This is a genomic window from Achromobacter sp. K91 (genome assembly GCF_003576205.1).
GTDB lineage: Bacteria > Pseudomonadota > Gammaproteobacteria > Burkholderiales > Burkholderiaceae_B > Achromobacter > Achromobacter aegrifaciens.
In genome coordinates, this window is sequence record NZ_QWFB01000002.1 from 1 (window position 1) to 112,591 (window position 112,591).

Sequence of the window (112,591 nt, forward strand, 5' to 3'; positions counted from 1 at the left end):
AGATGTGTATAAGAGACAGGCTCGGAACAGCGCGGTTGCGCCTCCGGGCAGCGCGCCGCGAAGGCGCAGCCGCGCGACTCGGGCGTCATCACCGGCACGATGCCAGGCAGCTCGGCCAGCCGCGCCGTATGGTCCTGGCCGTCGGCGAAGTCCGGCAGGGAGCGGATCAGCGCCTGGGTGTAGGGGTGCTGGGCGCGATCCAGGATGTCGTCGACGCTGCCTTCCTCGACCTTGCGCCCGGCGTACATCACGATGACGCGCTGGCACATCTGCGCGACCACGCCCAGGTCATGGGTGATCAGCACGATGGAGGTGCCCAGCCGCTGCTGGATTTCCCGCAGCAGGTGCAGGATCTGCGCCTGGATGGTGACGTCCAGCGCGGTGGTGGGCTCGTCGGCGATCAGGACCTTGGGCTGGCACGCCAGCGCCATGGCGATCATGGCGCGTTGGCGCATGCCGCCCGACAGCTGGTAGGGATACTCGCGCACCCGGCGCGCCGGGTCGGAGATCTGCACCAGCTTCAGCAGCGATTCGGCCTGTGCCATGGCCTCGCGCCGCGACAGGCCCTGGTGCAGCATGAGCGATTCGCTGATCTGCCGGCCCACCGTGAACACCGGGTTCAGCGAGGTCATGGGTTCCTGGAAGATCATCGAGATCTGGTTGCCGCGGATCGCGCGCATGGCCTTTTCTGGCAGCGCCAGCAGATCCTGGCCGTCGAACTCGATGCTGCCGCCGGCCACTCGCCCGGGGGCGCGCAACAGGCGCATGATGGACAGGGACGTGACGCTCTTGCCGCAGCCGGATTCGCCGACCAGGCCCAGGGTTTCACCGGGCATCAGGTCGAAGGACAGGCGGTCCACGGCAAGCACTGTGGTTTCATCGCCATCGAAACAGGTGGTGAGGTCGTGCACGCGCAAGACGGGTTGGGTTTGCATGGGCGCTCCTACAGCTTTTTCGCCAGACGGGGATCGAGCATGTCGCGCAGCCCGTCGCCCACCAGATTGACGGCCAGGACGGCCACGCCCAGGAACAAGCCCGGATACAGGATGATGTGGAAAGCCACGGCCACGAAGTTGCGGCCTTCGGCCATGATGTTGCCCCAGCTGGGGATCTGCGGCGGTATGCCCACGCCCAGGAAGCTCAGTACGGCCTCGGTCAGGATGGCGGACGCCGCGATGAAGGTGGCCTGCACCATCAGCGGGGCGAACAGGTTGGGCAGGATGTGGCGCAGCAGAATCGCGGGCACGCGCGTGCCGGACGAAATGGCGGCCTCGATATAGGGCTGCTCGCGTATCGTCAGCACCAGCGCCCGCACCAGCCGCACCACGCGCGGCACCTCGGGGATGACGATGGCGATGATCACGGTGCCCAGGCCGCCCTTCAGCGTGGCCATCAGGGCGATGGCCAGCAGCACGCCCGGAATGGCCATCAGGCCGTCCATGATGCGCATGATGAAGGCGTCGATGCGCCGGAAGTAGCCCGCGGCCATGCCCAGGGCCACGCCGGCGACGGTGGAGACCACCGCCACCACGATGCCGACCACCAGCGAGACGCGGGCGCCCCAGACGGTGCGCGAATAGACGTCGCGGCCCAGCGCGTCGGTGCCGAAGAAGTGTTCGGACGATGGCGGCTTCATGCGCGCCAGCGGATTGATGTCCTGCGGATCGACGGTGGCCAGCCAGGGCGCGGCCAGCGCAATCGCGGCCAGCGCCAGCAGGATGGCGCCGCCGATGTAAAGCATGGGATGGCGGCGCAGCGAGCGCAGCACGCGGCGATGGCGCGGCCGGCGCGCGGGCAGGGACAGGGTAGTGGTCGTCATGCGTAGTCCCCGTTCAATAGCGGATGCGCGGATCGAAGAGCCGGTAGCTCAGGTCGACCAGCAGGTTGATCAGGACATAGATGCCGGAGGCCACCAGCAGCACGCCCTGGATCACGGGATAGTCGTGGCGCAGCACGGCGTCGATGGTCAGGCGGCCCAGGCCGGGAATCGCGAATACGGTTTCCGTGACCACGACGCCGCCGATCAGCAGGGCCACGCCGACGCCGATGGTGGTGACGATGGGATTGGCGGCGTTCTTCAGCGCATGCCAGACGATGGGGCCAGCCGCCAGGCCCTTGGCGCGGGCGGTGCGGATGTAGTCTTCGGACAGGGTTTCCAGCATGGTGGCGCGCGTCATGCGCGTGAGCAGCGCCATGTAGACCAGACCCAGCGACAGGCAGGGCAGCACCAGATGGCGCAGGTAGGGCACCACGCCGTCGGCCAGGGGCTTGTAGCCCTGCACCGGCAGCCAGCCCAGCTTGATCGAAAAGCCGTAGACCAGGCTGTAGCCGATCAGGAACACCGGCACCGAGAATGCGCAGACCGCGCCTATCATGACCAGCCGGTCGAGCCAGCGTCCCGCGTGCCAGGCCGCCAGCACGCCCAGCGGAATCGCCGCGATCACCGCGAACAGCATGGTGAAAATGGCGATGGACAGCGTCGGCCCCATGCGCTGGCCGATCAGCTGCGAGACCGGCATCTGTGTCGACATCGACGTGCCCAGATCACCAGTGGCGATGTGGCTGACCCAGATGCCGAACTGCTGCAGCAATGGTTTGTCCAGCCCCAGGTTCTGGCGGATCTTCTCCACGTCGTCGGCGGTGGCGTTGTCGCCCGCGATCACCGCCGCGGGATCGCCCGGCGACAGGTGGATCAGCAGGAACACCACGACCGCGACCACGGCCATGACAGGAATGACGGCCGCGATGCGGCGCAGTATGTATTTCACGCTGGTTTTCCCCCGGCTTGTGGCCGGGCGCTCATGGCGCCCGGCGCCCGCCTTACGGCTTCTCGATGTTCCACATCACCGGGATGCCGGTCTTCAGCAGCTCGGTGTGTTGCAAGCCGCGGAACGCGGACACGGGCTTGAATTCCCCCCACATAACATACGGCACGCTCTGGTAGGCGCGCGCCTGCATCTGCGCGGCGATGTCCTTGCGCTTGGCCGGGTCCGTTTCGCGGATCCAGCTGGTGCGCAGCGCGTCCAGTTCCTTGTCGCAGGGCCAGCCCGGCAGGCTGTTGCCGCAAGCGGCGGACATCCAGGGATTGGTCACCGGCGTGCTGGCGTCGTAATAGCCGCCCCAGGTCAGGAAGACGTTCCAGCCGCCTTGCGCGGGCGGATCCTTCTTCAGGCGGCGTCCGGCCAGGGAGGCCCAGTCCATGGATTGCAGGTCGACGTTGATGCCGGCCTTCTTCATGTTCTGCGTCAGCACCATGACGGCGGGCGCGCTGAGGTGGTCCGTGGGGTACAGCACCACGACTTTCTCGCCCTTGTAGCCGGCTTCCTGCAGCAGTTGCTTGGCGCGCGCCGGGTCGGTCTTGGCGTACGGCGCCGCGCCCGCGTCGCTGGCCAGCGGCGAGCCGCAGACAAAGAGGCTGGGGCAATAGTCCACGCGGTATTTCTCCGGGTAGCCCATGGCCGACAGCATTTCCTTCTGGTTCACCAGGTGGTAGAGCGCCTGGCGGGCAAGCTGGTTGTCGAAGGGCGGATGCAGCGAATTGAGGATGACCATGCCCTGCGTCGCGACGGACGTGTTCAGGGTGATGTCCTTGTTGGTCTCCAGCACGGGCAGGAAGTCGGGCGTGGTCTGTTCGATCATGTCGACTTCGCCGTTCATCAGGGCGGCGGTGGCCGTGTTGCCGTCGGGAATGTAGACCCACTCGACGCGGTCCACCTTGACGTTCTTACCGCCCGCCAGGCCGTCGGCAGGTTCCGTGCGCGGCACGTAGGCCGGGTTTTTCACGTACACGACCTTGTTGCCCGGCACCCATTCATCGCGCTTGAAGAGGAAGGGGCCCGAGCCGACCATTTCCGTGACCTGGGTGTTCGGGTCCGTCATGGCCAGGCGCTTGGGCATGATGAAGGGCGGCATGCCGGAAGGCTTGGACAGGGCGTCCAGCACCAGGCCGAAAGGCTCCTTCAGCGTCAGCGTGAAGCTGTTGTCGCCGGTCACCGCGAGTTCGGCGCCCGCGGCCATCATGGCCTGGCCCAGCGTGTCCTTCTTGGCCCAACGCTGGATCGACGCCACGCAGTCCTCGGCCTTGACGGGCGTGCCGTCATTGAACTTCAGGCCTGGGCGCAACGTGAAGCTCCAGCTCTTGCCGTCCTCGGACACGGTCCAGCTGTCCACCATCTGCGGCTTGACTTGGCCCTTGCTGTCCTGCGAGAACAGGGTGTCGAACACCATGTAGCCGTGGTTGCGCGTGATGTAGGCCGTGTTGAACAGCGGGTCCAGCGTCTTGAGGTCCGCGTGCGGCACCAGGCGCAGGGTCTTGGTCTGCGCCAGCGCGCCGGTGGCGGCCCCCATGGCCAGCAGGGCGGCTGCGCCCAGCAAACTGAAACGTCTGATCATTGTTATCCCCTTCGTTATTCCTAAGCCCTGGTCGGGCGGCGATCGTTGAGCCTCAGGCCTTGAACGGCCACTTCGGCAATTTGCGCTTGGTGTAAGGCAGCGCGTTGTAGTCGGTGGTGATGGCGCCCGGCGTTTCCACGTAGATGACGTGGCGGCCGACCTGCGAATACGAGGCGTAGAAATGCTGCGACGATTTCACGATGATGAGCTTCATGGCCTGCAGGTCCACGCCGAACTGCGTGAACAGGTCGGTGCCCATGGCCTGGGTGCGGTTGGTGGTCAGGGCGATGGTCACGCCCTGGCTGCGCACGATGGCCACGTCGCCCAGCAGGGCGGGCGTGCCGGCCAGCCCGGTCATGATGGCGTCGCGCTTGAGCGCCACGATTTCGCAGTCCAGGTCCAGCGGCTGTCCCGATACCGGCGCGACCTTGCCGCCGATGCGCAGCTGGATGCGCGCGCCTTCGCCAGCTTCGAAACAGAGCTGCACCGCCACCGGATCCCAGAAGGGGCCGGTCGCGACGTCGGTGATGCCGCGCGCCAGCACGCGTTCCAGGATGAAGGTGGCGTCGCTGGGTGCGCCGCCGCCCGCGTTGTCGGCGGAATCGGCCAGCACCACCGGAAAGTCGTTCAACGCCAGGGCCTGGTCCAGCGCTTCGTCGGCGCCGGGGTAGGGCGGCGCCAACTGGTCGCGAAAGCCAATGATCTCTTCGCCCAGCGCGCGCGCCAGGGCGTTGGCCTGGACCTGGTCGCCGTCGGTATAGACCAGCACCTTGGAACCCATGTCGGGGGTGTCGCCCCACGGGAAGCCATGCGCGATCGACACCGACAGCACGCCTTCCTTGCCTTCCATCGCGAGCAGGCGGTCGACGAAGCTGCGCATGGGTTCGCGGCTGGTGTGCATGATGGAGATCATCTCGCAGTCGTACACGGCGCGCGCCGGCTTGATGCGGCCTTCGGCGCGCGCCACGCACAGGTCCACCAGGTCGTAGGCGCGTTCCAGGATGTCCGTGTGCGGATATTCCTTGAAGCACACCAGGAAGTCGGCGCTTTCCACCATGTCCGCCGTCATGTGGCAATGCGGGTCCAGTTCGGCGCCGATCACGGTGTCGGGGCCCACGATCTCGCGCGCGCGGCGCAGCAGGTCGCCTTCGCAGTCGTCGTAGCCGTCGGCCACCATGGCGCCGTGCAGGCCGAACAGGGCGATGTCGACGCGGCCCGCGCGCTTCAGGTCGCCCAGCAGTTCGTCGCGCAGGGTTTCGTAGGCGTGGCGGGTGGTGATGCCGGCCGGCGTTGCGCCGGCGGTCAGGCCTTCGATCAAGGTCCAGTCCTTGCCTTGCGCGCGCTGGCGCGCCGCCCACAGCGGCCCCGAGAACATCTGCATGCGGTCCGGATGCTGGCCTGCGGGGTAGTAGCCGCGCGCCCGATAGGCCGACAGCCCGGTCGGGATGGGAGAGAAGGTGTTCGTCTCGGTCGCCAGGGACCCGGAAAAGATTTTCATGCTGCCGCTCCGCGTAAGGATGTGCACATGGGGGCGCAGGCGTTGCCGCGAGCGCAAGGAAAAGACCGCACCGCCTGGCGCGAGGGCCGGGCAGTGTCAAACCATCGGACAGGCCCGCGGGGCGGGATCAGGCTTCGGACACGGGGCCCGGCGTGTAGCCGCCGTGCGCGACTGCCGCGCCCAGCCAGGCCTGCACCTCGATTTCCACGTCCACGCCCATGGCCAGCTTGGCCTCGACCGTCGAACGCGAAGGGAAGTCGGACGAGAAATGGCTGCGGTAGGTGTCGTTGAACTGCGCAAAGAGCTCCAGGTCCGACAGCCATACCGTCACGCGCACCACGTCCTTGAGGGTGGCGCCCGCCAGGGCCAGCGTTTCCTTGATGCGCTCGATGGCGGCATGGGTCTGGGCGGTGATGTCGCCGCGCACGACCTGGCCGTTGGCGTCCATCGGGATCTGGCCCGACAGGAACAGGAAGCCGCCGGCCTGGGTGGCGCGGGAGAACGGCAGGGGCAGGGGGCTGGGGTAGCGGGCAATGGTGGTCATGGTGGACTCTCGCAGGCAAGGGGGTGGGTTCAGCGCAATCGCGCAGGACGCACGGCTTCGGCATTCACGCCGTGCGCATGCAGATGGGCGGGCAGCGGCTGGCGCGTGAGCAGCGCGGCAGCCAGCTCAGAAGTCGCCGCGGCCGTCTGGATACCATAGCCGCCTTGGGCTGCCAGCCAGAAGAAGGCGGGCGCATCGGCATCCCAGCCGACCACGAAATCGCCGTCGCGCACAAAGGAGCGCAGGCCGGCCCAGGTGTGCTTGGGGCGGCGGATGGTGAGCGAGGTCGCGCTTTCGATGCGGTAGATGCCGGTGGCCACGTCCAGTTCTTCCGGCACCACGTCATGCGCGGCGACCGGATCGGCGTTGGCCGGCGATCCCAGCAATTGGCCGGCATCGGGCTTGAAGTAATAGCTTTCGTCGACGCCGACCACGGCCGGCCAATGGGCAAAGTCCACGTCCTGCGGGCCGGAGAACGTGAAGGCGGTGCGGCGGCACGGCTGCAGGCCGACAGGCGAGGCCCCGCAGAGGGCCGCGGTATGGTCCGCCCAGGCGCCCGCGGCGTTGACCAGCGCTCGCGCACGCAGGCTGCGGCCATCGGCCAGCGTCAGCGTCCAGACGCCGTCCGCATGGGCGGCCGACACGACTTCGGCATTGTTGTGCAGCACTGCGCCCTGGCGCGACATGCCGCGCAGAAAACCCTGATGCAGCGCGTGCACGTCGATGTCGCGCGCGTCCGGTTCTTCGATGGCGCCGCAGATCTGGTCGGCGCGCAGACAGGGCACGCGCTCGACGGCCGCTTCGGCGTCGATCAGCGCCACATTGGGCGATTGGCTGCGGAAGTCGTCATAGACCTGGCGCAGCAGGTCCCGCTGTTCGGGCGTGGCGATGTACAGCACGCCGCGCGGGCTGAGCAGCGGATGCTCGCTGAAGCCCTGCGGCGGATTTTCGTAGAAGGCGCGGCTGGCGCGCGTGAGCGCCTTGATCTGGTCCGTGCCGTAGGTTTCCATGAACATGGCCGCGGAACGGCCGGTGGAGTGGTAGCCCGGCTGGGCCTCGCGTTCCAACACGGCCACCGAGGCCGTGGCGCTCAGGCGGTAGGCCACGGAAGCGCCGGCGATGCCGGCGCCGATCACGGCGTAATCGAATAGGGGTTCTGCTGTCATTTTGTCGGAAGCGAGAATTCTCTTATTTGATAATTCTCGAATACGATAGTTTTTTGACGGCAGACAAGTAATAGGGGAAAGCCCCGATGGTGTGGGCTGAGACGCCATAGCCTTTTCGCTTGCGCAACAGGAACTGTCGGGCGGCTAAAGGTGAGGCAGGGGATGCGCCGCTACGCTGCATATGATCGGTGCCGCGCGCAGGACGAAGCGGCAACGCCAGGAGGTTCATCCGTCAGGGTATGGCTAATAGTTCCTTTACCTTGTCCTGACGGGTAGAAAGGCGTCTAGGGAAGCGCTAAGCACCCGACCGGTCACGCGGTCTTACCCATTCGGATTGAATTGAGGACAACACATGACCGCACTTAAACGCTTGTTCACATTCTTGAGCTCGTTATGGGGCCTGCTCGCTGTCGCTGCGCTTGCCTTTCCCGGAGCCACGGCGCTTCTCAAGGTACCGATTGCCGTTGACAACTCAACGATCGCACCCTTGTATCCTGTCATCGGGACAATAGTCTCTGCTTTCGCTACGCTTTTTCTCGTTGCTTACAAGCAAGACCTAGGTTCGCTCCTGTTTGCGAGAAAGTTGGCAATCTGGGGCATGGCGGTGGGGCTTGTTTGTTTTTTTGCTTTTGTGTCCGTTCGGCTTTTTCTTTTGGACGTTTCATCTGCAGAAATAAGGCAGCATGAACTAGGGCAAGAAGTGCGTACAAATCGAGCGAAGGGGCGCATTCAAACTCAAATAACCCATAGAGATGGGACGCAGAGCGTGGAATCCCGTGGTGATCCGTTCGACGTGCTTGGCCTGTTCCTGTTTGCCGGCACTTTCGCATCACTCACCTTCGGGTTTACCGCTCTAGGTATCCACGCTTACCAACAAAAGGATCCGGAACCGCCTGGGTAGACGGTCGGGAAGCGGATTAGTCAGGATGCACTACATGCGTAGAAATCCAAGGCTTGGGCTGATTCAGGGAATGGTCTCGCGGGCTTTATTGGATTTCGGCGTGCAATGCTGACCCGCACACAGCAAAGGCACGGGTCAGAGCAGGGATCAAGCTGACATTCTCATGCTTGAGCCGTGTTGGTCTATCGCCTGGACCGGCAATCTTTCAGGTCAGGCGGGTGCCATTGGGAACCTGATCATCCGGCACTGCCAGCACGATGCCGCCGGACTCGTCCGCGAAACCCAGCACCAGCACTTCGGATTTCATCGGCCCGATCTGGCGCGGCGGAAAGTTCACCACCGCCATGACGCGCTTGCCCGTCAGCTGTTCCAGCGTGTAGCGATCGGTGATCTGCGCCGAACTCTTGCGGATGCCCACGCCGGCGCCGAAATCTATCGTCAGCTTGTAGGCGGGTTTGCGCGCCTCGGGAAAGGCCTGCGCCGACTGGATGGTACCGATGCGGATGTCGACCTTGAGGAAGTCGTCAAAGCCGATATCGGCGGCGGCGGGGGTGTTCGGGTCTTGGGTGTAATGCACGTTGGGTCCTTGGATTGGGCTGTCCGTCACCTTGCGCAGAGCCGATTTGGTCGATAGGCGGAACAGTTTGTTCCGCGCAATGGGGTGTTTTTTGGCTTCCTGGACGTATTCGGGACAATTGCCGGTCGGTAGAATTCGCCATGCATTTTCCTCTATCTACTCGTCGGAAGGCCACAACGTCATGAGCAACGCTTATCTGGACGCCCTCAAGCAGCGTCGCACGCAGTACTCGCTGGGCCGCAACCTGTCGATCTCCAAGGAGGAACTGACCTCCCTGATCCAGGAAGCGATCAAGCACAGCCCCTCGTCGTTCAATTCGCAAAGTTCGCGCGCCGTGATCCTGTTCGGCGCCGAGAGCGAAAAGCTCTGGAACATCGCGATCGAAGAAGTGCGCAAGGTCGCGCCGGCCGAGAGCTTTGCCCAGACCGAAGCCAAGCTCAAGAGCTTCGCCGCGGGCGTGGGCACCGTGCTGTTCTTTGAAGACCAGGGCGTGGTGCAGGGCTTGCAGGAAAAATTCGCGCTGTACGCGGACAACTTCCCGGTCTGGTCCGAGCAGGCGGGCGGCATGGCCCAGTTGTCGGTCTGGAGCACCCTGGCCAGCGCGGGCGTGGGCGCCAGCCTGCAGCACTACAACCCGCTGATCGACGCCGCCGTCGCTCGCGAATGGAACGTTCCGGCGTATTGGAAGCTGCGCGCGCAGATGCCGTTCGGCTCCAACGAAAACGGCTTCGGCGAAAAGGCGTTCATGGACGATGCCGAGCGCTTCCGCGTGGCCGGCTGAGTTTTCGGGACGCCTTGCGCGTCCCGGTCCGAGCGCATCGGAAAGCCCGCAATTCCCAGGGAATCGCGGGCTTTTTTACGTCCGGCTTCTGGCGGACTTCAATCCGTCTTCCAGCCCCATTTCTTGAAGATCGCCCGGCCTTCGGGCGCGGTCAGGAAGTCGACAAAGGCCTGCGCCTGGGCATTGCCCTTGCCTTTCCTGGTCACGACGGCGCCCGCGTCGCGATAGATGCGGTACGGCTCTTCCACCTCGACCATGCTGGCGAGCTCGGGGTTGGACACCTGCCAGATGTTCCAGATCAGCCAGGCGTCTATGGTCTTGTCCTCGGTCCATTGGGTGCGCGCCTGTGCGCTGTTGCCGGCCTCCGGCAGCACGAGGTTGGCGCGGAAGGCGCGCACGGTTTCGATGTCGCCAAGACGGCCGGCCACGTCTTCCCACAGTCCCGTCTGGCCCGCGCCGGACACGGCCATGACCTTGATGCCGGGCTTGAGCAGATCCTTGAAGCCCTTGATTGCCTTGGGATTGCCCGGACGCACCAGGATGGCCGAGGGCCTCAGGTACAGCGTGCGGGCCTCGCGCAGCTCGAACACGCCGGGGAGCGCCGAGGCGAAACCACTCATCATGTTTTCGGCGCCGCTGTAGATCACGTCGGCGTCCTGTTTGGCCTTGTCGGCCCAGGCCGGCGTGGGGCCCGCGGTGACGCTGACGTCAATGCCGTGCAGCTTGCCGAACGCAGTGGCCGCTTCCTTCATCGCGGGCGCGGGACCGCCGGGGCCGTACACGTTCAGGCCCGGAGCGGCCCAGGCGCTGCCGGCGGCGGTGCAAGCCAGGGCAATGCCGCAGGCAAACGATCTGATCGACTTCATATCAAGACTTCCATTTCTGCGCTGACCGACGCCGGGCGTCCGGCGCGTTCGGCTGGTTGATCCGTGGCGTGCTGCGTGGTCTCTTGCGCGGCTTGCCACTGAGTAGACGAGCAGGGGAAGGGGAATATTCCAATGGACTGTGCAATCCGCGCTGCGTTGCAGAGCGTTGAACTCTGTTTCCAGTCTGTTAAAAAGTCGCGTGCAAAATTGCAGCCTTGCTGCCGCCTTGCGATGAATGGCTTAACGGTCTGCAAGCATCGAAACGCTGCGCAGCGCATTCTCAAAGAGAACGTCACATGAAATCTGGAATCCCCGTGGGCCGCCTGCTGTGCGTCGCCGGCCTGTTCGCGTTTGCCGCGCCCGCCTATGCGATCGATTGCGCCAAAGCCGCCAGCGCCGTGGAAAAGCTGATCTGCTCGGACCGCAAGACCGTGGCGGCGGACGCCGAGTTGAACCGGGCTTACGCCGCGATTCTGAAACAGGCTCCCGACGGAGATATCCGCGCCATGCTGGCGCACAACCAGAAGCGCTGGATTGTGGCGCGCGACCGCGCGCTCTCGAACCTGATCGAGGACCCGGGTTCGGTTCCCGACGGCAAGACGGCCGCAGGCGTCGCTCGCGATTTGATCCAAAGCCGCACGGCGCAGCTCAAGGAGACGCACAAGGGCGCCACGCTCCCCGACATGATCGGCAGCGCAGTCCGCCAGCAGCAGTTCCAGGCGCAATTCACCGGCGGCGCTTACGCCGGGTACTCGACTTCTTGCGACGTCTTCCCAGGCGAAAATGCCTACTACGGCTGCTTCGCGACGCGGCATTACCAGAATAATGACCGCATTTGCTCGGTCGACGAGTACTGGGCGTCGGGCGGCGTCTACACCAAGCGTTATGTCGCCAACGTCGTGGACGGCAAGCCGCAGTTGGCGGCATCCTGCTCGTTCAGCAGCTCGGACGAGGCATGCTCCGATAAGGCGGGCGAGACAAAATGGAACATGAAGCCGAAAAAGCCAGACTTTTCCTATCCAGCCCAGCCGCTGCCCAAGATCGATGGAGAGATCGTGGGCGATGACGACTATGAGTGGGCTCGAGCCTGCCTGACGGGCGCGGCCTACCCTGCCAATTGACGCTGGCGAGCCGATCGCGAGCGCGCGATCGGCCTTGTATTGCGGTGGTTTGCGCGTATTGCGTGCAGTTCCCGGTGGATTGGCAATACTTGCAGTATTTTGAGGGTTATGTATTTAGTTGTAAGGCAAGCAGAACCTCACGGTGATCCGCTGGCAGGCAAGAGCGCTATACGGATGCCTAGGGAAAACCCGTAGATTGCGTTGCTCAGAGGGTGTGTTTCAGGCCGGATCTGCGGCAAGATTTTGAAACCGACTGGATGGCTGCGTGTTTAAAACGTCCATCCCGCGAACGTAGAATCCCGTTTTTCATCAGTGCCATCCGGCTGACAGGAAACGAACCATGAAGAAAACCATCCTCCTTGCGTCCGTATGCGCCGCGCTGCTGCAAGCTTGCGCTCCGACTTCCTCTCCCCGTGAAGGATCGTCCTCCATGCCCACTACCGCCACCACGCCCGCCAGCCCTGAAGTTAGCCTGCCCGCCTATTACTGGCGCCTGGCTTCCGCCACCGATGCAGCGGGCAAGCCGATAGCCGCGCTCCAGGCTGGCGTCGAACATCAACTGCGCCTGTCGTTCACGCAGGACGCCTTGAACATCCGCGGCGGCTGCAATGCGCAGTTCGGGGGCTACACCTACAAGAACGGCGTGCTGCAGGTGGCGAACCTCGCGTCGACCATGAAGGCCTGCGACCAGAGCCTGATGCGCCTGGACGCCGAGATCGGCCAGCGCATGAAGGGCGACCTGCGCGCCACGCTCAGCGGACACGCTTCCGAACCCGGACTGGAGCTGGTTGCGCAGGACGGCAGCGTCCTGAAGTTCGTCGGCGAACCTACGCCCGAGACCCTGTACGGCAGCGCCGGCGAAATCATGTTCCTTGAAGTCGCTGCGAAGAAGGCCGAGTGCAGCCACCCGCTGATTCCCAATTATCAGTGCCTGATGGTGCGCGAGCGCCGCTACAACGAAGCCGGCGTGCAGCAGCCTACCCAGGACAAGTGGCATCCGCTGTATCAGTCCATCGAAGGCTTCCAGCACCAGGATGGCGTGCGCACCGTGCTGCGCGTGAAGCGCTACGACTGGAAGAACCCGCCCGCGGATGCGCCCAAGCAGGTGTATGTGCTGGACATGGTGGTGGAGCAGGACGCGTCGAAGAAGTAAGACGCCAGCTTCCCTCTGGATTTCCCCATTGCGCCCGGCCCCTGGATTCAGCGGCCGGGCGCAGTCATTTCACCCGGTGCAGGGTACTATGTTGTAAATTGTAGTCATTCTCATTTATAACCGTGCGTCTTCATGGCCGCCTCCGATCCCTCTCCGCGGCACCCCCTGCATACGCTGTACCAGGAACACCAAGGCTGGCTGCAGGGCTGGCTGCGTAAAAAACTGGGATGCGCTTTCGACGCCGCCGACCTGGTGCATGACACCTATCTGCGTGTGCTGGCCCGCCGCGATCCGGGCGACATTCGCGAGCCGCGTTCCTATCTGGCGACCATCGCGCACGGTCTCATGGTGAATCACCTGCGCCGCAGGGATCTCGAACGCGCCTATCTGGAAACGCTGGCGCAGCTGCCCCAGGCGCAGTCGCCGTCACCCGAGGAGCGCGCCCTGGCGCTGGAAGCTCTGTGTGAAATCGACGCCATGCTGGATGGCTTGCCCGTCCCGGTGCGGCGCGCTTTCCTGCTTTGCCAGCTTGAAGGGCAGACGCACGCGGATATTGCCAAGACGCTGGGCGTGTCGGTCGGCTCGGTGCGGCTGTACATCGCGCGCGCCCTGCGCCAGTGCCTGGAGTTCGCGCCATGAGCGCCGGCGAGGCAGGGCGCATCGATCCGCGTGCATTGGACGGCGCGGTGGACTGGTTTTTGCGGCTGACCTCCGGCAGCGCCAGCCAGGCGGACCGGGACGCGTGGCAAGCCTGGCGCCAGGCCGATCCTGAACACGAGCGCGCCTGGCAGCGCACCGAAGCGCTTACGCGCCGTTTTGAGGCGTTGCCCAAGGGCATGCTGCCCGTGTTGGGGCGACCGCGCTCGTCCGCCCGCCGCGCCGCGCTGGGCAAGCTGCTGGTGCTGATCGGCGCCGGAGGCGCCATCGGCTACGCGCAGGTCGATGAAGCCTGGCGCGGCTGGGTGGCGCAATACCGCACTGCTGTCGGCGCCCGGCGCGAGGTGATGCTGGCGGACCATAGCCGCGTGGTGCTCAATGCCGCCACCGCCATGGACGTCCTGTTCGATGCCCAGCAGCGGCTGATCGCGCTGCACGGCGGCGAAATCCTGATCGAAACCGCGCCGGACCCGCAACAGGTTTCCCGGCCGTTCATCGTGCGCACCCGCGAAGGCAGCATCACCGCATTGGGTACGCGCTTCGTGGTCAGGCGCGACGATGGCGTATCGGCGGTACAGGTTCTGGAAGGCGCCGTGCGCGTGGCGCTACCGGGCGCTTCGGCGGATGCGGCGCGCATCGTGCCCGCCGGCATGGGCCTGCGCTTTGGCGGCGGCCATATCGATGACGCCCAAGCGCTGACCGGCGACCCCGCCGCCTGGCAGCGCGGCATGCTGCAGGTCGACGGCATGCCTTTGAATGAATTCCTGCGCGAGCTTCAGCGTTACCGCACGGGCTGGATCGATTGCGCGCCCGAAGTGGCGCATCTGCCGATTTCCGGCGCCTTCCCGCTGGCCGAACCCGACCGGGTGCTGGCCACGGTAGCGGACACCCTGCAACTCGGCCTGCGCCATCGCACCCGCTACTGGGTGTCGCTGGTGCCGCGCGGCGGGACTATTTTGTAACGGCGACTAGCACTTTCTGCGTCTTATCTGGCTACGAGGGTAAGACCAACATCTGGAGTGCATGTCATGCCCCGTCAGCTTCCCCCGTCGCGCGCAAGCGTCTCCTTCCCCGCCTTGCTCGCGGCAGGCGTATTCGCGCTGCCTCTGGCCGGGTTGATAACGCCTGCCCAGGCGCAGACGCAGGCGGGGCAGGTGAGCGTAGCCATCGAGCCCGGGCCGCTCAGCGCGGCGCTGTCGGCCTACGCGGCCCAGGCCGGCGTCCTGCTGTCGTTCGATCCTGCTCTGACGCGCGACCTCCAGTCGCCGGGATTGCGCGGCAGCTATGGCTTCGAGGAAGGGCTGCGCCAGCTGCTGGCCGGCAGCGGGCTGGAACCGGCGCGGCGCGCGGACGGCGGCTACACGCTGCGCAGATTGCCGCAGGGCGAAGTCACGGCCTTGCCCGCCGTGACCGTCACCGGCGCTGGCGACGAAGGTCCCTCCGAAGGGACAGGCTCCTATACCGTGCCGGCAACCAGCGCCGCCACCCGCATGCCGCTGTCGCTGCGCGAAACCCCGCAATCCATCAGCGTCGTCACGCGGCAGCAGATGGACGACCAGAACCTGAACACGCTGGACGAGGTGATGCGCCAGACTCCCGGCATCGCCGTCGACCGGCTGGATGAGCGCGTGCAATTCACCTCGCGCGGTTTTGCGTTGAACACCATGCTCGATGGCGTGCCCACGCTGTCGTTCAAGACGCCGTCGGCCGAGGCGGGCATGATCAACACCGCCATCTACGACCGGGTGGAAGTCGTGCGCGGCGCCGCAGGCCTGCTAAACGGCGTGGGCGAACCCGGCGGTTCGGTGAATCTGGTGCGCAAGCGCCCCACATCGGAGTTTGCCGGGCACGTCACCGGCGGCGTCGGCCGCTGGAACAGCTACAACGCCGAAGCCGATCTGGGTGGCCCGCTGAACAGCGCCGGCACGCTGCGCGGCCGCGTGGTTGCCGCCCGCACCGCGGGCGACAGCTTCATCGACTACAAGAAGCGGTCCGACGATGTCTTCTACGGCATCCTCGAGGCCGACATCCTGCCCAGCACCACGGTCAGCCTCGGCTACGAGCACCAAAAGACCGCCATCGACGGCGCGAACTTCGGCCAGGCGCCGCTGTTCTACAGCGACGGCACGCGCACGAACTTTCCCAGGTCCTTTAATCCCGTGACGCCGTGGAGCCAATGGGACATGTATACGGACCGGATATTCGCGACCTTGGACCACCGCTTCGGCAGCGGCTGGCACGTCAAGATGGACGCCAGCCGCCTGAAAAACGAAAGAAAAGCCGCCTGGGGCTACGTCCTCGCGTATCAGCCTGTCGATCCGTCCGGCGCGTCCACCATCGAATTGCGCGACAACCCCGCAAGCTCCACCAACAAGTCCTTCGACGTCTACGCCGAAGGGCCGTTCCAGGCATTCGGCAGGGAGCACCGGGCCGTCCTGGGGCTGAGCTACAACCGCTACACCAGCGAACTCAACCTGAACTCGGCGAATCCCGCCGGCTGGGACCGCCGGCGCGTGAATCTCTACGAGCTGCGCGACGTGCCGCGGCCCGCCATGCCCTACACCTTCTACAACACCTTCCTGGATGCGAAGGAGACCGCCATCTACGGTTCCGCGCGCCTGAAGGTGGCCGAGCCAGTGTCGCTGATCCTGGGCGCGCGGACCACCTGGTACGAAGAAAACTCATCGGCCTACAACGGCCCCGCCAACACCTGGACCCACAACCCCACCGCAAAGGAAAACGGCGTCTTCACGCCTTATGCCGGCGTGGTCGTGGACCTGAGCAAGGATTATTCGGCCTACGCCAGCTACACCCGGATCTTCATTCCCACCACCTCGCGCGACGCCAGCAACGTGGTGCTGCCTCCTCAAACCGGCCAGAACTATGAAATCGGCCTGAAGGGCGAACACCTGGACGGCAAGCTGAACACAAGCTTCGCGATATTCCGCACCCAGGAGGAAAACGTTGCGGTGGAGGATCCGTCCAGCCCGCCGCTGCCGGACGGGAGCACTCCCTACCGCGCCGTCAAAGGCGCGCGCAGCAAGGGTTTCGAGCTGACCGCATCCGGCGAAGTGGCGCCGGGCCTGCAGCTGATGGGCGGCTACACCTACTTTGCCAAGCGCGACGCCGAAGGCGCATTGCTGTTGCCGAGCACGCCGCAGCGGCTGTTCCGCCTGGCCGCCAGCTACAGGCTGCCGGGCGAATGGAGCAAGCTTACGATCGGCGGCAACGTCAGCTACCAGAGCAGCATCTACTACGACGAAGCCGGCGGGCTAGGGCGCGCCAGCCAGGGCGGCGTCACGCTGTTTGGCCTGATGGCGCGCTATGACTTCAACAGGCATGTGTCCGCGTCCGTCAACGTGGAAAACCTGACCGACAAGTATTACTACAGCGGTCTGGGGGGCTACAACGGCTACAACTACGGCACGCCCAGGAACGTCTGGATGAAGGTGAGCTACAAGTTCTGAGGACCGGGCAAGCCAGGCGGCGGGGGCGCGCGGAGGCTTTCGCGCGAGGCGGGTTTGATGCTTGTCATGTCCGCGGCTTCCGGGTTGATGGGACAATCCTCGTTGATGGCCATTCCCGATCGCAGCCATGAACACCTACCCCTTGCTGCTCATCCTGCACCTGCTTGCCGCCTTCCTGTTCGTCGGCACCGTTACGTTCGAGGTGCTGTTCCTGGAACCCGTGCACAAGCGCCTGCCGCCCGACGTGCGCCGCGCGCTGGGCAGCCAGCTGGCGCCACGCGTGCGGGCCGTGCTGCCGTGGTCGGTCGTCGTGCTGTACCTGGCCGGCCTGGGCCTGGCCTGGCAATACCGCAGCGCGCTCGCCAACCCGTTTGCATCGTCCTTCGGCGTCCTGCTTTCGCTGAAGATCGCGCTTGCCTTGAGCGTGCTGGTCCATGTCGCGACCGCCTTGACGCTCGCTCGCCGCAAGCGCCTGACTGGCGCATTGAGCCGGCGCATGCATATCAGCGTGTTCTGCCACATGGTGCTGATCGTGGTGTTGGCCAAGGCGATGTTCCACGTGGCCTGGTGAGCGCGGAGGCCGCGGCGCCGTAGGAGCCCCTGCCGCAGTGCTATGCCGGCAATGCGAGCGGCTCAAGCGTTCCGTAGCCTTCCTCCCCATATACCAGCGCCGGCAGCGGCGAACGGCCCTGGCCGTTCGTTTCCCAAAGTTCCGCCACCCATTGCATCGCCGTATCGACGATGACGTCCTGGACGTTGAAACCACCTTCGTCCGACGCGAACAGAGGAACCTCGGGCTCGATGCCGTCTTCCGTGTGGCGCACGTCGAACAGGTAGCGGTGGCCTTCGATGGCCTTGTTGAGCACGAACAGGTCCGGGCCTTCCAGGCTGGCCACCACGGAGAATGTGCCTTCGCCGTCCTGGTCGGGGAACACCACGAAGTGGATCTCGCGCGCCTTGGGCGGCAGGGCGGCGATCAGCGCTGTCAGTGTGGCGCGCGCCGCGGCGTCGTGGGCGCGCAGGATGCGCAGCAGTTCGGTTTCGTATTCGGATCGGTTCATGGCATTCCGTTCAGGACTGGTTGGCGCATTTTGTCGCCGACCTCTGGAGAGGCGGCAGGGAGTGCCGTGGATTATCTGCCATTTCCTGTCGCCGTCACCGCGCCAGCCGCAGGCACTCCATGAAGTACGCCGCATGTTCCGAGGCCAGCGCGGCGTCTCGCCACACCATGCCTGTAATCCCGCGGCTGCGCATCGCCAGCGGCAATACCTTGATCATGTGCTGCTTGGCGAAATGCTTTGCCAGCCGCTCGGAGATCGGCAGTATCAGATCCGATCCGTCCAATAGCGCCAGGTTGACCAGCACCGACGACGATTCCACCTGATGCCAGGGCGCGGGCTGGCCGGCCAGCGCCAGTTCGTAATCGATGCGTATCCGCATCGGTGTTGAAGCGCCGGGCGCGATCCAGGGGTATTCCTGCACGTCCTCCCATGTCACCTTGCGCTTGTTCGCCAGCGGATGCGCCGTGCCCACGGCCAGGCAGATGGGCTCGCCGTACAACTCTTCGTAGTGCAGGTTGCGCGGCAGCGAGTGCTGTTCCAGGCGTCCCACCAGCACGTCGAACGTGCCTTCCTGCATCAGCGGCAGCAGGTAGTCCAGCGTGTTCTCGGCCAGGCGCAGCAGCACGCGCGGATAGCGTTCGCGAAAGCGCCGGATGCTGGGCGGCAGCAGCACCGGCGCGATATTGGGCGTAACGCCCACTGCCAGCGTGCCGGTGGCGCCGCGGGCCAGCTGCGCCATGGAGTCCTGGGCGCGGCCCAGCTTGCCCAGGATCTCGCGCGCATGCGTGCGCAGTTCCAGTCCATACAGCGTGGGTTCGATGCCGCGCGCGTGGCGCTCGAACAGCGTCAGGCCGATGTCTGCTTCCAGGTCCTTCAGCCACTTCGACAGCGCCGGCTGTGTGATGTTGAGTTCCGACGCGACCTGGCTCAGGTTGCGGGTTTCGCACAGGCGCACCAGGATGGCCAGGTGGCGCAGGCGGATGCGGTGGGTCCAGTCCATGCGGGCATCCTTGAGACATAAATGCAGAGTTATGGCTCGGTAATATTAATTCATTATCAATTTATGTCTCCTCTACACATAATGGCCTGACAACAGAGCCAAGCCGGCGCAAAGCTGGCGGCGAGGAGACACGATGCAGCCGAATTTCCTGCTATTCATCACGGATCAGCAGCGCGCGGACCATCTGGGCAGCTATGGCAACGCCATGCTGCGCACGCCGGAGCTGGACGCGCTGGCGGGGCAGGGGTGGTCGGCGGACCGCTTCTATGTGGCGTCGCCCATCTGCATGCCCAACCGCGCCACCCTGATGACGGGCCGCATGCCCTCGGTGCATGGCGTGCGCCACAACGGAATTCCGCTGTCGCAGCGCGCCACCACGTTCGTCGACCGCTTGCGCGGCGCGGGCTATTCCACCGCATTGATCGGCAAGTCGCACTTGCAGAACATGACCGGCAAGCCCGCCGTCTGGCCGCCGGCGAGCGACGGCGCACACGGCGAGGCCTGGACCGCCGAGCCCGGCAACTACGATCAGGAATGGGGCCCGCTATGGCGCACGGATCCTGGGCATGATCTGCAGACGCCGTTCTACGGCTTCGAGCGCGTGGCGCTGGCGGTGGATCACGGTGACCAGGTCTGGGGCCATTACGAGCGTTGGCTGGCCCGCGAACATCCCGAGGCGCGGCGCCTGTGGGGGCCCGAGCATGCCCTGCCCGCGCCCGGCTATGTGCTGACAGAGCATCATCAGGCCTGGCGCACCCGCGTGCCGGAAGAATGCTCCACCACCGCCTACATCGGCGACCAGACCATCGCGCAGTTGCGCGACAACGCGGCCAACGGCAAGCCCTTCTTCATCCAGTGCTCGTTTCCCGATCCGCATCATCCTTTCACGCCTCACGGCAAGTACTGGGACATGTACCGCCCGGAAGACGTGACCCTGCCCGAGTCGTTCCACGCCAGCGCCGCGCCGGGCCACCAGCCGCCGCCTCACGTAGCCTGGATGCACCAGCAGCGCAATCAGGGCAAGGCCGTCAAGCACACGCCCGCCATCTTTGCCTGCACCGAGCGCGAGGCGCGCGAGGCCATCGCGCTGAACTACGGCTCCATCAGCCATATCGACGCCACCATCGGCCGCGTCATGCGGGCGCTGCGCGCGACTGGGCTGGACCACAACACCATCGTCATCTTCACCAGCGATCATGGCGACTACTTCGGCGACCACCAACTGCTGCTCAAGGGGCCGATCCATTATCAGAGCCTGATCCGCACGCCCTTCATCTGGCGCGATCCGCAGGCGGCGCCCGCCGCTGCGCGCAGCCAGGCGCTGTGTTCCACCGCCGACATCCCCGCTACCGTGCTGGCGCGCGCGGGCCTGCCTGCCTACAACGGCATGCAGGGCGCATCGTTGCTGCCGCTCATGTCGGGCGAGACCGAGCGCGTGCGCGACGCGGTGCTGATCGAGGAAGAGGGCCAGCGCACCATGTTCGGCTTTCCCGGCCGCACCCGCATGCGTACCTTGCAGACGCCGCGCCACAGGCTCAGCGTCTATGCCGATGCCGCCTGGGGCGAACTCTACGATCTACAAGAAGACCCCCACGAACTGCGCAACCTGTGGGACGACCCCGCCGCCGGCGCGTTGCGCGCAGAACTGCTGCTGGAACTGTCGCGCAGCATGATCCGGCACGCCGAGACCAGCCCGCACCCCACCGCCATCGCCTGATTCCGCCGCCACGGCGCCTGCCTGCGGGTTGGCGCCATCCAGGAGAAAAGCATGATCAAGTCCTTGTTGCTCTGTACGGCGCTGCTCGTGGCCGCAACCTCGGTCGCGGTGGCGTCCGACTATCCGTCGCGTCCCGTGCGCCTCATCGTCAACTTCCCGCCCGCGGGCCCGCTGGACCTGGAAGCCCGCGCCATCGCGCAGCATGCCGGCAAGATCCTGGGCCAGACCATCGTCGTCGAAAACCGCTCTGGCGCGTCCGGCAACATCGGCGCCCAGTCCGTGGCCCAGGCTGCGCCCGACGGCTACACGCTGCTGATGACGCTGGACACGCTCATGACCGTCAACCCATACATTTTCAAGGGCTTGGACAAGGACGTCACCCAGCGGCTGGAACCGCTGAGCCTGGCCGGCTCCTTCGGCCTGGCGCTGGCGGTGCGCCCCGAACTCGGCATCAATACGCTGGACGAATTCCTGCGCTACGCCAAGGCCAATCGCATCACCTATGCCTCAGCCGGCTACGGCAGTCCCGGCAACCTGGCCTTCGAAAAGCTCCGTCTCGCGGCTGGCATGGAAGTCGCGCATGTGCCATATCGCGGCAACGCGCCTGCCGTGAACGCGCTGCTGGGCGATCAGATACAGGCCGCCTTTCTTGCCACGCCCGGCGTCCTGCCGCATGTACGGGCAGGCAAGCTGAAGGCCTTGGCGGTGTCGGGCAAGGAACGCGACGCCGACCTGCCTGAAGTCCCCACGGCGGCGCAGTCGGGCGTGGCTGGCTTGAAAGACTATGACGTGTCGTTCGCCTTCCTGGTCATGGCGCCCAAGGGCACGCCCAAGGAGGTCGCGCAGGTCTGGGAAGACGCGCTGGCCAAGGTCTACGCCATGCCGGAGTTCCAGCAGAGCATGGCCGTGCTGGGCATGCGCGGGCCGTTCGCAGGCAAGGCGCGGGCACAGGCATGGGTGGACAGGGAGGCCAAGGGCTGGAAAGAGGTGATCGCGAAGGCGGGAATACGCGGGGAATAGCGCTGTAACACGCCGGTCAGCAGGCTCTGCTAGACTGGTTTCACTCTTTGGGGAGTAGCCTCCCTGCGGCCAGTTCCGCAGGGGCTTGCGTCAACATTCTTGGCTTCCTCGGCCATGGCGCAAGCGGCATCCATGCTTGGCGAGACCACGGATTTTTCGCGCGATGCCGGGCGGCGCGGAGGATCCGTGCCGTTTCCGCCCAGCAGGATCCCCACTCCAATGAATCCCATCGCCATCATCGTTCTCGCGTTCGCCATGTCCACGGACGCGTTCGCCGCGGCCATCAGCAAAGGCGCCGCGCTCCACAAGCCCCGATTTCCGGAAGCCCTGCGCACAGGGCTGATCTTCGGCGTGATCGAAGCCATCACGCCGGTGATAGGTTGGGGACTGGGCTCGGTCGCGGCAAAGTATGTGATCGCCTGGGACCATTGGATCGCGTTCGCGATGCTCTGTATTCTGGGTTTGCTGATGATACGCAACGGCCTCAAGGAAGAGGACGAGGACGCCGCGCCCGTCACCCGGCATTCCTTCTGGCTGCTGGCGGCTACGGGCCTGGCCACCAGCATCGACGCCATGGCGGTCGGCGTGGGCCTGGCGTTCGTGGATGTGAACATCGTGGTGGCGGCCATCGCCATCGGCTTGGCCACGACGCTGATGGTGACGATAGGCGTGATGCTCGGACGCGTGCTGGGCAGCGTCGCCGGGAAGCGGGCCGAGATCCTGGGTGGAGTCGCGCTGATCGGTATAGGCGCGGCAATACTTTATGAACATCTGAGCGCCGCAGCGGCTTGACGCCGCATGGGAAGGCGGCGCTCGTCGGCTCCGCGGATGATGCTTATCCGCGAGTACCCCCGATCAAGGCCGAACGCGCGCTGTCGAAGTTGCGGCACTCGGATTTCAACCACTCGGAAAAGATCCGGGTGCGCCGCTCTTCAGGCCGGCGCGACAGCAGCACATAGCGCGCTGGCGCGGGCACGTGCTTGCCGAACACGTCTACCAACCGTCCGCTGCGCAGTTCGTCGTAGACCATCGCGCTGCGCCCGATAGCCACGCCCTGGTGATTCAGCGCGGCGCCAATGGCCAGGCTGGCCAGATTGAACTGCGGCCCGTCCAGGTGGCGGATCCACCCCGGCCGATGCGCTTGCATCCAGGTGCGCCACTCGATGAACTCCGCGGCGCCGACCCAAGGAGAGGCGTCGTGCAGGAACTCGACGCCGTCGAGCGATTTGCCGGTGCGAAACGCGGGGTGCGCGGCCAGGTATTCGGGCGTTGCGACCACGAGCAGATACTCGTCCAGCAAGGCGTCCGCCTGTAAATGGCTGTAGTGCGCCGGGTCATAGCGGATGGCGAGGTCTATGTCTTCTTCCTCCATCAGCTTGCGGTCCAGCAGTTGGAACTCCGCCTTCAACCGGACTGATACCTCCGGCTGTAGGCGATGGAATTCCGTCAGGCGCGGCATCAGCCATTGCAGCGCGAACGACGGCAGGCAATTGACCTGCAGCGCGGACGCCGGCAAGCCCAGCCGCTCGATTTCCTGCTGAATGTCGCCAAGCGCACGGCTGACCGTCGTGTACAGCGATTCGCCCTTGGGCGTGAACTTCAGGCCGCGTTGCTGGCGGACAAACAACAGGTAGCCCAGGCGGTCTTCCAACTGCCGGATCTGCTGGCTCACCGCGCTTTGCGTGAGGTTCATGGCCGACGCCGCCCTGGTGAAGCTGAGATGGCGGCCGGCCATGTCAAAACACCGCAGGGCTCCCAGGAGTGTCGAGTCGAAATGGGCAGACATAAGTCACGCTAATGGCTGAATTAGAAATGATCGCTATTCTTGCATGCCTTCGGAATCTACGATTTGCGCCGAACCATCAACCCGCAAGTCCATGATGACCGCCAATTTCGATCCTCAGCTATTAGAAAATCTTCAATCAAGAACGCCTTTGCTATGGCTCAACCCGGCTAGGGGAGGGCTCTTGCCCGGCTCCGCGCCGTCCCTGGCCCTGATCGATGAGGCCGAAAACCGCCTGGTGCGTTGCGCGCCGCTGCTGGCCGCGCTGTTTCCCGAGCTTGCCGCCGCGGGCGGGCATATCGAGTCCCGGCTGATGCCCGCCAAAGCCTTGCAGCAGGCGCTGGGCGCCGGGGAGGTCTCGGGCAGCTGGTATCTCAAGCGCGATGATGAACTGCCAGTCGCCGGGTCCATCAAGGCGCGCGGCGGCTTTCACGAAGTGCTGGCCATTGCCGAGTCGATCGCGTTGGAGCACGGCCTGCTCAAGGATGAGGCGACGGACAGGCGCATCCTGGCGACGCCGCAGGCTCGCGCCTTGTTCAGCCAGTATGCCGTGACCGTGGGCAGCACCGGCAACCTGGGCATGAGCATCGGCGTCATGGCCGCCGCGCTGGGATTCGATGCCGTGGTGCATATGTCCGCCGATGCCAAGGAATGGAAGAAGGACCGCTTGCGCAAACGTGGCGTGCGCGTGGTGGAGCATGCCGGCGACTATGCCGAGGCCGTCGCGGCCGGGCGGGCGCAGGCGCTGGCCGCGCCCCGCAGCCATTTCGTCGACGATGAGCAATCCGAGCTGCTGTTCTTCGGCTATGCCGCAGCGGCCCGCGGACTGGCGCGGCAACTGGCTGAAGCAGGGCGCGTGGTCGATGCGGCGCACCCTCTGTTCGTGTACATCCCCTGCGGTGTCGGCGGCGCGCCGGGCGGCATCAGCCATGGCCTGAAGGCGCTGTTCGGTCCCAACGTGCATTGCTTCTTCGCCGAACCCGTCGCGTCGCCGTGTTTTCTGGTGCAGCTGGCATCTGGCGCGGATTCCCCCGTGTCGGTCTACGACATCGGCCTGGACAACCGCACCGAGGCCGATGGCCTGGCCGTGGGCCAGGCTTCCGAACTGGTGGCGTCGCTGATGAGGCCCCAGCTAGGCGGCGTCTTCACCGTGTCGGATGACGAGCTCTACCTGAACCTGCTGGCGCTGAAAGACACCCTGGGCGTCGAGGTCGAGCCGTCGGCCGCGGCCGCGGTCTCGGGGCCTGGCTGGCTGGACTGTGCCGCAGGGCAGGTCTATGCGTCGGGCATCGACATGTCCGCAGCCACTCATGTCATCTGGGCCACCGGCGGTTCGCTGGTGCCCCCCGAAGCGCTGCGCGGCTTCCAGGAGCACGCCAGGCAACTCAGCCAGCGCCGCGCGGCATAAGCCGCAGCACCCAAAAACGACATACCAAGGAGAAAACCCGTGAGCGGAAGTGCAACCCTCCCCGCCGGCCGCGCAGCGCGCCCGGACCAGCAAGCCTTTGAAGACGCGACCTACAGAAAGGTCGCGCTGCGGTTCATTCCCTTTCTGATGCTCTGCTACGTGGTCGCGTACCTGGACCGCATCAACATCGGCATCGCCAAGCTGAACATGCTGGCCGACCTGCAGTTCAGTGAGGCCGCCTACGGCCTGGGCGCAGGATTGTTCTTCATCGGCTACATGTTGTTCGAGGTGCCCAGCAACCTGATCATGCACCGCGTGGGCGCGCGCCTGTGGATCGCGCGGATCATGATCTCCTGGGGCATCCTGTCCGGCATCATGGCCTTCGTCACCGCGCCCTGGCAGTTCTACACGGTGCGCTTTCTGCTGGGCGTGGCCGAGGCCGGGTTCTACCCTGGCGTGATCCTTTACCTGACCTATTGGTTTCCCAACCGCCGCCGCGCCAAGATGACGGCCATTTTCCAGGCCGGCATACCGGTGGCCGGTCTTATCGGCAACCCGCTGTCGGGCTGGATTATGGAACGATTCCATCTGGTCGGCGGACACCCCGGCTGGCAATGGCTGTTCGTGTTGGAAGCGCTGCCCACCATTCCGCTGGCCATCGGCGTGCTGCTGATCCTGACCAACCGCGTACAGGATGCCGCGTGGCTCACGCCGGAACAACGCCAGCTGATCGAGCGGGACATCGCTGCCGACAACGCGGGCCGCGAGCACATGCCGCTGCTGCAGGCGCTGCGCGACGCGCGCATCTGGAAGATCGTCGCCATGACCTTTCCGGCGATGATGGCGCTGTACACGCTGGGCTTTTATCTGCCCACGCTGATCAAGGATGCCGGCGCCGAGGGCGGCTTGCGCATCGGCCTGCTGAGCGCCATTCCGTATCTGGTCGCCATGGTGGCGATGGTCCTGGTCGGGCGCAGTTCGGACCTGCGCCGCGAACGCCGCTGGCACCTGGTCTTCATCCTGGTGCTCGGCGCGGCGGGGCTGGTCGCCAGCGTGTCCGCCGGCACCAACCTGACGCTGGCCGTCATCTCGTTGTCGGTGGCCGCCGCCGGCATCATCAGCTTTTCTCCCATCATGTGGACGCTGCCCACCGCCTTCCTGGGCGGGGCCACCGCGGCTGCGTCGATCGGCATCATCAACAGCCTGGCCAATCTGGGCGGCTTCGTCAGCCCCTACCTGATCGGCTGGATCCGCGACATCTATCACAGCACCGCGCCAGCCATCTACATCATCGCGGGTTCGCTCCTGGTCAGCGCCTTGATTGCGCTGAGCTTCGACCCCAAGAAAGTCAATCGCTGAAGGCAAGGAATACACCATGGAAAACGTTAAAGATGCCGCGCCGCGACTTGCCGTCGCCGGCCTGATCCATGAAACCAATACTTATGCCGCCGAGGTCGCCGGCCAGACGCCGTTGCGCGCGTTCGAGCAGTACGGCGGGGACGAGATACTGCAAGCCTTCGACAAATCGAATCACCAGGTCGGCGGTTTCATCGAAGGCGCCAGGCAGACGGGCGCCGAACTGATCTGCACCTTCGTCGGCCAGGCCACGCCCTCGGGCACGATCGAGGCCCAGGCCTACGCCGAAATGAAACGCAGAATCCTGGACGGTATCCGCGCCGCTCTGCCTGTCGACGGAGTGTTGCTGGCGCTGCATGGCGCGGGCGTCGCCGATGGCATCGAGGACATCGAAGGCGATCTGTGCCTGGCGGTCCGCCAGCTGGTTGGCGCCGATGTCCCGATTGCCGCTGTCTATGACCTCCATGGCAACATGACCGAGGCCATGCGGCAGGCTTGCGATCTGACCTTGCCTTGCAAGCTGTATCCGCATACTGACTTTCACGACCGAGCGGTCGAGGCGGTGGCGCTGTTGCTCGAGATCATCGGCGGCCGCCTCAAGCCGGCAACCGCCATGCGCCTCTTGCCCATGCTGCCCTACATCGTCACGACGCAGGAAGGCTTCATTCCCGCCGAGGTCAATGCCGTATGCGCCAAGCTGGCCGCGCTGCCGGGTGTCATCGACTGTTCGTGGTTCCACGGCTTTCCCCTTGCGGATATCGCCGCGCCTTGCCCGGCCGTGGTCTGCACCACGGCGGGCGATCAGGCGCTGGCAGAGCGCTGCGCGAATGAAGTCGCGCAATGGATCTGGTCGCACCGCGAAGCGTTCCGGCCGTCACTGCCAAGCCCGGAGCAGGGCGTCGCCGTGGCGCTGGCCGCCTCGCACGGTCCCGTCGTCGTCAACGAGTACGCGGACAACCCCGGCGGCGGCACGCCCGGCGACGGCACCTACCTGTTGTTGCGCGCCATCCTGGACGCCAAACCCGTGGCCGGAACCTGCTGCTTCGCTTCCATCAACGATGCGTCCGTCGTCGAGCAGGCTCGCCAGGCCGGCGTCGGCGCGACCATCAGCGTGTCGCTGGGCGCCAAGCAGGGCCGCTTCCAGGGGCAGCCGCTGCGGGTGCATGCCTATGTGAAAGCCATCACCGACGGCCGCTTCGTCAATCGCGCGGGCTCGATGTTCGAAGGCGTGCGTTTCGACCTCGGCGCCATGTGCCGCCTGGTCATCCAGGGCGTGGACGTGATTGTCGCCTCGCGCGCCGAACAGATCTACGACGAGGAGCCATTCTTCCTGCATGGCATCGACGTGACCGCATACAAGCTGATCGCCATCAAGGGCGCCAACCATTTCCGCGCGGGCTACCGCCGCCTTGCGGCGCAGATCATCTCTGTCGATAGCGTGGGCTTGAGCACTGCCGACATCACCTCGTTCCCACGGGAACGGCTCGCAGGCGAATACTGGCCGCTGGCGGACATCGCCGACTACGCGCCGTATTCCAACGCGTAGCGGCTTTGCACGAAGCCGAAGGGATAGGCCACGGTCGCTGCATGCCGCAGGGCGACGTCCGCCGCCAATTCACCGAACAGGCGGCGTCCGCCGCCGATCAGCACGGGAATCACCGTGATGGTGATGTCGCTCAGCAAGCCAGCCTGGATAAAGGACTGCACCGTCTTGCCGCCGTCGATGTACAGGCTCTTGCAGCCGTCCGCGCCTGCGCGTTCCAGCAGTTCCTCCAGCGAGCCTCCGTGCAGCCGGACCGAAGCGGGCGCGCTTGCCGGCAGGCTTGTCATGCTGCGGCTCAACACGTAGACCGGCATGTCGCCGTAAGGCCATTCCGGAAACGAGGCGACCTTCTCGAACGTCGCGCGGCCCATCACCAACGCATCCACGGTCTTCATGTACGCGCCGTAGCCGCAGTCCTCGCCCGCAGGTACGATTTGGTTGGCGCTGTCCAGCCAGTCCAGGCCGCCATCCTCGCGGGAGATGTAGCCGTCCAGGCTGGTTGCGATGAATGATGAGCAGTGCAGTGCCATGGCGCGGAATCCTATCGGTTGCGGGAAGGCGAAGATGGTATCGCAATGCCCGCCTGTTGCACTGGCGCACGGTTTTGCCGTCCCACTCAGTCGGTGGCCAGATACTCCTTTCCGCCCGGCTTCAGATAAGGCGCCAGCGCTGTGAACGGTACGCTGGCATGCGTGCCCAGGCAAGCGCCCGCCGAGTGCCCGACCCCGGACACGGACAGGCTCAGCGCGCCGGGCGCCTGGACGCCTAGCGCCAAATAGGCGGGCCAGAGGTCCGCGCAGTCTTCCAGATTGGGACGATCCTCGGATTGTTGGACCGTTGTTCCCGCCTTGACCGCTTGTTGCACCAGCGCGAGCAGGGCAGGGCTTTTTTCGCCGCCGAACCTGCGCTTGCTCGGCACATAGGCGTCGAACACGCGATTCCAGTCCAGGTATTCGCCGCGCAGCAGATCGTAGGTATAGGGTTCGAAATGGTTGTACGGATGGGCCCCGCCGCAGTCCAGGCTGCCCGATTCGGTCACCGTCATCAGCGCGCGCGACAGCCAGGTGACGTGCACTTCTTCTTCATCGAACCCGCCCAGCGTGCCCGCGCCGGGATTGTCGCTGGTGTAGGCCGATGCCATGCAACCCAGCGCGCCCAGGCTCTTCTGCCAATGACGCTGTTCCAGCAGAGTGTTCGTGCGCTGCAGGACCTGCGCATCGGGATGCCGGCTCAGCCGGGGATAGCTGAACTTGGTGCGCGGGTCGCGCCACATGCGATAGGCCACGGCGCCGTCGCCGATCTCCTTGCCGACCGGCTGGGCGTATCCGGTCAGTTTCAGCGTCTCGTAGGGCGCGCGCGTGGCGTTTATGCCTGCCTGGACATCGATGTCGCCGAGATTGACCTGACTGGCGCGGGCCTGCCTGCGGTCCTTTTCCAGCTGCTCCGTGTCGTATTGCGCAACCTGCTTCAGGTCGAAGCGTAGCTGCTTGCCGCTCCTGGCGTCGGTCCAGAGACCGCGATAGCCCTTGGAATCGCGCGTGCCTTGCCAGCTTGCGGCCTGATCCGCCGGCTTGCCTTCCTGGCGGGGCTTCGGTTCGAAGAGCTCCTTGGCCGTGCCTTGCAGCGGAATATCCACGCCGTGCCTGGCGTAGAAATAACGGCCGGTCAAGGTGCCGTCGGCAGCCGCTTCTGTGTCCAGCTCCAGCACGATGTCGCCGGCGCCTTGCAGTGTTCCGGTGTAGACGGTGCGGGGCGCGGCATGGGCCTGGGCTGCGGTCAGCAATAGCATGGAAAGCGTCAGCGCGGTGAGGTATGAATGGCTGGGGACGGAGAGTGAGCGAAGCATCTGAGAGAGCATCCAAGGCCGCGAGGCGACTGCGATGATGGAAGAAATTTGGGTTTTCGGGCGATGTGGTGAGCGTTTGCGAGATTTGAACCTGCTATTGAGTCCGCAGTCCCAAAGCCCGCAGCCAAGCGTCCACTTGCCCGAAGGCATCCTGCTGCCATTGATCCGCGGTTCGCTCTCCCAACACATTCGCGTCCTCGACAAACCGACGCACACAAGTTGGTCCGAAGCCATCGACGGTATCGAACTTGGCTGCGATGTTGGTGTAGCCTTTGACGCCGGACTCATGCTGCAGCAGAGGGAGGCAATCGTCCGCCAGCACCTCGGCGCCACCGGCATAGTTGCGGATACAGTAATAGATGTCGTAGGCGTCCTTTTGCTTGTAGCGGCCTTGGATGGCGTGGCCTTTCATTGCGAGTAGCGCCGGGATGGAGCAGACGGCGACTTCAACGCGGTTAGTTCCGCCGTTAGGCATCGATCCAGCGATAGCGACCATTTGGTAGAACCGTAGCGCGAGATCCGTTCCATCGGCGCGCTGTACCGCGAATTCGCTGATCAGCGCAGGCGAGTTCCTCACGATCTCGGCTTGCCTGGGCATGAGAAAGTCAATCACTACATCAATGGCAGGACCGCCGTCGTCCGCCTGGATCTGTCGCACCAGTTGGAATCGCCTGAGTTCCTTGCGCTGTGCATACCCTTGGCTCAACAGCGATTCGACCAGGTGCGCGTACTGACCATCGCCCAGCGCTTCGGCATCCAAACCCAGGTCCACATCCAGGGTGCCGACGTGGGGCATGTCTTCATTGCCCAGCAGCAGCCATGGCACGGCGCCGCCTACGACGGCAAAACGTCCCTTGAAGCTTCCAAGGATCTGTCCGATTTCGATAAGGACGGATTTGACTGCCGCCGTTGTGCGGTCGTCGTACTCGCTCGCTAACTGTGCCTCGCCACGCGTCATTCGTGCCATTGGAGCCTTTCCCGTCGCAGGTGATCGGCGGCCTCCTGTCCGCGTTCGCCTGCCACGCTGAGGTCCAGATAGGTCTGGATTGGGCTGGTGCAGACCACGCCGGGCGCCGGTTGCACAGTGTCACGGAACAGCCCCGGATCGTCCAGTACGGTCACCACCAGGTTTTCTCCCTTGCCGGCGGTTTCGAGCTTGAGTCGTGATCGCAGGAGTTCAAGGCCTGCAGCATCAGCATAGAAATAGTGTGTGCCAGTCCGTACAAACGGCGCCAGCCAGCGGGCTGCAGTGAACGAAGCGCGTGCGATCTGGCTTGTCGCGCCGGGTGACCCATCGTGCAGCGCCGCATCAAACGCCGTTCCGTGCAAAGTGGTATAGAAAGTCAGCCGTTGACCGGCCGGAGATTCGTAGGCTTCACGCCAGGCGTCCACAAGTGCGTCGGGCCTAGACAGGAACATTCCCTCGGGGCCCAGCTTCGCCCATTCGCGATCCAGCAGGCTATTGCGCACATTGCTGACGTGCCCCAGGCTGACGTCCGCGGCTTGCGCCAATTCGGCAACCCGCCAACCGCGGGAGGACTTGCGCAGCATGACTTTGAGTATCTGGACTGATTTCGGCTTGAACAGCGACCGCAGTCCCCGCCGTTCTATCACCGGCTTCTTGGCTACCTGCCGTGAGATAAAGATGGTAGCGAAGGCAAGCCGAGCATTCCCTTCGAAATCGAGGTGCGCCACGTCGAACTCGCGGCACAACTCCTGAACCTGCGGCGACAGATAAGGCGCAATCAATATGGGCGTAACGTGATCGGACTGCCGTCCCACGTATTCACGCAACGAAAGTACGGCCAGGCGCGCGTGCCGCGGTTGTCCGCTGGGCAGTACCGTCGCGACCAGCTTGTGCCGGTTGCCGAATGTCGTCAGTTGGGCGGCGAGCTCGATTGCTGAGCTTGGATTCCGAGGGACGAGAGTGACCTCCAGGCTCTCGACGGCGGGTATTTCCTCCAACAGCGAGCGGAGGGTACTCGCAGCTTGATCATCGATTTTCACTGGATTGTGCATTTTCATCGTCTGCTAAAAATAGCATTTTCAGTGAAAGTGTCAACGATAGTTTCACTGGAATAGTTATTTTCAGCCCGTGTTGAAATAGGAAAAAACAATGAAATTCGGTCTGCGTTCTACGCTTCGCCCTTTCCTTGAGTCGCAGGGGCTTGTGTTGGCCAGTCGGAGCAGCCCAGCAACGCAGCCGCCTCGCCATCCGCCAGCATCTGCTCAAACAGGTCTCCAAGACCGCTGGCCACCTCGCTGACCGCCTCGAACTCGGGCTCGACGCCATGCACGATCCTTCCCGAAATCCGGTCGATCGCGAGAAACTCGTAATCACCGTCCACGCTCATGAAGATCGGCACATGGCGCGCCCAGAAGGTCTCGACGGCGTGCCGGTCGGCATCGCTGATGGCGGCTTCCAGGCTGATGTCGCGAAAGGCGTCCCACCCGAAGGCGCTGTCGGCGGTTCCGGCATAGTCGGCCGCGCTCAGGAACCAGCGCGTATCGTCCGCGCTGCTCAGTTGCGTGTACAAGGACAGGAACGCTGCGTGTTCCGAGGCGTCTGCCCGCGCAGCCGTGGGTGTCGCGCGTAGCACCGTCCAGCCCCGCGCGGCAAGCAAGCCCAGGAAACGTTCGTGCAAGATGCTCATCGGGTCCGCCATGGCTATCGCGTCGCCGCGATGTTCGCGCGCGGCAAGCGCGCCTTCAAGGTCTGTGCCAACTCGCCCAATCCCACATCGCCGCAGCCGACCAGCGTCAGCTCCCGCAATCGGGTCAGCATGTCCAGCACGCCGATATCCGCAATCCGTTTGCAGTACTGAATGTCCAACCGTTCCAGGTTTTCAAGGGCGCTGATCGGACCGATCTTCTCCAGCGCACCAAGGTTCTTCAGGCGCAAAGAACGCAATCCTGTCAGTTGCTCGATGCCGGACAGCGTCTTCAAACCACGGCCCGCCAGCAAGCCCAGCGCCAACAGCGGCAGTCCCGCAATGCGGTCGAATATCGACGAATCGAACGGCACGTTCCAAAGGTTCAGTTCCTTGAGCGGCAGGCTCAAGGCGCGGTCCAGCAGCATGCCGCGCCGGTCTGGGACCATGGACAAGGAAATCAACGCCGGAAAGTCTTCCGGCTCGAACCGCAACGTGGCGCCCACTGTCAGCGCCTCCAGCCTGGGCAGCGGGCCGGCCTGCCAGGTGTACGTGCCAGGCTCGGGATGGATGGAAAGATGGCGCAGGCTGGCAGGGAGCATGTCTGCGCGCAATCCCGTCAGAACGCTGCCCGCGACCGCGCCGGGGCCGATGGACAGGTGCGCCAGCGCCGGCAGCCGGGCGAGGAGTCCGGGCAGCTCGCGCAGCGGGTCACCCGGCGGCGCCCATAGATGCACGTCTTCGATCGAGGCCAGGACGGCCTCTTGCGGCGGAGCATCGTAGAGCACGACGCGTTCATTCGCGCCGGCGAATTGCGAGTGCTGGCGGCTGTGCATGAAGCGCCAGGTCTGGGCGCGGTCCGGGAGAGGGATCGAAAACGGGATGAAGGACATGTGGCTTTCCGAATCCGTGAAAGGCTAGTTTACGGTGCTCATCGTCCGGGCGGAAAACTGTGCGATGACCGATGGGATGCTCTTCCTCCGTAACTTGATAGTCGCAAACTAAGTGGTTACATTCAAGATGGAGAACATCATGACCACCACTACCCCCACGCCAGAATTCCGCCTGCTTGGCGACCACGCGGCGTTAGACCTGATCAACACCGTCGAGCAATCCGACGATGGCCCTCGCGATCGCCTGCAATCAGACGACGATGTGCGAGCCTGGCTGGAGGCCTTGGGTTTTTCGCCCGCCCAGCGCAAGACCCCGAAGGGTCTGCTCGAATCCGCGAGGACATTGCGCGAGACGGTGCGCGCATTGGTCGCCCAGAGAAAGGCCGGGTTGCCGCTCAAGCTCAGCCCGCTCAACCGGGCGCTCGCCGCCGGAGGCAGCCATCTTGAGGTTTCCGTGGTGGCGGGCGCGCCCAGCCTTGCCCGTCGCTATGAAGCGGCTACGCCCGATCAATGGCTGCTTCCGGCCGCAGAGGCCGCCGCAGACTTGCTCGTGCATGGGGACTTCGAGCTGGTGCGCAAATGCGAAAGCCCGCTCTGTTCCCTCTGGTTCTACGACCGTACTCGCTCCCATCGCCGCAGGTGGTGCAGCATGTCGCTTTGCGGTAACCGCCACAAGGTGGCGGCATTTCGACAGAGAGAAGCCCAGGACGCTGCTTCCTGAGCGCTTGCTAGCCCACCCATCCGGCCGCCTGGCCGGATTTTTTTTTGAATGAGTCTCTCCATGTCATAGCTTTGAACTATTTAGGTAACCATTAAAACTTAATTTGACGGGTTACTAAAAAGGCGTAAGAATGGCCCGCACAGCCTGCAGGAATTCGGCTTTTGATCCAGCCCCAGACCACGGAGATCGTCATGTCCAGCCCCCCAGAAAACCAGATCCAAACGCGCCGTTTGCAAGCCGACGGCCTGAACTTCTTCTATCGCGCGGCGGGCAACCCCGATGCGCCCGTGTTGCTGCTTCTGCATGGTTTCCCCAGTTCTTCGCACCAGTTCCGCAATCTGATCCCGATTCTGGCCACGCGTTTTCACGTGATTGCGCCGGATCTGCCCGGCTTCGGCTTCACGGAAGTACCTGGGGAGCGCGGCTACCGGTACACGTTTGACGACTTGGCCGTGTCGCTCGGCGCGTTCGTCGATGCCTTGGGCCTGAAACGCTATGCGATGTACGTTTTCGACTACGGCGCGCCTGTCGGGCTGCGCCTGGCGCTTGCCCACCCCGAGCGGGTGACCGGCCTGGTCTCTCAGAACGGCAACGCTTATCTCGAAGGGCTGGGCGATGCCTGGGCGCCAGTCCGCGCCTATTGGGCGGAGCCGACCGCGGCCAACCGGCAGGTCATCGCGGATGCCGTGCTGAACCTGGAAGGAACGAAGTGGCAGTACGTGCATGGCGTCGCCAATCCGGACGACGTGGCTCCGGAAAGCTACACGCTCGATGCCGCCTTGCTTGAGCGGCCTGGCAACAAGGAAATCCAGCTCGATCTGTTCCTGGACTACGCCAACAATCTGAAGCGGTATCCGGATTTCCAGGCGTTCTTCCGCGCGGCGAAAATCCCGACGCTCGCTATCTGGGGGCGCCACGATCCGTTCTTCATACCGCCCGGCGCCGAGGCGTTCAAGCGGGACAATCCGGAAGCGCAGGTCGAGTTGCTGGATACCGGGCACTTTGCGCTCGAGACGCATGCGGCATATATCGGGCGCCGGATTATCGAGGTGTTGGCGCCTTGAGGGATTCTGAAAGAGGCCGCGAATGCGGCCTTTTCAATACGGCTACCTTTCGGCGTTCATCACGCACACGCCACGGCCGACGGATTCACGCTAAAGTGCCCGTTCATTTGAATCGAGGATGGATAGGGTATGTCAAACGAAAGCCCGCTTCTTGATGACAACGCGGTGTACCGAACCTTGCTCGAGTCCACCAAGGCAATTCCCTGGAAGATCGATTGGGCCACGAAGCAATTCGCCTATATCGGTCCGCAGATCGAGGCGTTGCTGGGCTGGAAGGCCGCCAGCTGGGTGAGCGTGGAGGACTGGGCCATGCGCATGCACCCGGAGGATCGGGACTATGTGGTGAATTTCTGCGTCACCCAATCCCAGGCCGGCGTCGACCACGAGGCGGACTACCGTGCGCTGACCAAGGAAAACGGCTACGTATGGATCCGGGACGTGGTGCACGTAGTGCGCAATGACAGCGGCGAGGTCGAAGCGCTGATCGGCTTCATGTTCGACATCACCGAACGCAAGAAGACCGAGGAAAAGCTGCTGGCCTTGCAGAAGGAGCTGGAGGCGCTGTCCTTCAAGGACGGTTTGACGAATATTGCCAACCGGCGTCGCTTCGATAGCGGTTTTGAATTGGAGTGGGAGCGCGCGCGCAGCGAACGAAAGCCGCTGTCCATCCTGTTGTTCGACGTCGATTTTTTCAAGCAATACAACGATCTGTATGGCCACACCCAAGGCGACCAATGTCTGGTGGATATCGCCCAGACCCTGAGTTTGGCGCTGGATGGACCTCGCGATCTCGTTGCGCGCTACGGTGGCGAAGAGTTTGTCGTGCTGCTGCCGGAAGCCGATGCCGGAGTGGCGCGAAAAGTCGCTGAACGCTGCCAGCGCTTGCTCAAGAAAAAGGCTATCGTGCACGCGCTGTCACCGCACGACAGGCGCGTCACGGTCAGCATTGGAGCCGGAACGGCGGTGCCAGACGGACAGAGCGACCGTGCTGGCTTCATCAAAGCCGTCGACCAGCAGCTATATGCAGCCAAGAAAAACGGGCGGGACCGCATCGAGCATGTGCAGTTGTAGAGCCGACCTTGAATACAAGGTTTTCTCAGTAACAAGCGCTGAACCTTCTGGTCCGGCGTCTATACAGGAATTGATTCAATGAGCAGTATTTTCCCAGGCGATCTGTGGGCAGTGGGTGAAGCACAGGTCGAAGGTTTGACGGTCATCGTTCGCTTTCGCACCGGCTTGCCGTCGGCGACTGATCGTGAGATCAATGAGAACCTGGTCATCATCTCTTGGCCGTACCAGGGCATCGAGTCCGGCATGCCCAATGACGAAGACAAGCAGAGCCACAATAGCTTTGAAGAGGCCATCGAGAAAGGCTTTGAGAATTCCGATATCGGGGTGCAGGTGGCTTGCCTGACTGGAAATCACCACAAGGAATGGCGTTACTACACGCGTGACGTCGAGGCCTTCCTGGATGCATTCAACGCATGCCTGGCTGGGCATCCGGTCTATCCCATACAACTGCGCATGTACAAGGATCCTGATTGGAATGCCTTGTCGGGCTTGCAGCCCCAGGGTTCAGATCAGCTTCATTGAAAGAGGCCAGGCGGCGCTTGCGCGCCGCCTGCTACGCATAGCGCTTGGCGCCCGCCACGCAAACCACCGCCGCCAGCGTCACGACCAGCATCGTCCAGCTGACCTGCTCATGCAGCAGCGCGGCAGCCAATCCCAGCCCCATGAAGGGCTGGAACAACTGCAACTGCCCCACCGCCGCAATTCCGCCCTGCGCCAGCCCGCGGTACCAGAACACGAACCCGATAAGCATGCTGAACAGCGACACGTAGGCGAGGCCTATCCACGCCGGCGTGCCGACGTGCTCGAACGAGGCCGGCATGGTCAACAGCGCGATGGGCAGCATGAGGGGCAGAGACAGCACCAGCGCCCAGCTGATGACCTGCCAGCCGCCCAGCTTGCGGGACAGCTTGGCGCCTTCGGCATAGCCCAGGCCGCAGACGATGATGGAGGCGAGCATGAGCAGGTCGCCGGTGGGCGAGGCCTCCAGGCCGCCCCAGGCGGCATAGCCCGCGACGCAAGCCGCGCCGACGATGGAGAACATCCAGAACGGCGGACGCGGGCGTTCGCCGCCGCGTATCACGGCGAAGATCGCGGTGCTGAGCGGCAGCAGGCCGAGGAAGACGATGGAATGGGCCGAGGTGACGTGCTGCAGGGCCAGCGCCGTCAGCAGGGGGAAGCCGACCACCACGCCCAGTGCGGTCAGCGTTAGCGAGGGGAGGTCGGACAGGGTAGGCCGGCGTTGGCGCAGCAGCATCAGCAGCGCCAGGCCAAGCAGGCCCGCGATGGCGGCACGCGCGCAGGTCAGGAAAATGGGATCCAGGTCCGCCACGGCGACCCGGGTCGCGGGCAAGGAGCCCGCGAAGATCACTACGCCGATAAAACCGTTCACCCAGCCGCTGGTGGCCTTTTGCATCTGAAGCTCCTTGATACCGGGCTCCAGTACAGCACGGCCTGAGCGCGCAGTCCAAGCACAATCCAGTACAATTTCAAGAAACTGTTATGTATTGAAAGCCAGTACGGCGGAGAATCCCATGGCGCGCGGCGGCACTCTCATCAAGCAGGTCATGGGCGAGATCCAGGGGCGGATTGCGGCCCGCACTGCCTTGCCTGGCTCCCGGCTGCCTTCGGTAAGAGTGCAAGCCAAGACGCTGGACGTATCGGTGTCCACAGTGGTGGAAGCCTACGAGCGGCTGGCGGCGGAAGGCGTGCTGGTGTCGCGCCCCGGCTCCGGGTTCTATGTGGCCGGGCAGGTGGCGCCGTTGGCGCTGACCGAGATGGGGCCGAAGCTGGACCGGGAAGTCGACCCGCTGTGGGTATCGCGTCAGTCGCTGGCGGCGGACGCGGATAGCTTGCGGCCGGGCTGCGGCTGGCTGCCGGTCAGCTGGATGTATGAAGACGGGTTGCGGCGCGCCATGCGTGGCATGGCGCGCGCCGAAACCGCGGAACTGACCGAGTATGGAACGCCCTTGGGCCATGCGCCCCTGAGGCAGCTGTTGGCGCGGCGCATGGCGGGCATGGGGATAGAGGCAGGGCCCGAGCAGATCATGCTGACCGATTCGGGGACTCAGTCCATCGACCTGATCCTGCGCTTTCTGCTGGAACCGGGGGACACGGTGCTGGTGGACGATCCCTGCTATTTCAACTTCCATGCGCTGTTGAAGGCGCATCGCGTCAAGGCGGTGGGGGTGCCGTACACACCGAACGGTCCGGATGTCGCGGCGTTCGAAGCGGCGCTGCGCGAGCATTCCCCGCGGCTCTACATCACGAACTCCGGCATACACAATCCGACGGGGGCGACTTTGTCGCCCTTGGTCGCGCACCGTCTGCTGAAGCTGGTGGACGATTCCGAGCTGGTGATCGTCGAGGACGACATCTTCGCGGATTTCGAGAACACGCCCGCGCCGCGGCTGGCTGCGTTCGACGGGCTGTCGCGGGTCATACATATCGGCAGCTTCTCGAAGACGGTGTCGGCGTCGGTGCGTTGCGGCTACATCGCGGTGCGGTCCGATTGGGTGGAAAGCCTGACCGACCTGAAGGTCGCCACGACCTTTGGCAGCAGCCGGCTGGCGGCCGACGTTATTTTCCGGACGCTGACGGGCAGCGGCTACCGCCGCCACATGGAGTCGACCCGGCTGCGCCTGGCGCAGCAGATGGACAAGACCGCCGCAAAGTTGCTGAAGCTGGGCATCAAGCCCTGGCTGACGCCCCGGGCGGGCATGTTTCTGTGGTGCCGCCTGCCCGAGGGCAAGGACGCGGCTACGGTGGCCCGTCTGTGTCTGAAGGAAGGGGTGTTGGTGGCTCCCGGAAATGCGTTCAGCCAGTCGCTGGCTGCGGGAGATTTCCTGCGGTTCAACGTTGCGCAGTCCACGGACGAGCGGATATTCACGGTGCTGTCCAAGGCGTTGAGCGCGGCTTGATGCAAGGGGGCACCGTTGGTTGCCTGAAGCACTGGCAGCCGGCATTCACGAAAAATTTCCGTGTCGCCTGATACCTTTTTTTCCCTCGACGGACAGGCGCAGGCAATCCAGCGGCCCGCCTGGCCGCCGGACTGTCGTATTGATGACTACAGGTAGGCGAGCGTGATGATGTAGCCCTGGGCGTCTTGTTGCCCGGCGTGGCGCGCCCTGAGCGGCACGGTCTGCACGTCGACCTTCACTCGATTGGCGCTTACGCGGTAGCGGTCGGCGGGCTTGCCAGCGGCGCGGGCGCGTTCAGCATCGCATTCCACGCGGACGGTTGCTTTTCGGGATTGAACCTGCGGTGTGCACGACGCAGCCTCGACGATGGCGCCGTGGAAATAGATGGTTCCATCCGCGGCGCGGGCTGCGGGCAGGACGCTGGACGCGCACAGCAGAAGCAGGGAAAGGCGATATTGGAGCTTGGACATGACAGCGACTCCTTGCGACTGGAAACGGAGGGGGGGCTATGTCTGTCTTCACTTCTTTAACGGCATCCGGCAGCGAAAGTTAATCGCAATCCGCCTTCGGGCCGCGTTCGCGCGTGCGAGCGGTGCCTGGCTTGCAACTGCAACGCAGGCGCGTCAGTCCGCACGGCGATAGGCCGCCGTGGCGGAAAGTCCGCGGCTGGACCGCTTTTTTGTAAGGAGAGAGTCGGCTCGCTACGCGAACACCGGAAGGACTATGGGCGGCATCGTGGGCTCCTTTGATCGCGCCCTGGAGGACGCGGTGATGGTCAGGGACCTGGAACGGACTGTCGGCCAATATGAAATGCGTGGTTTCATTGTCGCAGGTCGCGGGGAAAAATCAATACCTGGCGTCCGGCGCATGCGATCACTATCTTCCGGATTCTGGCGACGGGATGTTTCGCACCGTATTCGCTCTGGCTCGAATGCTCGCTGCTGACGCGTCCTGCGCCGCTTCAGTAAACTCCGGGGCTGCCGCGCGGCGCTCACCGCCGCGTTCATGCTCGCTGATCTCCATGACTGCTTCCGACACGACATTCGCCGCCGCGCTTCGTACTCCCGTCTCCACCGCCGACGATCTTGATCCGCTGGATCAGTTCTTCCAGCGCCCCGAGGTAGGCGCCTTTTTAGCCCAGGCCCGCAAACCTGGGCAGGCGGATGCCAGCCTGCGGACCTGCGCCGATCTGCTGCCTACGCTGCACCCCGGCCGCGCCGCTGCCGTGGCCTTGATGTGCGGTTCGCTGGTGGAGGACGGCGCCGATCCGGCAATACTCTTTCCCGTCCTGCAGGACTTGCTGCGGCAGTGGCTGAGCACCCTGAGTCCGTATTGCGCGCAGGAGGTCGAGGACGACGACGATGAGGTGGAGGAGGCCGACCGCCGGGCTTGGCAGGATGCCAGGTCGCGGATGGCCGACGTACCCGAGGGCAGGCGCTGGGAAGTGGAAGCCTTGCATCAGGCGGCAGACCTGCTGGTGCTGCCGATGATGACCATGGTCTTGCGCGACCGCCGCAATCAGGCCGCCCTGGTGTCCGACGCGGAGCTGATGGCGCTGCTGCATCCCATGGCCACCAGCAACGACAGCCTGCCCTTCGAGCATCTGCACTATCTTTGGCTGGCCTCGCAGCTGGGCTACGAGGAGGAGTTGGTAGTGGTGCTGCCGACTTCCATGACGGGCTTCATTGCGCGGGCGCATGCCGTCAACAACAACTTCCACGCCTTCACGCTGTTGCAGATCATCATCGGCGAACACGCGCAGGCCTTGGGCGTGAAGCGCGAGATCGCAGCGCGCGAACCGGACCAGGACAGTGATACCGCGGACTTCCAGTGGTTGCAGGCTGATGCCTACGCCGGCGGCGAGCTGGTCAACGCCATGCGTTACGCCTGGGGCGAGGCGGCGTTGCGGCACAACCTGTCCCGCCACGGCAAGCGAGTGCTCATCGCGTTGGAAACGGTCGAGGGCATGAAGCGCAATTGGTCGGGGTTCAACGGCGCCATGCATGAAGCGCAGCAACCGTCCATGACATTCACGCGCTATCTCACGCGTGACGAGGTGGCTTCGTATCTGGCTTGATCCGGCGCGGACGGGGCCGCATGGCGGGCGGTATATTCGAAAGCTCCCCTTCCAACAGGAGCGCCACATGCAGACCAATGAAATCCATCGGGGCCGGCTGATCGACCACATCCAGCTGGTGGTGCGGGACCTGGCAGCCAGCCAGCGGTTCTATCAGGCAGTCTTCGATGCGCTGAAAGTGCCGATGGGCGGCACGGGCGACGGCTATTTCTGGGCGGACGAGCTATTCGTTTCCACGCCCGACAACAAGGCTGCGGCGGGGCAGTTGACCGGACGCCATCATCTTGCGTTCCAGGCGCAGGACCAGGCCATGGTCGCTGCCTTCTACAAGGCGGCGCTGGCCCATGGCGGCACGGACAATGGCGCGCCGGGCTTTCGGGACTACCATCCAGGGTATTACGGCGCTTTCGTGCTGGATCCGGACGGCAACAACATCGAGGCCGTGTTCCATGGCGAGGCGCAGCGCAGCGCGCCTTCGGTGAAAGTGACGTTCTGAGCGGCGCGCGTTTGGCTCAGACGCGTGCCGCCCCGTAATCACACTCCCAGGTAGGCGCGGCGCAGCCCCTCATCGGCCAGGAGTTCAGCGCCCGGCCCGGACATGACGATTTCACCGTGCTCCAGCACATAGCCGCGCGCGGCCATGCTGAGCGAGCGGTGCACGTCCTGCTCCACCAGCAGGATGGTGATGCCGCGCGCGTTGATGAGCGGCAGCTTGTCGAAGATGTCCTTGACCATGATGGGCGCCAGGCCGATGGACGGTTCGTCCAGCAGCAGGAGCTTGGGCGAGGTCATCAGCGCGCGGCCGATGGCCAGCATCTGCTGCTCGCCGCCGCTGAACGAGCGAGCCAGCTGGCGGCGGCGTTCCCGCAGACGCGGGAACAGCTGATAGACCCAGTCCAGGTTGTCGCGGCTGCGGCGCTTGTCGCGCAGTACGTCGGCGCCGACCAGCAGGTTGTCCTCGACGTCCATGTGGCCGAACAGGCGGCGGCCTTCCATGACCTGGGCCATGCCCAGGCGCGCCACCAGGTGCGCGGGCAGGCCGCTGATGCGCTCGCCCAGGAAGCGGACCTCGCCGGCCAGCGCGGGCAGGGAGCCCATGACGGTGCGGATCAGCGTGCTTTTGCCGGCGCCGTTGGCGCCGACCAGACTGACGATCTCGCCTTCGCCCACGTGCATGTCCACGCCGCGCAGCACCTGCACGTCGCCGTAGCCGGCGTCCAGTTGACGGATCTCCAGCATCACGCGGCCTCCCCGAGATAGGCGCGCACCACCTGCGGATCGCGGGCGACCTGCTGCGGCAGGCCATCGGCGATCTTGCGCCCCTGCTGGATGACGACGATGCGGTCGGATAGTTGCATGATGGCCTTCATGTTGTGTTCGATCACCAGGACGCTGATGCCGTCGCCGCGCAGGGAAAGGATCAGCGCCACCATTTCCTCGGTCTCCACCGGCGTCAGGCCCGCCATCACTTCGTCCAGCAGCAGCAGGCGGGGCTGGGTCGCCAAGGCCTTGGCGACTTCCAGGCGCTTGCGGCCCGACAGCGTGAGAGTGCGCGCGATCTGATGCTCGCGTCCGGCCAGGCCGACGCGCGCCAGCACGGCCTGGGCGACTTCCTCGGCCTGGGCTGGAGCGCGGTGGCGCAGGAAGGCGCCTATCATGGCGTTCTCCAGTACCGTCATGTCGCCGAATGGCTTCACGATCTGGAACGTACGTGCGAGTCCAGCGGCGCAGATGCGCGCCGGATCCTGGCCGTTGATGCGGCTGCCATTGAAGCGGATGTCGCCGCTGCTGGGCGGCACGAAGCCGGATGCCATGGCGAACAGCGTGGTCTTGCCGGCGCCGTTGGGGCCGATCAGGCCGACGATCTCGTCGGCGCCGACGGCGAAGCTGACCTCGTCGGAGGCTCGCACGCCGCCGAAATTGCGGCTGACATTATGGAACTCGAGCAGGTTCATTGTGTGCCCCCCATCGCGGGACCGGCGGTCTTGGCTGGCGTGCCGGCCGCGCGCGCAGGTGCCTTGGCGCGTCGGGACAGTATCGCCATCAGTCCTCGCGGCTCCCAGCGGATGATGATCATCAGCAAAAGGCCATACAGCATCATGTCGGCCCCCACCATGCCCCCGGTCAGGGAGCGCGCCAGCTCTTCGCCAGGCAGCAGCAGCAGCGCGCCCAGCACCGGGCCCCAAAGCGTGCCGCGGCCGCCGATGATGCAGACCACGGCGATGACGACGCTGAGATTGGCGCCGAATACCTTATCGGGGCTGATGTAGAGGACGAACTGCGCATAGAAGGTGCCGCCCAGCGCGGTCATGGCCGCGCTCAGCATGGCTGCGGTCAGCTTGTAGCGCCGCACCGGCACGCCCAGCGCCATCGCCGCGTCCTGGTCGTTGCGCACGGCCGTCAGGCAGTAGCCGAAGCGGCTGCGCAATACATGGCGGTTGATCAGCAACGCGGCGATGGTGAAGGCCAGCGCCACGATGTAGTAGTAGGCCTTGCCGGTATGCTGGAAGTACAGCGGAGCGTCGCGCAGCAGCGTGACCTCCATGCCGCGCGGCCCGCCCAGCAGGGTGTCGGCGTTTTCCACCAGCGTCTTGAGCACCATGCAGGAGGCGATCGTGGCCAGCGCGAAGTACGCGCCGCGCAATTGCAGGCAGGACAGCCCCACGATCAGCGCCGCGCCCATGGCCACGACGGCGCCGGCCCACATGCCCAGCCAGGGACTGATGCCCAGGTTCACGAACAGCCAGGTCGAGGTATAGGCGCCCAGCCCGAAATAGGCGGCATGGCCCAGCGAGAGCTGGCCGGCGATGCCGCCCAGGATGTTCCATGACAGCGCCAGATAGGCGTACAGCAGCGTCATGGCGCCAACCGACAGCAGGTACTGGTTGCCGCTGGCCAGCGGCAGCAGCGCCAACAGGCCCAGCGCGGCGATGCCGGCGGCCGAAGTCTTTGTGGTCTTGGCCATCATTCGTTCTCCACGCCGAACAGCCCGCTGGGCCGGAAATACATGGTGGCGAGAAACAGCAGGAAGATGAGCGCCTCGGCATAGGTGATGGGGATCAGCTGGCTGCCGACCGATTCCAGCACGCCGACCAGGATGCCGCCCCAGAACGCGCCTGCCACCGAGCCGATGCCGCCCAGCACGACGATGACGAAGGCGCGCAGGCCGAAGATGTCGCCGACGAAGGGGTTGACGGGATAGAGCGGCAGCAGCAGCGCGCCGGCCGCGCCCAGCACCAGCAGGCCGATGGCGAACGACAGCCGGTAGACGCGGGCGCTGTCTATGCCCAGCACGCTGGCGGCTTCGCGGTCCTGTCCGGTGGCGCGGATGGCGCGGCCTGTGCGCGTGTGGCGCAGGAACAGCACCAGGGCCGCCGTGATCAGGCAGGCGAAGAACAGGCCGGCGATCTGCGGATAGGTGAAGATCAGGTCGCCGGGCATCCAGACTTCGTTGGCCCAAGGCGCGTCGATGGTCCGGCTGTCGGGGCCGGCCAGCGCCAGGAAGGCGTTGTCCAGGAAGATCCACAGGCCGGTGGTGAAGATCAGAACGCCGATCGGCTCGCGCGAACTTTCCTTGCGGTAGATGCCGTCGATCAGCCAGCGCTGGCAGGCATAGCCGACGACGAACAGCGCGGCCGCCGTGAGTGGCATGGCGGCCAGCGGATGCAGGCCGAAGTGGCTGGTGAGCGCGAAGCAGACGTACATGGACATCATCAGGAAGGCGCCATGGGCGAAATTGATGATCTTCATGACGCCGAACTGCAGGCTCAGGCCCAGCGCGATCAGGCCGTAGACGGCGCCGCTGGCGATACCGCCCAGCAAGGCCTGGAGTAGGGTAGTGGTCAAGTGGAGGCTCCTAGCGGTAACGGGGCGCGGGCGCCACGCGCAGGGCGTGGCGCGGCGACGCCAGGTCGGTCAGGGCTGAGCGGCAGGCCAGACCATCTTGTAGGATTTGGAGGCCAGGTTCTCCGGCCACACGGTGCGGTACTGGCCGTCGGGCGTGATCTGCTGCATGACGTAGCGCTTTTCGGGGTTCTGGCCCTTGGCGTCGATCACGATGTCATAGCCCACCAGCTTGTTCAGGTCGGTGCCTTGCAGCTTGGTCTGGGCCAGGGCGTCGCGGATGGCTTCGGGATCCGCCTTCCCGGCGCGCTCCAGCGCGTCCTTGATGACCCAGACCGCGGCGTAGGCGCTGACCGACAGTTCGTTGGGATCGACCTTGTAGGCGGCGACGAAGTCGTCCCAGAACTTCTTGGCGAACGGCGTGGTGATGGACGACTCGTAGCCGGCCCAGCCATTGGTGGTGTAGACATTGCCCGCGATGTCCTTGCCGACCAGCGGGATGAAGGTGCTGTCGATCTGGCCGGCCGCGCTGCCGACGTAGGTCGAGCCCACTCGCATCTGCGCCAGCAGTTTGTGCAGCTGCACGGCGTCGGCGCCATAGGAGGTCACGGTGACGACGTCGGGCTTCTTGCCCTTGATCTTCAGCACCAGCGGACGCAGGTCAGGCGAGTTGGGCGGGTATCCCTCGTCCAGCACCAGATCGATGCCGGCTGCCTTGAACTTGGCGCGCAACGTGTTGGCCATGTCCTGGCCCCAATCGGTGTTCTCGTAGACCATGGCGACCGTCTTGGCCGGCTTGCCGGTGGTCTTGCCCGCGTAGTCGATGAAGTCCGCCATGCTTTCGGCGTTGCCCGAGGCCGGGATCTGCGTGGGACGGAACACGTACTTGAAGCCGCGTTCGGTGATGTCGGCCTTGGCGGCCAGGTCCACCACCCATGGCACGCGGTTCTTTTCCGCGACGGCGGTGGCGGGGAAGGTCACGCCGCTCTGGAAAGCGCCCAGCAGCACCGGGGTCTTCTCGCGGGTGATCAGGCGTTCGACCTCGGTCATGGCGACCTTGGCATCGCCCCGGGTGTCGACCTCGACCAGCTGCAGTTGCGCGCCGCCCAGCGACTTGATGCCGCCGGCGTCGTTGATGTGCTTGACGGCCAGATGCGTGGCGCGCGACATGTCTTTGCCAATGGAAGCGGTGGCGCTGCCCGACAGAGGAATCAGATAGCCGATCTTGACGGGCTCGGCAGCTAGGGCGGCGCCCTGGACCAGCAACGTGGCGCCGGCCGCGGCGAACAGACGCCGCAGGGCGGCGGGGCGATAGGGGTTGCTCGTGTTCATGAGGATTTGTCTCCAGGTTTTTTTGTGATTCGAGAGTGCGGCGCGGGCTTCAGCCTGGCGGCCCTGCGCCGAGTGCCGCGTGCGTCGCGCACACTAGGCGATGGGCGCGTTCATCGAGCAGCACCGTGCGTCCCATGCGGTTCATGGTGTAGGCAAAGGAAAGCCGGCGCTGCGGCCAGGCGAAAGCCAGCGACCCGCCAGCGCCCGTGTGGCCGTAGGCCTCGTCGCCGAAGCAGGCACTGTCCAGGCCTTGCGCGCGGTTATCCATCTGGCGCATGAAGCCGCTGGCGTAGCGCGTGGGTACGCGCAGGCAGGCGTCGTCGTCCGTGCGCGCCGACAGGGCCGTGGCCGCGGCCAGCGTGTCCTCGCGCAGCAGGCGCACGCTGTCGCGCTGGCCGCCCAGCACCAGTGTGCCGTACAGACGCGCCAGGCTGCGCGCATTGCCGATGCCGCCAGCCGCGCACAGCCCGGCTGCGTGGCCGGCGCGGCTGTTGAAGCCGGAAGGGCGCCAGCCGCCGGTGTTCTTGGCGTACAGCGCGGTAGGGCTTTCGGGCTCGTCCTTCAGGGACTGCTCGAAGGGACTGAACGGCGCTTGCGGCGCAGGCGGAGGCACGATGGGTGCGACCCGGGCTTCCTCCGTTTCCGGCAAGCCGATCCAGAAGTCCAAGTCCAGCGGCTGCGCGATATGGCGGCGGAAGAATTCGCCGGGCATGCAGCCGCCCAGCCTGCGCACCAGCTCACCGACCAGCCAGCCGTAGGTCAGGCCGTGGTAGGCCACGCGTTCGCCCGGAGCCCAGAAAGGCGCGGCCCCGGCCAGCCGGCGGGTCATGCCCTCCCAGTCGAAAGCGGCGTCAGCGGGTAGCGGCTCGCGCAGCGCGGGCAGGCCAGCGGTATGGTTGAGCAGCATGCGCGGGGTGGTGGCGGCCTTGCCTGCTGCGGCGTATTCGGGCCAGTAGCGGGCGACAGGGGCGTCCAGGTCCAGCTCTCCCGCTTCGGCCAGCATGTGGGCGCAGAGCGCCGTGGCCGGCTTGGTATTGGAGAACACGATACAGACCGTGTCGCGCTGCCAGGGCTGGCCTCGGTCCGTGTCGGCCCATCCTGCCCACAGGTCGACCACCGGATAGCCGTCGACTTCGATGGCGACGGACGCGCCCAGCTCGCCGCCGTCCTGGAAGTTGCGCGCGAATGCTGCGCGTACTGGTTCGAAGGCGGGATCGCAGTAGCCGTGTATGGCCGGCGCCGCGGCTGCAAGCGCCGGAGACGAGGTTGCGGCGGCCATGGTCAGCGCGTCAATGGCGCGCGCGCGCCGTAGCCCAGCAGGTAGCGCGCGTCGTTGGACAGCGCGGCCGCGACGCCTTTGGGCAGCGTGCTGGTGAAGTCGGCGAAGCCGCGCAACCAGGACACGTTGTAGTTGCAGAGTATGGCGCGGCGCTCGCGGTCGGTATGGTTCGGGCCGGAGCGGTGCCAGGTGTTGGACAGCCAGATGGCGACCGAGCCGGCGGGTGCGGTCAGCGTGACCTCGCCGTCCAGCGGGCCGCTGCCCCACGGTGGCGACTTGCGCAGCTTGTGGCTGCGCGGCATGACCCGCGTGGCGCCGTTGTCGGCGGTGAAATCGTCCAGCATCCAGACGTTCTGCAGCGTCAGCGGAAACTCCGGCAGCGGCTCGGCGATCTGGCCCAGCGGCGCATCCACGTGCCAGGCGCCGCCGCCTGTGCCGGGGCCGATGCTGGTGGCCTGGAAGTCGTGCAGGTTGCAGTCCTGGCCCATCACGCTGCGCACCATGGGCAACACCGCCGGGTGCTCGATCAGCGGGATCATGTCGGGCGCCTTGTTCAGGAGGTTCCAGACGCGTTGCGACTTGTCGTCGTCGAACAGGGTGGGCAAGTGCAGGAAGTTCTTCGACACTTTGTTGATGGGCACCGGCCAGCGCGTGTTTTCGTTGTCGCGGCGATACTGATGCACGCGCGCCACCATGCGCTGCGCTTCCATGTCGCTCACCGTGTAGTGGCGCTTATAGTAGGCCAGGATGTCGTCATCGTCCTCGTGCCGTTCGTCGTCCAGCGGGAACGGATCGGCGCGTTCCGCGGCCATCAGTCCGGCCACGCATTCGCGCGCCTGTTCCAGCTGTGCGGCGTCCAGCACGTTTTCAATGACGGCGTAGCCTTCTTCGGCGAGCTGGTGTTGCAAAGCCTGCAGATCGAGTTGCTTCATGTTCCTCCCCTTTTATGTGGAATGTCACTGCGAATTCGGGCCGGGCACGGCCACGGGCGCGAGCGCGCTGCGTGCGAGCTTGCCTATGCTGGTGCGCGGCAAGGCTGCCGTCGCGCCGATGCGGCGCGGCACTTTGTAGCCGGCCAGGTGCGCGGCGCAATGCGCCTGCAGGGCGGCCATGTCCAGGCGTTGGCCGGGGGCGGGCGTGACCCAGGCGTGGACCACCTGGCCCAGCCGCTCGTCGGCCACGCCGAAGGCGGCCGCTTCGCCGACTTCGGGGCGCGACAACAGCACCTGTTCCACTTCCAGCGGATAGACCTTGAAGCCGCCCACGTTGATGCAGTCGTGCCGGCGGCCCCGCAGATGGAGATAGCCCTCGTCGTCCAGGATGGCGACGTCGCCGGTGTAGAACCAGCCTTCGCGCAGCGCTTGCGCGGCCTCCGGCGCCGCTTGGCGGTAACCTGCCATCACGTGCGGCCCGCGCACGCGGATTTCGCCGGGCTGGCCCGGCGGCATGACGCGGCTGGCGCCATCCAGGTCCACCACCTGCAGTTCGCCGCCTGGCACGGGCAAGCCCACCGAACCGGGTTTGCGTGGACGGTGCATGGGATTGAAGGCCAGGCAGGGACCCGCCTCGCTCATGCCGTAGCCCTCATGGATGGGGCAGCCGGCGCGCAATTCGAAACGCGTCAGGGTTTCGCGCGGCAGCGGCGCCGCGCCGGAGAAGCAGGCGCGCAGGCTGCCGAGTTTTTCAGGCTGGAAGGCCGTGCTCAGCAACAGGTCATGGAAGATTGCGGGCGCGCCCGGCAGCAGGGTCACGCCGTGGGCGGCGATGGCCTCGATGGTGCGGGCGGCATCGAAGCGCCGCATCACCACCAGCTCGCCGCGGGCATGCAGGCTCAAGTAGAGCGACATGGAGACGGCCGACACATGGAATAGCGGCATCACGCAGAGCACCACCTCCGAATCGCGCCGCGTCGGCAGCCAGGCTTCGCGCTGCGCGATGTTGTAGGCGATCTGCCGGTGCAGGATGTTGACGCCCTTGGGGCGTCCGGTGGTGCCGCCGGTGTATTGCAGCGTGGCCAGATCTTCATGCCGCGGCAGGTCTTCGGGCAGGGCGCAGGCCTGCGGCAGCATCTCCAGCAGGCCGGCGCCGTTGCCTGTGCGGAGAATGGCGCCGGCATCCAGGCCCGGGCACACGGCGCTCAGATCCAGCTTCACGCTGTCGTCATGCAGCAGCATGCAAGGCTCGGCGTCTTCCAGCATATAGGCCAGCTCGCGCTCGCGATAGCCTGGGTTCAGCGGCACGGCCTGCGCGCGCAGCGCATGCACTGCAAAGGTGGCAACGGCCAGGTCCAGCGAGTTCTGCATCAACAGGGCCACCCGGTCGCCGGGCCGCACGCGTTCGCCCAGGCGGCGTGCCAAAGCTCCAGCCAAGCCGGCGTATTGCGCATAGTTCAGGCGCACGCCTTCGAAGGACAGCGCGGGAAGATCGGGCGCTTCGAGAGCGGCGTCGCGCAGCAGATGGATCACCGAATCCGGGACCCTGGGCAGGGCGGGGGCGTTCATCATGCCTTGCGCTCGGCAGCCTTGCGGGCGGCCTTGGCGTCGCTGGCCTGCCAGACCGTGGGCCGGCCAGCGCCGCCCAGCAGGGTGATGGGGTCGGCATTGTCGATGTGGCCGTACTGCCCCTTGTAGATGCTGTAGCCGCACAATTCCTGCAGGCGGCGCGGGAAGCTTCTCGCCACCTCGGCCGGAATGCCGAGCTGCAGGTTTTCCTGTTGCCGCATCCATCCGGCGCAGTAGTAGCACGACAACGCGTAACGGCGGGCGTTGCTGTTGTTGGCGCCGCCCTTGTGCCACAGCGCGCTGTCGAACAGCATGACACTGCCCGCCTTCATGGTGGCCTGCACGGTGTCTATGTCCTGCGCGCCGTAGGGCGGAGACGAATCGTAGCGATGACTGCCGGGCACGATGTGGGTGGCGCCGTTCTCGGCCGTGAAATCGCTCAAGGCCCAGATGGCATTGACCGCCAGCGGCGGGCGCGGGCGCGGCAGCGCCAGTTGCTGGGTATCTTCGTGCAGGGGCTGGGCGCCTTGGCCCGGCGCCAGCGTCAGTGAGCACAGCGACGACAGCAGCAGCTCGCGGTCCAGCAGGCGTTCGGCCAGGCTCAGCACGTCGGGCTGCAGCGGCACGTCCCAGAAGCGTGGATCGTAGACCAGCAGGTTGTTGATGCGCACCGTCTTGCGGCCTTCGAACGAGGTCTGGGCGTAACCGAGGTTGTGCTCGGCCTCGATCCGGATCAGGGCTTCCTGCAACTGGCTGACCTGCTCGGGCGGGATGATTCCCGGCAGCACCACGAATCCGTCGCGTTCAAAGGCTGCGATCCGCTCGTCGAGCGGTTCGGGCGTGGACATCTTTTGTCTCCTGATTGGGCCTGGATCTGAGTCCGGCGATATAGGTCTGTGCGTATAATCGGCCGGTAGTCTTCGCCCTGCCAGCGCGTAGCGTCCACGGCAGTGGCGCAAAGCGTCCATCCCCTAGAAGATGGCGGCCCCAGTCGGCATGATCCGGTACTCAACATGAGCGCGCAGGCCTACCACCACACCACCGATGTCATAGCGCCGCAGGAGCAGTTCGCGTATTGGCGCGATGCAATCTGCGATGCCTACGTGCCGCTCGAACCCGAGCGTGACGCCGCGCGCAGCTTTCGCGGCCAGATCGACGGCCTGCTGCTGCCGGACCTGCACGGCTCGACCATCACCGCCCAATCCCATGTGGTCAGGCTGTCCGCGGCCGGTCTCTCGGCCCGCAAGCAATCCCCATTCTTCGCCAATTTGCTGTGCGCGGGAGAGGCCCTGGTTTCGCAGGACGGAAGCGCCATGCGGGCGCGGGCTGGCGACGTCTACGTGGTGGATTGCGCTTCGCCCTGGGAAGTCGACTTCCGCACCGATTTCCGCATGTTCTGCATAGAAATCCCGGAAGGCCTCTTGCGGCCGCAACTGGGCCGGCGCGGGCGACTGGCCATGCCGGTGCTGGACGGAAGTTCAGGGGCAGGGCGGGTGCTGGCCAGCTACATGCGCCTGGTCAGCGAACTGCCGGCAAACGAGTTGCAGCAGGTGCAGGCGCTGATGGTCAGGCATTGCAGCGAACTGCTGTCGCGGACGCAGCTCGAAGGGGCGGATGCCGGCGCGCAGATCGCCGAACGGGTGCGCCACGAAGTCCTGGACCGCATTCTGGCGCTGGTGCAGCGGCGTTTGGCCGATCGCGGCCTGACGCCGGCTTCGGCCAGCGAGGAGCTCGGCATCTCCCGCAGCTATCTGTTCAAGATCATGGCCGAGCATGGCCTGAGCTTCAGCGCTTACGTGCGGCAGTGCCGGCTGGAAAGGTGCCGCCTGGCCATCGAGGCCCAGCCTGGCCGCTCCATCGCGGACATCGCCGCCAGCTGGGGATTCGAGGAAGTTTCCACGTTCAATCGGGCGTACCGCGCGCACTATGGCCGCTCGCCAGGCAGCGAGCGCGGCGGTGCGCCCTTGCGGGCTCAATAGCGCGCATCACCATTTGCCCTGGCCCTGCGACTGCTGCATCTGCGGGGCGTTGGCAGGCCTGACCGTGTCGACATACTTCCGGTAGGCGGCGACATACTCGGGGCTATTGATGTCAGGGGTGCTGTCGCTGTCCCAGTTTCTTTCAACGCCGGATTGCTTCCAGGCGGCCAGGTCGCGTTCGACTTGATCGCGGCTGAGTTGGACGTCGGAGGGCGGAGCTGCGGTGGTTGGGGCGGCGGACATTTGCGCGGCCACGGGGCCGGAGAGCAGGGCGCAGGCCGCCAGGACGACGGGAATCATGGCGCGGACGGTTAGGGCAGTTTTCATGAAATGCTCCTGATGACGAGAGTGACCGCAGCATTGGAGACCGGTGTCCATGGGGGCTCGCGGCAATGCAGCCCGGTGCAGGGACAGCTGCGCAACCGGATTGGCGCATTGGTTTTTTTCTTGGGCAGGCCGGCCCGGCCCGCGGCGCGCGCGGACACGCACCTGGCGCTGGGTTCCACCGCCAGGTTTACGACTCGGGCCGGACCGGGCGTCCGGGCCTCATGCCTTTGTGCTCATCGTAGGACGGCGCGGGTGGGCGCCACATACTCAATATTGGGTACGTCATACCGATGGCGCGCGCTCAGAGCAGCGAGGCGAGCCTGACCAGTTCGGACTGGCGATTGCATTCCATCTTGTTGAGCAGGGACGCCACCTGTTTACGCACGGTCAGCACCGAGGCGTGGCGCAGGGTCGCGACTTCCTCCACGCTGTGTCCCATCGCAAGACCGGCCAGCACAGCGGCTTCCGCGTGCGTGATCGAGAACACGGATTCCAGTCTGTCGACGTCCGGTTGGGAAAAGGCGCTTTTTCTGCGCATGCGCACCAGCAGCATGCGGCTGCCGATCAGGCTCAGCGCTTGCGGGGCCGCGCTGATGTCGATCCAGGTCAATTCGCCCCATCCGGCGGCTGCCGCCAGGGACCGCGCCTTGCCGTCGCGCGCGACCGCCTGGCAATACGCGTCGAACAAGGCCTGTATCTTCGCGTCGGGATGGCGCAGCTTGCCGCCGCGCACGTTCCAGCCATGGCCGTCGCTCAGATAGTGCATGGCGAGGGCCGATCTCTTGTCTACCATCGCGTCGTGGCTGACCAGCAGCACGGCTTCGCCGACATCCGAGAGTGCGCTTTCAATGGCTGTCCAACCGATGGCGAGCGCCTTTTCGCGTTGGGCCAACCGGCTTTTCAGCAGGCGGAAGTAATGGGCTACGTCGCCGGACTGAAGCCGTTCGCTGGCCTTGTCGTCCACGGTCGAGCGTTGGAAGGCGATGGCGGCGCGCAGCATGGCGCTGGATTCGATTACCAGGCACAGCACTTGCGCCATCCGGTGCTTGAGCATGAAGTCCGTGTAGAACTCGGAACGCTGCAGCTGCTTGTGGCCGCACATGTTGGCGGTATCCAGCCACGTGCCCACGGGCAGCAGCCGCGAATCCTGTTCGACGATGTCGCAGCTGTAGTAATGGTTGCGGTAGTCCGTGGCGGCGGCTTCGGGAAAGCTGACGGTGGACAGGTCCAGCAGCTTGTGGCGGGCATCGAAGACGATCAAGGTGCCGCTGTCCGCGCCCACCATGTCGCGGGCGGTCAGCAGGATGTCATGCCAGGGCGGATCGGGATCCGCCAGACGGTCCAGGGCTTCGATCGCGCGCCGGACGGCAATCTGGTGTTCGGCCATTTCGTGCCTCCAACTCTGGTTCAGACGCAAACGCTGTCACGTATCACAGATCGTTGTAGAGGTGGCTCCGGCCAGATCGGGGGAGCGCTGCGCGGCGGTGATTTGCCGGCATGGGAGAGGCTGGCCGGCCTGGATTGCCGCGGCGCTGCCACAAGGAAATTATCCTCGCAAAACCCCGGGGCGGATGAAAAAAGTGGGTGCATTGTCCGGACAAAAAGGGTCCGGATTCAGAGGTGGTCTTGGTGTACCGGGTTGTGTATACCAGTGCGGGCGGGGAGATCGCGTCAGTGGTGGGGGCCGCCGGGCGGACGGACCGCCGCGCGCCACAGATCCAGGAAATGCCGCTTCTTGAGTGCATCCAGATACACCAACAGTCCTACGCCCAGCGCCACCGGCCGCACGCCCGCTTCCGGGTTGGCCGATGCGCTCACGGGCCGCATGCCCGATTGCCGCGCGACCATTTCCTGGCCCCGCGGCGACAGCAGATAGTCCAGGAACATCGCGCCCAGATCCGCCCGCGGCGCCTGTCGGGGAATGATGGCGGAGCGCGACAGCATCAACGTGTAGTCCTGCGGATAGACGATGGCCAGCGGCGCGCCCAGGTCGATGCGGTGCCGGGTGTAGGACTCCAGCAGGTTGTAGGCCAGCGTGATCTCGCCGCGTTCGAGCTTGTCCAGCGCGTCTTCGGTGGACGCGTGCACGGCCACGCGGTTGCGGCCCAGTTCGGCCAGCAGCGCGCCAGCCATGCTGTCCAGCCGCGTGTCCTGCGTGGCCGCCAGGTAGCCGATGCCGCTGCCCTCGACGTCGTAAGTGGAGATCGCGCCGGCCAGGGGCTGGTCCGGCGCCTGCAGCAGGGACAGCAGCTCGCGCCGGGTGCGCGGCGCCCTTGCGGACGCGAGCTTGCTGGTGTTGTAGACCATGACGATGGGATCGGTGCCGATGCTGAAGACCTCGTCGCGCCAGTTGGCCCAGGCGGGCAGGGCGCGGGTCTCCGGCGAGATGTGGGGTTGCGCGTAGCCGTCGTTGACCAGTTTGGTCTGCAGGTCCATCGCGCTGCTGATGACGATGTCGGGGCCGGATCTGGTTGCCGGCGCCTGCGTGGCGCGGGAAACCGTCCCGGCATACAGCTCCTGCGTGGACAGCTCGGTGTATTCCAGGCGCAGGCCGGGGTTGAGCCTGCTGAAGTCTTCCAGCACGCCGCGGAACACCTGCACGCTGTTGGAGGCGTGCACGACCAGTACGTTCCTGCTGTCCACGGGCCCCAGCGTCAGGCCGTCGGCGCTGGTTTCCGCGGCGTTGCCGGCAGCAAAGGGCAGCAGCGCGGTGAGCGCCGCCAGCAGGCGCAGGGGTTTCAGGAGATCAAGCTTCATGGGGGCGGGGCGGCAGCGTGACCACGGCGTCCAGGCCGCCGCCCACGCGGTTGCTCAGGGCCAGCCGGCCCTGATGGATGTCGACCACGCGCTTGATGATGGACAGGCCCAGGCCGGCGCCGGACGCGCGCGGGTTGGGACCGCGCACGAAGCGCTCGAAGGCGGCGTTGGCCAGCGCCGGCGGTATGCCCGGACCCTGGTCGGATACGGATATGCGCCAGCCATCGTCCTCCGGCTCCAGCCGCACGTCGATGTGGCCGTCGTCCGTGGCGCCGTGACGCAGGGCGTTGTCGATAAGGTTCTTGAACGCTTCGCGCAGCATCAGGCTGTCGCCCAGCACGGTGGGCGGATTGCCGGGCGCAGTGGCGGGCAGATGCAGGCGCACGTCGGGCTGGGGATCGGCTTGCGGGACCGTGTCATACACCGCCTGCCGCAGCAGCTCGGCCAGGTCCACCGGCTGGAACTGGCGCACGTTGCTGCGGTGGATGACGCTGGCGTCGCTCAGCAGCTGGTTGACCAGGCGCGAGAGTTTCTCGGCGTTGCGCAGCACGGCCAGCAGGCTGCGGCGCTGTTCGGCGGGATCTTCCTCGTCCAGCGCCACTTCCATCTGCGCGTGCAGCGCGGCCAGCGGCGTGCGCAGCTGATGCGCGGCTTCGGCGATGAAGAGGCGCAGGGTGTCCAGGTTTTCCGACAGGCGCGCCATGAAGCCATCCAGCGAGTGCACCAGCGTGTCGAGTTCCTCCGGCACGGGAGCGGCGATGGGATGCAGGTCCGCCGCGCTGCGGGCGGCCAGTTCGCGCTCGATACGGCGGATCGGCGACAGCGAGCGCAGCAGGCCCCAGTAGGCCAGCGCCAGCGCCGCGGCGGTAAAGCCGATCAGCGCCAGCGTGCCTTGCCACAAGATGCCCGCTGCCAGCGCGTTGCGGGCTTCGCGGGTCTGCGCGACCTGGATGAGGGCGGTCTCGGCATTGCGGGGACCGGCGATCTTGCGTTCCATCCAGGCGATGCGCACCGGCTCGCCCTGGTAGCTGGCGTCGTACAGGCGGGGCGAGTACGCCGGGCCTTCGCTGCCACGGGCGGGCGGCGCTGGCAGGTCCGCATAGCCGGAAATCAGTGCGCCGCCCGCGTCGCCGACACGATAGAACACGCGGTCGCGCGGCGCCTGCTCCAGCAGCGCCAGCGAGGCATAAGGCATGTCCATGCGCCACTCTCCCTGCACCAGCTGCAGGCTGTCGGCGATGGACAGCACCGAGGAACGCAGCAACTGGTCGTAGGTGGTGTCGGCGGTCTGATTGGCGTAGCCGCGCACCAGCAGATACAGCGTGGCCAGGGCGGCGACGAACAGCGCAAGCAGCATGGCCAGCAGGCGGCGCTTGATCGAGATGCGGCCCTGCGCGGCGGCGGGCGTGGCGGAGTCACTCCCGGCCGGGGCCGGGCGCGGCGGGGCGGTCGTGGTCATCGGTGGCGGTCAGGAGGTAGCCGGTGCCGCGCTGCGTTTCGATGCGCAGCGGCGAGCCTTCGAGCTTGCGGCGCAGCCGGGCGATGTAGACCTCGATGGCGTTGGGCGCGGCATCGTCGTCGAAGGCGAACAGCTTGTTGGCGATTTCGGTCTTGCTGACGGCGCGGTTCATGCCGGCCAGCAGGATTTCCAGCAGGCTGTATTCGCGCTTGGGCAGTTCGATGCGCTGGCCGGCCAGCGTGACCTGGCGCGCGGCGCTGTCGATGACCAGCTCGCCAAAGCGCAGCATGCCGGACGCCTGGGGGCTGGGGCGGCGCAGCAGGGCGCGGCAGCGGGCTTCCAGCTCGCGGAAATCGAAGGGCTTGGCCAGGTAGTCGTCGGCGCCGGTATCCAGGGCGTGGACGCGGTCTTCGATGTCGATGCGGGCGGTCAGCGCCAGCACGGGCGTCTTGCTGCCGCGGTCACGCAGGCGGTGCAGGATGTCGAAGCCCGACATGCGGGGCAGGCCGATGTCCAGAATGACGAGGTCGAAGGTTTCGTATTGCAGCACGCCGTCAGCGCTGAGGCCGTCGTTCTGGCAGTCGACTGCATGGCCGAGACGGCGCAGCCGGCGCACGAGTGCGTCGGCCAGGTCCGCGTCGTCTTCGATCACCAGTATGCGCATAGGGGCGATTGTCGCATGGCTGGACTAGCCCCCCCGCGCCGCACCCGCGTTCAAAAACGACAGGTTGCCGACAGCTTTTATTTCTAGTCTTGCGGTCGCGCATCCCCAGCCGGAGGCGCGTTTACGCATAACAACGACTAGTCGGAGATAACCCTCATGCTTCTGACCCTGCTTGGCTTCGGCATGGTGATCACGTTCATGACGCTGATCATGACCAAGCGCCTGTCGCCGCTGGTGGCGCTGATCCTTGTCCCCATTATTTTCGCCCTGCTGGGCGGGTTCGGGTCGGGCATCGACAAGATGATGCTGGACGGCATCCGCAAGATCGCGCCCACCGGCGTGATGCTGATGTTCGCCATCCTGTATTTCGGGGTCATGATCGACGCCGGCCTGTTCGATCCCATCGTGGGCCGCATCCTGCGCGCGGTGAAGGGCGATCCGCTGAAGATCGTGGTGGGCACGACCGTGCTGGCGCTGGTGATTTCGCTGGACGGCGACGGTTCGACCACCTACATGATCGTGGTGGCGTCGATGCTGCCGCTGTATCGCCGCCTGAAGATGAACGCGCTGTCCATGACCTGTCTGGCGATGCTGGCCAGCGGCGTCATGAACCTGACGCCCTGGGGCGGCCCGACGGCGCGCGCCGCAAGCGCCTTGCACGTGGACGCGGGCGACATCTTCGTGCCGCTGGTGCCGGTAATGGGCGTGGCCATTGTCGCCATCCTGATCCTGGCGTTCTGCCTGGGCCTGCGTGAACGCCGCCGCCTGGGCGTGCTGTCGCTGCCGGACGGCGCTTCGCTGCACGCCGGCTATGACGAGGACGGTCCCAAGAACCTGCCCGAGATCGAGGTCGACCAGGACCTGCGCCGCCCCAAGCTGCTGTGGGTGAACGCCGGACTGACGCTGGCCCTGATGGTGAGCCTGGTGATGGGCGTGCTGCCGCTGCCGGTGCTGTTCATGATCGCCTTCGCGATCGCGCTGGTCATCAACTATCCGGACCTGGCCGAGCAGCGCCGCCGCGTCGCGCAGCACGCGGGCAATGTGCTGTCGGTGGTGTCGCTGATCTTCGCGGCCGGGATCTTCACCGGCATCCTGTCGGGCACGGGCATGGTCGAGGCGATGTCGCGCAGCCTGCTGGCGGTGATTCCCGACGCCATGGGCCCGTACCTGGCCGGCATTACCGCCCTGGTGAGCCTGCCCTTCACCTTCTTCATGTCCAACGACGCCTTCTACTTCGGCGTGCTGCCCATCCTGAGCGAAGCGGCCCAGGGCTACGGAATTTCGCCGGTCGAGATGGCGCGCGCCTCGCTGATCGGCCAGCCCGTGCACCTGCTGAGCCCGCTGGTGCCTTCGACCTACCTGCTGGTCGGCCTGGCCGGCGTGGACTTCGGCGACCACCAGCGCTATTCGCTCAAGTGGGCCACGATGGTCTGCCTGGTGATGCTGGCCGCGGCGCTGGCGTTCGGCCTGTTCCCGCTGGTCGGCCGGATCGGCTGAGCGGCGGCGCGATACCGTCTTTTCAAAAGGGGAAGTACATGGCTTTGCGCATTGCTTACGTCACCAGCGGAATGGGCCACACGGGCACCGCGATCTGCCAGGCGCTGCACAACGCGGGACACCGCGTGGTGGCAGGCTGCGGGCCGCGCTCCTCGCGCAAGGACCACTGGCTGAAGGAACAGAAATCCCTGGGCTACGACTTCGTCGCCTCCGAGGGCGACGCCACGGATTGGGCCTCGACCGAGGCGGCCTTCGCCAAGGTGCGGCGCGAGGTCGGGGAGATCGACGTGCTGGTGAACAATGCCGGCGCCATGCTGGACATGCGCTTTCGCCAGATGAGCCAGGCGGACTGGTCGGCGGTGCTGCGCAGCAATCTGGACACGCTGTTCAACACCACCAAGCAGGTGGTCGACAGCATGGCGGACCGCGGCTGGGGCCGCATCATCAACATCGGCTCCGTGGCCGCGGAGAAGGGCCAGATCGGCCAGATCAACTACGCCACCGCCAAGGGCGCCGTGATCGGCTTCACCCGTTCGCTGGCCCAGGAAGTCGCGGCCCGCGGCGTCACCGTCAACCTGGCCTCGCCGGGCTTCATCGCCGACGACACCGTGAAGGCGTTCCCGCCGGCGTTGCTGGACCGTATCGTCGAAAGCGTGCCGGTGGGCCGGCTGGGTACTGCCAAGGATCTGGCGGGGCTGTGCGCCTGGCTGGCGTCGGATGAGGCGGCGTTCGTGACGGGAGCCAACTACGCCATCAATGGCGGCGTGTATATGAGTTGAGGGAAGGTCCTCAATTCGCCAGCTTCACCGCCCCGCTGTCGATCAGCTTCTGCCACTTGGCGCTATCCGCCTGGATGAACGACTGCAGTTCGTCCCGTGAGCCGCCGCCGGCGATCATGCCGGCGTTTTCCAGGGCGGCCTTGAATTCGGGCGTGGCGACGGCGGCGCGCAGCGCGGCGTTGACCTGATCGAGCTGCGCGGCCGGGATGTCCTTGCTGGCCGCGACCGAGAACCACTGGGTGGCGGCGTAGCCCTTGAAGCCGGACTCTTCCACCGTGGGGACGTCGGGCAGGCTGTCCAGGCGGTAGGGCGTGGTGACGGCGTAGGCCTTCAGCGTGCCGGCCTTGATCTGCGGCATGACCGGTGCCGAACCCAGGATCGCCAGGGGGATCTGGCCGCCGGCCACGTCGGCCACCGCCTGGCCGCCGCCCTTGTAGGGCACATGCACGATGCGGGTGCCGGCATATTGGTTGAGCAGTTCGCCCGCCAGGTTTTGCGATGTGCCGTTGCCCGAGCTGCCGTAGCTCCAGGCTTCGGGCCGCTGGCGGGCATCGGCCAGCACGTCCTGCAGGGATGCCCGGGCGTCCTTGGCGGGACCGACAATGACCATGGGGCCTTGGGCCATCAGGATGACGGGCGCCAGTTCGCGGCCGATCTCGGGCTGGGGCGTGGGGTAGATCAGCGGGCCGGGCACGGTCAGCAGATAGCCGTCGCTGGCCTTGCTGCGCGCCACCAGCTGCAGGGCGATCGCGCCCGCCGCGCCGGGGCGGTTTTCCACGATAACGTTCAAGCCGCTGCGCCGCGCCAGTTCCTGCGCGGCGATGCGGGTCAGCACGTCGGCGGTGCCGCCCGGAACGAAGCCGATCACCCAGGTGATCTGCTTGCCGGGCCATTCCAGCTTGGCGTCTGCCGCGCCGGCGGTGGCGGTCAGCGCGGCGCCCAGCAGCAGCGCGCAGCAGCGGATAGCGAATTTCATGATTTCCCCTTTGTGTTTTTTTGCTCAGGCCGCCGCGCGTCTCAGCTCGGATCCGGCTTGCCGGGCGGCGTATTCGGATGCGCGGCGCAGGACTGATTGAAGGACTGCACCATTTTCAGGATGGGCCCCAGCACCCAGGTATTGAAGATGAGGATGTCGCTTTCTTCCTTGGGGTCCTGCTTCAGGTTGAAGAGGTACGGCGACTCCAGTTTTCCCTTGCCTTCGTTGACCTCGGGTTCCCAGTAGAAATGCAGCTTCCAGTCGCGCCATTTGACCGCGCGCAGGTCGTTCTTGATGTAGAACAGGAAGCCCTCGCGCAGCGAGGTCGGGCTGGCGCCGGTGAAGAAGTCGGTCTGGTCTATGCCGTCGATGGGACGGTCCTGCGGCATGGACGCGCCGCCGATGCGCGACAGCGTGGTGTACAGGTCGGTGACGTGCACGATCTCGTTGGAGACCTGGCCGGGTTGGACCTTGCCCGGCCAGCGGATCATGAAGGGCACGCGCAGGCTGCCTTCCATGGCCGTGTGGTAGGTGCCGGTCCAGGGACCGGCGGTGCCGCGGTAGGGCTTGCGGAATTCCGGGCCATTGTCGCTGCAGAAGATGAACACGGTGTCGTCGCGCAGCTTCAGTTCATCCACCGCCTGCACGATCTGGCCGACGCGGTGGTCCATTTCCACCATGGAGTCGGCGAAGTCGCCGGCGCCGGTGCGCCCCGCGAAGTCCGGGTGCGGCAGGGTGGGAAAGTGCAGGTGCACCAGCGGCAGGTACAGGAAGAAGGGGCGGCTGGCCTCTGCATGCTTGCGCATGAAGCCGATGGACCGGTCGACCAGTTCGGCGTCGATGCCGCGGCGGGTCTCCAGATCGTAGACCTTGACGTTTTCCGAAGGCGAGCCGGCCTGGCCCTGCATGATGTGCGGGATGTCGGCGACCGAGGGATCGAAGCCGATGGACGAGGTGAACTGGCTTTCGTCCGTGGTGCGCGGGATGCCATACCACTCGTCGAAGCCGCGATCGGACGGATAGCGGCCGGGGATGTCGCCCAGGTGCCACTTGCCGTAATGCGCCGTGGCGTAGCCCTGGCCGGACAATTGCTGGGCCAGTGTGATTTCGTCGCGCGCCAGGCCTTGTGGCAGGCCGGGAGGGACGGATTGCAGGCAACCGGTGCGGATGGGATGGCGCCCGCTCATCAGCGCGGAGCGCGTGGGCACGCAGTCGCTTTCCACGTTGAAGTTCTGCAGCAGCAGTCCTTCCGAGGCCAGCCGGTCGATGTTGGGGGTGGGCGCGCCGCGCAGCGCGCCGCCGCCGTAGCAGCCCAATTCGCCCCATCCCAGGTTGTCGGCCACGATCAATACGATATTGGGCTTCTTGTCCACGCGCTGCGTCTCCTGTCTGCGGGTTTATCCAGGGATTCTAGGAGCGCAGGCCCGGCTTAATATTCCTGAAGCTGAGTCTATGCATAACCAACGATTATGAATCTGTCCCTGCGCGACATCGAGTACTTCCTGGCCGTGGTGGAACACGGCAACCTGGACCGCGCCGCGGCCGCCTGCGGCGTCAGCCAGCCGGCGCTGTCCAAGTCCCTGCAACGGCTGGAAGCCGATACCGGGCTGGCGTTGCTGGACCGCGGCGGCCGCGGGCTGCGCCTGACCTCGGCGGGCCTGGCGTTCCGCGAGCATGCGCAGCGGCTCTGGGCGGAGTACCGCGACGCCGTGCGCAATGCGATGGAGCTGCGCCTGGGCGAGGCCGGGCTGCTGCGTATCGGCGCGACCGGCGCTACCGTGGACAGCGTGGTGATGCCGGCGCTGCGCCGCCTGCTGCCGCGCCGGCCCGCGCTGCGGGTGCAGCTGACGCAAGGCCAGTCGGACGATCTCAACGAGCAGGTCGCGGGCGGCAGGCTGGACCTTGCGGTGACACCGATCTATGCCGACGTGCCGGGCTCGCTGCATCAGGAATCGATACGCGAGGACGGCCTGTGCGTGGCCGCCAGCCGCAAGCATCCGCTGGCGTCGCGGCGCAAGCTGGCGTTGCGCGACCTGGCAGGCCAACGCTGGATCCTGCCCATGCAGGGGTCGGTGGCGCGCCAGGCGCTGGAGGCCCGCTATGCCGAGGCGGGCCTGGCGCAACCTGCGGCGGCGCTGGAGGTGCAGCATTTTTCCGGGGGCGCGCTGGCGTTGTTGGCGGCCTCGGACCTGCTGGCGCTGATGCCGCATAGTGCGCTGGGTCCAGGCATTGCGGAACTGCCGGTGGCGCTGGGCCGGCCCCTGCGGCGCAGCATGGCGCTGGTTACGCGGCACGGCGCCACCTGGTCGCCGCTGATGCAGGAGTTCCGCGCGGCGGTGCTGGAGGCCACGCCCCGCGCTTAGCCAGCTTGCGGAAAGCCCCCGTAGGGCGCCCATCCAGATCCTGCGATGACGCCGCCGTCGCAGGGGATGGTGGCGCCAGTGATGACCGAGGCCGCCGGCGACAGCAGGAAGAACACCACTTCCGCGATCTCGCTCGGCTGCATCAGGCGGCCCAGCGGCGTGGCGTTCAGGATCGGCGTCATGTCGCGCTCGCCCTGCCGTTCCTTGGGTTTCAGGAAGGGCGTGTCGGTCCAGCCGGGCGCGATGGAGTTGACGCGCAAGCCGCGGCGCGCCCATTGCACCGCGAGGGCTTCGGTCAGATTTACCACCGCGGCCTTGGCCGGACCGTAGGCCAGTACCGGGCCGGGGCGGAACGACAGCACGGACGCCACGTTGACGACCGCCCCGCGTCCGCGCTTGGCCATCGCGCTGCCGAATACGCGGCAGGCGATATAGGTGCCTTTCAGGTGGGAATCCACCACACGGGCCCAGGCCTCCACCGGATAGTCTTCGATGGCGGTTGGAACCTGGGCGATACCGGCGCAGTTCACCAGTCCGTTGACCGCGGGTAGGAGGGCGGCAAGTCGTTCCTGGGTGGCCCGCAGTCCGGCCTCGTCCAGCACGTCGCCCGGGGCGGCCACCGCGCGCGGCCCCAGTTCCCGCGCCAGCGTATGCGCGGCTTCCTGGTTGAGGTCAAGGATAGCCGCGGAGCCGCCCGCTTCGATCACCCGCCTGCATACCGCCGCGCCGATGCCGCTTGCGCCGCCTGTGACAATGACCGACAAGGTTGAGTCTGGCGTTGCGTGGTCCATCAACGTCCCCAGCGCGCCTTCAGGCGCTGTTCAAACATGCGCAGCGCAACGTCGATGCAGATGCCGACGATGCCGATGGCGATCATGCCGGCCATGACGATATTGGTGGCGACGTTGAGCTGCCCCTGGACCATCATGTAGCCGATGCCGTTGCCCACCACGATCAGTTCCGCGCCTACCAGCGATTGCCAGCCGATGCCGGCGCTGACGCGCAGGCCGGCCAGGATGGAAGGCAGCGACGCCGGCAGCAGCACTTCGGCCACGATGCGCGGGCCACTGGCGCCCAGCGTGCGCGAGGCTTCCAGCAGTCGCGTGTCGACGAACTTGGCGCCGCGGTAGGCGCTGATCAGGCAGGGCGGAAAGGCGCCGGCGAAGATGATCAGGGTGGGCCCGCCGATGCCGGTGCCGAACCACAGGCCGGCGAACGGCACCCAGGCGATGGGCGCCACGAAGCGCAGCGCATCGAAGAACGGACTGACCACGTCGTCCAGCCAGCGGTACCAGCCCATCAGCAAGCCCAGCGGTATGCCTACCGCCGCGGCCAGCAGGAAGCCGCAGGCGAAGCGGTAGAGGCTGGCGCCCAGGTGCGTCCAGAGCGTGGCGCCGGAATAGGGTTCGCTGCTGTACTGCGCGATGGTCTGCAGCACGGTCAGCGGGCCGGGCAGGTAGTTGGGCGGGAACACGCCCGCCACGCTCAGCAGATGCCAGGCCAGGAAGAAGCCGGCCAGCCCCAGGCAGGACAAGCCGAAGGTGAAGGCGGGCGGGTCGCCCGAGGCGCGTGTCAGCGTAGCCATGGCAAGGCCCTCTTTTCGATCCATTCCAGTCCGCGTGTCATCACCGCGCCCAACAGGCCCACCCAGACCATTGCGTACAGGATCATGCCGGGCCGGATGTCCAGCGCCGCGGTGTCCAGCACCTTGCCCAGGCCGATGAAGGCGCCGATGAGTTCGGCTGCCACCAGCGTCATCCACGCGGTCTGCAGCGACAGCCGCAGGCCGGTGAAGATCATGGGCATGGAGCCGGGTATCAGGACCTCGCGCAGCATGCGGACGGGATTGCCCGCGCCGTGCACGCGCGCGGCCTCGATCAGCGTGGGGTCGATGTTGCGCACGCCTGCGTAGGTGTTGATGACGGCAGGTGTGAACGAGGACACCCAGATCAGGAAGATCTTCGCCGGATCCCCCAGGCCCAGCCACAGGATGGCCAGCGGGATCCAGGCCAGTGGCGGAATCGGGCGCAGCAGCGAGAACACCGGCCCGACCAGCGCGTCGATGCGCTTGCTGAATCCCATCAGCAGCCCCAGCGGCACGCCGGTGCCGATCGCGACCAGGAATCCCAGGAATACCAGGCGCAGGCTGTGGCCGATGTGCTGGAACAGCGTGCCGCCGGCATAGCCGGAATCGCGCGAGAGCTGCACCGCGGCCTGCCAGGTGGTGAGCGGGGTGGGAAAGCGCGCGCCATTGACCAGGCCCAGCGCCGACACGATCCACCAGGCGGCAAAGGCGATGGCGACGGCCGCCACACCCACGGTGATTCGGCGGCGCGATGCGCGCGGCCGCTGCGCGGGCAGGGTTGCGATGTGCTCACTCATGGCCGGACCCCGTCGCCTGGCGGTCCAGATGGGCCACGTCCTCGAGCAGCAGCAGCATGGCGGTGCAATCCTGCTCCTGCCGTCCCCATGATTTGGCCAGCGCGAACATCTCGCGGGCGTAGCCGCCCAGGCCCAGCGGCGCACCCACCGAGGCGGCCAGGTTCATGGCCAGGTTGATGTCCTTGTAGCCCATGCGCATGGGGAAGTCGGGGCTGATGTCGCCCGCCAGCACCTTGCCGGGAAAATTGGTCAGGAGCTGTCCGCGCCCCGCAGTGGTGTTGGACAGCACCTTGACGACAGTGGCGCGGTCCAGCCCGAGCTTGGCGGCGAACATCAGCGCTTCGCCCGTCAGCACCATGCCGACCATGGACATGTAGTTGTTGACAAGCTTGAGCCGGATGCCCGAACCGAAAGGGCCCACATGCACGATCTCGTTGGCCATGGCGGCGAAGATGGGCGCAGCCTGGTCGAAGTCGGCCTGCGCGCCGCCGGCCATGATCAAGGCCTTGCCCTGCGCCGCCTCGCGCGGCGTGCGCCCCACGGGGGCATCCATGCAACGCAGGCCCAGGGCTGCGAGATCGGCGGCGATGCGGTCCGTCTCGACCGCGTCGCCCGTGCTCATTTCAATGACCAGGGCGCCCGGATTCAAGCCCGCCGCCGCGCCATCGGCGCCGAACAAGGCGTCGCGGACGTGGGTCGAGGTAGGCAGCATGGTGATCGCCACGTCGCAGCCGCGGGCGGCGTCCAGTGGCGTGGCGGCCCGCCGGAAGCCGGTGTCGGCCAGGCGCTCCATGGCTGCGGGAACGACGTCGTAGCCTGATACTGCATACCCTTGCGCGGCCAGGTTGCGCAGCATCGCGCTCCCCATGACGCCCAGGCCCAGGAATGCAATGCGGGGTGATTCGATGTGTTCCATGGGGCTTGCTCCGTTGTGGTCAGCGGCCTAGCCGCGCACTGGTGCTGCTGCGCGGCGGCGCGGTGGTGTCGCGGACGATCAATTCCAGTTCGATGCAGACGTTTTCGGGCGGCGTGTCGGCATCGGCGGCCAGCAGGATCTGGGCGGCGCGCTGGCCCAGCTCGAAGGCCGGCACGTTCAGGGTGGTGATGCCGGGCCGGCAATGGGCCGCCATTTCGATATTGTCGAAGCCCGTGATCGAAATCTGCTCGGGCACGCGCAGGTTTTGCCACAGGCATTCCTGCAGCGCCCCATAGGCCAGGATGTCATTGCCGCACATGACCGCGGTGGGCGGCTCGGGCAGGCGCAGCAGGGTGGCCATGGCGCGGCGGGCTTCGGGCACGGTGTAGGGCTTTTCGATGACGTATTGCGGCGGCAGTTCGATGCCGCGGCGCGTCAGGGCGCGCGTGAAGCCGGCGACGCGGTCGGCGGCGCGGTCGTTGTCCTTGGAGATGCCGGCGATCACGCCAAGTCGGCGGTGGCCGATGTCCAGCAGGTAGTCGGCGATGCGCTGCGCAGCCGCGGCGTTGTCCCAGCCCACCATGGGCCAGGAATCGGCGGCGTCGTAATGGCAGGTGGTGACGAAGGGGATGCCCTTGGAGTGCAGCAGTTCGTAGAGTTCCGGGTCGCGGCTACGCCCGACCAGCATCATGGCGTCCACGCCGCGCTCGATCAGCGCGCGCACTTCACCCGCTTCGCGCGCGGGGCTGTAGTTGGTGCTGGCCAGCAGCAGCTGATAGCCGTGCTCGTGGATCGCTTGCTGCATGCCGTCGACCAGCTTGGCGAACAGGGCACTGTCCACCGTGGGGATGATGGCGCCCATGGTCCGGGTCTTGCGGGAAGCGAGCGAACGGGCTGCGCCGTGCGGCACGTAGCCAGCCTCGGCCAGCAGGGCCATGGCGCGCGCGCGCAGGTCGGGCCGCACTTTTTCCGGGTGGTTCAACACCCGCGACAAGGTTGCCGACGAGATGCCGCCGGCGGCGGCGATGGACTTCAGGGTGTCCCCGGATAGGGGAGCCGACTTTCGCTTCATGTTTTGAAAGCGCTTTCAGAAATTTGATGGTGTGAATATACAGTTATTGAAACGCGATGGTCTATCTCTAGGGTTTTCTCGGGGTTGAACGAGATTCTTCCGCGCTTATTCTTTGTATGCGCTTTCAAAAAACGAGCCCGGACGCAGATCCGGGCCTGCTATCCGGGGAATGTCGCGGCAGCTCGCGCATGCAGACCGGAATCCACTATCGGAGACTAAGCATGTCGAGAATCCCCCGCATCCTGGGTCTGTGCCTGGCGCCGCTGGGCGCCTTGTTGTTGAGCCCGTCCGTGTCGGCCCAGACGCCGACTCCCATCAAGGTCAGCTACCAGATTGCCTATTGGGCGCTGCCGATCTACATCGCTACGGAAAAGAACTGGTGGGCGGAAGCCGGCCTGAAGCCGGAGTTCGTGGTGTATCCGGCGGGAGCGCAGCAGATTGCCGGCGCCGCATCCAAGTCCTGGGACGTGGGCGGAACGGGGTCGCCGCCCGCGGTGCTGGGCGCGCAGCGCTATGGCATCGTGACCCTCGGCGTCACTAATGACGAATCGACCGCCAACGGCGTGATGGCGCGCAAGGAAAACGCCGCCGCCGTGCGCAGCAACGCGGCCAAGGAAGTGAAGGGCAAACAGATCCTCCTCAGTCCGAACTCGACGGGCGAATACGCCACCATGGCCTGCCTGAAGAAATGGGGCATGCAGCGCAGCGATGTCAGCGTGGTCACGCTGGCCCCGGCGCAGCTGGTGTCCGCCTACACCGGCGGCAACGGCATGCTGGCCGGCACCTGGGCGCCCAATTTCTACACGCTCAACGAGCAGATCGGCGCGGAAGTCGTGTGCAGCGGCAAGGACGCGGGCGTGATGATTCCTGGCGCGCTGGTGGCGCGCGGCGAATTCGCCCAGCAGAATCCGGACGCGGTCGCCAAGTTCCTGGCGGTGTACTTGCGGGCCGTCAGCTTCGAGAAGAACAACAAGGCGGAAGCCATGGGCTACCTGCGCAAGCTGTTCCAGGCCAACGGCATCAAGCTCAACGACGGTTACCTGGGACAGGAGCTGGAACGGCCGATCTTCACGCTCGACGAGCAGCTCAAGCTGATGTCGCGCACTGGCGGCAAGTCCACGCTGGACAACGCCTACGAGGCGCTGTCGGGCTACCTGAAGAGCGTGGGCACGCTCACCGAGGTGCCGGACCCCAAGGCCTACATCACGGACGACTACATGAAGCGCGTCGACCAGACCCCGGCGCTCAAGACTTTCGCCAACAAGACCAACTGAGCTTCATCCATTCTTCCGCGAGGCCATACCATGGCAGTAAGCAAGCTCAAGTCCGCGTCCAGGCAGCCCCAGGCCAACGAGGCCGCCGCGCGCGAGGTCGCCGCCGAAATGCTGGCGAACATCAAGTCGGGCGGCGAGGCCGCGGTGCGCGACTACGCCCGGCGGCTGGATAAATGGGAGGGGGACATCCTGGTCGGCGCCACCGAGATGGAACGGCGCACCGCGTCCATTCCCGACGGCATCAAGCGCGACATCGAGTTCGCCGCCGGCCAGGTGCGCAAGTTCGCGCAGGCCCAGATGGCTTCGGTGCGCGAGTTCGAGCTGGAACTCGCGCCGGGCCTGGTCGCGGGCCAGCGCCTGATACCGGTCAACGTGGCGGGCTGCTATGTGCCCACCGGGCGCTACGCGCACATCGCTTCGGCCTACATGAGTATTGCCACCGCCAAGGCGGCCGGCGTGCCCATGGTCATCGCCTGCTCCACGCCGTACCGCGGCGAGGGCATACATCCGCAAGTGCTGTATGCCATGCAGGTGGCGGGCGTGGATGCCGTGATGACGCTGGGGGGCGTGCAGGCGATCGCCGCCATGGCCTATGGCCTGTTCACCGGCAAACCGGCCGATATCATCGTCGGGCCGGGCAACAAGTTCGTGGCGGAAGCCAAGCGCATGCTCTTCGGCAGCGTGGGCATCGACGTGTTCGCCGGACCTTCGGAGGTCTGCATCATCGCCGACGTGTCGGCGGACCCGGCTATCGTCGCCTCGGATCTGGTCGGGCAGGCCGAGCATGGCCACGAGTCACCGGCCTGGCTGATCGCCACCGACCGCAAGCTGGCCGAAGCGGTGCTCAAGCAAGTGCCCGAACTGATCGCGGCCCTGCCGCCCACCGCAAGGGACGCGGCCGGCGCCGCCTGGCGCGACTACGGCGAGGTGGTGCTGTGCGATACGCGCGAAGAGGCGGTCGAGGTCTCGGACCGCTACGCCAGCGAACACCTGGAGGTCCATTGCGAAGACCTGGACTGGTGGTTCCGGCATCTGACCTGCTATGGCTCGCTGTTTCTGGGCGAGGAAACCACGGTGGCGTTCGGCGACAAGGCCAGCGGCACCAACCACATCCTGCCCACCAAGGGCGCGGCGCGCTATTCGGGCGGCCTATCCGTGCACAAGTTCATCAAGACCGTCACCTGGCAGCGCATGACGCGCCAGGCCAGCCGTGACACCGCCCAGGTGACGGCGCGGATCTCGCGCCTGGAAGGCATGGAAGCGCATGCGCGCACGGCTGACGACCGCCTGGCCAAGTACTTCCCCAAAGAGTCCTTCGAACTGGGCGAACCCGTGCGGGAGTAAAGCCATCATGCAGAATGACATGTCCCGCCTGTTCGACCTCGACGGCCGCGTCGCGCTGGTAAGCGGCGGTAGTTCCGGCATAGGCCGGGCCATTGGCCTGGCGCTGGCGCGGGCCGGCGCCAGCGTGGTGCTGGTGGCGCGGCGCGAGCACGAGCTGGCTTGCGCCGCCAGCGAATTCGAAGCGCAAGGCCTGCGTGCGCGCGCGTTGCCCTGCGATCTGGCCGACCGCGATGCGTTGCGCGACTTTGCCGACCGCGCGGCGCAACCTTTCGGCGCGCCCGACATCCTGGTCAATGCCTCGGGCATCAATGTGCGCAAGTCCTTCGAGGACACGGCTGACGATGATTGGGACCGTTCGCTGGCGATCAACCTGACCGCACCGTTCCTGTTGACCCGCGCGCTGGCGCCGGCCATGCGCGAACGCGGCTGGGGCCGCATCATCAACATTACCTCGCTGCAGTGCGTGCGCGCCTTTCCTGACAGCGCGCCCTATGGCGCGTCCAAGGGCGGCCTGATGCAGCTGACCCGAGCCATCGCCGAGTACTGGTCGCGCCACGGAGTCACCTGCAACGCGATCGCGCCGGGCTTCTTCGAGACGCCGCTGACCGCGCCCGTGATGAGCGACCCGGCCCGCGTGCAGGCCCTGGCGGGCGGCACCATGATCGGCCGCAATGGCCGGCTGGAAGACCTGCACGGCGCGGCAGTGTTCCTGGCGAGCGAGGCGTCGGCCTACATAACCGGGCAGACCCTGTTCATAGACGGCGGCTTTTCGGCCCGCTGACCGGTATCTCCATGGAGCCTCGCCATGAAAGCCCTTGTCTACACCGCGCCCGGCCAGCTGACCTTCCGCGATGAACCCGATCCCGCACCAGCGGACGGCGATGCGCTGCTGCGCATCGAGGCCGTGGGCATCTGCGGCTCGGACATGCATGCCTACCATGGGCATGATCCCCGCCGCAATCCGCCGCTGATCCTGGGCCACGAGTTCGTCGGCACGCTGGTGGGCGGCAGCCGCGCCGGCCAGCGGGTCACCGGCAATCCGCTGATCCACTGCGGCCAGTGCGATTTCTGCGTGCAGGGCCGCAACAATCTCTGCCGCAACCGCGGCATGGTGGGCATGACGCGTCCCGGCGCCTTCGCCGAGTTCATGGCCATACCCGAACGCTGTCTGATATCCGTGCCGCAGGACATGCCGGCCGCCGCGGCCGCGCTGACCGAACCCGCGGCCACGGCCTTGCACGGCGTGGCGCTGGCGCAGCGGGCGTTGTTCCGGCCATTGGCCGAAGCCCGCGCGCTGGTCGTGGGCGGCGGCGCCATAGGCCTCCTGACGGCGCTGCTGCTGCGCAGCCAGGGCTGCCGCGTCAGCTTGGCGGAGACCAATCCCTTGCGGCGCGCTTCGGCGCAGCAGCACGCGGGCTGCACGGCCTTCGATCCGCGCGAGGCGGCACCCGAACCGGGCGCATATGAACTGGTGGTGGACGCGGTAGGCGGCAAGCTCACGCGCGCCGCGGCGCTGGCCGCGGTGCAGCCGGGCGGCGTCATGCTGCACATCGGCCTGCAGGACTGGGCCAGCGAGATCGACATGCGGCGGCTGACGCTGGAGGAGATCACCCTCATCGGCGCCTATACCTACACCAGCGCGGATCTGCGCGCCACGGTGGACGCGCTGCATCGCGGCGTCTTCGGCGACCTGTCCTGGATCGAGGAGCGCGAACTGGGCGCGGGCGCGCGGGCTTTCTCTGACCTCGATGGCGGACGCGCGGCGTCGGCAAAGATCGTGCTGAGGACGCATTGACATGGCCCGCCATCCTCTTTCCCCGCCCGTCGTCGGGGGCGTACCGGCCGCCCTGGCCCTGCTCGATCGGAGTGCCGCCATGACCGTCGCCAGGCCTCCCGCCCCTCCACCCGCGCCGGTGCGTCGACGCCTGTCCCTGCGCTGGCTGGTCAGCGGCGCGTCGGTCGCGGCGCTGCTCCTGGCCTGGTACCTGGCCACCGGCCCTTTGGAATTGTTGAGTCCGGTGCAGCTGCCGTCGCCCAGCGATGCCTGGGACGCACTACTGGAGATCGCAGGGGACGGCTATGCCGACGGCACGCTGTGGCAGCACATCGTGGCCAGCACCGGACTGGTGCTGTACGGGTTTGCAGCGGCGGCGCTGACGGGCGTGCCGCTGGGGATCCTGATGGGGCAGAACCGGCTGGTCGAGGCCTACGTCAATCCGGTGTTCCAGATCGTCCGTCCCATTGCGCCCATCGCCTGGATTCCGCTGACCATCCTGTGGTTCGGGCTGGGCACCAGCGCCAAGGTCTTCGTCATCTGGCTGGCAGCTTTCGCGCCGACCGTGATCAATACCTACACCGGCGTGCGCAACATCGACGACACGCTGCTCCAGGCGGCGCGGGTCAATGGCGCGGCGGGCCGCCTGATGCTGCTGGACGTCATCGTTCCAGGCGCGTTGCCCGCCATCTTCACGGGCCTGAGGACCTCGTTGCAGGCTTGCTGGATGGTGCTGGTGGCGGCCGAGCTGGTCGGCTCCTTCGTCGGCCTGGGCCACGTGCTGATCATCGCCACCCGCGACCTGAACTCGGGAATGATCGTGGTGGCCATGGCCGCCGTGGCCGGCATGGGCATGCTGATGTCGGCCCTGCTGGCGCAGGTCGAACGCAAGGTGATGCCATGGAAAGCCTGAACCGCGCCGGCCCGTCGCGCGCGCACGCCCTCGTGTCGCGCCGCGTGCTCGAACGCTGGCTGATGCCGGCGCTGGGCATCGCCACCTTGTTCGGCGGCTGGGCATTGCTGTCCGGGCTGGGCCTGGTATCGCCGGCCTTCCTGCCTGGACCGCTGACGGTGCTGCGCAGCATGGCCGAGCACACGCGCGAACCCTATGCGGGCTCGGTGCTGCAGATGCATCTGCTGGCCAGCCTGGAGAAATTCCTGATCAGCTTCTCCATCGCGGTCCTGCTTGGTGTCCCGCTGGGCTTGTTCATGGGGCGTTTCAAGGCGCTGGATTGGGCGGTGACGCCGGTGTTCGAAGCCTTCCGCTTCATTCCCCCAATCGCCTGGGTGCCGTTCGCGATCTTCTGGTTCGGCACGGGCTTCCTGTCGCCCACCCTGGTGATATTCGCCGGCGCCTTCGCGCCCTGTGTACTGAACGCCTATCGCGGCGCCAGGCAGATCGACCGCGCCTTGATCGAGGCCGGCCAGATGCTGGGGGCTGGGCGCTGGGCGACGTTGACGGAAATCCTGCTGCCGGCCGCATTGGCGCACATCGTCGCTGGCATCCGCGTCGGCGCGGGGTTCGGCTGGCAGTCCTTGATCGGCGCGGAACTGATCGTGGGTTCGACCGGGCTGGGCTACATGATCGTGCAGGGCGGCAGCAATCTGGAACCCGCCATCGTGATCAGCGGAATGATCACCATCGGCCTGATAGGCGCGGGTATCGACTACGGCATGCGCGCCTTGCAGCGCAGGGTGCAGCGCGACTGGTCGCGCTGACCCGGGAAAAAAGGAGGAAGCACAGGCAGGCAGTGCAGGCAGCGTCATTTCATACCGGAGAGAGACAGATGAAACACTACAAAGGCCTCAAGGCCTTGGCAGCGCTCGTGATCGGGTGCTGGCTGGGGGGACCCGGACAGGCGACGGCCCAGGCCGCGCCGGCGGGCGAGGAACTGTTCACCATCCGCATCGGGCAGCAGCCACAGCGGTGGGCGCTGGAGTGGTACATCGCCAGCGAGAAGGGGTGGTGGAAGGAAGTGGGCCTGAAGCCTGAGATCTCGACCTTTGCTTCCGGCGCGGTCGAAATCGCGGCGGGCGCGTCCGGTTCATGGGACGTGGGCGGGGCGGGCAATATTCCGTCGCTGCTGGGCGCGTCGAAGTACGGCCTACAGACCATAGGCATCGCCGACGGCGAGGCCGCCATCATCACGCTGATGGCCACCAAGGACCGGGCGGATGAGTACCTCAAGAACCCGGCGCTGCTCAAGGGCAAGACCATTCCGGTCACCAGCAACTCCACGGGTCAGTGGGGCGCGGCGCAATGCCTGTCACAGAAGTTCGGCCTCAAGCCCGACGACTACCGCTTCGTGAACCTGTCGCCGCCCGACATCAATGCCGCGGTAATGAGCGGCAAGTACGACATTTCCTCGGTGTGGGCGCCCAACACCTACATCCTGGAAGAGGCCATAGGCGCAAAGGTGATCTGTACTGGCGCCGAGCTGAAAATGCCTATCCACAGCTACCTGTTCACGACGCCGGCCTTCGCCAAGAAGCATCCCGACAAGGTCGCCCGCTTCCTGGCGGTTTACCTGCGCGCGGTGGCCTGGCAGCGCGCGCATCCCGAGGAGGCCAAGGCGTATCTGAAAGCCTTTTTCGGCAGCGTGGGCGTGAAGTTCCCCGACAAGTACCTGGCGCAGGAATTGCGCGACCGTCCGGCTTTCGACCTGGCGGAGCAGACCAAGCTGTTCGCGCCGGGCCCCGGCGGGTCCTCGGAGATCGTGGAGTGGTGGAACAGCGTGGGGGAATTCATGGTGTCCGTGGGCGTGGTCAAGAAGATCCCTGATCCCAAGACCATGGTCACGGGCAAGTATCTGCAGATGATCCAGGACGATCCCAAGCTCAGGGTCTTCGTCTCCGACGTCGCCAGGTAAGCCGGCGGCCGCGGCTCTCAACAAAGGAACGCAAGCATGAGTCAGATTACTTTCGAGCGGGTGCAGCGCACTTTCAGCCGGGGCGGGGAAAGCTTCCTGGCCCTGGACGACGTGAGTTTCGAGGTGGGCGAGAGGGAGTTCGTTTCCATCGTCGGACCGTCTGGCTGCGGCAAGACCACGCTGATGCGCATGGCAGCCGGCCTGGAGTTTCCCTCGGCCGGCAGCGTGCGGGTGGGTGGCAAGGAAGTCGAGGAACCGGGACCGGACCGCGCCGTCGTGTTCCAGCAGTTTGCGCTGTTTCCCTGGAAGACCGTGACCGAGAACATCGGCTTCGGCTTGAAGTGCAAGGGCGCCTCGCGCGAGGCGCGGGCGCGGACCGTGGCGCGCTACATCGAACTGATGGGCCTGGCGGGCTACGAGCAGGCCTATCCGCACCAGCTGTCCGGCGGGATGCAGCAGCGCGTGGCCATCGCCCGCAGCTACGCGCTGGATCCCGACGTGCTGCTGATGGACGAGCCCTTCGGCGCGCTGGACGCCCAGACCCGCGTGGTCATGCAGGAAGAACTGGTCAAGTTGTCCCGCCTCAATCCGCGCACCGTGCTGTTCATCACCCACAGCGTGGAAGAAGCGGTGTATCTGTCCGACCGCGTGGTGGTGCTGACCGGCCGCCCGGGACAGATCAAGGAAATCATCAACGTGGCCGACGTGCGCAAGCGCGAGGACTGGGACAGCATGGAGCGGATCGAGGACGTGATGGACATGGAGGCATTCGTGCACCTGCGCACGCACATCTGGAAGCTGCTGCGGGCGCAGGAAACCGAACCGCTGGATGCCGCCCTGGCCGCGGCTCACTGAAGGGAAGCGTAGATGAAGCACATCAATGAAGGCGCGGCGCCTGCCGCGAAACCCTCGCGGCTTGCCGCCCTGCACACCGACACGCCGTGGTGGCGGCTTACCGCCACCGCCGCGGATGCGGGGGCCATCGCGCCGCGCGAGATGGTCCGCATGCTGGAGCAGTTGATACTGATCCGGCGCTTCGAAGAGAAGCTGCTGAAGCTCAGCGTGGCCGGCATCCTGCATGGTCCGGCGCATTCCAGCATCGGCCAGGACGGCGCCGCCGTGGGCGCCATGTCGGCGCTGGAGTCGGCCGACAAGATCAACGGCACCCACCGCATGCACCACCAGTTTCTTGCCAAGGCGCTGAACCACGCCACATCGGCGGACTATTCGCCGTTGGACTCGGAAACGCTGGATTCGCACCGTGAGGTGGTCTACCGGACCTATGCCGAGATCCTGGGCCTGACGCCTGGCTATTGCGGCGGCCGTGGCGGTTCCATGCATCTGCGCTATCCCGAGGCCGGCATCTATGGGTCCAACGCCATCGTGGGCGGCAATCCGTCGCATGCGGTGGGTTACGCCTTTGCCGACAAGCTGCGCGGCCGCGACCATGTGTCGGTGGCCTTCTTCGGCGACGGCGCCATGCAGAGCGGGGCGGCCTACGAGGCCATGAACCTTGCGGCGCTCTACAACACGCCCACCATTTTCTTCGTGGAAAACAACCTGTACGCCGTGTCCACCCACGTGTCGGAACAGACCCGCGAAACCCGCTTGTCGGCGCGCGGCCTGTCCCTGGGCGTGCCGGCGATAGAGTTCGACGGCATGGACGTGGTCGCTGCGCGCCTGGCCATGCAGGAAGCCCGGGCCATCATCCGCCGCGACGGCGGGCCGGTGCTGCTGGAGGCGCAGACCTACCGCTACCTGCACCAGTCGGGCGCGCTGAAGGGCAGCGCCTTCCGCTACCGCGACAAGGACGAGGAAGAAGCCTGGGGCGCGCGCGATCCCATGTCGACGTTTCCCGAGCAGCTGAAGTCGCTGGGCCTGATCGACGATGCCGGCATCGCCCGCCTGGAGCGCCGCGCGGAAGAACTGATAGACGGCGCGCTAGGGCGGCTGCTGGAGCACTACGGCGACGAGGCGGCGCAACGCATCCGGCCCGAACTGTGGCCGGACCCGGCCAGCGTGGACAGCGGCATCCGCGGCAACCTGGGCGAACTCGCGGGTCAGCGCGCCATCGAGCTGGAGGAGCAGACGCCAGCGAGCCTGGCGGACGCCAAGTTCCAGGACGTGATTTCGCGCGCCATGCTGCTGAACATGCAGCGCGACGACGGCATCTTCATCCTGGGGGAGGATGTGCATCGCCTGAAAGGCGGCACGGCTGGCGCTACCAAGGACATCGGCGACCATTTTCCGGAACGCCTCATCGGCACGCCCATCTGCGAGAACGGCTTCACCGGCCTGGCGCTGGGCGCGGCGTTGAACGGCATGCGGCCGGTGGTGGAGATCATGTACCCCGACTTCGCGCTGGTGGCGGCGGATCAGCTGTTCAACCAGATCGCCAAGGTGCGCCACATGTTCGGCGGCAAATTCGCGGTGCCGGTGCTGGTGCGCAGCCGGGTCACGGCGGGCACCGGCTACGGTTCGCAGCATTCCATGGACGCCAGTGGCCTGTTTGCTCAGTATCCAGGGTGGCGCATCCTGGCGCCGTCGCGTCCCTACGATTACATCGGCCTGCTCAATGCCGCGCTGCGCTGCGACGATCCGGTCCTGATGGTGGAATACAACGACCTGTTCAAGACGGTGGGCAAGGTGCCGGCCGAGGACTGGGACTACATCGTGCCCATCGGCCGGGCCCGGGTGGCGCGTGAGGGCGCGCGCTGCACCATCCTGACCTATGGCGTCATGGTCGAGGTCTGCTGCCAGGCGGCGGAGCGCACGGGCATCGATGCCCAGGTGATAGACCTGCGCACGCTGGATCCGCTGGGCATCGATTGGGACACCATCGCGGCCGGCGTCAAGCGTACGCAGGCGCTGATGATCGTGGAGCAGACTACCCGCGGCACCTCGATCGGCTCGCGGGTCGCGAGCGAGGCGCAGTCGAGGCTGTTCGACTGGCTGGACCACGAGATCGTACACGTCACGGGCGCCAATTCCTCGCCCGTGGTCTCCAAGGTGCTGGAGCGCGCCGCGCTGGCGGACGCGCAGGCCGTGGAGACGGCCCTGAAATCCATGGACAGCCGCCGCGGCGGCGCCCGCTGAACCGGACGCCATCGGAGAGAAAAATGCTCAAAGACAAACTGCTTGCCACGCATCACACGGCTGTCTGCGTCAATGATTTCGAACGCGCGCGCAATTTCTACACCGGCTTTCTTGGCTTCGAGCTGGAAGGCGAGATGGACCACCGCAGCGAGCCTGCGCTGGGCGAAGTGGTCGGCCTGCCGGGCGCGACCATACGCTGGGCCATGCTGCGCCACGGCGGACACCGGGTGGAACTGTTCAAGTACTACACGCCGGACGGCGACAGGCAGCCGCGCCGCCAATGCGATTTCGGCTACAGCCACATGGCGTTCGAGGTGGAGGACGTGGATGCCGTATACGAGCAGGCCACGCGCGCCGGCTATGAAAGCGTGTCTTCGCCGCGCGTCATGCGGCAAGGGCGCACCAAGGTGTTCTATCTGATGGAGCCTGAAGGCGCCATCACGGAGTTCATCCAGTTCATGAATCCGGCGGCCTGACGCCGCACTGCGTCACGCTCCGCCGGCCGGGGCGCGCGCATCGATCTTCTGAGGAACAAGCATGACGAGAACGCTGGATATGGTCGTCCCGCCGACGGGCGAGGCCCTGGACGCCGCCCGCCTGGTCGCCTGGATCGTGGCGCCTGGCCAGGCCTTCAAGACGGGGGACGTGCTGGTCGAAATCGAGACCGACAAGTCCATCATCGAGGTGCCCGCGCACGACGACGGGATCATGGTGGAGCATCTGGTCGCGGTGGACGGCATCGTCAACGCGGATACGGTGATCGCACGCGTGCAGATGGAAGGCGAGGCTGCGCCGGTGGCGAGTGCGGCCGGCGTGCCGGCTCAACCCACAGCGGCAACGCCTGCGGCGGCCGCTGCCGCCCCGGCCGCCGCGCGGGCGCCGGCGGCGTCGCCGTCGTTGGTGCGTCCACTCGCGCAGCCTTCAGGAGCGCGCAAGTTCGCCACCCCTGCCGCCCGCCGCGTCGCGGCCGAGCGCGGTATCGCGTTGGACGCGGTTGCGGGGACCGGGCCCAACGGTCGCGTGACGGTGGCGGATGTCGGCCTGGCAAGCGGCCACGGACAGGAGGGCATGCTGGCCCGCGGCGCGCCAGGAGCAAAGCGCGAAGCCTGGGCGGCTACCCGCCATGGCGACATACGGTTCACGGTGTGGGAGGGGAGCCGTCCGGACAGCCAGACGGCGGTGCTGATCCACGGCATGTTCGGCGACCGCGACGCCTGGGCCAGCCTGGCGCATGCGCTCAGCCGCGCCGGACTGCGCGTGCTGGCGATGGATCTTCCTTGCCATGGCGCCACGCGTTCGCAGGCCACGCGCTTCGAGCATATCGTCGATGCGGTGGCCGACACGGTCGCATCCCAGTGCATCGGCTCCGTGAACCTGATCGGCCATTCTTTTGGCGCAGCGGTGGCGGCCCGGGCGGCGTCCCGCCCCGGCATGGCCGTGGACAGCCTGGTGCTGATCGCGCCGGTCGGCCTGGGCACTGAAATCGACCAGAGCTTTCTGACGGGCATGACGCATGCCGGCACCAACGAAGCGGCACAGCGCGAGCTGAAGAAACTCACCGTCTCCGGCATGACGCCGTCGGGAAACTTCATCGACGCCCTGCGCCAGAGCACGCAGGCGCGGCGCGAGCCCCTGATCGAGCTATGCCGGGAAGTAGGCTGGAACGGCGTGCAGCAACTGAGCATCGCGGCCGACTTGGCCAGCCTGCAATGCCGCTGCACGCTGATCCACGGCCGGCGCGACGCCGTCATCCCATGGCGCCACGCGCTGAACGCACCGGCCAGGACCGCGCTGCACCTGCTGCCGGATGCCGGCCACATGCCGCAATGGGAGGCCGGCAAGCTGGTGGCGGATATCGTGTTGGAGGCTTTCACCCGCCAGGCACCAGCGTCTCCATATGCTTGTTGAAGCGTTCGCCTTCCACCATCAGCCAGTCGCAGAAGGTCTTCAGCAAGCGGTCGTGGCGGCGCTCTTCGCGGATGATGAGGAAATAGCCCGGCGACTGCACCGTCAGCGGTCCGAAGGGCGCCAGCAGCCGGCCGTCCTCGATGTCGCTGGCCACCAGCGATGAATAGCCTATGGTCATGCCCAGGCCGTCGAGTGCGGCCTGGAGGGCGAAGTACAGGTGTTCGAGCTCCAGCGATTCGGCCGGCACGACCCGGCTGTGCTGCACGCTGGCCAGCCAGTCGTTCCAGGCGCTGCGCCGCGCGCGGCAGTGCAGGAAGGTGTGGCGCGACAGGTCGGTGATGCGTTCCAGCGGCAGCCGCTGCAGGAGGCCGGGCGCGCATACGGGAAAGAAGCTCTCGTTCAGCACACGGCGCTTGTAGAGGCCGGGGGTGGGCTCGGCCTCGCGCCGGATCACCACGTCCAGATTCGCGGGCAGGCGGCTGAAGGGCTCCAGTCCGGTGGATATCTCCACCTCCACCTCGGGATACTGCTCACGGAACCGGGCCAGCCGGGGAAACAGCCAGCGCATGGTGAAGGTGGGCAGGGCATTGACCCGCAGCACCTCGCGCGAACGCAGGCTGCGCGAGGCCGAGGCGATGGCGTCCAGCGCCGGGCTGATGGTGTCCAGATAGAGCCGGCCCTGATCCGTCAGTTCGATCTTCTTGCCCAGGCGGCGGAACAGCTTCACACCCAACCAGTCTTCCAGCGCCTTGATCTGATGGCTGATGGCGCCATGCGTGACGGATAGCTCGTCCGCGGCCTGGGTGAAGCTCAACTGGCGGCCCGCCGATTCGAAGGCGCGGATGGACGTCAGCGGCGGCAGTCTGGGTTTCATTGTGAAATTACCTCACAACAGTCGCTAGAAATGATGCCTGGCCCCGGCGTCCGCCCCGTGCTGGAATACGCCGCAAGGTTGCATACCGGGAAATCGGGGCGGCGGATGCCGTCCCGGAACACGCTGTGAATTTAACTCACCGGAAAGGGAGCAGGCATGCTGCAGGGCAAGGTCATACTGGATCTGACGTGGGTGCTGGGCGGGCCGTTTGCCGGCCAATTGCTGGCGCAACTGGGTGCCGAGGTCATCAAGGTCGAACCGGTGGGCGGCGATTACGCGCGCTCGGTGCCTCCCGTTTCCGACGTGCAGGATTCGCCGTTCTTCCTGTCGGTGAACCGGGGCAAGCGCAGCGTGGCGCTGGACCTGAAGCATCCTTTGGGCCGCCAGGCGTTCCAGGATCTGGTGCGCGAGGCGGATGCGGTGATCTATGGCTTCGCCTCGGACGTGCCGGCACGGCTGGGACTGGATCACGACACCCTGGCCGCAATCAATCCGCGCATCGTGGTCGGCCAGCTGATCGGGCTGGACGACCGAGGTCCCTATGCAGGCGCGCCAGCGTTCGACCTGATGCTGCAGGCCATGTCGGGTTTGATGAGCATCACGGGGGAGGCCGGCGGCAAGCCGGTGCGCGTCGGTTATCAGGTGGCGGATCTGGCGGGCGGGCTGTACCTGGCGCTGGGTGTCGCCGCTGCGCTGGTGCAGGCGCAGGCCAGCGGCGTGGGAGAGCAGGTGCAGGTGTCGCTGTTCGATGCGCAGATGGCCATGCTGACCTGGCAGGCCCAGGGCTATCTGCAGGGCGGTCCCGTGCCGCGCGCCAGCGGGGCGCGTCACGGCATGATCGCGCCCAGCGACATTTACCGCACGTCGGACGGGCGCTGGATCGCCTTGGCGCCCACCGGCGATGCGTTCTGGCAGGCCTTGTGCGCCGCGATCGGGCTGCCGGAACTGGCCACGGACGCCCGCTACGCCACGCCCGCGGCGCGCGTGGCCAACGTGGATGCGCTGACCGAGGCCTTGTCAGGCGCCATCGGCGCGCGCAGCGCGCAGGAATGGCTGGATATCTTCGAGGCGCGGCGCGTGCCCGCCGCGCTGGTGTTGGGCGTGGACGAGGCGCTGGCGCATCCGTTGGCGGCGTCGCGCGGCATGGTGGAAGAGGTGGCCAGGCCGCAAGGCGGCGAGCCCGTTCGCATGCTCGGCAATCCCTTCAAGTTCGCAGGCCAGCCGCAGCTGGACTATCCGCCGGCCCTGGGGCAGGACACCGAGGCGTTGCTGCGCGCCATGGCGGGTTATGACGACGCCAGCCTGGCCGCCTTGCAGGCGGCGGGCGTGATCCGGACTGGCGCCGCGACAGCGGGAGCAATGCAATGACCGCCGCCGCGGACGAGCGCGACGCAGGCTTGCGCGAGGACGAGCGCGCGCTGCTGCGCGGCCTGGCGTCGTTTGCGCAGGAGGCGGTAGCGCCGCTGGCCGTGGCGGGCAGCGGCGCGCAGGATTGGGCCGGCGTCCATATCCGCGACGCATGCCGGCGCGGATATGGCGGCATCGAGATCCCGGCGCGGGACGGCGGGCTGGGACTGTCCTACCGCATGCGGGCCCGGGCGGCGGAGACGCTGGCGGCGACGGATTTTGCCTTCGCCTTCGCGTTCATCAATCAGCACAACGTGGCCTTGCGCATTGCCGAACATGGCAGCGCCGCGGCGCGCGAGCGTTACCTGCCGGGGCTGCTGGCGGGCGACCTGATCGGGGGCACCGCCATGTCGGAGCCGCGCGCGGGCAGCGATTTCGCCGCCATCGCCACGCGGGCGCGGCGGCAGGATGGCGGCGGGTGGATCCTGGACGGCGAAAAGGCCTGGGTGGCCAATGCCGCGGGCGGCGAGCTGGCGCTGGTGTTCGCGCAGACCGATCCGGCGCGCGGGCCGGCCGGCATCGCCTGCTTCATCGTCGACCTGCGTGCGCCGCAATGCCTGCGTCTGACGGGCGCGGCGCTGGAAGGCCTGGGGGCGGCCGGCATCGCCGGCATCCGCCTGGAAGGCTATCGGGCCGAGGACAGCGACATGCTGTATGCGCCGGGCCAGGGTTTCCAAATGGCGCTGGCCGGCGTGAACAAGGCGCGCACGCACATCGCGGCGATGGCGGCGGGCCTGCTGGACAGCGCGCTGAGGCTGGCGGTGCGCCACGCGTCCGCGCGCCAGGCTTTCGGCCGCCCCATCATCGAACAGCAGGGTTTGCGCTGGTCGCTGGCGGACGTGTCGATGCGGCTGCAGATCCTGCGCATGTTGACGGACCGCGCTGCGGGCCTGATCGATGCCGGTTCGGACGAGGCGGTCCCGGCCGCGGCCATGGCCAAGAAATACGCCGGCGAGGAATGCCTGGACGGCGTTTCCGCCTGCATCCAGGCCCTGGGCGCAACGGGCTTGCTGCCGGCGCAGGGCATGGGACGGCGGCTGTTGGCGGCCAAGGCATTGTGTTTTGCCGACGGCACCACCGAAATGATGAACGAGCGTATCGCGGCCGGCCTGGCCTTGCGATTCGCAGGGACGGCGCCTGCCACGGTGGCTGGCGCAACGATGCACAGGGAGGAAGGAATGTCGTATCAGGCCTTGAAGCTGACGCGAGGCGAGGACGGCGGCACGCAGGCGCGCCTGACACAGATCGCGCAAGACGAGCTGCCTGAGGGCGAAGTGCTGGTGGAGGTGGCGTACTCGTCGCTGAACTACAAGGACGCCCTGGCGATCACCGGCAAGTCGCCAGTGGTGCGCAGTTTTCCCATGGTGCCTGGCATCGATTTCGCTGGTACCGTGCGCCGCAGCGCCGATCCGCGCTTCAAGCCGGGCGACGCGGTGCTGCTCAATGGCTGGGGCCTGGGCGAGACGCGCTGGGGCGGATTGGCGCAAGCCGCGCGCGTGCCAGCCGACTGGCTGCTGCCCTTGCCGGCGGGCCTGGATGCCCGCCAGGCCATGGCCATCGGCACGGCGGGCTACACGGCCATGTTGTGCGTGATGGCGCTGGAACGCCACAACGCCACGCCCGAAGGCGGGCCGTTGCTGGTGACAGGCGCCAACGGCGGCGTCGGCACCGTCGCCATCGCGCTGCTGGCGGGCAAGGGATACACGGTCACGGCGAGCACCGGACGTCCGCAGGAAGCGGACTACCTGCGGAGCCTGGGCGCCAGCGGCATCCTGGACCGCGCCGCGTTGTCGGCGCCGGGCAAGCCGCTGCAGAAAGAGGCTTGGGCGGCGGCGGTCGATTGCGTCGGCAGTCACACGCTGGCCAACGTGCTGGCCGGCATGCGGTACGGCGCGCCCGTGGCGGCCTGCGGACTCGCCCAGGGCATGGACCTGCCGGCCACCGTGGCGCCGTTCATCCTGCGCGGGGTGACGCTGATCGGCGTGGACAGCGTGTATGCGCCCATGGCGCTGCGCGCGGAGGCTTGGCGCAGGCTGGCCGATGAATTGCCGCGCGGCATGCTGGAGGCCAATACGCAGGAGCTGGGCCTGTCGGAAATCGCGGCCGCCGCCGCGCCGTTGCTGGAGGGCAGGATACGCGGCCGCATCGTCGTCGACGTGAATCGATAAGGGCCGCAGCATAGCGACCCGCATACCACCAAAGGAGACTGGGCATGATGAAGCAACGATGGCGTTCCGTCATCGCTGCGGCGGCGCTTTGCGCCACCGCTGGCGCGGCATGGGGACAGGGGTATCCGGACAGGCCGGTGCGGCTGATCGTGCCGTTTCCGCCTGGCGGTTCGGTGGATTACGTGGCGCGCAACATCGCGCCCGTGTTGTCGCAGAAGCTGGGCCAGACCGTGGTGGTCGACAACAAGGGCGGCGCGTCCGGCACCATCGGCACCGCCGAGCTGGCGCGCGCGCCAGCCGACGGCTACACGCTGATGCTGGCTTTCGACTCGCACGCGGTTAACGGTTCGCTGTACAAGAATCTGTCGTACGACACGATCAAGTCCTTCGACTACATCAGCCTGATCGGCACCATGCCCGCAGTGCTGCTGACTGCCAAGAAGACCGGCATCACCACCCTGCAGCAGTTCCTGGACTATGCGCGCGCGCATCCGGGGCAGGTGAACTACGGTTCTTCAGGCGTGGGCGGCTCCAATCACCTGAACCTGGCCGCCCTGGCGGCGCGCACGGGCATCAAGGTGACGCACGTGCCTTATCGCGGGGGCGGCCCGATGTTCAACGCGGTGCTGGGCGGCGAGGTGGACGTGGTCATCGCCAGCCTGCCGACCATCGTTGGCTTCGTGCAGGGCGGGCGCCTGAACGCGCTGGCCATCGGCACGGCGCAGCCCGCGCCCGCGCTGCCGGACGTGCCGCCCATCGCCACGCTGGTGCCCGGCTTCGAAGCCTATTCCTGGGTTGGCATGCTGGCGCCGGCGGGCCTGCCGCCCGAGGTGCGCAAGCGTGTGCAGCAGGCGCTGCGCGACACGCTGGCGACCCCGCAGGTCAAAGACAGCATGGAGCAGGGCGGCTTCAACATCGTGTCCGGCTCGCCGGAGGAATTTCAACAGCGCGTGCAGGCCGAATCGCAGCGTTGGGGCAAGCTGATACAGGACACCGGCATAAAGATCGAATAGCGGCCTGGCATGGGCAGGCCTGCGGGGGCTGCCGGCGCCCCACGCCGCGCCTCAGCCCTTCAGCCCGATGCGTCGCGCCAGCTTGTGCAGATTGCTGGAGTCCACGCCCAGCGCGCGCGCCGCATGGGCCCAGTTGCCCTGGTGCGTTTCCAGCGCCCGGCGGATGGCCTGGCGCTGGCAGGCGTCCACCGCCTCGCGCAGCGTCTGGCCTGGACCGGCGGGCGCGTCGGCATCCTCCTGCGGCGCGGCCAGCGGCATGTCGCCGTCGGACAGGTCCAGCAGCTTGGCGCCCAGCGTCACGATTTCATTGCGCGTGGCGCCGTGGCTGACGGCCTTGATCGCGGCGCGGCTGATGACGTGCTCAAGTTCGCGCACATTGCCGGGCCAGCGGTAGCGGCGCAGCATGTCCTCGGCCTCGGGCGACAGCCGCAGGCTGCGCAGGCCCAGCCGCGCGCGGTTCAGTTCCAGGTAGCGGCCCGCCAGCAGCAGCACGTCATTGCCGCGGTCGCGCAGCGGCGGAATGGGGATGGGATAGACCGACAGCCGGTGATAGAGGTCGGCGCGGAAATCACCGGCGCGCACCAGGTCGCGCAGGCTGCGGTTGGTGGCAGCCAGGATGCGCACGTCGACGCGGCGCGGCCGGTCGTCGCCCAGGCGCTGGATTTCGCCGTTCTGCAAGGTGCGCAGCAGCTTGGCTTGCACCAGCAGCGGCAGTTCGCCCACTTCGTCCAGGAACAGCGTGCCGCCGTTGGCGGCCTCGAAGCGGCCGGGGCGGTCGGCCACGGCGCCCGAGAAGGCGCCCTTGGCGTGGCCGAACAGTTCGCTCTCGGCCAGCGATTCGGGCAGGGCCGCGCAATTCACGTGCACCAGCGGCTTGTCGCGACGGCGGGAGAGCCGGTGCACGCGATGCGCGAACAGTTCCTTGCCGACGCCAGTCTCGCCTAGAAGCAGGATGGGCAGCTCCGAGTCCGCCACCACCTGGATCTCATGCAGCAGTCGGCCGATGGCTTCGCTTTGTCCCAGGATCTCGTTGTTGTCGGCGACGGCGCTGTCGGCCGGTTCGGCGCCGCGCGCCACGCGCAGCGCGCGGATTTCCGCTTCCAGGCGCGTGGTGCGCAAGGCGGCTTCCAGCAGCACGATGTAGTCGCGCAAGTCCGACTGGGCCTCGGCGTCGAAAGTGCCGACTTCCAGCGCGTCCAGCGTCAGCACACCCCAGGGGCGGCCCTCGATGTGCAGGCTGGTGCCCATGCAGTCGTGCACCGGCAGCGGTTCCCCGGCCATGCCGTTGATCAGGCCGTCATAGGGATCGGGCAGGGTGCTGTCGTGGTGGAAACAGGTGACGCCGCGCCGCGCCAGGATGGCCGCCAGCCGCGGGTGCTGCTGCACGGCGAAGCGGCGGCCCAGGGCATCTTGCGTCAGGCCGTCCACCGCGATGGGGCGCAGATGGTCTTCCTCCAGTTGCAGCAGCGCCACCGCGCCGCAACGGAAATGCGTGCGCAGGCTGGACACCAGCCGCTGCAGGCGGACGGCGGGGGGCAGGTCGGCGACCAGATCGGCAAGCAGGAGGTTTTGCATGGGGTGAATTTTACCGTTCAGGGTGGTTTAAACCTCACGTTTGCAGGGTGATATTCACCCTTTAATTTGCAGTTCATTGATAAATAGCAAGTTTTTCCTGGCACGGATTTCGCATTGCTTTCTGTACCCGTCACGAACTATGGAGAGACGCGATGAGCATGGTTGAGCAATCCCTGGGGCAGTTGGCCCGCAGCATCCCTGGCGCCACGCAGGTGTTTCATGAGTACCAGCTGGACTTCTGCTGTGGCGGCAAGAAGAGCCTGGCCGAGGCGGCGGCCCAGCGCTCGCTGGACGCGGCGCAGATCGAGGCGCGCCTGATGGAGCTGGCGCGCAGCCCGTCCCACGAGACGGATTGGGGGCTGGCCTCGCCGGCCGAACTGGTCGATCACATCCTGGCGCGCTACCACGAGGTGCATCGCCAGCAACTGCCCGAGCTGATCCGGCTGGCGCTGAAGGTGGAGCAGGTGCACGCCGACAGCCCGGACTGCCCGACCGGCCTGGCCGATCACCTGCGCGTGATGCAGCAGGAACTGGAAAGCCATATGCAGAAGGAGGAACAGGTGCTGTTCCCGATGCTGGCGCGCGGCCATGGCGCCATGGCCGGCATGCCCATCATGGTCATGCGCGCCGAGCACGACGACCACGGCGTGGCGCTGGAACGGCTGCTGGCGCTGACCCACGACATCACGTTGCCGCGCGCCGCCTGCAACACCTGGCGGGCGCTGTACCTGGGGCTGCGCACCTTCAAGGAAGACCTGATGGCGCACATCCACCTGGAAAACAACATCCTGTTCGAGAACGCGGCCAGTCCGGCGGCGCACGCGCGCAGCTAGTGTCCGCGTCCGGGCGCCGCAACAGCTAGCGGCGTTCCGGCGGAATGCCGTCCAGGCTGCGCCGCAGGGCCTCGTGCGCGGCCAGATCGACCGGGCGGTGCTTGCGCTCGGCGCTGGCTGGGTACTTGCCCAGGAAATTCCCGCCTTTGCGGTCGCTGGCCGGGCGCACGGGCCGGGACGCGAAGCCGCCGCCGCAATTGGGGCAGACATTGCCCAGCAATCCTTCGGCGCAGGCAGCGCAGAAGGTGCATTCAAAGCTGCATATCCGGGCGGCGGTGGAGTCTGGCGGCAGCGCCGCATCGCAGTGTTCGCAGCTGGGTCGCAAGGCAAGCATGTGGCCTCCTGGGGCGAGTGTCGGGTTCTGGCGCCAGGGTAGGCCGGGATGGCCGGCGGCGCCATTGGCATTACGGACAGAAAAGAAGTGAAAACGGCCAGGCTGGTTACGCTTGGCGGGCGGCTGCCGCCTGTACACTCGAAAATCCTTTCGAGGCACAGGGGATTCTTGATGGCTGGAAGCAGCTTCTTTGCACTGTTCGACGATATCGCGACCATCCTGGACGACGTGTCCGTGATGACCAAGGTCGCGGCCAAGAAGACGGCCGGGGTGCTGGGCGACGACCTGGCATTGAACGCCCAGCAGGTCACGGGCGTGCCGGTCAACCGGGAACTGCCGGTCGTCTGGGCGGTGGCCAAGGGCTCCTTCATCAACAAGCTGATCCTGGTGCCGGCGGCGCTGCTGATCAGCGCCTTCGCGCCCTGGGCCGTGACGCCCCTGCTGATGGTGGGCGGGGCCTTTCTCTGCTACGAAGGCGTGGAGAAGCTGGCGCACAAGTTCCTGCCGCACGGCGATTCGGACGAAGGCAATCACGCCGCGCGGGCCGAAGCCCTGCAGGACGACTCGGTCGATATGGTGGCGTTCGAGCGCGACAAGATCAAAGGCGCAATACGCACGGACTTCATCCTGTCGGCGGAAATCATCGTCATCAGCCTGGGGGCGGTGGCGGATGCGGACTTCACCCGTCAGGTGCTGGTGCTATCGGTCATCGCCATCGCGATGACGGTCGGGGTCTACGGCCTGGTGGCCGGCATCGTCAAGCTCGACGACCTGGGCCTCTACCTCAGCCAGAAGTCGTCCCAGGCCATGGCCTGGCTGGGCCGGCGCATCGTGCGCGCGGCGCCCTATCTGATGAAGACGCTGTCGGTGGTTGGCACCGCCGCCATGTTTATGGTGGGCGGCGCCATCCTGACTCACGGCATCCCGCCGGTGCAGGCCGCGGTCGATCAGGCCGCCGCCGCGGTCGGCGGGGGCGGGGTGGTGCAGGCGCTTACGGCCACCTTGCTCAACGCCTTGTTCGGCATCGTGGCCGGAGCCGTGGTGCTGGGGGCGGTCAGCCTCGCCAAGCGGTTGTTCAAGAAAGGTTGAAGCGGGCAGGCGTCGTCCCGCCCGGCGGGACGCGCCCCGAGCCATCCAGGGGAGCGCCGCGGCGCTCCCTTTTTACGTTCCTAGGGAATCCCCTGCCTTGTTGGGCCGGAATACGTGCGCCTAAAATTGGCGCCAATTTATGTGATCATTATTTTGACCACCGGCACAGACCATCGGCCTCCATGGCCATGGAAACGAGGAAATCATGCAGTCCAACGCAGCACTTGCCATCCAGCCCGACGCCGCCCGCGCGCGGGCCATGTACGACCTGGGCCACAGCACCGTCTTCGCCGCCCGCTCCGATCCGCGCTTTTCCTATTGCACCTATGTCCCGCCGCACATCGACAGCGCCAGGCATCCGATGCAGCTGGTGGTGATCATGCACGGCACCGGCCGCGCCTTCGTGGAATACCGCGACGCGTTCGCCGAGTTCGCCCGCTGGAACGACTGCATCGTGCTGTGCCCGCTGTTCCCCGTGAGCCCGCTGGGCGACGGCAATCGCGACGGCTTCAAGCAATTGCGCGAAGGCAACATCCGCTACGACGAGATCCTGCTGGACATGGTGGCGGAAGTGGGCGAGAAGTTCGGCTGCGACTTCAAGAAGTTCGGCCTGTTCGGCTATTCGGGCGGCGGCCAGTTCGTGAATCGATTCGCCTACCTGCACCCGGAAAGCCTGTGGGCCGTGTCGATCGGCGCGCCGGGCTCGGTCACGCTGCTGGATCCCAGCCAGGATTGGTGGGTGGGCGTGCGCGATGCCGAGACCCGTTTCGGCAAGCGCATCGACATCGAAGCGCTCAAGCAGGTGGCGGTCCACATGATCGTGGGCAAGGCCGACCTGGAAACCTGGGAAATCACTCACCGCGAAGGCGGAAAGTTCTTCATGCCCGGCGCCAACTCGGCCGGCAATACCCGCCCGGAGCGCCTGGAGTCGCTGCGCCGTTCGTTCGAAGCGCAAGGCGTGAACGCGGTGCTGGACGTGGTGGAAAACGTGCCGCACGACGGCTTGAAGTGCGTGGGCCAGGTGCAGGACTTCCTGGCCTCCGCCCTACGCAAGCTGCGACATGAAGACAACTGAGACCGGCGGACGCGGCGCTTGCGGGCATCCGCGGGTCCGTGACCAGGAATAGGAGAGGGGCATGCTGCGTTTTGCGCTATCCCGGATCGTCATGGCCATACCGACGCTGCTGATCGTGGCGGTGGCGGTATTCGTGATGATCCGGCTCATCCCGGGCGACCCCGCCCAACTGCTGCTGGGCGACCTGGCGACGCCAGCCGCGCTGGCTGACCTGCGGGAGCGGCTGGGGCTGGACCAGACCTGGCTTACCCAGTTCGGCATCTGGTTCGGCAACATGCTGCACGGGGACCTGGGATCGTCCATCAATACCGGCCAGCCGGTGCTGCCGCTGGTGTGGGACCGCTTCCTGATCAGCGGCCGCGTGGTGGTGGTGGCGGTGCTGTTCGCCGCGCTGGTGGCGGTGCCGGCCGGCATGATCGCCGCCTGGAAGCAGAACAAGGCGCCTGACCTGTTCCTGGTCGGCACGGCCACGCTGCTGGTATCGATTCCGACCTTCTGGCTGGGTTTGCTGCTGCTGATCTTCTTCGGCCTCAAGCTGCAGTGGCTGCCAGTGGTGGGCTACGTGTCCATCGGCGAGGACTGGAAGGCCGGCCTGCTGTACCTGGCCATGCCCATCCTGACGCTGTTCCTGCATGAGATCGGCGTGCTGATGCGCATGGCGCGGGCCAGCACGCTGGAAGTGCTGCGGCTGGACTACATCACCCATGCGCGCGCCAAGGGGCTGTCGGAATCCGCGGTGCTGATGGGCCACGCGTTCCGCAATGCCTTCGGACCCACCTGGACGCTGATCGGCCTGGTGCTGGGCAACCTGCTGGGCGGCATCGCGGTGGTGGAAACGGTATTCACCATCCCCGGCCTGGGGCGCCTGCTGGTGGACTCCATCTTCGCCCGCGACTACCCCGTGATCCAGGGCTGTCTGCTGTTCGTGGGCGTGGTCTACGTGATCGTGAACCTGTTCATCGACCTTTGCTATCCCCTCTTTGACCCGAGAGTGACCGCCGAATGAAAAAGCGAATTGCAGCCAACGCGCTACTGGGCGGCGTCATCGTGGCGCTGATGCTGGTGGCGGCCGTCATGGGCGCCTTCTGGACGCCGCATGACCCGCTCAAGATCAACTTCGTGGCGCGCCTGAAGCCGCCTGGCGGCGAGTTCCTGCTGGGCACGGACGAATTCGGCCGCGACGAGCTGTCGCGCCTGCTGGCGGGGGCTTCCAGCAGCGTCTGGATCAGCCTGTTGACGGTAAGCTTCGCCATCGTCGCGGGCACGATCATCGGCACCCTGACCGGCTTTGTGCGAGGCTGGACCGACCGCATCATCATGGCCTTCAACAATGCCTTGCTGGCCTTTCCCGGCCTGCTGCTGGCGCTGGGCCTGCTGGCCGTGGTGGGCGCCAACAAATACGGCATCATCCTGGCGCTGGGCCTGGCCTACACGCCCTCGGTGACGCGCATCGTGCGCGGCACGGTGCTGTCGCTGCGCGAGAAGGAGTTCATCGAATCCTCGCGCGTGCTGGGCAACTCCGAGCTTTACACCATGTTCCGCCATGTGCTGCCCAATTGCGTGGCGCCGCTGACGGTGCTGGCGACCTCCATGTTCGGCTGGGTGATCCTGGCGGAAAGCGCGCTGTCCTTCCTGGGCCTGGGCGTACCGCCTCCCGCGCCCACCTGGGGCAACATGCTGGCCGCTGCCCGACCGTTCATGGCGCAGGCTTCCTATCTATCCATACTTCCCGGCCTGGCCATCGCGCTCGCGCTGCTGGGAATCAATCTGCTGGGCGACGCGGTGCGTGACCGCCTCGATCCCCGCATGAGGGGCGTGTAATGAGCGCATTGGTATCGGTATCGAATCTGTCGCTGACCGTCGGCCCCGGCGGGCGCGAGATCGTCAGCGGAGTGTCCTTCGAGGTGGCGCCCGGTGAGATGGTCGGCATCGTCGGCGAATCCGGCAGCGGCAAGACGCAGGCCGCGCGCGCCATCATGGGCCTGACGCCGTCGCCGTTGGTGGTGGCTGGCGGCTCCATCAAGTTCGAAGGCGTGGACGTGACGCAGGCGTCGCCGGCTGCGCTGCGCAAGCTGCGCGGCGCGCGCATCGGCATGGTGTTCCAGGAGCCGATGACCTCGCTGAATCCGTCCATGCCAATTGGCCGCCAGCTGGATGAGGGCCTGCGCCTGCATCGCAAGGACCTGTCCGCCGCCGCGCGCCGCGAACGCATCCTGGAAATGCTGCGACGGGTCGGCATCCGCGATCCCAAGGGAGCGATGGAAGCCTGGCCGCACGAGTTCTCCGGCGGCATGCGCCAGCGCATGATGCTGGCATCGGTGATGCTGCTGGAGCCAGCGCTGCTGATCGCCGACGAGCCCACCACCGCGCTGGACGCGGTGGTGCAGCGCGACGTGCTGGAACTGATGGTGGACCTGACCCGCGAACACCATACGGCGGTGCTGATGATCAGCCACGACCTGCCAATGGTCGCGCGCTACACCGAGCGCATGGTGGTGATGCAGCATGGCAAGGTGCTGGAGACCGGCGCCACCGCCAGCATCCTGGAGCGGCCGCAGCATCCCTACACGCGCAAGCTGCTGGACGCCATGCCGCGCCGGCTGCCGGCGCGCCAACTGGGCAAGGAGCCGCCCATTGTCGAGGTCAAGAATCTGGTGGTCGATTACGCCGGCCACCAGCGGCTGTTCTCGCGCACCGGCGCCAAGCGCGCGCTCAACGGCATCGACCTGCATGTCAAGCCGCGCGAAGTGGTGGCGGTGGTGGGCGGCTCGGGTTCAGGCAAGACCACGCTGGGCCGGGCCATTGCCGGACTGCTGGCGCCCACTTCGGGCCAGATCCTGTTCCGTGGCCAACCGGTGAACCGCCGGTCGGCGTCCTGGCGCGACTACCGGCTGAACTGCCAGATGGTGTTCCAGGATCCGTATTCCTCGCTGGACCCGCGCATGACCATCGGCCAACTGGTGGGCGAGGGCCTGCGCATGCTGGACGACATGCCCGCGTCGGAAAAGCGACGCCGGGTGGACGAAGTGCTGGCCGAAGTGGGCCTGGGCTCCGAGTACGCCAAGCGCTATCCGCACGAGATGTCGGGCGGGCAGCGTCAGCGCGTGGCGATCGCCCGCGCCATCGTGCGCCGTCCGGCCTTCGTCATCGCCGATGAGCCGGTGTCCGCGCTGGACGTGACCGTGCGCGCGCAGGTGCTGGACCTGTTTGCCGACCTGCAGGAACGCCACGGCTTTTCCTGCCTGTTCATCAGCCACGACCTGGGCGTGGTGGAGCAGGTGGCCGACCGCGTGGTGGTGATGCGTGACGGCGGCATCGTCGAGCAGGGCTCGCGCGACGCCGTGTTCGACCAGCCGCAAGAGGAATACACCCGCAGCCTGCTGTCGGCGATTCCGGCGCTGGAATCCACCGATACCGGCGGCGTGCGCCTGCGCTGGCGGCTGGACCAACAGGAGCCGTTGCGGGCCAGCGCCTGAGGGCCGGGTATCCCAGGGGGCGACGGCGCCGTACCCCAGGGATACTTACGCATAAAATACGCGCTTCGGATTTGATAGACGGGAGTGGTCCATGCCGAAAGCGGCAACGGCGCAACCCGGCCTGGTTGATCGCATCGCCCACGATATACAGGCGGGCGTTTACGGTCCCGGCGCCTGGCTGAAACAGATCGACCTGCAGGAACGCTACGACGCCAAGCGTCTGGACGTCCGGCGGGCGCTAGACCAATTGGCCGCCAAGCGGCTGATCGCGCACATCCCGAACCGGGGCTATCACGTCTATGCCATGGATCCGGACCAGCATCTGCAGATCCGCGACATCCGCATCCTGCTGGAAACGGGCGCGGCGGCGGACCTGATGCCCAACGTCACCGCGGGCAAAGTCAAGGCACTGCGCACCCTGGCCGAACGCTTCGCCAAGCTGTTGCAGGACGGCACGCTGCTGGAACAGTACGAGGTCAACCTGGCTTTCCACGCGGGCATGTACGACATGTGCCGCAATCGCGAACTGGTCGCGCTGATCCACGAAACGCGCGCCCGCGGCCCGGCGGCGCCAGCCAAGGAATGGGTGACGCGTTCGCGCATCGAGATCTCCGCGCGCGAGCATTTCGACATGGTGGACGCGCTGGAAGCCCGCGACGTCAAGCGTCTGCAAAAAATCATTGCCCAGCACGTGGGGCAGGACATCTCCTGACGCTGCCAGCGTGTCCCGCGCTGCACGCATGCGGCGGCCTTCGGAAAGAAGGCCGCCGTTTTTCATTCCGGCGGCGTCTTCAGGGATACCCCCGATAGCGGAGCGGCGCATTCCGCTCATAATGGGCAGCTAATTTTGGCGCCAATATATGCGTGAATTTTGCGCCGCACGCCGGGGAGTTTTTGCATGCACCACGTTTTCGTACCTAGAGCGCTCGCGCTCAGCCTGGCGCTGGCCGCCGCCGGTTCGGCCCAGGCCGCGCTGCTGACCATCGCCCAGCCCGCCGACATCCGCTCGACCAACCCCGGCGTCAACCGCGACAACACCACCGACGGCGTGGTGCTCAACATCGTGGAAGGTCTGGTCGGCTACCGCGAGAACGGCACTGTGGGCCCTCTGCTGGCGAAGTCGGTGGACCTGTCGGAAGACGGCCTGACCTACACCTTCAAGCTGCGCGACGGCGTCAAGTTTCACAACGGCGCCGCGCTGACCTCGGCCGACGTGATCTGGAGCTGGCAGCGCTACATGGATCCCAAGACGGACTGGCGCTGCCGCAGCGACTTCGACGGCCGCAACGGCCTGAAAGTGACGGACGTGTCCGCGCCCGACGCGCAGACCGTGGTGATGAAGGTGGACCGCAAGTCGGCCGTGTTCCTGGATTCGCTGGCCCGCACCGATTGCGGCATGACCGCCATCATCTCCAAGGATTCGGTCGCGGCCGACGGTTCCTGGATCAAGCCGGTGGGCACCGGCCCCTACATGTTCAAGGACTGGAAGCGCGGCGAATACACCTTGCTGACGGCCTACAAGGACTACGTCTCGCCCGCCGGCGACAAACCGGACGGCTACGTGGGGTCCAAGCGTCCGCTGGCCGACGAGGTCAAATTCCTGGTGGTGCCGGATCCTTCCACTTCGAAGGCAGGCCTGCTGTCGGGCGCGATCGACGCCGCGCAGATCACCAACACCGACGTGGGCGAACTGAAGAACGCCAAGAACCTGACGGTGTTCAGCCCGCATGACGCGGTCAAGCACGTGCTGCTGTTCCAGACCGAGGATCCGGTCCTGAAGAATGTGAAGATCCGCCAGGCCATCGCCTCCTCGCTGGATATTCCGCAGGTCGTGGCCGCCGCCTCCGAAGGCCTGGGCCAGCTGAACAATTCCGCCGTCTACGCGGGGTCGGCTTATTACAAGGACGCGGAAAAGCGCGGCTACAAATACGATCCGGCCCGGGCGCAGCAATTGCTGAAGGAAGCCGGCTACAAGGGCGAGCCCGTGGTCATCTACGCCAACAAGCGCGCCCACGTACCGAGCTATCAAGTCGCGGTGATCGCCCAGGCCATGATGCAGGCGGTGGGCATCAACGCCAAGATCGAGGTGCTGGAATGGGCCACGCAGTTGGACCGCTACAACACCGGCAAGTACCAGATCAGCTCGTTCTCGTTCTCTTCGCGCCTGGATCCGTCGCTGAGCTTCGAGCAATTTTCGGGCGACAAGGCCAAGCAGCCGCGCAAGGTCTGGGATGATCCGGCGGCGCAGAAGCTGATCGATGAGAGCTTTCTCGAATCCGATCCGGCCAAGCGCCAGGCGCTGTTCGACCAGCTGCACGCCCTGATGCTGGAACAGACCCCCATGCTGATGCTGTACAACGGCGCGGATGCATGGGCATCCAGCAAGCGCGTGGAAGGATTCTCGGTCTGGGAAGGCAAGCCGCGGGCCTGGGAAACCAAGGTCCGCGACGGCAAGTAAGACGCTTGACGGCGCCGGGCCGCGAGTGCGGCCCGGCCTGAATCGCTAGTCGAGCTTCACGCCCGCCTGCTTGATCACCGCGGCCCAATCGCGCACTTCATTGCCCAGGAACGCACTCAGCTCGGCCTGCGTGGACGGCGCCAGGATCAGGCCCTCGTCGGCAAAACGCTTGCGCAGCTCGGCGTTGGTCAGCACCTTCTCCAGCGCCGGTTGCAGGCGCTGCACCACTTCCGCCGGCACGCCTGCGGGCGCCATCAGGCTGTACCAAGTGGTGGCTTCCAGTCCCTTCACGCCTTGCGATGCGGCGGTCGTGACTTCGGGCAGGGCGGGCGACTTCTCGATACCCGTCACCGCCGCGGCGCCGACCCGGCCGCCCTTGTACTGCGGCAGCATTTCCACCACCTGCGTCACGCCCATGCTCAACTCGCCCGAGGCCACCGCCAGCAGCACAGGCGCGCTGCCCTTGTAGGGCACGTGCACCAGTTTCCCGCCCGTGGCCAGGTTCAGTACTTCGCCGGTCAGGTGGGTGATGCTGCCCGCGCCGGAAGAGCCGAAGGTCAGCTTGCCCGGATCCTTGTTCGCCAGGGCGATCAGCTCGGGCAGGTTCTTCGCCTGCAGGCCCGGATTGACCGCGAATACCAGCGGGCTCTTGCCCACCAGCGTGATCGGCGTGAAGTCCTTGACCGGGTCGTAGTTCAGGTTCGGATACAGGCTGGGCGCGATGGCCAGCGTGGACACGTTGCCCAGCAGCAGCGTGTAGCCGTCGGGCTCCGCTCGCGCCACCGCATTGGTGCCGATGGTGCCGCCCGCGCCGGCGCGGTTTTCCACGATGACCTGCTTGCCCAGCGTGTCGTTCAACTGCTGCGACAGAGCACGCGCCAGGGTGTCGGCCGCGCCGCCGGGCGGGAAGGGCACGACGATGCGGATCGGTTTGCTGGGATAGGCCTCGGCTTGCGCCGCCGGGCTCAGGCCCAGCGCCAGCAACCCGGCCAGGGCCGTGGCCAGCAGGCCGCGGCGATTGATTTTCTGGTACTTCGACATGCTGCTCTCCTGATGAGAAAACGTGGGCGATGCAGAAAATGAATCAGCGCGCGGCGTCCTGGGCGGCCGGATGGTGCGCATGCCAGTGGCGCGCGATGTCGGCGCGCCGGCAGACCCAGACGTCGCCGTGCGCCGCCACGTGGTCCAGGAAGCGCGCCAGGCCCGCCGCGCGGCCCGGCTGGCCGACCAGGCGCAGATGCAGCCCCACGGACATCATCTTGGGAGCCGTGGCGCCTTCCTCGTACAGCATGTCGAACGCGTCGCGCAGGTACTCGAACAGGTCCTGCCCCGTGGCCATGCCGCCGCGGATGAACTTGGCGTCGTTGTTGGCCAGGCCGTAGGGCACCAGCAGATGAGGCTTGCCGGCAACTTCGGTCCAGTAGGGCAGCTCGTCGTTGTAGGTATCGGAGTCGTAGAGAAATCCGCCTTCCTCGGCCAGCAGGGCGCGGGTGTTCAGGCTGGGGCCGTAGCGGCAATACCAGCCCAGCGGCCGCGAGCCCACCGTGCGGGTGATCGATTCCACGGTGCGGCGGATGCGCTCGCGTTCCTCTTCCAGCGTCAGGTTCTGGTGCCGTTCCCAGCGCCAGCCGTGTGCGCACACGTCATAGCCCGCCGCCTTGATGGCCTCGCAGACTTCCGGATTGCGTTCCAGCGCCAGGCCGCAGCCCAGTATCGTGGCCGCCATGCCGCGCTCCTGCAGCAGCCGGTGCACGCGCCAGAAGCCGATCCGGCTGCCATACTCGAACATCGACTCTGCCGCCAGGTCGCGCCCGGCGAAGCCGCCCGCGCCGCCCTCGGTCAGTCCGGTTTCGGATTCAGCGTCGCCGTCCGGCACCGAAGGCTCGCCGCCTTCCTCGTAGTTGATGCAGAGATTCAACGCCAGGCGCGCGCCGCCCGGCCAACGGGGATCGGGCGGGTTGGCGCCGTAGCCGACGAAATCGCGGCGCAAGTGGGGATGATCGGTAGTCATAGCGGGCTAGCCATCGGGATAGAGTCAATCGGAAATCGAAACCAGGGCGTGCGGAGCCGGAGCCTGCCAGAACTCGTCGTCATCGCCGCGGCCGGTCTGGCCCATCAGGACCAGGAACTCCGCCGGCCCCCGCAGCACGGTCAGGCCGTGATGCCAGGCGCCCACGCGGTAGCACACGCCCTGGCTGCCGGTTGCGAGAAACGCTTCCAGCCGCGCCATGTCGGGCAGGTCGTCGGCCCCGGTAGGCGCCACCACCACCAGATAGGGCGAGTCCGTCAGCGGCACGAAACTCTGCGCCGCATAGCGGTGGCGCTCCATCAGCCGGATCTCCACCGGCCCGGGCGGCGCCGCCTGCACCCGGCTGACCCAGCTGGCGTGCCGCACAACTTCGGGGCTGTGCCGCATGGGCTCGGTCAGATGGTGACGGCGCTCCGCGCCCTGGTGCGCGATCACTTCGCCATAAGGCGCGAAGGCCTCCGGCGTGAGCGGCCGCGGGCGGATCACGAGCGGGGAGACATCCATGTCACGCGCCATGGCTCAGATACCCCAGCGAATTCACGTAGCTGCGCCGCACGTTCTCCAGATGCGCCGCCATCGCCTGACGCGCCCGGGTCGATTCCCCCGACAGCAGCGCTTCCACAATCGCCAGATGTTCTTCCCGCGCCTGCACCTGCCGCTGCGGCAGCCGCTCCACATCGCACATCCGCACCTGCCGCCGCGTCGCCGTGATCATCGTCGCCAGATTCCGGTTGCCGCAATACGCCGCCACCAGATCGTGCAGCGCGTTGTCGACCTCCCAATCCGACTTCTCGTCCGGCGTCTTCGCATCCAGCAAAGCCTGCAGCCGCGCCCGCAGCCCTTCCAACGGCTCCGCCGGAATCCGCCCGGTCGCCATCGCCGCGGCTTCGCTCTCCAGCAGGCTGCGGATCTGCAGCAGCTCCAGCAGGTCCGTCACGCCAAACGAGCGCACCACGATGGACCCGTTGGACAGCCGCTCCAGCATCCCTTCGCCCAACAACCGGTTCATGGCCGCGCGCAAAGGCGTGCGCGACACCTCCAGCTCATCCGCCAGTCGGCGTTCCTCCAACACTTCCCCCGCCGGAATCCGGCGCGAAACGATCTGGTCCAGCAGGGTTTGATAGGTGCGTTGCGTAGCGTTCATGTGTATTGCAGCGTAAGAAAAAGGCGCGGACGGCAGAGACTCCGAGTTGCCGTCCGGCGCAATGGACGAGAAGGTACCCCACTGGTATCCCAAAGAGATACCAGTAGTATCCCTAATAGGCCTGACCGGATACAGCCAAGCAATCAGAGTGGCGAGAAAAGGGAAGGCAGAGGGAAAGCGGAGGAAAAACGGAAAGGAAGGTGCGGGGGGAGAAAACCGCAAGGAGAGAAAAAACAAGACCCACGCCAGCGCGCCAGCGCACACCGCCCCGACGCCCCACCACCACGTAAGCTGCTTGCGGCCGCCTGCGCGGCCGCAAGCAGCGGGCCCCGCAAACCTCGCCACTACCCACGGGTCTGACGGCGCAGCGAACCAAGAAACTCGTAGTCCGGCGGCGCGGGCCTGGTGGCTGCGAGCAACCTCGATGCGCCCGAGGGAATCTGAAGGAGTCGCCGAAGGCGAGGACGAAGATGACGAAGGGGCAGTCCGGAGCGAACGCTCCGGACCGCAATCGTGGGCGCAAGCAGCCACCAGGCCCGCGCCGCCGGGCGACCTACGAAGACCGCCGAAGCACCAGCAAGAACAACCTCAAGGAGCCGAAACCCGCTCCACCTCCCAAGCCCGCGGCTTCTTGACCGCCCAAGGCTGATACCCCCTGATATCCGCCCGATAAGCCCCAATATCCAACCCGTTATACAAAGGAATACTAGGCACATCCGCCAGGAACAGCCTATGCAGCTGATCAAACGAAGCCTGCCGCTTCGCATGATCCGTATCCGACGACGCCGCCTCGATCAGCTTCAGCGCCTGCGGATTGTCCCAGACCTTGCGCGGCTGCTTCGCCTTGTCCCCCGTCACCATCTCGTAGTTCAGCGCCGCATCCAGCCGCGCCGAATAGGGGAACGTCATCATCTGGTAAGTGCCCGCGTTATAGCGGTCCAGCTGCGTCGCCCACTCCACCACCGACAACTGCGCCTTGATCCCCACCGCCTGCAGCGTCGCCTGGATGATCACCGCCGAGTTGTACGACTGCGGATAGCGCTTGGTCGTCAGGATCGTCAGATCCTGCCCCTTGTAGCCCGCTTCGCCCAGCAGCTTCTGCGCCAGCGCCGGATCGTAGTTCCAGCCCTGCTTCTGCGCCGCGTCATAGTAGGGCGACACCAGCGGCACGATCGAATTGTTGGGCTGAGCCAGGCCTTCCGTCACCGCCGCCGCCAGTTGCTGGTAATCGATCGCGTGCGCCAGCGCCTGCCGCATTTTCGGATTGGCCAGCACCGGATCCTTGGTCTGCATCAGCAATGCCGTCATGCTCATCACCGGCGCATGCGCCACCTTGACGTTCGGCGTGCCTTGCAGCACCGGCACGTCGCTATTGGACACGTCCTCGATGATGTCGATGTTGCCGCGCTGCAGGGCCGCCTTGGCGGTGGAGTCGTCCGGCACGATCAGGAAGCGCACCTCGTCCACCAGCGGCCGTTTCGATCCCGTATAACCGTCGCGCTTGCCGTCCAGGTTCGAATAGCCCGCGAACTTCGTCAGCCGCACGTACTCGCCGCGCTTCCATTCCGCCAATTCGAACGGCCCGGTGCCGATGGGCTTGTCCCAGGAACCGTCCGCCCGCACCGAATCCTTGGACAGGATGCCAGTGCCGCCGCAGTCGGCGCGCGCCAGCGTCGCCAGGAACAGGCTGCTGGGCTTTTCGATGTGGTAGACCACGGTCTGCGCGTCCGGCGCTTCCACGCCCGTCACCTTGACCGTGCCGCGCCCGTCGAACTCGCTGGCGCAACGCCAGCCCGAATTGGCCGCGGTGTAATGCTGCCAGGTCCACAGCACGTCGGCCGACGTCATCGGCTTGCCGTTGTGGAACTTGATGTCTTCGCGCAGCTTGAAGGTATAGGTCTTGCCGTCCGGGCTGATGTCCACCGACTTGGCCAGCAGCGGCCGCACCTCGGCGTCTTCGCCGTAGGCCACCAGGCCCTCGACGATGTGCAGCACCACCGCGTCGCTGTTGCTGTCGCGGTTCACGCCAGGTTCGGTGGAGCGGATATCGGCCGTGAACGAAATGCGCAGCGGCGGGGCGGATTGCGCCCAGGCCGCGCCGGCCATGGAGCCCAGCGCCAGCGCAACCGCGGCGCTCAACAAATGGTTTTTCATCGATACGTTTTCCTGGGGTTGCGCGGGCGCGCCGCTTCAGGCGGCAGCCAGCAGTTCGGGTTCGGCGGTCAGGCTGTAGCGGGTGAAACTGCGGTTCAGCGCCGGCAGCGGCGCCACTTCCATCAGGCCGGCCTCGGGCTCCATGATCACCATCGCCACCGTGGCCGACAGATTGTCGTGGCTGCCGGGGCGCGGCGGACGGCACACGGAATAGGGCGCGCCGAAGTCATCGAACAGCGCGCGCTTCAAGTCTTCGCGCGTCAGCTTGGATTCCTCGTTCAGCAGGCGGCGCACGCGCCAGTCGCGGTAAGCGCTTTCCGGCGTGCTGGCGCGGCCCGTGTCGCGCAGCTTGCTCAGGGCCACTTCGCTGACCCAGTGGTTGGCGTGGACGATGAGATCGTCGCTGCCCGGGTAGATGGGGAAGGCTTCATCGGTGGTGCATTCGTAGTCGACGCCGAAGCCCGCCGCCATGCCGATCATGATGTTGTTCGAGCAGGACTTGGGCGTGGTCGCCACCGCCTTGATCGCCAGCGCGAAGTGTTCCTGTTCCAGCACCTTGCGGCGGATCAACGAAAGCGGCACGCCCAGCTGGCGGAAGTCGCGGTCGGACTCCAGGTAGTTGGCGGTGATCGAGACGCCGGCGCTGTTCAGGCCGCTGCGCGCCAGTCCGCCCGCTTCGACGAAGGTCAGCATGTCGGGGCCGTTGTCGTTGCGCACGCGCAGCACGATGGCGGTCTCGGCGCATTCCGCGCGCCAGTCCCAGTTCTGGCCATGGATCAGGCGGCCGTTGGCCGAGCGGGTCGGCAGGATCAGCGCGCCGGTGCAGCCGTCGCCCGGCTCCAGCTCGGCGGCCTTCTTCTTCTCGGCGCGGGCCTTGGCGATGACTTCGGTGCGCGCGTTCACCATCACGATGTCTTCGAAAGGCACGTCGGCGCCCGCGGCGATACCGCGCATTTCTTCCAGGTAGTGCGGCGCGAAGTTCTCGATTTCGCGGGCGAAGCCGTTGATCAGCTGGGTGCGCGCCATGGCGTCATAGCCCAGGTCGACCAGGGTCTGGCCGTACATCTTGGCGCTCTTGCGCACGCGGTCGGCGGCTTGCTGGCCATACGAGCGGCCGCGGGCCTCGGGCGCGCCCGAAACCGATACGAAGGGAAATTGGGTGATCTGGGTCATGGACTTGGGCGGCGCGCCGCGCCGCAATCTGGGGGTGGGAATTGGATGGCGAAAAAATGTTAGCTTATTTTGGCGCCAATATTGCTCAGGGTTTACCAGTGCAAGCACGCCATCGGCGTCTTGCGTTCAGCGCGTATGGGGGGAGGCGGCCAGCTCGGAGCAGGTCTTGAAGCTGGCGCCTGCGGTGCGGAAGCGCTCCAGCAATTGCTCGACTTTCACCAACCTGGCCGCGCGGCCGACGCCGTTGTCGGCGCGCGGATGCAGGGTCAGGCAGGCATAACCATCGGTCGCCAGCAGCGCATCGCCTTGCTCCACCCAGTGCGCATAGGCACGGTCCTGCGTCACGCGGCGGCTGAAATGGGTGGCGTCGCACAGGCCTTCGCTCCAGGGCAGCTCCACCATGCCGGGGCCGCCGTCCGCGTCCAGCGCGTAGGGGGCGTCGTCGTCGATGGCGCTGCTGTCGTAGCGATAGCCGAGCTGGTGCAGCAGCGGCACGGTATTGGCGGTAAACGCGCTGGCATAGCGAAAGCCTTGCGGGGCGGAGCCGGTCAGTTCGGCCAGCCGGTCGCGGGCCCGTTCCAGCACTTCGCCTTCGCGCTCGCCCAGCGCGGGCAGGTCTTCGTAGGCATTGCCGTGCGAGGCGGCCTCGTGGCCGTCGCGCAGGCTCTGCTCCAGCAGGCCGCGGCAGCGTTCGGCTTCGAATACCGGCCAGAACAGCGTGGCGCGGATGTCCTGGCGGCGCAGCATGTCCAGCACGCGCGCCAGGCCGCCGCCGTAGGTGTAGCGGCCATGCGCGTCGCGCCCGTGCAGCGAGGTTTCGGGCTGGGTCGCGGCTTCGGGGCCGATGCCCTGCACATTGATGGTGACCAGTACGGTTTTGTCGGCGCTCATGCGCTTCTCCAGGCGTCGGGGCGGGCCAGGCAGTGCCGCGCCAGCGCTTCCAGCGTCATGACGTGCACATCGGGTTGTGCGGCCAGATAGGCCAGGAAGCGGTCCAACGCCGCGGCGCGGGCCGGCGTGCCGGAGCCGCCGGCGGCCTTGGGGTGTACGGTCAGGTGCACATAGCCTTCGGCTGCGCGCAGCGCCTCGAATTCCTGCACCCAGTTGTCATAGGCTTCCGCGGCGAGGCTGTGGCCCGAGAAGTAGAACGGATAGTCGTCCAGCGAGACCGTGTTGTTCGGCAGCATGATGAAGTCCGTCGTGTCCGCCGGCAGGTAGGGACGGTCCTGGTCCTTTTCGCTGGCGTCGTAGCAGTAACCCAGCCGCCGCAGCGCGGGCAGGGTGCGATGGCTCTTGCGGCCCGAGGGCGAGCACCAGCCCGCGGGCGTTACGCCCAGCTCGCGCTGGATGATGCGGTGGGTCTTTTCCAGCAGCGCGGGCTCGTCATCGCCCAGGTCCCAGGCTTCGTGCAGATAGCCGTGGGCGGCGATCTCGTGGCCCGCGTCCAGGATGTCGTGGAAGGTCGCCGGATAGTGCTCGACGTCATAGCCGCAGGCAAAGAACGTGGCCGGCATGCCGTGGCGCGCCAGGATCTCCAGATGCCGCGCCACGCCGCGGCGGATGGCATAGCGGCCCGCGGTGTGGGGACCGGCCGGGAACTGCTTGCGGCCGACCTCGACGGCGGGGCCGTCGACGTGGACGGTGACGCAGACCACCGCGCGCACCGGCGCGGCGCCCGCGGCGCGCAGGCCCTGCGCGCGCAGCTCGCGGTCCAGCGCCAGCCAGGGATTGGAGTGGGCGTCCACGGGGACGCCATAGGGTATGCGTTGCATCAGGTGGCCTTGATGTTGGCGCTCTTGATCAGCGTGCGCCACTTTTCGCTTTCGGTGGCGACGAAACGGCTCAGTTCTTGCGGGGTGCTGCCGTGCAGCTCCAGCCCGTTCTGCGTCAATTGCTCCAGGGCGGGCTGCTTGAGCGCGCTTTGCACGGCGCCATTGAGCGTCTGGATGATGGCGGCGGACGTGCCCGCGGGCGCGAACACGCCGTTCCAGCCTATGGCCTGATAGCCGGGAAAGCCCGATTCCGCCACGGTCGGCACGTCGGGCAGCGCCTGCGCGCGCTGCGCCGAGGTCACGGCCAGCGGGCGCGACTTGCCGCCGCGGATGAATTGCTGCTGGTTGATCACCACATCCATCAGGATCGGGAACTGTCCGCCCAGGAAGTCGTTGACCGCGGCTGCCGCGCCCTTGTACGGCACGCCGGGCAGGTCCAGGCCGGCCGTGGCCTTGAGCAGTTCCATGGCCAGGTGCGCAGAGCTGCCGTTCTGCGTGATCCCATAGAAGTACTTGCCCGGATTGGCCTTGATGATGGCGACCAGCTCCTGCAGCGTGCGCGCCGGAAACGACGGATGCACCACCAGCACGTTGTTGTAGTAGCAGACCATGGACACCGGTTCGAAGTCCTTGACCGGGTCATAGCCGATGTTCTCGTACAGGCTCTGGTTCACCGTGTGCGTACCGGTGGAGCCCAGCGCGATGGTGTAGCCGTCCGGCGCCGAACGCGCGGCCTGCTGGGTACCGATGTTGCCTGCGGCGCCACCCTTGTTGATGACGACCACGCTTTGTTTGAGCGCTTCGCCGATGCCCTGGGCCAGCGGACGCGCCACCAGGTCGGTGCCGCCGCCAGCGGGGAAGGGCACGATGAACTGGATGGCGCGTTCGGCCGGATAGCCGGCCGCCCAGGCGCGGCCGGGCCGCGCCAGCGCCGCGCTGGCCAAGGTGGCGGCCGAAGCCCCCAGGAAATGCCGGCGGCTGATGCCGCCCTTGGTGCCGCAAGACTGCTTCATGGATTTTCCCCAGATGTTTTCCGCAGGTGCAGTGGCGTGTTGGACGTCAATCTGCCCATTGCTTGAATATCATTATTCGATAAAAAATTATCTAATCCAATTAGTTTTTATCTATAAATGATAAAAAATAGAAAAACGATAGTTTGCGCCTGGAGGGAAATCAGGGTCTGGTAGTCAGCGCCTATGGCCCAGGCGCGCCGCGGGCATCCCTGTGATACGCTGCGCCCGATCCCGCGTTGTTCCCCGTCCCACGACCGCCATGTCCACCCTGAAGCGAGCCCTAGCGATACTTGACCTCTTCAGCCTGGAAACCCCGGTGCTGTCGGCGGAAGAGATCATTTCGCGCCTGTCGTATTCGGCGCCCACGGGCTACCGCTACATCCGCGACCTGACGGACCTGGGCTATCTGCTGCGCGTGACCGGCGAAGGCTACAAGCTGGGGCCGCGCATTATCGAACTGGACCACCTCATCATCGACGGCGATCCGGTGCTGGGCGTGGCGCGTCCGATCATGCGCGAGGTGGTGGATCAGGTGGGCGGCGACGTATTGCTCAGCGTGATCCACGGCCTGCGCATCCTGAACATCCACCACGAGCGCGGACCCGACGAACTGGGCATTCCGCACGGCCGCGGCCGCGCCCATCCGCTGTTCCGCGGCGCCACGGCCAAGACCATCGTGGCTTTCCTGCCGCGCAAGGATCAGCGCCGCCTGTACGAGGCCCATGCGGACGAGATCCGCGACCTGGGCCTGGGGGCGACGCAGGCCGAATTCACCGGCAAGCTGGACCGGATCCGGGTGCAGGGTTTTTATCTGGGAGTGGGCGAGATCTCGCCAGAACGGGCGGGCATCGCGGTGCCGGTGTTCCAGGAAGACCGGCGCGTGTTCGGCGCGCTGACCGTCACCTTTCTTGCGGCTCGGCTCAACACTATCGCGCAGGACAAGACCACGGCCTTGCTGCAGTCGGCCGCCCGCCGCATCGAATCGCTGGCGCTGGCCACGCGCATGAAGGAACAAGCCCCCGCGCCGTGAGCGCGAGGGCTTGCGTGCTGGTCCGCGTCGGCCATGGCCGGATGTGGCCGGATGCGCCTATTGCTGCGCGGCGCGGGCCGGCGACCCCATGGCCTGGAACAGCGCCGCCGTTTCGGTCAGGCGCGCATTGGCGTATTCGATCTCGCGCAGGCGGGCCGCCACGTAGTGCTGCTCGGCGGCGTACTCGGTATATGGCGCCAGCGCGCCCAGCCGCACGCGGCTGGCGGTGTTGCGGTAGGACTGCTCCGCGGCGCGGCGCGACGCTTCGGCGGAGGCCAGCGCCTGCCCGTCGGCGTCCAGCCGCGACAACGTGTCGGCCACGTCGCGGAAGGCGGTCAGCACGGTCTGCTTGTATTGCAGCAACGCGGCTTCGTAGCGTTCCTTGGCCGCGCTGCGCTCGGCCAGTAGCGCCCCGCCATGGAAGATAGGCTGCGTGAGCGAAGCGCCGATGGCCCAGACGGCGCCGGCGCCCGACATCGCAGCGGGCCAATTGAAGCCGCTCTTGCCCATGGACGCGGACAAGGACAGGCTGGGGAACAGCTGCGCGGTGGCCAAGCCCACGTCGGCCGCCGCGGCCTGCACCACCGCATCGGCGAACAGGATGTCCGGGCGCGCGGCCAGCAGTTCGGACGGCACCACCACCGGCACTTGTTGCGGCACGGCCAGCATGCTGAAGGCGAGATCGGGCGGAGCCTGGTCCGGATTGCGGCCCAGCAGCACCGCCAGCGCATGGCGCGTCGCATGCCAGCGCGCGCGCAGGCCGGGTAGCGACGCTTCCAGCGTGGCGGCGTCCTGGTCCGCGTCCAGCGCGTCGTTCTGCGAGGCCGAGCCCAGTTCGTAGCGGCGCTGCGTGTCGCGCGCGACCTGCCGCGCCAGCACCACCTGCTTCTCCGTCAACGCCACGCGTTCGGCCAGCGCCGCAGCAGTGATGGCGCCTGTGACGATGTTGCTGGCGAGCGAACGGCGGGCCGACTCCAGCTGAAAGGCCTGCTGCTCGACCTGGGCCGCGAGCGAGGCGTTGGCAAAACGCGCCGCGCCGAACAGGTCCAGGTCGTACTTGGCGTGGACCTGGCCGGTGAAGACGTTGTATTGCGCCGTCGGTTCGGGCAGGTTCGGCATGGTCAGCGCGCGCCGGCGGGAGGCATCGGCGCCCGCGTCCACCGAAGGCAGTAACGATGAATTCACCTGGCCGCGCAGCTGTTCGCGCGCGCCGGCCAGGTTGCGTTCGGCGGCGGCAAGGTCCGGGCTGTTGGCGAGACCTTCGGCCACCAGCGCGTTCAGCGCCTCTGATTCATAGCGCTTCCACCATTCGGGCACGGGCCGCGCGCCTTGCTCGAAGCGCTGCGCAACGCCCTGGGCGGCGGCGCTCGCGGGGGGCGTGGCTTCGACGCCGTACTGCGCCGGTTGCGCGACCGCGGGCGGCTTGCTGCTGGGCGCGAAGGCGCAGGCGCCCAGCGCCAGCATCAAGGGCAGGGCGGCCACGCGCAAGGATAGCTGGGTCATCGTCATGCTCCCCGTTCCACCGTGTCGCCGGCGTTGGCGCCCGGCGGCACGCCTTCGGGTTCGTCGCGCTCGTCATGGCGGACGCGGAACCACGCGGCATACAGGGCCGGCAGGAAGAACAGCGTCAGCACGGTGGCGATGGTGATGCCGCCCATCAGGGCGGTGGCCATGGGGCCGAAGAAGTTGCTGCGCAACAGCGGAATCAGCGCCAGCACGGCGGCCGCGGCCGTCAGCGTGATCGGGCGGAAACGCCGCACCGTGGCGCCGACGATGGCGTCCACGCGCTTGTGGCCGGCGCCGATGTCCTGTTCGATCTGATCCACCAGGATGACCGAATTGCGCATGATGATGCCGAACATGGCGATCACGCCCAGCATGGCCACGAAGCCGAAGGGCTTGCCGAACAGCAGCAACGCCGCGACCACGCCTATCAGCCCCAGCGGCGCGGTCAGCACCACCATCAGCACGCGGGCGAAGCTTTGCAGCTGCAGCATCAGCAGGGTCAGCACGGCCACCGCCATCAGCGGCATCTGGGCATTGATCGAGGACTGGCCTTTTGCGCTTTCCTCCACCGGGCCGCCCACCTCGATGCGGTAGCCGACGGGCAACCCGGCGCGCAGGGTGTTGAGCTTGGCATCGATGGCGCGGGTGACGTCTATGCCTTGCGCGCCCGCCGCGACGTCCGCCTGCACCGTGATGGTGGGCTGGCGGTCGCGTTCCCAGATGACGCCATACTCCAGGTCATAGCGCACGTGGCCCAGGCTGCCCAGCGGCACCGCGCCGTTGGGCGTGGGCATGGCCAGGGTGGCCAGGCGCGCGGGATCGATCCGCTCCTCTTGCGGCGCGCGCAGGCTCACGGTGATCAGCTTGTCGCGTTCGCGGTATTGCGTGACCGCGTAGCCCGACAGGGTCATGGCCAGGAAGTCCGAGATATCGCTGGAACTGACGCCCAGCTCGCGCGCCTTTTGCTGGTCGATCTCGAAGCGCACCGAACGTTCGGACGGTTCGTCCCAGTCGAACTGCACATTGGTCGAGCGCGGATCGGCGCGGACCTCGGCGGCCACTTGCTCGGCCACGGCGCGCACGTCGGCGATCCTGTCGCCGCTCACGCGGAACTGCACCTGGAAGCCCACGGGCGGGCCGTTCTCCAGGCGCGACAGGCGGCTGCGTATGGCCGGGAACTGCTCGCGCAGCACGGGCTGCAACCATTGCGCGAGCTTCTCGCGGTCCTCCACCGAATGCGTGGTGATGACCAGCTGGGCAAAGTTCGGGGTGGCGAGCTGCTGGTCCAGCGGCAGGTAGAAGCGCGGTGCGCCGGTGCCAACGAAGCTGACCGAGTGATTGATTTCCGGACGGCCCTCCAGCGCCTTTTCCAGCCGCTCGACCTGGCGCAGCGTGGCCGCGAACGAGGCGCCTTCCTGCAGGCGCACGTCCACCAGCAGTTCGCTGCGGTCGGAACTGGGGAAGAACTGTTGTGGCACGAAGCGGAAGCAGGCCATGGACACGACGAAGATCAGCGCCGTGGCGCCCAGCACCAGGTAGCGGCGGTCCACGCACCAGCCCACCCAGCCGCGCAGGCGCTGATAAAAGCGGGTGTTGTAGATGTCGTGTTCGTGGTCGTCGGGCAGATGGGCTTCGCGCTTGCGTTCCGGCAGCATGCGGTAGCCCAGCAAAGGGATCAGCACCACGGCGGCGAACCACGAGGTGATCAGCGCGATGGCGGACACCTGGAAGATGGAACGGGTGTATTCGCCCGTGCTGGACTTGGCCAGCGCGATCGGCAGGAAGCCCGCCACCGTGACCAGCGTGCCGGTCAGCATGGGAAAGGCAGTGCTGGTGTAGGCGAATGCAGCGGCGCGCGCGCGGCTCCAGCCCTGTTCAAGCTTTACCGCCATCATCTCGACCGCGATGATGGCGTCGTCCACCAGCAGGCCCAGCGCCAGCACCAGCGTGCCCAGCGATACCTTGTGCAGGCCGATGCCGAACATGTCCATGAACAGCGCCGTGACCGCCAGCACCACCGGGATCGAGATGACCACCACCATGCCGGTGCGCAGGCCCAGGGATACCAGGCTCACCGCCAGCACGATGGCCACGGCTTCGGCCACGGAGCGCAGGAAGTCGTCGACCGAATGCGATACCGCCTTGGGCATGCTGGAGACTTCCTTCAGCGTCAGCCCGGCGGGCAACTGGGCCTGGAGTTCCTCGAACTTGGCGCTCAAAGCCTTGCCCAGATGGACCACGTCGCGCCCCGGCTGCATGGTGATGCCTATGCCCAGTACGGCGTTGCCGCCCAGCCGCATCTGCTCGATGGCCGGATCCTGGTAGCCGCGGCGGATGGTGGCGATGTCGCCCAGCCGGATCGATTTGCCGTTGACCCGGATCAGCGTGTCGGCCAGGACGCGGCTGTTGGCGTACTGGCCGCTGGGCCGCACGAAGATGCGGTCGTCGGCGGTGGTCAGCGTGCCCGCGCTCGTCACGGCGTTCTGGCTGTTGATGGCCTGGGCGATCTGCTGCGGCGACACGCCCAGCCGCGTGAGCTGGGTGTTGGAGATCTCGACGTAGATGTGCTCAGGCTGATCGCCGAAGTAGTCCACCTTGGCCACGCCCGGCACGCGCAGCAGCACGGTGCGCAGCCGGTCGGCGTAGTCATGCAGCTGCGCGGGCGAAAAGCCGTCGCCCTGCAGCGTGTAGATGTTGGTATAGACGTCGCCGAATTCGTCGTTGAAGAAGGGGCCTTGCACGCCCGGTGGCAGCGTGGCTGCAATGTCGCCGACCTTCTTGCGCACCTGGTACCACTGTTCGGCCACGGTGCTGGCGGGCGCGGAGTCCTTCATGGTGTAGAAGATCAGCGATTCGCCCGGCCGCGAGTAGCTGCGCATGAAGTCCGTGTTGGGGGCTTCCTGCAGCTTCTTGGCGATGCGGTCGGTGACCTGCTCCTGCACCTGCTGCGCAGTGGCGCCGGGCCATAGCGTCTTGATGACCATGACGCGGAAGGTGAAAGGCGGATCTTCCGATTGCGCCAGCTTCGAGTACGACAGGACGCCGAAGAGCGTGATCAGCGTGATGATGAAGATGACCAGCGGCTGGTGCCGCAGCGCCCATGCCGACAGGTTGAACCGGCCTTCCTCGTGGCGAGGCGCCTGCACGGAAGCGTCATGCTGCGGGCCGCTCATGAGGCGAAATCCTCGGGATGCAGCGGCGGCACGGCGCGGACTTTCTCGCCGGCGGCCACCGCATGCACGCCTTGCCAGACCACGCGTTCGCCCGCCTGCAGGCCCTTGGACAGGGTGACGGTGCGGGCGTCGTAGCGCAGCACCTCGACGCGGCGCAGCTCCAGCGTGTCGGCGTCCGGCTTGACGATCCACACGGCGGGCGCGGGGCCGTCATGGAACAGCGCGGTGGCCGGCACGGTGTAGGTCGTCAGGTTTTCGCCGGAGCGGTTGTCGAAGCTGATATTGGCCGTCATGCCCAGGCGCACGTCCGGGGTCGGGGATTCCAGCGTGAGCTTGGCGCGATAGGTGCGGCTTTGCGGATCCGCGGCCGGCGCGATCTCGCGCAGCACCGCGGAGAACGTCTGGCCGGGCAGCGGGCCGAGCGTGACGCTGGCGCGTTGGCCGATGGCCAGGCCCGCCAGCACGCTTTCCGGCACGTCGCAGATGGCGTCGATGTCGCCGGACCAGGCCAGGCTGTAGACCGGTTCGCCGGCGGCCACGTTCTGTCCGGTGTCCGCCTGCTCCGCGGTGATGACGCCAGCATGGTCGGCCTGCAACGTGGTGTATTTGAGCTGGTCGGCCGCCAACGCTGCCTGCTGTTGAGCTTGGTCGCGTTGCGCCAATGCCGCGGCGTAGGCGTTGCGGGTCTGTTCCAGCTGGGTCGCGGCGATCAGGTTTTCGCGGGCTTGGGCGCGGTCGCGGTCCAGCTGCTGGCGCGCGTAGTCCAGCTGGTGCTGGGCCGCCGACAGCTGCGCGCGGGCGCTGGCCGCGTTCTTGGCGGCGTCGGCCGGATCCAGTTTGGCGACGATCTGTCCGGGGGTGACGGCATCGCCCAGCCGGACCTGGCGCTCGATGATCTTGCCGTTGACCCGGAACGACAGCGGGGTGCTGTAGCGCGCCTGCACTTCGCCAGGCAGCGTCCAGGCCGGCAGGCGTTCATCGGCCTGGGCGGGCATGGCGACCACAGGGCGCGGCGCGGGCGGCGGCGCTTCATTGCGGCCGCAGGCAGCGAGCAGCAGAGCAAGTGATGCGGCGGCAGGCAGCGACCACAGGCGCGGCCAATGGCGGGAGCGGTTGGAGGGTGAAAGCGGCGCCGCAGAGGCGGCCGCGGCGGCGCGCGCGGCAAAGCGCGCGGCAGGGCCAGGGCAAGTCACGGAACACCTCGCGGCGCGGAGATTCGGGAATAAGGGCCGGTTTCGACCCGATACGGCCTGGATTCTAATACAGGTATGAATTCGAATTCAATATTGAATCTGAAATGCTCCCCAGTGCTAAACTCCCGCCATGTCAAAAGTCCGCCTTACGCGAGAGCAAAGCCGTGACCAGACGCGCCAGCGTCTGCTCGACGCTGCGCAATCGATCTTTCTTGCCAAGGGATTCGTGGCTGCCAGCGTGGAGGACATCGCCGAGCAGGCGGGGTACACGCGCGGGGCCTTTTATTCCAACTTCACCAGCAAGTCCGAACTGTTCCTGCAACTGCTCAGGCGCGATCACGAGAGCGTGATGAGCGACATGCGCGCCATCTTCGAGGACGGCGAATCGCGTCCGCAGATGGAAGCCCGCGTGCTCGAGTACTACTCCACGCATTACCGCGAGAACGACTGTTTCCTGC

At 66.3% G+C, this 112,591-nt stretch carries 105 protein-coding genes, 1 pseudogene and 1 riboswitch (1 of these 107 cut by a window edge); of the genes and pseudogenes, 50 read left to right on the top strand and 56 right to left on the bottom strand.

Annotated elements, in window-relative coordinates; genetic code table 11:
- The 7 genes from DXK93_RS00155 to DXK93_RS00185 form a co-directional block, all read right to left on the bottom strand.
- On the bottom strand, positions 1-935 hold a 935-nt coding region (locus DXK93_RS00155; RefSeq protein WP_147400200.1), incomplete at its 3' end, for an ABC transporter ATP-binding protein.
- An 8-nt stretch (positions 936-943) separates the two neighbouring features.
- Entirely contained in the window at positions 944-1,819 is an 876-nt protein-coding gene (locus DXK93_RS00160; protein ID WP_054450278.1) for an ABC transporter permease, read from the bottom strand.
- Positions 1,820-1,832: 13 nt separating this feature from the next.
- Positions 1,833-2,768 carry an ABC transporter permease gene (locus DXK93_RS00165; protein ID WP_119448992.1) on the bottom strand — a complete coding sequence of 312 codons (936 nt, stop codon included), beginning with the start codon at positions 2,766-2,768 and terminating at the stop codon, positions 1,833-1,835.
- A gap of 52 nt (positions 2,769-2,820) precedes the next feature.
- The gene (locus DXK93_RS00170; protein ID WP_119448993.1) at positions 2,821-4,392 is read right to left on the bottom strand and encodes an ABC transporter substrate-binding protein; all 1,572 of its coding nucleotides are present in this window, start codon (positions 4,390-4,392) and stop codon (positions 2,821-2,823) included.
- Between the two features lie 52 nt (positions 4,393-4,444).
- Positions 4,445-5,890: a M81 family metallopeptidase gene (locus DXK93_RS00175; protein ID WP_119448994.1), complete on the bottom strand. Its 1,446-nt coding sequence runs from the start codon at positions 5,888-5,890 to the stop codon at positions 4,445-4,447.
- A gap of 127 nt (positions 5,891-6,017) precedes the next feature.
- A complete protein-coding gene (locus DXK93_RS00180; protein ID WP_119448995.1) occupies positions 6,018-6,434 on the bottom strand; it encodes a RidA family protein in 417 nt (138 codons plus the stop codon).
- A gap of 29 nt (positions 6,435-6,463) precedes the next feature.
- Entirely contained in the window at positions 6,464-7,600 is a 1,137-nt protein-coding gene (locus DXK93_RS00185; RefSeq protein ID WP_054450289.1) for an FAD-binding oxidoreductase, read from the bottom strand.
- A 352-nt stretch (positions 7,601-7,952) separates the two neighbouring features.
- On the opposite strand from DXK93_RS00185, the gene DXK93_RS00190 reads away from it, so the two are divergent.
- Positions 7,953-8,501: a hypothetical protein gene (locus tag DXK93_RS00190; protein WP_119448996.1), complete on the top strand. Its 549-nt coding sequence runs from the start codon at positions 7,953-7,955 to the stop codon at positions 8,499-8,501.
- Between the two features lie 205 nt (positions 8,502-8,706).
- On the opposite strand, the gene DXK93_RS00195 is transcribed toward DXK93_RS00190, so the two are convergent.
- Positions 8,707-9,078, bottom strand: a complete 372-nt coding sequence (locus tag DXK93_RS00195; RefSeq protein ID WP_119448997.1) for a tRNA-binding protein — start codon at positions 9,076-9,078, stop codon at positions 8,707-8,709.
- 181 nt (positions 9,079-9,259) lie between these two features.
- Here DXK93_RS00195 and DXK93_RS00200 point away from each other — a divergent pair, with 181 nt between their 5' ends.
- Positions 9,260-9,859: a nitroreductase family protein gene (locus tag DXK93_RS00200; RefSeq protein WP_054450292.1), complete on the top strand. Its 600-nt coding sequence runs from the start codon at positions 9,260-9,262 to the stop codon at positions 9,857-9,859.
- Positions 9,860-9,957: 98 nt separating this feature from the next.
- Here the strand turns inward: DXK93_RS00200 and DXK93_RS00205 are convergent, their stop codons facing one another.
- Positions 9,958-10,725: an extracellular solute-binding protein gene (locus tag DXK93_RS00205; protein WP_119448998.1), complete on the bottom strand. Its 768-nt coding sequence runs from the start codon at positions 10,723-10,725 to the stop codon at positions 9,958-9,960.
- Positions 10,726-11,021: 296 nt separating this feature from the next.
- On the opposite strand from DXK93_RS00205, the gene DXK93_RS00210 reads away from it, so the two are divergent.
- The 6 genes from DXK93_RS00210 to DXK93_RS00235 all read left to right on the top strand — a co-directional run bounded on the left by DXK93_RS00210 (position 11,022) and on the right by DXK93_RS00235 (position 17,694).
- A complete protein-coding gene (locus tag DXK93_RS00210) occupies positions 11,022-11,846 on the top strand; it encodes a lysozyme inhibitor LprI family protein (RefSeq protein WP_119448999.1) in 825 nt (274 codons plus the stop codon).
- Positions 11,847-12,276: 430 nt separating this feature from the next.
- Positions 12,277-12,999, top strand: a complete 723-nt coding sequence (locus tag DXK93_RS00215; RefSeq protein WP_199728259.1) for an META and DUF4377 domain-containing protein — start codon at positions 12,277-12,279, stop codon at positions 12,997-12,999.
- A 132-nt stretch (positions 13,000-13,131) separates the two neighbouring features.
- The gene (locus DXK93_RS00220) at positions 13,132-13,638 is read left to right on the top strand and encodes a sigma-70 family RNA polymerase sigma factor (protein ID WP_054450300.1); all 507 of its coding nucleotides are present in this window, start codon (positions 13,132-13,134) and stop codon (positions 13,636-13,638) included.
- Positions 13,635-14,618, top strand: a complete 984-nt coding sequence (locus DXK93_RS00225; RefSeq protein ID WP_119449001.1) for a FecR domain-containing protein — start codon at positions 13,635-13,637, stop codon at positions 14,616-14,618. The genes DXK93_RS00220 and DXK93_RS00225 overlap by 4 nt, the downstream gene beginning before the upstream one ends.
- Before the next feature lie 66 nt (positions 14,619-14,684).
- A complete protein-coding gene (locus DXK93_RS00230; protein ID WP_119449002.1) occupies positions 14,685-17,123 on the top strand; it encodes a TonB-dependent receptor in 2,439 nt (812 codons plus the stop codon).
- A gap of 127 nt (positions 17,124-17,250) precedes the next feature.
- On the top strand, positions 17,251-17,694 hold the full coding sequence (locus DXK93_RS00235; RefSeq protein ID WP_054450306.1) for a CopD family copper resistance protein: 444 nt from the start codon (positions 17,251-17,253) through the stop codon (positions 17,692-17,694).
- Positions 17,695-17,734: 40 nt separating this feature from the next.
- On the opposite strand, the gene DXK93_RS00240 is transcribed toward DXK93_RS00235, so the two are convergent.
- Both DXK93_RS00240 and DXK93_RS00245 read right to left on the bottom strand, forming a co-directional pair.
- Positions 17,735-18,184 (bottom strand): DUF6389 family protein, encoded by a 450-nt coding sequence (locus tag DXK93_RS00240; RefSeq protein ID WP_054450307.1) that lies wholly within the window; start codon positions 18,182-18,184, stop codon positions 17,735-17,737.
- A 94-nt stretch (positions 18,185-18,278) separates the two neighbouring features.
- On the bottom strand, positions 18,279-19,184 hold the full coding sequence (locus DXK93_RS00245; RefSeq protein ID WP_119449003.1) for a LysR family transcriptional regulator: 906 nt from the start codon (positions 19,182-19,184) through the stop codon (positions 18,279-18,281).
- A gap of 133 nt (positions 19,185-19,317) precedes the next feature.
- On the opposite strand from DXK93_RS00245, the gene DXK93_RS00250 reads away from it, so the two are divergent.
- The 3 genes from DXK93_RS00250 (at position 19,318) to mntP (ending at position 22,713) form a co-directional block, all read left to right on the top strand.
- Positions 19,318-20,901, top strand: coding sequence for a sulfatase (locus tag DXK93_RS00250; RefSeq protein ID WP_119449004.1), 1,584 nt, complete (start codon positions 19,318-19,320; stop codon positions 20,899-20,901).
- 51 nt (positions 20,902-20,952) lie between these two features.
- A complete protein-coding gene (locus DXK93_RS00255) occupies positions 20,953-21,921 on the top strand; it encodes a tripartite tricarboxylate transporter substrate binding protein (RefSeq protein ID WP_054450312.1) in 969 nt (322 codons plus the stop codon).
- A 37-nt stretch (positions 21,922-21,958) separates the two neighbouring features.
- Positions 21,959-22,133, top strand: a riboswitch (yybP-ykoY riboswitch).
- Positions 22,134-22,140: 7 nt separating this feature from the next.
- Positions 22,141-22,713, top strand: coding sequence for a manganese efflux pump MntP (gene mntP / locus DXK93_RS00260; protein WP_119449005.1), 573 nt, complete (start codon positions 22,141-22,143; stop codon positions 22,711-22,713).
- A gap of 43 nt (positions 22,714-22,756) precedes the next feature.
- On the opposite strand, the gene DXK93_RS00265 is transcribed toward mntP, so the two are convergent.
- Positions 22,757-23,707, bottom strand: a complete 951-nt coding sequence (locus DXK93_RS00265; RefSeq protein WP_054450316.1) for a LysR substrate-binding domain-containing protein — start codon at positions 23,705-23,707, stop codon at positions 22,757-22,759.
- A gap of 91 nt (positions 23,708-23,798) precedes the next feature.
- On the opposite strand from DXK93_RS00265, the gene DXK93_RS00270 reads away from it, so the two are divergent.
- The 3 genes from DXK93_RS00270 to DXK93_RS00280 are packed head-to-tail and all read left to right on the top strand — an operon-like array spanning position 23,799 to position 28,014.
- On the top strand, positions 23,799-25,112 hold the full coding sequence (locus tag DXK93_RS00270) for a D-serine ammonia-lyase (protein WP_119449006.1): 1,314 nt from the start codon (positions 23,799-23,801) through the stop codon (positions 25,110-25,112).
- Positions 25,113-25,151: 39 nt separating this feature from the next.
- A complete protein-coding gene (locus tag DXK93_RS00275; protein ID WP_054450320.1) occupies positions 25,152-26,471 on the top strand; it encodes an MFS transporter in 1,320 nt (439 codons plus the stop codon).
- A 16-nt stretch (positions 26,472-26,487) separates the two neighbouring features.
- The gene (locus DXK93_RS00280; protein ID WP_119449007.1) at positions 26,488-28,014 is read left to right on the top strand and encodes a M81 family metallopeptidase; all 1,527 of its coding nucleotides are present in this window, start codon (positions 26,488-26,490) and stop codon (positions 28,012-28,014) included.
- Here the strand turns inward: DXK93_RS00280 and DXK93_RS00285 are convergent.
- From DXK93_RS00285 to DXK93_RS00310, 6 genes are all read right to left on the bottom strand, one after another.
- Positions 27,990-28,541, bottom strand: coding sequence for a dihydrofolate reductase family protein (locus DXK93_RS00285; protein ID WP_119449008.1), 552 nt, complete (start codon positions 28,539-28,541; stop codon positions 27,990-27,992). The genes DXK93_RS00280 and DXK93_RS00285 overlap by 25 nt on opposite strands.
- Before the next feature lie 86 nt (positions 28,542-28,627).
- The gene (locus DXK93_RS00290; RefSeq protein WP_119449009.1) at positions 28,628-29,857 is read right to left on the bottom strand and encodes a hypothetical protein; all 1,230 of its coding nucleotides are present in this window, start codon (positions 29,855-29,857) and stop codon (positions 28,628-28,630) included.
- A gap of 94 nt (positions 29,858-29,951) precedes the next feature.
- A complete protein-coding gene (locus tag DXK93_RS00295; protein ID WP_119449010.1) occupies positions 29,952-30,824 on the bottom strand; it encodes a nucleotidyl transferase AbiEii/AbiGii toxin family protein in 873 nt (290 codons plus the stop codon).
- Positions 30,812-31,882 carry a type IV toxin-antitoxin system AbiEi family antitoxin gene (locus DXK93_RS00300; RefSeq protein ID WP_119449011.1) on the bottom strand — a complete coding sequence of 357 codons (1,071 nt, stop codon included), beginning with the start codon at positions 31,880-31,882 and terminating at the stop codon, positions 30,812-30,814. The genes DXK93_RS00295 and DXK93_RS00300 overlap by 13 nt, the downstream gene beginning before the upstream one ends.
- Before the next feature lie 110 nt (positions 31,883-31,992).
- Entirely contained in the window at positions 31,993-32,511 is a 519-nt protein-coding gene (locus DXK93_RS00305) for a hypothetical protein (protein ID WP_225596897.1), read from the bottom strand.
- 14 nt (positions 32,512-32,525) lie between these two features.
- Positions 32,526-33,401: a leucine-rich repeat domain-containing protein gene (locus DXK93_RS00310; RefSeq protein WP_119449013.1), complete on the bottom strand. Its 876-nt coding sequence runs from the start codon at positions 33,399-33,401 to the stop codon at positions 32,526-32,528.
- Positions 33,402-33,540: 139 nt separating this feature from the next.
- On the opposite strand from DXK93_RS00310, the gene DXK93_RS00315 reads away from it, so the two are divergent.
- The 4 genes from DXK93_RS00315 (at position 33,541) to DXK93_RS00330 (ending at position 36,779) form a co-directional block, all read left to right on the top strand.
- Complete coding sequence (locus tag DXK93_RS00315; RefSeq protein WP_054451302.1) at positions 33,541-34,122, top strand: ABATE domain-containing protein; 582 nt, start codon at positions 33,541-33,543, stop codon at positions 34,120-34,122.
- A 191-nt stretch (positions 34,123-34,313) separates the two neighbouring features.
- Positions 34,314-35,186, top strand: coding sequence for an alpha/beta fold hydrolase (locus tag DXK93_RS00320; protein ID WP_054451303.1), 873 nt, complete (start codon positions 34,314-34,316; stop codon positions 35,184-35,186).
- Between the two features lie 129 nt (positions 35,187-35,315).
- Positions 35,316-36,257 (top strand): sensor domain-containing diguanylate cyclase, encoded by a 942-nt coding sequence (locus tag DXK93_RS00325; RefSeq protein WP_054450338.1) that lies wholly within the window; start codon positions 35,316-35,318, stop codon positions 36,255-36,257.
- A 78-nt stretch (positions 36,258-36,335) separates the two neighbouring features.
- Positions 36,336-36,779, top strand: coding sequence for a DUF695 domain-containing protein (locus DXK93_RS00330; RefSeq protein WP_119449014.1), 444 nt, complete (start codon positions 36,336-36,338; stop codon positions 36,777-36,779).
- A 31-nt stretch (positions 36,780-36,810) separates the two neighbouring features.
- Here the strand turns inward: DXK93_RS00330 and DXK93_RS00335 are convergent, their stop codons facing one another.
- Positions 36,811-37,671, bottom strand: a complete 861-nt coding sequence (locus DXK93_RS00335) for a DMT family transporter (protein ID WP_119449015.1) — start codon at positions 37,669-37,671, stop codon at positions 36,811-36,813.
- 118 nt (positions 37,672-37,789) lie between these two features.
- Between DXK93_RS00335 and DXK93_RS00340 the strand changes: the two genes are divergently transcribed.
- A complete protein-coding gene (locus tag DXK93_RS00340) occupies positions 37,790-39,175 on the top strand; it encodes a PLP-dependent aminotransferase family protein (RefSeq protein WP_119449016.1) in 1,386 nt (461 codons plus the stop codon).
- Positions 39,176-39,321: 146 nt separating this feature from the next.
- On the opposite strand, the gene DXK93_RS00345 is transcribed toward DXK93_RS00340, so the two are convergent.
- Entirely contained in the window at positions 39,322-39,645 is a 324-nt protein-coding gene (locus DXK93_RS00345) for a hypothetical protein (RefSeq protein ID WP_054450347.1), read from the bottom strand.
- Positions 39,646-40,196: 551 nt separating this feature from the next.
- Between DXK93_RS00345 and DXK93_RS00350 the strand changes: the two genes are divergently transcribed.
- Both DXK93_RS00350 and DXK93_RS00355 read left to right on the top strand, forming a co-directional pair.
- Entirely contained in the window at positions 40,197-41,252 is a 1,056-nt protein-coding gene (locus DXK93_RS00350) for a hypothetical protein (protein WP_119449017.1), read from the top strand.
- Positions 41,253-41,319: 67 nt separating this feature from the next.
- The gene (locus DXK93_RS00355; protein WP_054450349.1) at positions 41,320-41,748 is read left to right on the top strand and encodes a VOC family protein; all 429 of its coding nucleotides are present in this window, start codon (positions 41,320-41,322) and stop codon (positions 41,746-41,748) included.
- Between the two features lie 38 nt (positions 41,749-41,786).
- On the opposite strand, the gene DXK93_RS00360 is transcribed toward DXK93_RS00355, so the two are convergent.
- The 9 genes from DXK93_RS00360 to DXK93_RS00400 form a co-directional block, all read right to left on the bottom strand.
- Positions 41,787-42,491: an ABC transporter ATP-binding protein gene (locus DXK93_RS00360; RefSeq protein ID WP_088138874.1), complete on the bottom strand. Its 705-nt coding sequence runs from the start codon at positions 42,489-42,491 to the stop codon at positions 41,787-41,789.
- Positions 42,491-43,207, bottom strand: coding sequence for an ABC transporter ATP-binding protein (locus DXK93_RS00365; RefSeq protein ID WP_054450351.1), 717 nt, complete (start codon positions 43,205-43,207; stop codon positions 42,491-42,493). The genes DXK93_RS00360 and DXK93_RS00365 overlap by 1 nt, the downstream gene beginning before the upstream one ends.
- A complete protein-coding gene (locus tag DXK93_RS00370; protein WP_158598540.1) occupies positions 43,204-44,217 on the bottom strand; it encodes a branched-chain amino acid ABC transporter permease in 1,014 nt (337 codons plus the stop codon). Before DXK93_RS00370 ends, DXK93_RS00365 begins: the two co-directional genes overlap by 4 nt.
- Entirely contained in the window at positions 44,217-45,098 is an 882-nt protein-coding gene (locus tag DXK93_RS00375) for a branched-chain amino acid ABC transporter permease (RefSeq protein ID WP_054450355.1), read from the bottom strand. The genes DXK93_RS00370 and DXK93_RS00375 overlap by 1 nt, the downstream gene beginning before the upstream one ends.
- A 69-nt stretch (positions 45,099-45,167) precedes the next feature.
- Positions 45,168-46,427, bottom strand: a complete 1,260-nt coding sequence (locus DXK93_RS00380) for an ABC transporter substrate-binding protein (protein ID WP_119449019.1) — start codon at positions 46,425-46,427, stop codon at positions 45,168-45,170.
- 49 nt (positions 46,428-46,476) lie between these two features.
- Positions 46,477-47,706, bottom strand: a complete 1,230-nt coding sequence (locus tag DXK93_RS00385; protein ID WP_119449020.1) for a serine hydrolase — start codon at positions 47,704-47,706, stop codon at positions 46,477-46,479.
- A 2-nt stretch (positions 47,707-47,708) separates the two neighbouring features.
- Entirely contained in the window at positions 47,709-48,638 is a 930-nt protein-coding gene (locus DXK93_RS00390) for a phytanoyl-CoA dioxygenase family protein (RefSeq protein WP_119449021.1), read from the bottom strand.
- Positions 48,639-48,662: 24 nt separating this feature from the next.
- Complete coding sequence (locus tag DXK93_RS00395; RefSeq protein ID WP_119449022.1) at positions 48,663-50,210, bottom strand: class I adenylate-forming enzyme family protein; 1,548 nt, start codon at positions 50,208-50,210, stop codon at positions 48,663-48,665.
- A complete protein-coding gene (locus DXK93_RS00400; protein WP_054450362.1) occupies positions 50,207-51,055 on the bottom strand; it encodes a phytanoyl-CoA dioxygenase family protein in 849 nt (282 codons plus the stop codon). Before DXK93_RS00400 ends, DXK93_RS00395 begins: the two co-directional genes overlap by 4 nt.
- A 165-nt stretch (positions 51,056-51,220) precedes the next feature.
- On the opposite strand from DXK93_RS00400, the gene DXK93_RS00405 reads away from it, so the two are divergent.
- Positions 51,221-52,186, top strand: a complete 966-nt coding sequence (locus DXK93_RS00405) for a helix-turn-helix domain-containing protein (RefSeq protein WP_054450363.1) — start codon at positions 51,221-51,223, stop codon at positions 52,184-52,186.
- Between the two features lie 6 nt (positions 52,187-52,192).
- Here DXK93_RS00405 and DXK93_RS00410 read toward each other — a convergent pair whose 3' ends face one another.
- The 5 genes from DXK93_RS00410 to DXK93_RS00430 all read right to left on the bottom strand — a co-directional run bounded on the left by DXK93_RS00410 (position 52,193) and on the right by DXK93_RS00430 (position 57,393).
- Positions 52,193-52,513, bottom strand: a complete 321-nt coding sequence (locus tag DXK93_RS00410) for a DUF4148 domain-containing protein (RefSeq protein ID WP_054450364.1) — start codon at positions 52,511-52,513, stop codon at positions 52,193-52,195.
- A 301-nt stretch (positions 52,514-52,814) separates the two neighbouring features.
- Positions 52,815-53,900: a LuxR C-terminal-related transcriptional regulator gene (locus DXK93_RS00415; protein WP_119449023.1), complete on the bottom strand. Its 1,086-nt coding sequence runs from the start codon at positions 53,898-53,900 to the stop codon at positions 52,815-52,817.
- Positions 53,901-54,184: 284 nt separating this feature from the next.
- A complete protein-coding gene (locus tag DXK93_RS00420) occupies positions 54,185-55,270 on the bottom strand; it encodes an ABC transporter substrate-binding protein (RefSeq protein ID WP_119449024.1) in 1,086 nt (361 codons plus the stop codon).
- Entirely contained in the window at positions 55,260-56,729 is a 1,470-nt protein-coding gene (locus DXK93_RS00425) for a sensor histidine kinase (RefSeq protein WP_233564472.1), read from the bottom strand. The genes DXK93_RS00420 and DXK93_RS00425 overlap by 11 nt, the downstream gene beginning before the upstream one ends.
- A complete protein-coding gene (locus DXK93_RS00430) occupies positions 56,686-57,393 on the bottom strand; it encodes a response regulator transcription factor (protein ID WP_054450369.1) in 708 nt (235 codons plus the stop codon). Before DXK93_RS00430 ends, DXK93_RS00425 begins: the two co-directional genes overlap by 44 nt.
- A 156-nt stretch (positions 57,394-57,549) precedes the next feature.
- Here DXK93_RS00430 and DXK93_RS00435 point away from each other — a divergent pair, with 156 nt between their 5' ends.
- Both DXK93_RS00435 and DXK93_RS00440 read left to right on the top strand, forming a co-directional pair.
- Entirely contained in the window at positions 57,550-58,890 is a 1,341-nt protein-coding gene (locus tag DXK93_RS00435) for a CitMHS family transporter (protein ID WP_119449025.1), read from the top strand.
- Between the two features lie 38 nt (positions 58,891-58,928).
- Entirely contained in the window at positions 58,929-59,669 is a 741-nt protein-coding gene (locus DXK93_RS00440) for an SDR family oxidoreductase (protein ID WP_054450373.1), read from the top strand.
- Positions 59,670-59,679: 10 nt separating this feature from the next.
- Here DXK93_RS00440 and DXK93_RS00445 read toward each other — a convergent pair whose 3' ends face one another.
- Together DXK93_RS00445 and DXK93_RS00450 are read right to left on the bottom strand one after the other, a co-directional pair.
- Positions 59,680-60,645: a tripartite tricarboxylate transporter substrate binding protein gene (locus DXK93_RS00445; RefSeq protein WP_119449026.1), complete on the bottom strand. Its 966-nt coding sequence runs from the start codon at positions 60,643-60,645 to the stop codon at positions 59,680-59,682.
- Positions 60,646-60,686: 41 nt separating this feature from the next.
- The gene (locus DXK93_RS00450; protein ID WP_054450376.1) at positions 60,687-62,018 is read right to left on the bottom strand and encodes an arylsulfatase; all 1,332 of its coding nucleotides are present in this window, start codon (positions 62,016-62,018) and stop codon (positions 60,687-60,689) included.
- A 96-nt stretch (positions 62,019-62,114) separates the two neighbouring features.
- On the opposite strand from DXK93_RS00450, the gene DXK93_RS00455 reads away from it, so the two are divergent.
- Positions 62,115-63,008, top strand: coding sequence for a LysR family transcriptional regulator (locus DXK93_RS00455; protein ID WP_054450378.1), 894 nt, complete (start codon positions 62,115-62,117; stop codon positions 63,006-63,008).
- Here DXK93_RS00455 and DXK93_RS00460 read toward each other — a convergent pair.
- From DXK93_RS00460 to DXK93_RS00480, 5 genes are read right to left on the bottom strand one after another with little or no spacing between them, the layout of a single operon-like run.
- On the bottom strand, positions 63,005-63,799 hold the full coding sequence (locus DXK93_RS00460; RefSeq protein WP_119449027.1) for an SDR family NAD(P)-dependent oxidoreductase: 795 nt from the start codon (positions 63,797-63,799) through the stop codon (positions 63,005-63,007). The genes DXK93_RS00455 and DXK93_RS00460 overlap by 4 nt on opposite strands.
- On the bottom strand, positions 63,799-64,593 hold the full coding sequence (locus tag DXK93_RS00465; RefSeq protein WP_054450381.1) for an ABC transporter permease: 795 nt from the start codon (positions 64,591-64,593) through the stop codon (positions 63,799-63,801). The genes DXK93_RS00460 and DXK93_RS00465 overlap by 1 nt, the downstream gene beginning before the upstream one ends.
- Complete coding sequence (locus DXK93_RS00470) at positions 64,581-65,390, bottom strand: ABC transporter permease (protein WP_119449028.1); 810 nt, start codon at positions 65,388-65,390, stop codon at positions 64,581-64,583. The genes DXK93_RS00465 and DXK93_RS00470 overlap by 13 nt, the downstream gene beginning before the upstream one ends.
- Positions 65,383-66,306, bottom strand: coding sequence for an NAD(P)-dependent oxidoreductase (locus DXK93_RS00475; protein WP_054450385.1), 924 nt, complete (start codon positions 66,304-66,306; stop codon positions 65,383-65,385). The genes DXK93_RS00470 and DXK93_RS00475 overlap by 8 nt, the downstream gene beginning before the upstream one ends.
- Before the next feature lie 19 nt (positions 66,307-66,325).
- Positions 66,326-67,378 (bottom strand): substrate-binding domain-containing protein, encoded by a 1,053-nt coding sequence (locus DXK93_RS00480; RefSeq protein WP_054450386.1) that lies wholly within the window; start codon positions 67,376-67,378, stop codon positions 66,326-66,328.
- 221 nt (positions 67,379-67,599) lie between these two features.
- Here DXK93_RS00480 and DXK93_RS00485 point away from each other — a divergent pair, with 221 nt between their 5' ends.
- From DXK93_RS00485 to DXK93_RS00535, 11 genes are all read left to right on the top strand, one after another.
- Entirely contained in the window at positions 67,600-68,652 is a 1,053-nt protein-coding gene (locus DXK93_RS00485; RefSeq protein ID WP_054450387.1) for an ABC transporter substrate-binding protein, read from the top strand.
- Positions 68,653-68,682: 30 nt separating this feature from the next.
- Positions 68,683-69,996: a histidinol dehydrogenase gene (gene hisD / locus DXK93_RS00490; RefSeq protein ID WP_119449029.1), complete on the top strand. Its 1,314-nt coding sequence runs from the start codon at positions 68,683-68,685 to the stop codon at positions 69,994-69,996.
- 19 nt (positions 69,997-70,015) lie between these two features.
- Entirely contained in the window at positions 70,016-70,777 is a 762-nt protein-coding gene (locus DXK93_RS00495) for an SDR family NAD(P)-dependent oxidoreductase (protein ID WP_233564473.1), read from the top strand.
- Positions 70,778-70,801: 24 nt separating this feature from the next.
- Entirely contained in the window at positions 70,802-71,791 is a 990-nt protein-coding gene (locus DXK93_RS00500) for an alcohol dehydrogenase catalytic domain-containing protein (protein ID WP_054450392.1), read from the top strand.
- 1 nt (position 71,792) lies between these two features.
- Complete coding sequence (locus DXK93_RS00505; protein ID WP_233564474.1) at positions 71,793-72,683, top strand: ABC transporter permease; 891 nt, start codon at positions 71,793-71,795, stop codon at positions 72,681-72,683.
- Positions 72,671-73,489 carry an ABC transporter permease gene (locus DXK93_RS00510; protein ID WP_054450394.1) on the top strand — a complete coding sequence of 273 codons (819 nt, stop codon included), beginning with the start codon at positions 72,671-72,673 and terminating at the stop codon, positions 73,487-73,489. Before DXK93_RS00505 ends, DXK93_RS00510 begins: the two co-directional genes overlap by 13 nt.
- Positions 73,490-73,557: 68 nt before the next feature.
- A complete protein-coding gene (locus DXK93_RS00515) occupies positions 73,558-74,640 on the top strand; it encodes an ABC transporter substrate-binding protein (protein WP_119449031.1) in 1,083 nt (360 codons plus the stop codon).
- Between the two features lie 36 nt (positions 74,641-74,676).
- Positions 74,677-75,495 carry an ABC transporter ATP-binding protein gene (locus DXK93_RS00520; protein ID WP_054450398.1) on the top strand — a complete coding sequence of 273 codons (819 nt, stop codon included), beginning with the start codon at positions 74,677-74,679 and terminating at the stop codon, positions 75,493-75,495.
- A 12-nt stretch (positions 75,496-75,507) separates the two neighbouring features.
- On the top strand, positions 75,508-77,736 hold the full coding sequence (locus DXK93_RS00525) for a thiamine pyrophosphate-dependent enzyme (protein ID WP_119449032.1): 2,229 nt from the start codon (positions 75,508-75,510) through the stop codon (positions 77,734-77,736).
- Between the two features lie 23 nt (positions 77,737-77,759).
- Positions 77,760-78,212 carry a VOC family protein gene (locus DXK93_RS00530; protein ID WP_088138916.1) on the top strand — a complete coding sequence of 151 codons (453 nt, stop codon included), beginning with the start codon at positions 77,760-77,762 and terminating at the stop codon, positions 78,210-78,212.
- A 61-nt stretch (positions 78,213-78,273) separates the two neighbouring features.
- Complete coding sequence (locus tag DXK93_RS00535) at positions 78,274-79,644, top strand: alpha/beta fold hydrolase (protein WP_119449033.1); 1,371 nt, start codon at positions 78,274-78,276, stop codon at positions 79,642-79,644.
- Here DXK93_RS00535 and gcvA read toward each other — a convergent pair.
- On the bottom strand, positions 79,607-80,518 hold the full coding sequence (gene gcvA, locus DXK93_RS00540; protein WP_054450403.1) for a transcriptional regulator GcvA: 912 nt from the start codon (positions 80,516-80,518) through the stop codon (positions 79,607-79,609). The two genes, DXK93_RS00535 and gcvA, sit on opposite strands and share 38 nt — an antisense overlap.
- A 156-nt stretch (positions 80,519-80,674) precedes the next feature.
- Here gcvA and DXK93_RS00545 point away from each other — a divergent pair, with 156 nt between their 5' ends.
- The 4 genes and pseudogenes from DXK93_RS00545 to DXK93_RS00555 all read left to right on the top strand — a co-directional run bounded on the left by DXK93_RS00545 (position 80,675) and on the right by DXK93_RS00555 (position 85,106).
- Complete coding sequence (locus tag DXK93_RS00545) at positions 80,675-81,886, top strand: CaiB/BaiF CoA-transferase family protein (RefSeq protein WP_119449034.1); 1,212 nt, start codon at positions 80,675-80,677, stop codon at positions 81,884-81,886.
- Positions 81,883-83,025 (top strand): annotated as a pseudogene (locus DXK93_RS32215) (acyl-CoA dehydrogenase family protein); the annotation flags it as partial. The gene DXK93_RS00545 and the pseudogene DXK93_RS32215, both read left to right, overlap by 4 nt.
- Before the next feature lie 60 nt (positions 83,026-83,085).
- Positions 83,086-84,093, top strand: coding sequence for an MDR family oxidoreductase (locus DXK93_RS32220; protein WP_370126292.1), 1,008 nt, complete (start codon positions 83,086-83,088; stop codon positions 84,091-84,093).
- A gap of 44 nt (positions 84,094-84,137) precedes the next feature.
- The gene (locus tag DXK93_RS00555) at positions 84,138-85,106 is read left to right on the top strand and encodes a tripartite tricarboxylate transporter substrate binding protein (RefSeq protein ID WP_119449036.1); all 969 of its coding nucleotides are present in this window, start codon (positions 84,138-84,140) and stop codon (positions 85,104-85,106) included.
- 51 nt (positions 85,107-85,157) lie between these two features.
- On the opposite strand, the gene norR is transcribed toward DXK93_RS00555, so the two are convergent.
- A complete protein-coding gene (gene norR / locus DXK93_RS00560; protein ID WP_054450408.1) occupies positions 85,158-86,681 on the bottom strand; it encodes a nitric oxide reductase transcriptional regulator NorR in 1,524 nt (507 codons plus the stop codon).
- Between the two features lie 152 nt (positions 86,682-86,833).
- On the opposite strand from norR, the gene ytfE reads away from it, so the two are divergent.
- Complete coding sequence (ytfE, locus tag DXK93_RS00565) at positions 86,834-87,514, top strand: iron-sulfur cluster repair protein YtfE (RefSeq protein ID WP_054450410.1); 681 nt, start codon at positions 86,834-86,836, stop codon at positions 87,512-87,514.
- Positions 87,515-87,539: 25 nt separating this feature from the next.
- Here ytfE and DXK93_RS00570 read toward each other — a convergent pair whose 3' ends face one another.
- Positions 87,540-87,848, bottom strand: coding sequence for a DUF1272 domain-containing protein (locus tag DXK93_RS00570; protein WP_119449037.1), 309 nt, complete (start codon positions 87,846-87,848; stop codon positions 87,540-87,542).
- Positions 87,849-88,019: 171 nt separating this feature from the next.
- On the opposite strand from DXK93_RS00570, the gene DXK93_RS00575 reads away from it, so the two are divergent.
- The 7 genes from DXK93_RS00575 to DXK93_RS00605 all read left to right on the top strand — a co-directional run bounded on the left by DXK93_RS00575 (position 88,020) and on the right by DXK93_RS00605 (position 95,946).
- A complete protein-coding gene (locus DXK93_RS00575; protein WP_119449038.1) occupies positions 88,020-88,937 on the top strand; it encodes a DUF808 domain-containing protein in 918 nt (305 codons plus the stop codon).
- A 205-nt stretch (positions 88,938-89,142) separates the two neighbouring features.
- Positions 89,143-90,012, top strand: coding sequence for a hydrolase (locus DXK93_RS00580; protein WP_054450417.1), 870 nt, complete (start codon positions 89,143-89,145; stop codon positions 90,010-90,012).
- 61 nt (positions 90,013-90,073) lie between these two features.
- Complete coding sequence (locus DXK93_RS00585) at positions 90,074-91,018, top strand: ABC transporter permease (protein WP_119449039.1); 945 nt, start codon at positions 90,074-90,076, stop codon at positions 91,016-91,018.
- Positions 91,015-91,833, top strand: coding sequence for an ABC transporter permease (locus DXK93_RS00590; RefSeq protein ID WP_054450421.1), 819 nt, complete (start codon positions 91,015-91,017; stop codon positions 91,831-91,833). Before DXK93_RS00585 ends, DXK93_RS00590 begins: the two co-directional genes overlap by 4 nt.
- Positions 91,833-93,488, top strand: a complete 1,656-nt coding sequence (locus DXK93_RS00595; RefSeq protein ID WP_119449040.1) for an ABC transporter ATP-binding protein — start codon at positions 91,833-91,835, stop codon at positions 93,486-93,488. The genes DXK93_RS00590 and DXK93_RS00595 overlap by 1 nt, the downstream gene beginning before the upstream one ends.
- A 91-nt stretch (positions 93,489-93,579) precedes the next feature.
- The gene (locus tag DXK93_RS00600) at positions 93,580-94,200 is read left to right on the top strand and encodes a GntR family transcriptional regulator (RefSeq protein ID WP_054450425.1); all 621 of its coding nucleotides are present in this window, start codon (positions 93,580-93,582) and stop codon (positions 94,198-94,200) included.
- Positions 94,201-94,386: 186 nt separating this feature from the next.
- Complete coding sequence (locus DXK93_RS00605; protein ID WP_119449041.1) at positions 94,387-95,946, top strand: ABC transporter substrate-binding protein; 1,560 nt, start codon at positions 94,387-94,389, stop codon at positions 95,944-95,946.
- Positions 95,947-95,991: 45 nt separating this feature from the next.
- Here DXK93_RS00605 and DXK93_RS00610 read toward each other — a convergent pair whose 3' ends face one another.
- The 9 genes from DXK93_RS00610 to DXK93_RS00650 all read right to left on the bottom strand — a co-directional run bounded on the left by DXK93_RS00610 (position 95,992) and on the right by DXK93_RS00650 (position 105,231).
- Entirely contained in the window at positions 95,992-96,987 is a 996-nt protein-coding gene (locus DXK93_RS00610; RefSeq protein ID WP_119449042.1) for a tripartite tricarboxylate transporter substrate binding protein, read from the bottom strand.
- A 43-nt stretch (positions 96,988-97,030) separates the two neighbouring features.
- Entirely contained in the window at positions 97,031-97,957 is a 927-nt protein-coding gene (locus DXK93_RS00615; RefSeq protein ID WP_119449043.1) for an allantoinase PuuE, read from the bottom strand.
- A gap of 24 nt (positions 97,958-97,981) precedes the next feature.
- Positions 97,982-98,479: an ureidoglycolate lyase gene (locus tag DXK93_RS00620; RefSeq protein ID WP_225588993.1), complete on the bottom strand. Its 498-nt coding sequence runs from the start codon at positions 98,477-98,479 to the stop codon at positions 97,982-97,984.
- Position 98,480: 1 nt separating this feature from the next.
- Positions 98,481-99,119: a GntR family transcriptional regulator gene (locus DXK93_RS00625; RefSeq protein WP_054450430.1), complete on the bottom strand. Its 639-nt coding sequence runs from the start codon at positions 99,117-99,119 to the stop codon at positions 98,481-98,483.
- A 588-nt stretch (positions 99,120-99,707) separates the two neighbouring features.
- Positions 99,708-101,273 carry an ABC transporter substrate-binding protein gene (locus DXK93_RS00630; protein ID WP_119449044.1) on the bottom strand — a complete coding sequence of 522 codons (1,566 nt, stop codon included), beginning with the start codon at positions 101,271-101,273 and terminating at the stop codon, positions 99,708-99,710.
- Between the two features lie 36 nt (positions 101,274-101,309).
- Positions 101,310-102,446, bottom strand: a complete 1,137-nt coding sequence (locus DXK93_RS00635) for a C45 family peptidase (protein WP_054451307.1) — start codon at positions 102,444-102,446, stop codon at positions 101,310-101,312.
- A 126-nt stretch (positions 102,447-102,572) separates the two neighbouring features.
- Positions 102,573-103,337 carry a polysaccharide deacetylase family protein gene (locus DXK93_RS00640; protein WP_054450432.1) on the bottom strand — a complete coding sequence of 255 codons (765 nt, stop codon included), beginning with the start codon at positions 103,335-103,337 and terminating at the stop codon, positions 102,573-102,575.
- Entirely contained in the window at positions 103,334-104,218 is an 885-nt protein-coding gene (locus tag DXK93_RS00645; RefSeq protein ID WP_054450433.1) for a polysaccharide deacetylase family protein, read from the bottom strand. The genes DXK93_RS00640 and DXK93_RS00645 overlap by 4 nt, the downstream gene beginning before the upstream one ends.
- Positions 104,218-105,231 carry a tripartite tricarboxylate transporter substrate binding protein gene (locus DXK93_RS00650; RefSeq protein WP_054450434.1) on the bottom strand — a complete coding sequence of 338 codons (1,014 nt, stop codon included), beginning with the start codon at positions 105,229-105,231 and terminating at the stop codon, positions 104,218-104,220. The genes DXK93_RS00645 and DXK93_RS00650 overlap by 1 nt, the downstream gene beginning before the upstream one ends.
- A 259-nt stretch (positions 105,232-105,490) precedes the next feature.
- Here DXK93_RS00650 and DXK93_RS00655 point away from each other — a divergent pair, with 259 nt between their 5' ends.
- Positions 105,491-106,261: an IclR family transcriptional regulator gene (locus tag DXK93_RS00655; protein WP_082400661.1), complete on the top strand. Its 771-nt coding sequence runs from the start codon at positions 105,491-105,493 to the stop codon at positions 106,259-106,261.
- Between the two features lie 57 nt (positions 106,262-106,318).
- Here the strand turns inward: DXK93_RS00655 and DXK93_RS00660 are convergent, their stop codons facing one another.
- From DXK93_RS00660 to DXK93_RS00670, 3 genes are read right to left on the bottom strand one after another with little or no spacing between them, the layout of a single operon-like run.
- Entirely contained in the window at positions 106,319-107,764 is a 1,446-nt protein-coding gene (locus tag DXK93_RS00660; protein ID WP_054451308.1) for an efflux transporter outer membrane subunit, read from the bottom strand.
- A gap of 2 nt (positions 107,765-107,766) precedes the next feature.
- A complete protein-coding gene (locus tag DXK93_RS00665; protein WP_119449045.1) occupies positions 107,767-110,940 on the bottom strand; it encodes an efflux RND transporter permease subunit in 3,174 nt (1,057 codons plus the stop codon).
- Complete coding sequence (locus tag DXK93_RS00670; RefSeq protein WP_054450437.1) at positions 110,937-112,133, bottom strand: efflux RND transporter periplasmic adaptor subunit; 1,197 nt, start codon at positions 112,131-112,133, stop codon at positions 110,937-110,939. The genes DXK93_RS00665 and DXK93_RS00670 overlap by 4 nt, the downstream gene beginning before the upstream one ends.
- Before the next feature lie 130 nt (positions 112,134-112,263).
- Between DXK93_RS00670 and DXK93_RS00675 the strand changes: the two genes are divergently transcribed.
- Positions 112,264-112,591 carry the 5' portion of a TetR/AcrR family transcriptional regulator gene (locus tag DXK93_RS00675; RefSeq protein WP_119449046.1) on the top strand. Its footprint extends 296 nt past the window's final position, so 328 of the gene's 624 nt are visible here — the first part of the coding sequence; the start codon lies at positions 112,264-112,266; its stop codon lies beyond the right edge, outside the window.

Bases quoted from the DNA above. Each gene is read 5' to 3' on its own strand.
- DXK93_RS00160 (WP_054450278.1), bottom strand. From the start codon at position 1,819: ATGACGACCACTACCCTGTCCCTGCCCGCGCGCCGGCCGCGCCATCGC.
- DXK93_RS00170 (WP_119448993.1), bottom strand. From the start codon at position 4,392: ATGATCAGACGTTTCAGTTTGCTGGGCGCAGCCGCCCTGCTGGCCATG.
- DXK93_RS00175 (WP_119448994.1), bottom strand. From the start codon at position 5,890: ATGAAAATCTTTTCCGGGTCCCTGGCGACCGAGACGAACACCTTCTCT.
- DXK93_RS00180 (WP_119448995.1), bottom strand. From the start codon at position 6,434: ATGACCACCATTGCCCGCTACCCCAGCCCCCTGCCCCTGCCGTTCTCC.
- DXK93_RS00185 (WP_054450289.1), bottom strand. From the start codon at position 7,600: ATGACAGCAGAACCCCTATTCGATTACGCCGTGATCGGCGCCGGCATC.
- DXK93_RS00190 (WP_119448996.1), top strand. From the start codon at position 7,953: ATGACCGCACTTAAACGCTTGTTCACATTCTTGAGCTCGTTATGGGGC.
- DXK93_RS00200 (WP_054450292.1), top strand. From the start codon at position 9,260: ATGAGCAACGCTTATCTGGACGCCCTCAAGCAGCGTCGCACGCAGTAC.
- DXK93_RS00205 (WP_119448998.1), bottom strand. From the start codon at position 10,725: ATGAAGTCGATCAGATCGTTTGCCTGCGGCATTGCCCTGGCTTGCACC.
- DXK93_RS00210 (WP_119448999.1), top strand. From the start codon at position 11,022: ATGAAATCTGGAATCCCCGTGGGCCGCCTGCTGTGCGTCGCCGGCCTG.
- DXK93_RS00215 (WP_199728259.1), top strand. From the start codon at position 12,277: ATGCCCACTACCGCCACCACGCCCGCCAGCCCTGAAGTTAGCCTGCCC.
- DXK93_RS00220 (WP_054450300.1), top strand. From the start codon at position 13,132: ATGGCCGCCTCCGATCCCTCTCCGCGGCACCCCCTGCATACGCTGTAC.
- DXK93_RS00225 (WP_119449001.1), top strand. From the start codon at position 13,635: ATGAGCGCCGGCGAGGCAGGGCGCATCGATCCGCGTGCATTGGACGGC.
- DXK93_RS00230 (WP_119449002.1), top strand. From the start codon at position 14,685: ATGCCCCGTCAGCTTCCCCCGTCGCGCGCAAGCGTCTCCTTCCCCGCC.
- DXK93_RS00235 (WP_054450306.1), top strand. From the start codon at position 17,251: ATGAACACCTACCCCTTGCTGCTCATCCTGCACCTGCTTGCCGCCTTC.
- DXK93_RS00240 (WP_054450307.1), bottom strand. From the start codon at position 18,184: ATGAACCGATCCGAATACGAAACCGAACTGCTGCGCATCCTGCGCGCC.
- DXK93_RS00245 (WP_119449003.1), bottom strand. From the start codon at position 19,184: ATGGACTGGACCCACCGCATCCGCCTGCGCCACCTGGCCATCCTGGTG.
- DXK93_RS00250 (WP_119449004.1), top strand. From the start codon at position 19,318: ATGCAGCCGAATTTCCTGCTATTCATCACGGATCAGCAGCGCGCGGAC.
- DXK93_RS00255 (WP_054450312.1), top strand. From the start codon at position 20,953: ATGATCAAGTCCTTGTTGCTCTGTACGGCGCTGCTCGTGGCCGCAACC.
- mntP (WP_119449005.1), top strand. From the start codon at position 22,141: ATGAATCCCATCGCCATCATCGTTCTCGCGTTCGCCATGTCCACGGAC.
- DXK93_RS00265 (WP_054450316.1), bottom strand. From the start codon at position 23,707: ATGTCTGCCCATTTCGACTCGACACTCCTGGGAGCCCTGCGGTGTTTT.
- DXK93_RS00270 (WP_119449006.1), top strand. From the start codon at position 23,799: ATGATGACCGCCAATTTCGATCCTCAGCTATTAGAAAATCTTCAATCA.
- DXK93_RS00280 (WP_119449007.1), top strand. From the start codon at position 26,488: ATGGAAAACGTTAAAGATGCCGCGCCGCGACTTGCCGTCGCCGGCCTG.
- DXK93_RS00285 (WP_119449008.1), bottom strand. From the start codon at position 28,541: ATGGCACTGCACTGCTCATCATTCATCGCAACCAGCCTGGACGGCTAC.
- DXK93_RS00290 (WP_119449009.1), bottom strand. From the start codon at position 29,857: ATGCTTCGCTCACTCTCCGTCCCCAGCCATTCATACCTCACCGCGCTG.
- DXK93_RS00295 (WP_119449010.1), bottom strand. From the start codon at position 30,824: ATGGCACGAATGACGCGTGGCGAGGCACAGTTAGCGAGCGAGTACGAC.
- DXK93_RS00300 (WP_119449011.1), bottom strand. From the start codon at position 31,882: ATGAAAATGCACAATCCAGTGAAAATCGATGATCAAGCTGCGAGTACC.
- DXK93_RS00305 (WP_225596897.1), bottom strand. From the start codon at position 32,511: ATGAGCATCTTGCACGAACGTTTCCTGGGCTTGCTTGCCGCGCGGGGC.
- DXK93_RS00310 (WP_119449013.1), bottom strand. From the start codon at position 33,401: ATGTCCTTCATCCCGTTTTCGATCCCTCTCCCGGACCGCGCCCAGACC.
- DXK93_RS00315 (WP_054451302.1), top strand. From the start codon at position 33,541: ATGACCACCACTACCCCCACGCCAGAATTCCGCCTGCTTGGCGACCAC.
- DXK93_RS00320 (WP_054451303.1), top strand. From the start codon at position 34,314: ATGTCCAGCCCCCCAGAAAACCAGATCCAAACGCGCCGTTTGCAAGCC.
- DXK93_RS00325 (WP_054450338.1), top strand. From the start codon at position 35,316: ATGTCAAACGAAAGCCCGCTTCTTGATGACAACGCGGTGTACCGAACC.
- DXK93_RS00330 (WP_119449014.1), top strand. From the start codon at position 36,336: ATGAGCAGTATTTTCCCAGGCGATCTGTGGGCAGTGGGTGAAGCACAG.
- DXK93_RS00335 (WP_119449015.1), bottom strand. From the start codon at position 37,671: ATGCAAAAGGCCACCAGCGGCTGGGTGAACGGTTTTATCGGCGTAGTG.
- DXK93_RS00340 (WP_119449016.1), top strand. From the start codon at position 37,790: ATGGCGCGCGGCGGCACTCTCATCAAGCAGGTCATGGGCGAGATCCAG.
- DXK93_RS00345 (WP_054450347.1), bottom strand. From the start codon at position 39,645: ATGTCCAAGCTCCAATATCGCCTTTCCCTGCTTCTGCTGTGCGCGTCC.
- DXK93_RS00350 (WP_119449017.1), top strand. From the start codon at position 40,197: ATGACTGCTTCCGACACGACATTCGCCGCCGCGCTTCGTACTCCCGTC.
- DXK93_RS00355 (WP_054450349.1), top strand. From the start codon at position 41,320: ATGCAGACCAATGAAATCCATCGGGGCCGGCTGATCGACCACATCCAG.
- DXK93_RS00360 (WP_088138874.1), bottom strand. From the start codon at position 42,491: ATGCTGGAGATCCGTCAACTGGACGCCGGCTACGGCGACGTGCAGGTG.
- DXK93_RS00365 (WP_054450351.1), bottom strand. From the start codon at position 43,207: ATGAACCTGCTCGAGTTCCATAATGTCAGCCGCAATTTCGGCGGCGTG.
- DXK93_RS00370 (WP_158598540.1), bottom strand. From the start codon at position 44,217: ATGGCCAAGACCACAAAGACTTCGGCCGCCGGCATCGCCGCGCTGGGC.
- DXK93_RS00380 (WP_119449019.1), bottom strand. From the start codon at position 46,427: ATGAACACGAGCAACCCCTATCGCCCCGCCGCCCTGCGGCGTCTGTTC.
- DXK93_RS00385 (WP_119449020.1), bottom strand. From the start codon at position 47,706: ATGGCCGCCGCAACCTCGTCTCCGGCGCTTGCAGCCGCGGCGCCGGCC.
- DXK93_RS00390 (WP_119449021.1), bottom strand. From the start codon at position 48,638: ATGAAGCAACTCGATCTGCAGGCTTTGCAACACCAGCTCGCCGAAGAA.
- DXK93_RS00395 (WP_119449022.1), bottom strand. From the start codon at position 50,210: ATGATGAACGCCCCCGCCCTGCCCAGGGTCCCGGATTCGGTGATCCAT.
- DXK93_RS00400 (WP_054450362.1), bottom strand. From the start codon at position 51,055: ATGTCCACGCCCGAACCGCTCGACGAGCGGATCGCAGCCTTTGAACGC.
- DXK93_RS00405 (WP_054450363.1), top strand. From the start codon at position 51,221: ATGAGCGCGCAGGCCTACCACCACACCACCGATGTCATAGCGCCGCAG.
- DXK93_RS00410 (WP_054450364.1), bottom strand. From the start codon at position 52,513: ATGAAAACTGCCCTAACCGTCCGCGCCATGATTCCCGTCGTCCTGGCG.
- DXK93_RS00415 (WP_119449023.1), bottom strand. From the start codon at position 53,900: ATGGCCGAACACCAGATTGCCGTCCGGCGCGCGATCGAAGCCCTGGAC.
- DXK93_RS00420 (WP_119449024.1), bottom strand. From the start codon at position 55,270: ATGAAGCTTGATCTCCTGAAACCCCTGCGCCTGCTGGCGGCGCTCACC.
- DXK93_RS00425 (WP_233564472.1), bottom strand. From the start codon at position 56,729: ATGACCACGACCGCCCCGCCGCGCCCGGCCCCGGCCGGGAGTGACTCC.
- DXK93_RS00430 (WP_054450369.1), bottom strand. From the start codon at position 57,393: ATGCGCATACTGGTGATCGAAGACGACGCGGACCTGGCCGACGCACTC.
- DXK93_RS00435 (WP_119449025.1), top strand. From the start codon at position 57,550: ATGCTTCTGACCCTGCTTGGCTTCGGCATGGTGATCACGTTCATGACG.
- DXK93_RS00440 (WP_054450373.1), top strand. From the start codon at position 58,929: ATGGCTTTGCGCATTGCTTACGTCACCAGCGGAATGGGCCACACGGGC.
- DXK93_RS00445 (WP_119449026.1), bottom strand. From the start codon at position 60,645: ATGAAATTCGCTATCCGCTGCTGCGCGCTGCTGCTGGGCGCCGCGCTG.
- DXK93_RS00455 (WP_054450378.1), top strand. From the start codon at position 62,115: ATGAATCTGTCCCTGCGCGACATCGAGTACTTCCTGGCCGTGGTGGAA.
- DXK93_RS00460 (WP_119449027.1), bottom strand. From the start codon at position 63,799: ATGGACCACGCAACGCCAGACTCAACCTTGTCGGTCATTGTCACAGGC.
- DXK93_RS00465 (WP_054450381.1), bottom strand. From the start codon at position 64,593: ATGGCTACGCTGACACGCGCCTCGGGCGACCCGCCCGCCTTCACCTTC.
- DXK93_RS00470 (WP_119449028.1), bottom strand. From the start codon at position 65,390: ATGAGTGAGCACATCGCAACCCTGCCCGCGCAGCGGCCGCGCGCATCG.
- DXK93_RS00475 (WP_054450385.1), bottom strand. From the start codon at position 66,306: ATGGAACACATCGAATCACCCCGCATTGCATTCCTGGGCCTGGGCGTC.
- DXK93_RS00480 (WP_054450386.1), bottom strand. From the start codon at position 67,378: ATGAAGCGAAAGTCGGCTCCCCTATCCGGGGACACCCTGAAGTCCATC.
- DXK93_RS00485 (WP_054450387.1), top strand. From the start codon at position 67,600: ATGTCGAGAATCCCCCGCATCCTGGGTCTGTGCCTGGCGCCGCTGGGC.
- hisD (WP_119449029.1), top strand. From the start codon at position 68,683: ATGGCAGTAAGCAAGCTCAAGTCCGCGTCCAGGCAGCCCCAGGCCAAC.
- DXK93_RS00495 (WP_233564473.1), top strand. From the start codon at position 70,016: ATGTCCCGCCTGTTCGACCTCGACGGCCGCGTCGCGCTGGTAAGCGGC.
- DXK93_RS00500 (WP_054450392.1), top strand. From the start codon at position 70,802: ATGAAAGCCCTTGTCTACACCGCGCCCGGCCAGCTGACCTTCCGCGAT.
- DXK93_RS00505 (WP_233564474.1), top strand. From the start codon at position 71,793: ATGGCCCGCCATCCTCTTTCCCCGCCCGTCGTCGGGGGCGTACCGGCC.
- DXK93_RS00510 (WP_054450394.1), top strand. From the start codon at position 72,671: ATGGAAAGCCTGAACCGCGCCGGCCCGTCGCGCGCGCACGCCCTCGTG.
- DXK93_RS00515 (WP_119449031.1), top strand. From the start codon at position 73,558: ATGAAACACTACAAAGGCCTCAAGGCCTTGGCAGCGCTCGTGATCGGG.
- DXK93_RS00520 (WP_054450398.1), top strand. From the start codon at position 74,677: ATGAGTCAGATTACTTTCGAGCGGGTGCAGCGCACTTTCAGCCGGGGC.
- DXK93_RS00525 (WP_119449032.1), top strand. From the start codon at position 75,508: ATGAAGCACATCAATGAAGGCGCGGCGCCTGCCGCGAAACCCTCGCGG.
- DXK93_RS00530 (WP_088138916.1), top strand. From the start codon at position 77,760: ATGCTCAAAGACAAACTGCTTGCCACGCATCACACGGCTGTCTGCGTC.
- DXK93_RS00535 (WP_119449033.1), top strand. From the start codon at position 78,274: ATGACGAGAACGCTGGATATGGTCGTCCCGCCGACGGGCGAGGCCCTG.
- gcvA (WP_054450403.1), bottom strand. From the start codon at position 80,518: ATGAAACCCAGACTGCCGCCGCTGACGTCCATCCGCGCCTTCGAATCG.
- DXK93_RS00545 (WP_119449034.1), top strand. From the start codon at position 80,675: ATGCTGCAGGGCAAGGTCATACTGGATCTGACGTGGGTGCTGGGCGGG.
- DXK93_RS32220 (WP_370126292.1), top strand. From the start codon at position 83,086: ATGCACAGGGAGGAAGGAATGTCGTATCAGGCCTTGAAGCTGACGCGA.
- DXK93_RS00555 (WP_119449036.1), top strand. From the start codon at position 84,138: ATGATGAAGCAACGATGGCGTTCCGTCATCGCTGCGGCGGCGCTTTGC.
- norR (WP_054450408.1), bottom strand. From the start codon at position 86,681: ATGCAAAACCTCCTGCTTGCCGATCTGGTCGCCGACCTGCCCCCCGCC.
- ytfE (WP_054450410.1), top strand. From the start codon at position 86,834: ATGAGCATGGTTGAGCAATCCCTGGGGCAGTTGGCCCGCAGCATCCCT.
- DXK93_RS00570 (WP_119449037.1), bottom strand. From the start codon at position 87,848: ATGCTTGCCTTGCGACCCAGCTGCGAACACTGCGATGCGGCGCTGCCG.
- DXK93_RS00575 (WP_119449038.1), top strand. From the start codon at position 88,020: ATGGCTGGAAGCAGCTTCTTTGCACTGTTCGACGATATCGCGACCATC.
- DXK93_RS00580 (WP_054450417.1), top strand. From the start codon at position 89,143: ATGCAGTCCAACGCAGCACTTGCCATCCAGCCCGACGCCGCCCGCGCG.
- DXK93_RS00585 (WP_119449039.1), top strand. From the start codon at position 90,074: ATGCTGCGTTTTGCGCTATCCCGGATCGTCATGGCCATACCGACGCTG.
- DXK93_RS00590 (WP_054450421.1), top strand. From the start codon at position 91,015: ATGAAAAAGCGAATTGCAGCCAACGCGCTACTGGGCGGCGTCATCGTG.
- DXK93_RS00595 (WP_119449040.1), top strand. From the start codon at position 91,833: ATGAGCGCATTGGTATCGGTATCGAATCTGTCGCTGACCGTCGGCCCC.
- DXK93_RS00600 (WP_054450425.1), top strand. From the start codon at position 93,580: ATGCCGAAAGCGGCAACGGCGCAACCCGGCCTGGTTGATCGCATCGCC.
- DXK93_RS00605 (WP_119449041.1), top strand. From the start codon at position 94,387: ATGCACCACGTTTTCGTACCTAGAGCGCTCGCGCTCAGCCTGGCGCTG.
- DXK93_RS00610 (WP_119449042.1), bottom strand. From the start codon at position 96,987: ATGTCGAAGTACCAGAAAATCAATCGCCGCGGCCTGCTGGCCACGGCC.
- DXK93_RS00615 (WP_119449043.1), bottom strand. From the start codon at position 97,957: ATGACTACCGATCATCCCCACTTGCGCCGCGATTTCGTCGGCTACGGC.
- DXK93_RS00620 (WP_225588993.1), bottom strand. From the start codon at position 98,479: ATGGATGTCTCCCCGCTCGTGATCCGCCCGCGGCCGCTCACGCCGGAG.
- DXK93_RS00625 (WP_054450430.1), bottom strand. From the start codon at position 99,119: ATGAACGCTACGCAACGCACCTATCAAACCCTGCTGGACCAGATCGTT.
- DXK93_RS00630 (WP_119449044.1), bottom strand. From the start codon at position 101,273: ATGAAAAACCATTTGTTGAGCGCCGCGGTTGCGCTGGCGCTGGGCTCC.
- DXK93_RS00635 (WP_054451307.1), bottom strand. From the start codon at position 102,446: ATGACCCAGATCACCCAATTTCCCTTCGTATCGGTTTCGGGCGCGCCC.
- DXK93_RS00640 (WP_054450432.1), bottom strand. From the start codon at position 103,337: ATGAGCGCCGACAAAACCGTACTGGTCACCATCAATGTGCAGGGCATC.
- DXK93_RS00645 (WP_054450433.1), bottom strand. From the start codon at position 104,218: ATGCAACGCATACCCTATGGCGTCCCCGTGGACGCCCACTCCAATCCC.
- DXK93_RS00650 (WP_054450434.1), bottom strand. From the start codon at position 105,231: ATGAAGCAGTCTTGCGGCACCAAGGGCGGCATCAGCCGCCGGCATTTC.
- DXK93_RS00655 (WP_082400661.1), top strand. From the start codon at position 105,491: ATGTCCACCCTGAAGCGAGCCCTAGCGATACTTGACCTCTTCAGCCTG.
- DXK93_RS00660 (WP_054451308.1), bottom strand. From the start codon at position 107,764: ATGACCCAGCTATCCTTGCGCGTGGCCGCCCTGCCCTTGATGCTGGCG.
- DXK93_RS00665 (WP_119449045.1), bottom strand. From the start codon at position 110,940: ATGAGCGGCCCGCAGCATGACGCTTCCGTGCAGGCGCCTCGCCACGAG.